This window comes from Diaphorobacter sp. MNS-0 (assembly GCF_019602835.1).
Taxonomy (GTDB): Bacteria; Pseudomonadota; Gammaproteobacteria; order Burkholderiales; family Burkholderiaceae_C; genus Diaphorobacter; species Diaphorobacter nitroreducens.
The window spans coordinates 334,127-442,049 of sequence record NZ_CP080761.1 but is presented as its reverse complement, the minus strand read 5'-3'; the positions used below and the strand labels follow the sequence as shown (position 1 = coordinate 442,049).

112 protein-coding genes, 1 tRNA gene and 3 pseudogenes (2 of these 116 cut by a window edge) are annotated in these 107,923 nt (G+C 67.4%); 35 read left to right on the top strand and 81 right to left on the bottom strand.

Annotation, left to right across the window (positions count from 1 at the left end):
- The 7 genes from K2L43_RS02135 to K2L43_RS02105 form a co-directional block, all read right to left on the bottom strand.
- Positions 1-600: the 5' end (the start) of a glycerol-3-phosphate dehydrogenase/oxidase gene (locus K2L43_RS02135; protein ID WP_220638409.1), read on the bottom strand. Its footprint begins 999 nt before the window's first position; 600 of the gene's 1,599 nt are visible here — the first part of the coding sequence; the start codon lies at positions 598-600; its stop codon lies beyond the left edge, outside the window.
- Positions 601-702: 102 nt separating this feature from the next.
- Positions 703-2,436 (bottom strand): ABC transporter substrate-binding protein, encoded by a 1,734-nt coding sequence (locus tag K2L43_RS02130; RefSeq protein ID WP_011803851.1) that lies wholly within the window; start codon positions 2,434-2,436, stop codon positions 703-705.
- 174 nt (positions 2,437-2,610) lie between these two features.
- The gene (locus K2L43_RS02125; RefSeq protein ID WP_011803850.1) at positions 2,611-2,919 is read right to left on the bottom strand and encodes a DUF2160 domain-containing protein; all 309 of its coding nucleotides are present in this window, start codon (positions 2,917-2,919) and stop codon (positions 2,611-2,613) included.
- 12 nt (positions 2,920-2,931) lie between these two features.
- Positions 2,932-3,744: a carbohydrate ABC transporter permease gene (locus K2L43_RS02120; protein WP_012655440.1), complete on the bottom strand. Its 813-nt coding sequence runs from the start codon at positions 3,742-3,744 to the stop codon at positions 2,932-2,934.
- Positions 3,737-4,633, bottom strand: coding sequence for a carbohydrate ABC transporter permease (locus K2L43_RS02115; protein ID WP_123674859.1), 897 nt, complete (start codon positions 4,631-4,633; stop codon positions 3,737-3,739). The genes K2L43_RS02120 and K2L43_RS02115 overlap by 8 nt, the downstream gene beginning before the upstream one ends.
- 147 nt (positions 4,634-4,780) lie before the next feature.
- Entirely contained in the window at positions 4,781-5,851 is a 1,071-nt protein-coding gene (locus K2L43_RS02110) for an ABC transporter ATP-binding protein (protein ID WP_220638408.1), read from the bottom strand.
- A gap of 1 nt (position 5,852) precedes the next feature.
- Complete coding sequence (locus K2L43_RS02105; RefSeq protein ID WP_123674858.1) at positions 5,853-6,947, bottom strand: ABC transporter ATP-binding protein; 1,095 nt, start codon at positions 6,945-6,947, stop codon at positions 5,853-5,855.
- Positions 6,948-7,141: 194 nt separating this feature from the next.
- On the opposite strand from K2L43_RS02105, the gene K2L43_RS02100 reads away from it, so the two are divergent.
- The 3 genes from K2L43_RS02100 to proC all read left to right on the top strand — a co-directional run bounded on the left by K2L43_RS02100 (position 7,142) and on the right by proC (position 10,451).
- Positions 7,142-7,909, top strand: a complete 768-nt coding sequence (locus K2L43_RS02100) for a DeoR/GlpR family DNA-binding transcription regulator (protein WP_135147736.1) — start codon at positions 7,142-7,144, stop codon at positions 7,907-7,909.
- 49 nt (positions 7,910-7,958) lie between these two features.
- Positions 7,959-9,455, top strand: a complete 1,497-nt coding sequence (gene glpK / locus K2L43_RS02095) for a glycerol kinase GlpK (protein WP_220638407.1) — start codon at positions 7,959-7,961, stop codon at positions 9,453-9,455.
- Positions 9,456-9,620: 165 nt separating this feature from the next.
- Positions 9,621-10,451, top strand: coding sequence for a pyrroline-5-carboxylate reductase (proC, locus tag K2L43_RS02090; RefSeq protein ID WP_041836159.1), 831 nt, complete (start codon positions 9,621-9,623; stop codon positions 10,449-10,451).
- A 54-nt stretch (positions 10,452-10,505) separates the two neighbouring features.
- On the opposite strand, the gene ubiA is transcribed toward proC, so the two are convergent.
- From ubiA to recG, 5 genes are all read right to left on the bottom strand, one after another.
- Positions 10,506-11,378, bottom strand: a complete 873-nt coding sequence (gene ubiA, locus K2L43_RS02085) for a 4-hydroxybenzoate octaprenyltransferase (RefSeq protein ID WP_220638406.1) — start codon at positions 11,376-11,378, stop codon at positions 10,506-10,508.
- Positions 11,379-11,571: 193 nt separating this feature from the next.
- Positions 11,572-13,110 carry a CYTH and CHAD domain-containing protein gene (locus K2L43_RS02080; RefSeq protein WP_103738507.1) on the bottom strand — a complete coding sequence of 513 codons (1,539 nt, stop codon included), beginning with the start codon at positions 13,108-13,110 and terminating at the stop codon, positions 11,572-11,574.
- 24 nt (positions 13,111-13,134) lie between these two features.
- Complete coding sequence (locus K2L43_RS02075) at positions 13,135-13,653, bottom strand: Dps family protein (RefSeq protein WP_011803840.1); 519 nt, start codon at positions 13,651-13,653, stop codon at positions 13,135-13,137.
- Between the two features lie 77 nt (positions 13,654-13,730).
- Entirely contained in the window at positions 13,731-14,696 is a 966-nt protein-coding gene (locus K2L43_RS02070; protein WP_012655431.1) for a LysR substrate-binding domain-containing protein, read from the bottom strand.
- A gap of 68 nt (positions 14,697-14,764) precedes the next feature.
- On the bottom strand, positions 14,765-16,936 hold the full coding sequence (gene recG, locus K2L43_RS02065) for an ATP-dependent DNA helicase RecG (protein WP_220638405.1): 2,172 nt from the start codon (positions 16,934-16,936) through the stop codon (positions 14,765-14,767).
- A 58-nt stretch (positions 16,937-16,994) separates the two neighbouring features.
- On the opposite strand from recG, the pseudogene K2L43_RS02060 reads away from it, so the two are divergent.
- The 3 genes and pseudogenes from K2L43_RS02060 to K2L43_RS02050 all read left to right on the top strand — a co-directional run bounded on the left by K2L43_RS02060 (position 16,995) and on the right by K2L43_RS02050 (position 20,346).
- Positions 16,995-18,258 (top strand): annotated as a pseudogene (locus K2L43_RS02060) (HD-GYP domain-containing protein).
- Positions 18,259-18,361: 103 nt separating this feature from the next.
- Positions 18,362-19,462 (top strand): tRNA preQ1(34) S-adenosylmethionine ribosyltransferase-isomerase QueA, encoded by a 1,101-nt coding sequence (gene queA / locus K2L43_RS02055; protein WP_220638404.1) that lies wholly within the window; start codon positions 18,362-18,364, stop codon positions 19,460-19,462.
- A complete protein-coding gene (locus K2L43_RS02050; RefSeq protein WP_220638403.1) occupies positions 19,459-20,346 on the top strand; it encodes a DMT family transporter in 888 nt (295 codons plus the stop codon). The genes queA and K2L43_RS02050 overlap by 4 nt, the downstream gene beginning before the upstream one ends.
- Here the strand turns inward: K2L43_RS02050 and K2L43_RS02045 are convergent, their stop codons facing one another.
- From K2L43_RS02045 to trpE, 9 genes are all read right to left on the bottom strand, one after another.
- Positions 20,347-21,060: a uracil-DNA glycosylase gene (locus K2L43_RS02045; protein ID WP_220638402.1), complete on the bottom strand. Its 714-nt coding sequence runs from the start codon at positions 21,058-21,060 to the stop codon at positions 20,347-20,349. It lies immediately after the preceding gene.
- A gap of 54 nt (positions 21,061-21,114) precedes the next feature.
- The gene (locus tag K2L43_RS18945; protein WP_255580514.1) at positions 21,115-21,681 is read right to left on the bottom strand and encodes a diguanylate cyclase; all 567 of its coding nucleotides are present in this window, start codon (positions 21,679-21,681) and stop codon (positions 21,115-21,117) included.
- Between the two features lie 32 nt (positions 21,682-21,713).
- Positions 21,714-23,786, bottom strand: coding sequence for a PAS domain-containing protein (locus tag K2L43_RS02040; RefSeq protein ID WP_255580513.1), 2,073 nt, complete (start codon positions 23,784-23,786; stop codon positions 21,714-21,716).
- Positions 23,787-23,924: 138 nt separating this feature from the next.
- A complete protein-coding gene (trpC, locus tag K2L43_RS02035; RefSeq protein ID WP_220638401.1) occupies positions 23,925-24,725 on the bottom strand; it encodes an indole-3-glycerol phosphate synthase TrpC in 801 nt (266 codons plus the stop codon).
- A gap of 70 nt (positions 24,726-24,795) precedes the next feature.
- Entirely contained in the window at positions 24,796-24,969 is a 174-nt protein-coding gene (locus K2L43_RS02030) for a hypothetical protein (protein ID WP_162844513.1), read from the bottom strand.
- 10 nt (positions 24,970-24,979) lie between these two features.
- Positions 24,980-26,014, bottom strand: a complete 1,035-nt coding sequence (gene trpD, locus K2L43_RS02025) for an anthranilate phosphoribosyltransferase (protein WP_011803832.1) — start codon at positions 26,012-26,014, stop codon at positions 24,980-24,982.
- Positions 26,015-26,111: 97 nt separating this feature from the next.
- Complete coding sequence (locus tag K2L43_RS02020; protein ID WP_012655422.1) at positions 26,112-26,684, bottom strand: aminodeoxychorismate/anthranilate synthase component II; 573 nt, start codon at positions 26,682-26,684, stop codon at positions 26,112-26,114.
- Positions 26,681-27,025, bottom strand: coding sequence for a chorismate mutase (locus tag K2L43_RS02015; RefSeq protein WP_011803830.1), 345 nt, complete (start codon positions 27,023-27,025; stop codon positions 26,681-26,683). The genes K2L43_RS02020 and K2L43_RS02015 overlap by 4 nt, the downstream gene beginning before the upstream one ends.
- A complete protein-coding gene (gene trpE, locus K2L43_RS02010; protein ID WP_041835856.1) occupies positions 27,022-28,521 on the bottom strand; it encodes an anthranilate synthase component I in 1,500 nt (499 codons plus the stop codon). Before trpE ends, K2L43_RS02015 begins: the two co-directional genes overlap by 4 nt.
- A 356-nt stretch (positions 28,522-28,877) precedes the next feature.
- Here trpE and K2L43_RS02005 point away from each other — a divergent pair, with 356 nt between their 5' ends.
- Together K2L43_RS02005 and K2L43_RS02000 are read left to right on the top strand one after the other, a co-directional pair.
- Entirely contained in the window at positions 28,878-29,480 is a 603-nt protein-coding gene (locus K2L43_RS02005) for a chalcone isomerase family protein (protein ID WP_011803828.1), read from the top strand.
- 121 nt (positions 29,481-29,601) lie between these two features.
- Positions 29,602-31,350: a methyl-accepting chemotaxis protein gene (locus K2L43_RS02000; protein ID WP_220638400.1), complete on the top strand. Its 1,749-nt coding sequence runs from the start codon at positions 29,602-29,604 to the stop codon at positions 31,348-31,350.
- Between the two features lie 259 nt (positions 31,351-31,609).
- Here the strand turns inward: K2L43_RS02000 and gph are convergent, their stop codons facing one another.
- Entirely contained in the window at positions 31,610-32,395 is a 786-nt protein-coding gene (gene gph / locus K2L43_RS01995; protein ID WP_011803826.1) for a phosphoglycolate phosphatase, read from the bottom strand.
- Positions 32,396-32,562: 167 nt separating this feature from the next.
- Between gph and K2L43_RS01990 the strand changes: the two genes are divergently transcribed.
- Positions 32,563-32,928 carry a hypothetical protein gene (locus K2L43_RS01990; protein ID WP_011803825.1) on the top strand — a complete coding sequence of 122 codons (366 nt, stop codon included), beginning with the start codon at positions 32,563-32,565 and terminating at the stop codon, positions 32,926-32,928.
- Between the two features lie 40 nt (positions 32,929-32,968).
- Here K2L43_RS01990 and rpe read toward each other — a convergent pair whose 3' ends face one another.
- Positions 32,969-33,649: a ribulose-phosphate 3-epimerase gene (gene rpe, locus K2L43_RS01985; protein ID WP_011803824.1), complete on the bottom strand. Its 681-nt coding sequence runs from the start codon at positions 33,647-33,649 to the stop codon at positions 32,969-32,971.
- A 111-nt stretch (positions 33,650-33,760) separates the two neighbouring features.
- Here rpe and apaG point away from each other — a divergent pair, with 111 nt between their 5' ends.
- From apaG to K2L43_RS01950, 7 genes are all read left to right on the top strand, one after another.
- Positions 33,761-34,168, top strand: coding sequence for a Co2+/Mg2+ efflux protein ApaG (gene apaG, locus K2L43_RS01980; RefSeq protein WP_172205582.1), 408 nt, complete (start codon positions 33,761-33,763; stop codon positions 34,166-34,168).
- Positions 34,165-36,147: a site-specific recombinase gene (locus tag K2L43_RS01975; protein ID WP_220638399.1), complete on the top strand. Its 1,983-nt coding sequence runs from the start codon at positions 34,165-34,167 to the stop codon at positions 36,145-36,147. The genes apaG and K2L43_RS01975 overlap by 4 nt, the downstream gene beginning before the upstream one ends.
- Before the next feature lie 181 nt (positions 36,148-36,328).
- Positions 36,329-37,594, top strand: a complete 1,266-nt coding sequence (locus K2L43_RS01970) for a cation:proton antiporter (RefSeq protein ID WP_011803821.1) — start codon at positions 36,329-36,331, stop codon at positions 37,592-37,594.
- On the top strand, positions 37,584-38,708 hold the full coding sequence (locus tag K2L43_RS01965) for a YbdK family carboxylate-amine ligase (protein ID WP_220638398.1): 1,125 nt from the start codon (positions 37,584-37,586) through the stop codon (positions 38,706-38,708). Before K2L43_RS01970 ends, K2L43_RS01965 begins: the two co-directional genes overlap by 11 nt.
- A gap of 15 nt (positions 38,709-38,723) precedes the next feature.
- On the top strand, positions 38,724-39,698 hold the full coding sequence (gene thiL / locus K2L43_RS01960; protein ID WP_011803819.1) for a thiamine-phosphate kinase: 975 nt from the start codon (positions 38,724-38,726) through the stop codon (positions 39,696-39,698).
- A gap of 63 nt (positions 39,699-39,761) precedes the next feature.
- Complete coding sequence (locus tag K2L43_RS01955) at positions 39,762-40,292, top strand: phosphatidylglycerophosphatase A (protein WP_011803818.1); 531 nt, start codon at positions 39,762-39,764, stop codon at positions 40,290-40,292.
- 5 nt (positions 40,293-40,297) lie between these two features.
- The gene (locus K2L43_RS01950) at positions 40,298-40,837 is read left to right on the top strand and encodes a CinA family protein (RefSeq protein WP_220638397.1); all 540 of its coding nucleotides are present in this window, start codon (positions 40,298-40,300) and stop codon (positions 40,835-40,837) included.
- A gap of 229 nt (positions 40,838-41,066) precedes the next feature.
- Here the strand turns inward: K2L43_RS01950 and K2L43_RS01945 are convergent, their stop codons facing one another.
- The 11 genes from K2L43_RS01945 to argS form a co-directional block, all read right to left on the bottom strand.
- Positions 41,067-41,897, bottom strand: coding sequence for a YecA family protein (locus K2L43_RS01945; RefSeq protein ID WP_220638396.1), 831 nt, complete (start codon positions 41,895-41,897; stop codon positions 41,067-41,069).
- A gap of 482 nt (positions 41,898-42,379) precedes the next feature.
- Positions 42,380-43,681 carry a UDP-N-acetylglucosamine 1-carboxyvinyltransferase gene (locus K2L43_RS01940; protein ID WP_220638395.1) on the bottom strand — a complete coding sequence of 434 codons (1,302 nt, stop codon included), beginning with the start codon at positions 43,679-43,681 and terminating at the stop codon, positions 42,380-42,382.
- Positions 43,669-44,154 (bottom strand): putative toxin-antitoxin system toxin component, PIN family, encoded by a 486-nt coding sequence (locus K2L43_RS01935; protein ID WP_220638394.1) that lies wholly within the window; start codon positions 44,152-44,154, stop codon positions 43,669-43,671. The genes K2L43_RS01940 and K2L43_RS01935 overlap by 13 nt, the downstream gene beginning before the upstream one ends.
- The gene (locus tag K2L43_RS01930; RefSeq protein WP_220638393.1) at positions 44,144-45,457 is read right to left on the bottom strand and encodes a class I SAM-dependent RNA methyltransferase; all 1,314 of its coding nucleotides are present in this window, start codon (positions 45,455-45,457) and stop codon (positions 44,144-44,146) included. The genes K2L43_RS01935 and K2L43_RS01930 overlap by 11 nt, the downstream gene beginning before the upstream one ends.
- Entirely contained in the window at positions 45,454-45,897 is a 444-nt protein-coding gene (locus tag K2L43_RS01925; protein WP_012655408.1) for a thioesterase family protein, read from the bottom strand. The genes K2L43_RS01930 and K2L43_RS01925 overlap by 4 nt, the downstream gene beginning before the upstream one ends.
- A 3-nt stretch (positions 45,898-45,900) precedes the next feature.
- Positions 45,901-47,478: an RNA polymerase factor sigma-54 gene (locus tag K2L43_RS01920; protein ID WP_220638392.1), complete on the bottom strand. Its 1,578-nt coding sequence runs from the start codon at positions 47,476-47,478 to the stop codon at positions 45,901-45,903.
- Positions 47,479-47,530: 52 nt separating this feature from the next.
- Positions 47,531-48,283, bottom strand: coding sequence for an LPS export ABC transporter ATP-binding protein (gene lptB, locus K2L43_RS01915; protein WP_012655406.1), 753 nt, complete (start codon positions 48,281-48,283; stop codon positions 47,531-47,533).
- A 23-nt stretch (positions 48,284-48,306) separates the two neighbouring features.
- Positions 48,307-48,966 (bottom strand): lipopolysaccharide transport periplasmic protein LptA, encoded by a 660-nt coding sequence (gene lptA, locus K2L43_RS01910; RefSeq protein WP_041838776.1) that lies wholly within the window; start codon positions 48,964-48,966, stop codon positions 48,307-48,309.
- A gap of 173 nt (positions 48,967-49,139) precedes the next feature.
- On the bottom strand, positions 49,140-49,790 hold the full coding sequence (locus tag K2L43_RS01905; protein ID WP_011803808.1) for a thiol:disulfide interchange protein DsbA/DsbL: 651 nt from the start codon (positions 49,788-49,790) through the stop codon (positions 49,140-49,142).
- A gap of 58 nt (positions 49,791-49,848) precedes the next feature.
- Entirely contained in the window at positions 49,849-50,475 is a 627-nt protein-coding gene (locus K2L43_RS01900; protein ID WP_220638391.1) for an SPOR domain-containing protein, read from the bottom strand.
- 12 nt (positions 50,476-50,487) lie between these two features.
- A complete protein-coding gene (gene argS, locus K2L43_RS01895; RefSeq protein ID WP_220638390.1) occupies positions 50,488-52,191 on the bottom strand; it encodes an arginine--tRNA ligase in 1,704 nt (567 codons plus the stop codon).
- Between the two features lie 125 nt (positions 52,192-52,316).
- Between argS and K2L43_RS01890 the strand changes: the two genes are divergently transcribed.
- Positions 52,317-52,649: a PsiF family protein gene (locus K2L43_RS01890; RefSeq protein WP_012655402.1), complete on the top strand. Its 333-nt coding sequence runs from the start codon at positions 52,317-52,319 to the stop codon at positions 52,647-52,649.
- Positions 52,650-52,749: 100 nt separating this feature from the next.
- Here the strand turns inward: K2L43_RS01890 and K2L43_RS01885 are convergent, their stop codons facing one another.
- The 3 genes from K2L43_RS01885 to K2L43_RS01875 all read right to left on the bottom strand — a co-directional run bounded on the left by K2L43_RS01885 (position 52,750) and on the right by K2L43_RS01875 (position 54,860).
- A complete protein-coding gene (locus K2L43_RS01885) occupies positions 52,750-53,205 on the bottom strand; it encodes a DUF2214 family protein (protein WP_012655401.1) in 456 nt (151 codons plus the stop codon).
- Between the two features lie 40 nt (positions 53,206-53,245).
- Complete coding sequence (locus K2L43_RS01880) at positions 53,246-53,830, bottom strand: DUF3016 domain-containing protein (RefSeq protein ID WP_220638389.1); 585 nt, start codon at positions 53,828-53,830, stop codon at positions 53,246-53,248.
- A 91-nt stretch (positions 53,831-53,921) separates the two neighbouring features.
- Complete coding sequence (locus K2L43_RS01875) at positions 53,922-54,860, bottom strand: LysR family transcriptional regulator (protein ID WP_011803802.1); 939 nt, start codon at positions 54,858-54,860, stop codon at positions 53,922-53,924.
- Positions 54,861-55,086: 226 nt separating this feature from the next.
- On the opposite strand from K2L43_RS01875, the gene K2L43_RS01870 reads away from it, so the two are divergent.
- The 5 genes from K2L43_RS01870 to K2L43_RS01850 all read left to right on the top strand — a co-directional run bounded on the left by K2L43_RS01870 (position 55,087) and on the right by K2L43_RS01850 (position 59,280).
- Complete coding sequence (locus K2L43_RS01870) at positions 55,087-57,288, top strand: malate synthase G (RefSeq protein WP_220638388.1); 2,202 nt, start codon at positions 55,087-55,089, stop codon at positions 57,286-57,288.
- A gap of 106 nt (positions 57,289-57,394) precedes the next feature.
- The gene (locus K2L43_RS01865; RefSeq protein ID WP_220638387.1) at positions 57,395-57,631 is read left to right on the top strand and encodes a cysteine-rich CWC family protein; all 237 of its coding nucleotides are present in this window, start codon (positions 57,395-57,397) and stop codon (positions 57,629-57,631) included.
- A gap of 23 nt (positions 57,632-57,654) precedes the next feature.
- A complete protein-coding gene (locus tag K2L43_RS01860; protein ID WP_011803799.1) occupies positions 57,655-57,843 on the top strand; it encodes a 4-oxalocrotonate tautomerase in 189 nt (62 codons plus the stop codon).
- A 33-nt stretch (positions 57,844-57,876) separates the two neighbouring features.
- Positions 57,877-58,644, top strand: coding sequence for a class II glutamine amidotransferase (locus K2L43_RS01855; RefSeq protein WP_011803798.1), 768 nt, complete (start codon positions 57,877-57,879; stop codon positions 58,642-58,644).
- A gap of 126 nt (positions 58,645-58,770) precedes the next feature.
- Complete coding sequence (locus tag K2L43_RS01850) at positions 58,771-59,280, top strand: DUF4142 domain-containing protein (RefSeq protein WP_220638386.1); 510 nt, start codon at positions 58,771-58,773, stop codon at positions 59,278-59,280.
- A gap of 132 nt (positions 59,281-59,412) precedes the next feature.
- On the opposite strand, the pseudogene K2L43_RS19175 reads toward K2L43_RS01850, so the two are convergent.
- The 5 genes and pseudogenes from K2L43_RS19175 to K2L43_RS01825 all read right to left on the bottom strand — a co-directional run bounded on the left by K2L43_RS19175 (position 59,413) and on the right by K2L43_RS01825 (position 62,561).
- A pseudogene (locus K2L43_RS19175) lies at positions 59,413-60,577 on the bottom strand (zinc-dependent alcohol dehydrogenase).
- Positions 60,578-60,640: 63 nt separating this feature from the next.
- Entirely contained in the window at positions 60,641-61,102 is a 462-nt protein-coding gene (locus K2L43_RS01840; RefSeq protein WP_012655393.1) for a hypothetical protein, read from the bottom strand.
- Between the two features lie 211 nt (positions 61,103-61,313).
- Positions 61,314-61,643, bottom strand: a complete 330-nt coding sequence (locus tag K2L43_RS01835; RefSeq protein ID WP_012655392.1) for a KGG domain-containing protein — start codon at positions 61,641-61,643, stop codon at positions 61,314-61,316.
- Between the two features lie 168 nt (positions 61,644-61,811).
- Positions 61,812-61,887, bottom strand: a tRNA-Arg gene (locus K2L43_RS01830).
- A gap of 53 nt (positions 61,888-61,940) precedes the next feature.
- On the bottom strand, positions 61,941-62,561 hold the full coding sequence (locus K2L43_RS01825; protein ID WP_220638385.1) for a TetR family transcriptional regulator: 621 nt from the start codon (positions 62,559-62,561) through the stop codon (positions 61,941-61,943).
- Between the two features lie 171 nt (positions 62,562-62,732).
- Between K2L43_RS01825 and K2L43_RS01820 the strand changes: the two genes are divergently transcribed.
- From K2L43_RS01820 to K2L43_RS01805, 4 genes are all read left to right on the top strand, one after another.
- Positions 62,733-64,043: an efflux RND transporter periplasmic adaptor subunit gene (locus K2L43_RS01820; protein ID WP_255580510.1), complete on the top strand. Its 1,311-nt coding sequence runs from the start codon at positions 62,733-62,735 to the stop codon at positions 64,041-64,043.
- An 18-nt stretch (positions 64,044-64,061) separates the two neighbouring features.
- Positions 64,062-67,217, top strand: coding sequence for an efflux RND transporter permease subunit (locus K2L43_RS01815; RefSeq protein ID WP_220638384.1), 3,156 nt, complete (start codon positions 64,062-64,064; stop codon positions 67,215-67,217).
- A gap of 24 nt (positions 67,218-67,241) precedes the next feature.
- Entirely contained in the window at positions 67,242-68,684 is a 1,443-nt protein-coding gene (locus K2L43_RS01810) for an efflux transporter outer membrane subunit (RefSeq protein WP_220638383.1), read from the top strand.
- Positions 68,685-68,804: 120 nt separating this feature from the next.
- Positions 68,805-69,344, top strand: coding sequence for a cytochrome c5 family protein (locus K2L43_RS01805; protein ID WP_012655387.1), 540 nt, complete (start codon positions 68,805-68,807; stop codon positions 69,342-69,344).
- Between the two features lie 79 nt (positions 69,345-69,423).
- On the opposite strand, the gene K2L43_RS01800 is transcribed toward K2L43_RS01805, so the two are convergent.
- The 3 genes from K2L43_RS01800 to K2L43_RS01790 all read right to left on the bottom strand — a co-directional run bounded on the left by K2L43_RS01800 (position 69,424) and on the right by K2L43_RS01790 (position 71,530).
- Entirely contained in the window at positions 69,424-69,963 is a 540-nt protein-coding gene (locus K2L43_RS01800) for a DUF2946 family protein (RefSeq protein ID WP_011803783.1), read from the bottom strand.
- Positions 69,964-70,003: 40 nt separating this feature from the next.
- Entirely contained in the window at positions 70,004-71,008 is a 1,005-nt protein-coding gene (locus K2L43_RS01795; protein ID WP_220638382.1) for a YheT family hydrolase, read from the bottom strand.
- Between the two features lie 72 nt (positions 71,009-71,080).
- Complete coding sequence (locus K2L43_RS01790; protein ID WP_011803781.1) at positions 71,081-71,530, bottom strand: nuclear transport factor 2 family protein; 450 nt, start codon at positions 71,528-71,530, stop codon at positions 71,081-71,083.
- A 144-nt stretch (positions 71,531-71,674) separates the two neighbouring features.
- On the opposite strand from K2L43_RS01790, the gene K2L43_RS01785 reads away from it, so the two are divergent.
- Genes K2L43_RS01785 through K2L43_RS01775 form a run of 3 tightly spaced genes read left to right on the top strand, consistent with a single transcriptional unit; the run spans position 71,675 to position 73,781 of the window.
- The gene (locus tag K2L43_RS01785) at positions 71,675-72,280 is read left to right on the top strand and encodes a LemA family protein (protein ID WP_012655384.1); all 606 of its coding nucleotides are present in this window, start codon (positions 71,675-71,677) and stop codon (positions 72,278-72,280) included.
- Positions 72,281-72,301: 21 nt separating this feature from the next.
- A complete protein-coding gene (locus tag K2L43_RS01780; RefSeq protein ID WP_011803779.1) occupies positions 72,302-73,204 on the top strand; it encodes a YgcG family protein in 903 nt (300 codons plus the stop codon).
- Positions 73,205-73,229: 25 nt separating this feature from the next.
- A complete protein-coding gene (locus K2L43_RS01775; protein WP_172205532.1) occupies positions 73,230-73,781 on the top strand; it encodes a TPM domain-containing protein in 552 nt (183 codons plus the stop codon).
- Between the two features lie 48 nt (positions 73,782-73,829).
- On the opposite strand, the gene pdeM is transcribed toward K2L43_RS01775, so the two are convergent.
- The 13 genes and pseudogenes from pdeM to K2L43_RS01710 all read right to left on the bottom strand — a co-directional run bounded on the left by pdeM (position 73,830) and on the right by K2L43_RS01710 (position 87,588).
- Entirely contained in the window at positions 73,830-74,504 is a 675-nt protein-coding gene (gene pdeM / locus K2L43_RS01770; protein ID WP_220638381.1) for a ligase-associated DNA damage response endonuclease PdeM, read from the bottom strand.
- 3 nt (positions 74,505-74,507) lie between these two features.
- A pseudogene (locus tag K2L43_RS01765) lies at positions 74,508-77,419 on the bottom strand (ligase-associated DNA damage response DEXH box helicase).
- Positions 77,420-77,511: 92 nt separating this feature from the next.
- The gene (locus K2L43_RS01760; protein WP_220638380.1) at positions 77,512-79,191 is read right to left on the bottom strand and encodes an ATP-dependent DNA ligase; all 1,680 of its coding nucleotides are present in this window, start codon (positions 79,189-79,191) and stop codon (positions 77,512-77,514) included.
- Positions 79,191-80,291, bottom strand: a complete 1,101-nt coding sequence (locus K2L43_RS01755) for a ligase-associated DNA damage response exonuclease (protein WP_220638379.1) — start codon at positions 80,289-80,291, stop codon at positions 79,191-79,193. Before K2L43_RS01755 ends, K2L43_RS01760 begins: the two co-directional genes overlap by 1 nt.
- A gap of 130 nt (positions 80,292-80,421) precedes the next feature.
- Positions 80,422-80,838: a F0F1 ATP synthase subunit epsilon gene (locus K2L43_RS01750; RefSeq protein WP_047349359.1), complete on the bottom strand. Its 417-nt coding sequence runs from the start codon at positions 80,836-80,838 to the stop codon at positions 80,422-80,424.
- A 75-nt stretch (positions 80,839-80,913) separates the two neighbouring features.
- A complete protein-coding gene (atpD, locus tag K2L43_RS01745; protein ID WP_196994539.1) occupies positions 80,914-82,320 on the bottom strand; it encodes a F0F1 ATP synthase subunit beta in 1,407 nt (468 codons plus the stop codon).
- Between the two features lie 42 nt (positions 82,321-82,362).
- Positions 82,363-83,229: a F0F1 ATP synthase subunit gamma gene (gene atpG, locus K2L43_RS01740; RefSeq protein ID WP_011803771.1), complete on the bottom strand. Its 867-nt coding sequence runs from the start codon at positions 83,227-83,229 to the stop codon at positions 82,363-82,365.
- A gap of 18 nt (positions 83,230-83,247) precedes the next feature.
- Entirely contained in the window at positions 83,248-84,807 is a 1,560-nt protein-coding gene (gene atpA, locus K2L43_RS01735; protein WP_011803770.1) for a F0F1 ATP synthase subunit alpha, read from the bottom strand.
- Positions 84,808-84,853: 46 nt separating this feature from the next.
- Entirely contained in the window at positions 84,854-85,396 is a 543-nt protein-coding gene (locus K2L43_RS01730; RefSeq protein WP_103738590.1) for a F0F1 ATP synthase subunit delta, read from the bottom strand.
- A gap of 11 nt (positions 85,397-85,407) precedes the next feature.
- Positions 85,408-85,878 carry a F0F1 ATP synthase subunit B gene (locus tag K2L43_RS01725; protein WP_011803768.1) on the bottom strand — a complete coding sequence of 157 codons (471 nt, stop codon included), beginning with the start codon at positions 85,876-85,878 and terminating at the stop codon, positions 85,408-85,410.
- 35 nt (positions 85,879-85,913) lie between these two features.
- On the bottom strand, positions 85,914-86,162 hold the full coding sequence (atpE, locus tag K2L43_RS01720; protein ID WP_011803767.1) for a F0F1 ATP synthase subunit C: 249 nt from the start codon (positions 86,160-86,162) through the stop codon (positions 85,914-85,916).
- Positions 86,163-86,213: 51 nt separating this feature from the next.
- Positions 86,214-87,077, bottom strand: coding sequence for a F0F1 ATP synthase subunit A (atpB, locus tag K2L43_RS01715; protein WP_011803766.1), 864 nt, complete (start codon positions 87,075-87,077; stop codon positions 86,214-86,216).
- 22 nt (positions 87,078-87,099) lie between these two features.
- Entirely contained in the window at positions 87,100-87,588 is a 489-nt protein-coding gene (locus K2L43_RS01710; RefSeq protein ID WP_123674819.1) for an ATP synthase subunit I, read from the bottom strand.
- A 240-nt stretch (positions 87,589-87,828) separates the two neighbouring features.
- On the opposite strand from K2L43_RS01710, the gene K2L43_RS01705 reads away from it, so the two are divergent.
- The 3 genes from K2L43_RS01705 to lipA are packed head-to-tail and all read left to right on the top strand — an operon-like array spanning position 87,829 to position 89,827.
- The gene (locus tag K2L43_RS01705) at positions 87,829-88,125 is read left to right on the top strand and encodes a YbeD family protein (protein WP_088887827.1); all 297 of its coding nucleotides are present in this window, start codon (positions 87,829-87,831) and stop codon (positions 88,123-88,125) included.
- Between the two features lie 11 nt (positions 88,126-88,136).
- Positions 88,137-88,829 carry a lipoyl(octanoyl) transferase LipB gene (gene lipB, locus K2L43_RS01700; RefSeq protein WP_041838775.1) on the top strand — a complete coding sequence of 231 codons (693 nt, stop codon included), beginning with the start codon at positions 88,137-88,139 and terminating at the stop codon, positions 88,827-88,829.
- A 17-nt stretch (positions 88,830-88,846) separates the two neighbouring features.
- Entirely contained in the window at positions 88,847-89,827 is a 981-nt protein-coding gene (gene lipA, locus K2L43_RS01695) for a lipoyl synthase (protein ID WP_011803762.1), read from the top strand.
- 71 nt (positions 89,828-89,898) lie between these two features.
- Here lipA and ptsP read toward each other — a convergent pair whose 3' ends face one another.
- The 5 genes from ptsP to K2L43_RS01670 are packed head-to-tail and all read right to left on the bottom strand — an operon-like array spanning position 89,899 to position 94,169.
- Entirely contained in the window at positions 89,899-91,668 is a 1,770-nt protein-coding gene (gene ptsP / locus K2L43_RS01690; RefSeq protein ID WP_220638378.1) for a phosphoenolpyruvate--protein phosphotransferase, read from the bottom strand.
- A gap of 18 nt (positions 91,669-91,686) precedes the next feature.
- Positions 91,687-91,956 (bottom strand): HPr family phosphocarrier protein, encoded by a 270-nt coding sequence (locus K2L43_RS01685; protein ID WP_011803760.1) that lies wholly within the window; start codon positions 91,954-91,956, stop codon positions 91,687-91,689.
- The gene (locus tag K2L43_RS01680) at positions 91,925-92,374 is read right to left on the bottom strand and encodes a PTS sugar transporter subunit IIA (protein ID WP_011803759.1); all 450 of its coding nucleotides are present in this window, start codon (positions 92,372-92,374) and stop codon (positions 91,925-91,927) included. The genes K2L43_RS01685 and K2L43_RS01680 overlap by 32 nt, the downstream gene beginning before the upstream one ends.
- Positions 92,371-93,609: an MFS transporter gene (locus tag K2L43_RS01675; protein ID WP_220638377.1), complete on the bottom strand. Its 1,239-nt coding sequence runs from the start codon at positions 93,607-93,609 to the stop codon at positions 92,371-92,373. The genes K2L43_RS01680 and K2L43_RS01675 overlap by 4 nt, the downstream gene beginning before the upstream one ends.
- The gene (locus K2L43_RS01670; protein ID WP_220638376.1) at positions 93,606-94,169 is read right to left on the bottom strand and encodes a hypothetical protein; all 564 of its coding nucleotides are present in this window, start codon (positions 94,167-94,169) and stop codon (positions 93,606-93,608) included. The genes K2L43_RS01675 and K2L43_RS01670 overlap by 4 nt, the downstream gene beginning before the upstream one ends.
- Positions 94,170-94,422: 253 nt before the next feature.
- Here K2L43_RS01670 and K2L43_RS01665 point away from each other — a divergent pair, with 253 nt between their 5' ends.
- On the top strand, positions 94,423-94,926 hold the full coding sequence (locus tag K2L43_RS01665; RefSeq protein WP_135149121.1) for a TlpA disulfide reductase family protein: 504 nt from the start codon (positions 94,423-94,425) through the stop codon (positions 94,924-94,926).
- Between the two features lie 96 nt (positions 94,927-95,022).
- Here K2L43_RS01665 and K2L43_RS01660 read toward each other — a convergent pair whose 3' ends face one another.
- Positions 95,023-95,484 carry a cytochrome c gene (locus K2L43_RS01660; protein WP_220638375.1) on the bottom strand — a complete coding sequence of 154 codons (462 nt, stop codon included), beginning with the start codon at positions 95,482-95,484 and terminating at the stop codon, positions 95,023-95,025.
- Positions 95,485-95,664: 180 nt separating this feature from the next.
- On the opposite strand from K2L43_RS01660, the gene K2L43_RS01655 reads away from it, so the two are divergent.
- Both K2L43_RS01655 and K2L43_RS01650 read left to right on the top strand, forming a co-directional pair.
- Positions 95,665-96,333: a cytochrome b/b6 domain-containing protein gene (locus K2L43_RS01655; protein WP_220638374.1), complete on the top strand. Its 669-nt coding sequence runs from the start codon at positions 95,665-95,667 to the stop codon at positions 96,331-96,333.
- A 41-nt stretch (positions 96,334-96,374) separates the two neighbouring features.
- Positions 96,375-96,890, top strand: coding sequence for a GNAT family N-acetyltransferase (locus K2L43_RS01650; RefSeq protein WP_011803753.1), 516 nt, complete (start codon positions 96,375-96,377; stop codon positions 96,888-96,890).
- Positions 96,891-97,033: 143 nt separating this feature from the next.
- On the opposite strand, the gene K2L43_RS01645 is transcribed toward K2L43_RS01650, so the two are convergent.
- The 17 genes from K2L43_RS01645 to K2L43_RS01565 all read right to left on the bottom strand — a co-directional run.
- Positions 97,034-97,540: a peroxiredoxin gene (locus K2L43_RS01645; RefSeq protein ID WP_041835851.1), complete on the bottom strand. Its 507-nt coding sequence runs from the start codon at positions 97,538-97,540 to the stop codon at positions 97,034-97,036.
- A 114-nt stretch (positions 97,541-97,654) separates the two neighbouring features.
- A complete protein-coding gene (gene rpsQ, locus K2L43_RS01640; RefSeq protein WP_011803751.1) occupies positions 97,655-97,924 on the bottom strand; it encodes a 30S ribosomal protein S17 in 270 nt (89 codons plus the stop codon).
- 9 nt (positions 97,925-97,933) lie between these two features.
- A complete protein-coding gene (gene rpmC, locus K2L43_RS01635) occupies positions 97,934-98,131 on the bottom strand; it encodes a 50S ribosomal protein L29 (protein ID WP_011803750.1) in 198 nt (65 codons plus the stop codon).
- A gap of 12 nt (positions 98,132-98,143) precedes the next feature.
- Positions 98,144-98,560: a 50S ribosomal protein L16 gene (gene rplP, locus K2L43_RS01630; RefSeq protein ID WP_011803749.1), complete on the bottom strand. Its 417-nt coding sequence runs from the start codon at positions 98,558-98,560 to the stop codon at positions 98,144-98,146.
- 2 nt (positions 98,561-98,562) lie between these two features.
- The gene (gene rpsC, locus K2L43_RS01625) at positions 98,563-99,441 is read right to left on the bottom strand and encodes a 30S ribosomal protein S3 (RefSeq protein WP_220638373.1); all 879 of its coding nucleotides are present in this window, start codon (positions 99,439-99,441) and stop codon (positions 98,563-98,565) included.
- A 17-nt stretch (positions 99,442-99,458) separates the two neighbouring features.
- On the bottom strand, positions 99,459-99,791 hold the full coding sequence (gene rplV / locus K2L43_RS01620; RefSeq protein WP_011803747.1) for a 50S ribosomal protein L22: 333 nt from the start codon (positions 99,789-99,791) through the stop codon (positions 99,459-99,461).
- Positions 99,792-99,800: 9 nt separating this feature from the next.
- The gene (rpsS, locus tag K2L43_RS01615; protein WP_011803746.1) at positions 99,801-100,079 is read right to left on the bottom strand and encodes a 30S ribosomal protein S19; all 279 of its coding nucleotides are present in this window, start codon (positions 100,077-100,079) and stop codon (positions 99,801-99,803) included.
- A 10-nt stretch (positions 100,080-100,089) separates the two neighbouring features.
- On the bottom strand, positions 100,090-100,914 hold the full coding sequence (gene rplB / locus K2L43_RS01610; RefSeq protein ID WP_011803745.1) for a 50S ribosomal protein L2: 825 nt from the start codon (positions 100,912-100,914) through the stop codon (positions 100,090-100,092).
- A gap of 3 nt (positions 100,915-100,917) precedes the next feature.
- Entirely contained in the window at positions 100,918-101,232 is a 315-nt protein-coding gene (gene rplW, locus K2L43_RS01605; RefSeq protein ID WP_011803744.1) for a 50S ribosomal protein L23, read from the bottom strand.
- A complete protein-coding gene (rplD, locus tag K2L43_RS01600) occupies positions 101,229-101,849 on the bottom strand; it encodes a 50S ribosomal protein L4 (protein WP_011803743.1) in 621 nt (206 codons plus the stop codon). Before rplD ends, rplW begins: the two co-directional genes overlap by 4 nt.
- Positions 101,849-102,523 (bottom strand): 50S ribosomal protein L3, encoded by a 675-nt coding sequence (gene rplC / locus K2L43_RS01595; protein WP_011803742.1) that lies wholly within the window; start codon positions 102,521-102,523, stop codon positions 101,849-101,851. Before rplC ends, rplD begins: the two co-directional genes overlap by 1 nt.
- A 250-nt stretch (positions 102,524-102,773) precedes the next feature.
- A complete protein-coding gene (rpsJ, locus tag K2L43_RS01590; RefSeq protein WP_003059431.1) occupies positions 102,774-103,085 on the bottom strand; it encodes a 30S ribosomal protein S10 in 312 nt (103 codons plus the stop codon).
- A gap of 27 nt (positions 103,086-103,112) precedes the next feature.
- Positions 103,113-104,303 (bottom strand): elongation factor Tu, encoded by a 1,191-nt coding sequence (gene tuf, locus K2L43_RS01585; protein WP_011806991.1) that lies wholly within the window; start codon positions 104,301-104,303, stop codon positions 103,113-103,115.
- Between the two features lie 183 nt (positions 104,304-104,486).
- Positions 104,487-106,595, bottom strand: a complete 2,109-nt coding sequence (gene fusA / locus K2L43_RS01580; protein WP_220638372.1) for an elongation factor G — start codon at positions 106,593-106,595, stop codon at positions 104,487-104,489.
- Between the two features lie 155 nt (positions 106,596-106,750).
- Positions 106,751-107,224, bottom strand: a complete 474-nt coding sequence (gene rpsG / locus K2L43_RS01575; RefSeq protein WP_011803739.1) for a 30S ribosomal protein S7 — start codon at positions 107,222-107,224, stop codon at positions 106,751-106,753.
- Between the two features lie 170 nt (positions 107,225-107,394).
- Positions 107,395-107,772 carry a 30S ribosomal protein S12 gene (rpsL, locus tag K2L43_RS01570; protein ID WP_003059441.1) on the bottom strand — a complete coding sequence of 126 codons (378 nt, stop codon included), beginning with the start codon at positions 107,770-107,772 and terminating at the stop codon, positions 107,395-107,397.
- Between the two features lie 150 nt (positions 107,773-107,922).
- Position 107,923: a 1-nt sliver of a D-alanyl-D-alanine carboxypeptidase family protein gene (locus tag K2L43_RS01565; protein ID WP_012655359.1), read on the bottom strand. It continues 1,163 nt past the right edge of the window; just 1 of its 1,164 coding nucleotides falls inside the window; its start codon lies off the right edge, out of view; only part of the stop codon is in view: it crosses the right edge, with 1 base visible at position 107,923.

Genomic DNA, 107,923 nt, shown 5'->3' with positions numbered 1-107,923 from the left:
GTCGTCCACGGGGCAGTAGTTGAGCAGCAGGGCCCCCCGCTGCGCGGCGGTACGCGCCAGGGCCAGGGCCAGTCGGGCGTCGTCGAACTGCCCGTCCCAATACTTCACGCCGCCCTTGAGCCCGTCGGCCATGGCCGTGGGCAGGCAGCGCAGGGTTTCCATGCGCCCAAGGAATTCGGTAGGCCCCAGGCCCGCCTTGCCGGCCAGGGCGTCGTACATCTTCAGGCCCACACCGTAGAACGGTGTTTCCCACACCTTGTAAGAAGGCATGACGAATGCCAACGGCTGCGCCAGGTGGGGGGCGTTGCGCAACAGCGTGGTGCGCTCGTGCAGCGCCTCGCGCACCAGGGCGATGTTGCCCTGAGCGAGGTAGCGCACGCCGCCGTGCACCAGCTTGGTGGCACGCGAGGAGGTGCCCTTGGCGAAGTCGTGCGATTCCAGCAGCACGACGGAAAAGCCGCGCGCCGCCGCATCCAGCGCCACCCCCAGGCCCGTCGCCCCACCTCCGACGACCGCTAGGTCGTAGGTCACGGGTTGAGCCAGGCGGGCCAGCAGGTCGGCCCGTACGGTTGCCAAAGGGGTGGAGGTGTCGCTAGTCATAAGGGGAATGGTCCGTAACCCTGGCGGAAAAATCAGGGTTTACCCTGAATTGTGACCGGATCCGCGGGGATGGGCCCGGCAAAGGGCCCATCCGCTGCGGCATCAACGCACCTTGCCGTCCTTCCAGGCCTGCAGCAGGGTGTTGTAGTTGATGGTTTCGCCCTTGGGCTTCTCATTGGCGAGCTTCTTCCAGGGCGCGTGCTGGTCGCTCAGCCACTTGGCCGGGTCACCCTTGGCGTTCAGCTTGGGCGCGCAGCGCTCCATGCCGGCGCGCTGCAGGCGGGCCATCACCTGGTCCATCTCGTCGGCCAGTGTGTCCATGGCGGCCTGCGGGGTCTTCTCACCCGTGACGGCCTGGGCCACGTTCTTCCACCACAGCTGCGCCAGCTTGGGGTAGTCGGGCACGTTGGTGCCGGTGGGCGACCAGGCCACGCGCGCAGGGCTGCGGTAGAACTCGACCAGGCCGCCCAGCTTGGGCGCCATGTCGGTCATGGCCTTGGAGCGGATGTCGGACTCGCGGATCGGCGTCAGGCCGACGACGGTCTTCTTCAGCGACGTGGTCTTGGCCGTCACGAACTGGGCGTAGAGCCACGCGGCGGCCAGGCGGTCGGGGTTGTGGTCCTTGAAGAAGGTCCAGCTGCCCACGTCCTGGTAGCCGTTTTGCATGCCCTGCTTCCAGTACGGGCCGTTGGGGCCGGGGGCCATGCGCCACTTGGGCGTGCCGTCGGCATTCACCACGGGCAGGCCGGGTTTGGTCATGTCGGCGGTGAAGGCGGTGTACCAGAAGATCTGCTGCGCGATCTGGCCCTGGGCGGGCACGGGGCCGGCCTCGCCGAAGGTCATGCCCATGGCTTCCTTGGGCGCGTACTTCTTCATCCAGTCCACGTACTTGGTGAGCGCATAGACGGCGGCCGGCGAGTTGGTGGCGCCGCCACGGGCCACGCTGGCGCCCACGGGGGTGCACTTGTCGTCGGCCACGCGAATGCCCCATTCGTCGATGGGCAGGCCGTTGGGCGTGCCGATGTCGGCGCTGCCGGCCATGGACAGCCAGGCGTCGGTGAAGCGCCAGCCCAGCGACGGGTCCTTCTTGCCGTAGTCCATGTGGCCATAGATCGGTTTGCCGTCGATGTTCTTCACGTCGTTGGTGAAGAACTCGGCGATGTCCTCATAGGCGCTCCAGTTCAGCGGCACGCCCAGGTCGTAGCCGTACTTGGCCTTGAACTTGTCCTTCAAGTCCTTGCGGTCGAACAGGTCGGCGCGGAACCAGTACAGGTTGGCGAACTGCTGGTCGGGCAGCTGGTACAGCTTGCCGTCCGGGGCGGTGGTGAACTTGGTGCCGATGAAGTCCTGCAGGTCCAGGCCGGGGTTGGTGTAATCCTTGCCCGGGCCGGCCATGTAGTCGGACAGGTTCAGGATCTTGCCGTAGCGGTAGTGGGTGCCGATGAGGTCGGAGTCGCTGATCCAGCCGTCATAGATGGACTTGCCCGACTGCATGGAGGTCTGCAGCTTCTCGACCACGTCGCCCTCTTGGATCAGGTCGTGCTTGACCTGGATGCCCGTGATCTCGCTGAAGGCCTTGGCCAGGGTCTTGGATTCGTACTCGTGCGTGGTGATGGTCTCGGAGACCACCGCGATCTCCTTCACGCCCTTGGCCTGCAGCTTCTTGGCCGCGTCGATGAACCACTTCATCTCGGCCATCTGCTGGTCTTTGCTCAGCGTGGAGGGCTGGAACTCGCTGTCGATCCACTTCTTGGCCTCGGCCTCGCCGGCCCAGGCTGCCTGCCCCAGCGCCAGCGCCGCGGCGGCGAACGCGATCGCCTTGAACTGCATCTTCATTGCTGTCTCCTCACAAGAACGCTCCCCGGGGGTTGGATGGGCGCCGGTGCCGGGGGAGAGTCGGCTGGCCCCTTTTATAAAAATGTGAGCTACTCGCGCTTGTTGTTATTGACTTTCAGATAGTTTTCTATCTCAAATCCCCGTAAATCAATCGCAAGCAGCTATCCTTTTTGACTACCCTTTGCGCAGCACCAGCGCCAGCACCAGCATGGACAGCACGAAGCTGATCCACACCGAGGGCTCGGCCTCCAGCGAGAACCACTGGGCCATCTTCTCGCCCAGGCCCACCCAGGCCAGGTTGATGTACGCGGCGGTGAGCAGGCCGATGAACAGCCGGTCGCCGCGCGTGGTGGTCATGGGCAGGAAGCCCTTGCGCTCCACCGTGGGGGATTGGATTTCCCACACCGTCATGCCGATCAGCATGAGCACGATGCAGGTGAAGAACACCGCCACCGGGGTGGTCCAGGCCATCCAGTCAAACATTGCCCGCCCTCCTCAAACACGGCCCATCGCGAACCCCTTCGCGATGTAGTGGCGCACGAACCAGATCACGATGGCGCCGGGCACGATGGTCAGCACCCCGGCAGCGGCCAGCGTCGCCCAGTCCATGCCGCTGGCGCTCACGGTGCGCGTCATGGTGGCCACGATGGGCTTGGCATTCACGCTGGTGAGCGTGCGTGCCAAGAGCAATTCCACCCACGAAAACATGAAGCAGAAGAACGCCGCCACGCCCACGCCCGCCTTGATCAGCGGCAGGAAGATGGTGAGGAAGAAGCGCGGGAACGAGTAGCCATCGATGTACGCCGTCTCGTCGATCTCGCGCGGGATGCCGCTCATGAAGCCTTCCAGGATCCACACCGCCAGCGGCACGTTGAACAAGAGGTGCGCCAGGGCGACTGCGATGTGCGTGTCCATCAGCCCCACGGTGGTGTAGAGCTGGAAGAATGGCAGCAGGAACACGGCCGGCGGCGTCATGCGGTTGGTCAACAGCCAGAAGAACACGTGCTTGTCGCCCAGGAACTGGTAGCGGCTGAACGCATAGGCCGCGGGCAGCGCCACGGTGAGCGAGATCACCGTGTTGATGGCCACGTAGATCAGGCTGTTGATGTAGCCCGAGTACCAGCTCTCGTCGGTGAAGATGGTCTGGTAGTTGGCCCAGGTGAAGTGCTGGGGCCACAGCGAGAAGCTGGACAGGATCTCCTCGTTGGTCTTGAAGCTCATGTTGACCATCCAGTAGATGGGCAGCACGGCGAACACCAGGTAGGCGATCAGGAACAGCGTGCGTTTCTGGAAGCGGGGCTCATTCATGGCCGGCACCCTCCTTCGGCGTGGTGCCCACGCGCTGCATCCAGTTGTAGAGGATGAAGCACAGCAGCAGGATGATGAGGAAGTAGATCAGCGAGAACGCCGCCGCAGGCCCCAAGTCAAACTGGCCCACGGCCTTTTGCGTGAGGTACTGGCTCAGGAACGTGGTCGCGTTGCCCGGCCCGCCGCCCGTGAGCACGAAGGGCTCGGTGTAGATCATGAAGCTGTCCATGAAGCGCAGCAGCACGGCGATCATGAGCACGCCGCGCATCTTGGGCAGCTGGATGTAGCGGAACACGGCGAACTTGCTCGCACCGTCGATGCGCGCGGCCTGGTAGTACGCGTCGGGAATGCTGCGCAGCCCCGCGAAGCACAAGAGCGCCACCAGCGGGGTCCAGTGCCACACGTCCATGGCCAGCACGGTGAGCCAGGCGTGGGTGGCGTTGCCGGTGTAGCTGTAGTCGAAGCCGATGGCCTCGAACGCCGCGCCCAGCAGGCCGATGTCCGAGCGGCCAAAGATCTGCCAGATGGTGCCCACCACGTTCCACGGGATCAAGAGCGACAACGCCACGATGACCAGCACCGCCGACGACTTCCAGCCCTGCGCGGGCATGCTGAGCGCCAGCAGGATGCCCAGCGGAATCTCCACCAACAGCACCGCCAGTGAGAACGTGAGCTGGCGCAGCAGCGCGCCGTGCAGTTCCTCGTCGCGCAGCACGGCGGCGAACCATTCCGTGCCCACGAACACGCGGCGCTCGGGGCTGATGATGTCCTGCACCGAGTAGTTCACCACCGTCATCAAGGGCAGGATGGCCGAGAAGGCCACGCACAGGATCACCGGCAGCACCAGGAACCAGGCCTTCTGGTTCACGGGTTTGGTCGTACTACTCATGGCAGTGCTCCAGGGAGTGGGCATTGCCTGCGACGCGCACCACTGGTGCGGCGCAGACGGCGGGGCGCCCAGCAAGGGCCGCTCCGCAGCAAAGGGCGCCGTCCCCCATCCAGGGGGAAGCCGCGCAGCGGCTCAGGGGGTAGCCATTCATGGCAGCAGCTCCTCGTTCTTGTAGAAGCAGGTGTGCTCGCCCAGCACCTGCAGCCAGACCGCCTCGCCCGGCGCGGGCAGCGCCTGCTCGGGCGCGAAGCGGGCCTTGAGGGACTGACCCTCCACGGTGGCCGTGAGCATCTGGTGCGTGCCCACGTCCTGCACGCGCGCCACGGTGCAGCGCAACGCACCGGGCGCATGCGCGTCGGCCCGGGCCAGGTATTCGGGGCGCACGCCCAGTTGCACGGCGCCCTCCGGCAGCGCACGCGGCAGGGCCCAGCGCTGCGCGGCCACGGTGACCTCGCCGCCCTGCACCTGCGCGGGCAGGAAGTTCATGCCCGGCGAGCCGATGAAGTGGCCCACGAAGGCGTGCTGCGGGCGCTCGAACAGATCGCCCGGCGTGCCCATCTGCACCACGCGCCCGCGCGTCATCACCACCACCTGGTCGGCGAAGGTGAGTGCCTCCACCTGGTCGTGCGTCACGTAGATCAGCGTGAGCTTGAGCTCATGGTGGATCTGCTTGAGCTTGCGGCGCAGTTGCCACTTGAGGTGCGGGTCGATCACCGTGAGCGGCTCGTCGAACAGCACGGCCGCGACGTCCTCGCGCACCAGGCCGCGGCCCAGCGAGATCTTCTGCTTGGCGTCGGCCGACAGGCCGGCCGCGCGCTGGTCGAGCTGGCCGCTCATCTCCAGCATCTCGGCGATTTTCCCCACGCGCTGGCGGATGTGCGCCTCAGGCACCTTGCGGTTCTTCAGCGGGAAGGCCAGGTTCTCGGCCACCGTCATGGTGTCGTAGATCACCGGGAACTGGAACACCTGGGCGATGTTGCGCTCCTGCGGGCTCGCGCGCGTGACGTCGCGGCCGTCAAACCGCACCTGCCCCTGCGAGGGCACGAGCAGGCCGGACATGATGTTCAGCATGGTGGTCTTGCCGCAGCCCGAGGGGCCCAGCAGCGCGTAGGCGCCGCCGTCGTCGAAGACCATGTCCAGCGGCAGCAGCGCGTAGTCGCTGTCCTGCTGCGGGCGGGGTTTGTAGGAATGCGCCAGGTTGAGCTCGATGCGCGCCATGTCAGTGCCCTCCCTGCGCGCGTTCCGAGGCGCGCACGGGCGCCAGGGCCAGCGCGCCATCGGCGCCGAACACATAGGCCTGCGCCGGATCGAGGTACAGCGTGACGGCGCTGCCCAGTTCCAGATAGTGCACGCCCGTGACCTGCGCCACCAGCGCGCCCCAGGGCGTGGCGGCGTGCACGAAGGTGTCGGAGCCGGAGATCTCCGCCAGCTCCACCACGCCCTGCACCGCCACGTCGCCCGCGCGCTGGGCCAGCCGCAGGGCACTGGCGCGCAGGCCCACCGTGAGCGTGCCGCCCGCAGGGGCCTGCAGCGGCTGGCGCAGGGCCAGCACGCTGCCGCCCGCCAGCTGCACGCCACCGGGCACGGGCTGCGCGGGCAGCAGGTTCATGGGCGGATCGCTGAAGGCGCGTGCCACGCGCAGCGAGCGCGGCGCGTGGAACACCTCGGCCGTGGGGCCGTACTGCAGCAGCTCGCCCTCGTGCAGCACAGCGGTGTAGCCGCCCAGCAGCAGCGCCTCGCCCGGTTCGGTGGTGGCGTAGACCACGGTAGAGCCTCCGGCGGCGAACAGTTGCGACAGTTCCTCGCGCAACTCCTCGCGCAGCTTGTAGTCCAGGTTGACCAGGGGCTCGTCCAGCAGCATCAGCGGGGCGCCCTTGGCCAGTGCGCGCGCCAGCGCCACGCGCTGCTGCTGCCCGCCCGACAGCTCGGACGGCAGCCGATCGAGGAAAGGCGTGATGTGCAGCCGCTCGGCCAGTTCGCGCACGCGCGCGGCCACGTTCTTGTCGCCGCGCAGCTTGAGCGGCGAGGCGATGTTGTCCGCCACCGTGAGCGACGGGTAGTTGATGAACTGCTGGTACACCATGGCCACGTTGCGCTCACGCACGGGCACGCCGGTGACGTCCACGCCGTCCACACGCACGCGGCCCTCGGTGGGCCGGTCCAGCCCGGCCATGATGCGCATCAGGCTGGTCTTGCCCGCCTGCGTGGCCCCCAGCAGCACGGTCACGGCGTCGCTGTGCAGCCGCAGGTCCATGCCATGCAGCCACACCTGCGGGCCGACCCGCTTGGTGATGCCGTCCAAAATCAGCTCCATGCGCGCTCCTCGCCTCCCCTGTGGCAGCGGGGTGCCAGGCGTCCGCACGCCTGCCACTCCCGACAAAATCTTCGTATTCATTCATTTTTGTTCTTTTGTGATCGAAACGAATCAAGGTTTACCCTTGTTCGATTCCTTTTTGTTCGTTTTAAAGTGCATCCCGCCCCACTGACATGCCCGCCCCAGCGCCGCCCGTGAACACCAACCCCCGCCAACTCCAGTTGCTCGATGAAGTACGCCTGCGCAAGTCGCTGAGCGTGGAGCAGTTGGCCGACATCCTGGGCGTGACGCTGCAGACCGTGCGCCGCGACGTGCAGCGCCTGGCCGAACTGGGCCTGGTCAGCCGCTTTCATGGCGGGGTGCGCATGCCCAGCTCCACCGTGGAGAACCTGGCCTACACCCAGCGCGAGGCGCTGAACTCCACGGGCAAGGCGCGCATCGCGCGCGCCGCGGCCGCGCAGGTGCCCGATAACTGCTCGCTGATCCTGAACATCGGCACCACCACCGAAGCCATTGCCAAGGCGCTGCTGCACCACAAGGGCCTGCGCGTGCTGACCAACAACCTGAACGTGGCCGCCATCCTGTGCGCCAACCCCGACTGCGAGGTGATCGTGGCCGGCGGCGTGGTGCGCAAGCGCGACCGCGCCATCGTGGGCGAGGCGGCGGTGGACTTCATCCGCCAGTTCCGCGTGGACATCGCACTCATCGGCATCTCCGGCATCGAGCCCGACGGCTCGCTGCGCGACTACGACATGCGCGAGGTGAAGGTCGCGCAGACCATCATCGAACACGCGCGCGAGGTTTGGCTGGCCGCCGACCACACCAAGTTCAACCGTCCGGCCATGGTGCAGCTGGCGCAGCTCGCGCAGATCGACCGGCTGTTCACCGACGCGCCGCCGCCCGAGCCCTTCCCGGCCCTGCTGCACGAGGCCGGCGTGCAATGCACCGTGGCTGCCGCATGAGAGGCCCTCCCGGCGACTGAACAGCGCCCCAACACGTTACGCTCCGCCCATGACCTACCTGCTCGCACTCGACCAAGGCACCTCCAGCTCCCGCAGCATCGTGTTCGACGAACGTGGCCGCATCGTGGCCCAGGCGCAGCGCGAGCTGCCGCAGATCTATCCCCGCCCCGGCTGGGTGGAACATGACCCGCGCGAGATCTGGCGCACGCAGCTCGCCACCGCGCAGGACGCGCTGCGCGAGGCGCGCATCACCGCGCAGGACGTGCGCGCCCTGGGCATCACCAACCAGCGCGAGACCACCGTGCTGTGGAACCGCCGCACCGGCCAGCCCGTGCACCACGCCATCGTCTGGCAGGACCGGCGCGCCGAGCCCGCCTGCGCGCAACTGCGCGAACAGGGCCATGCCGCCGCCATCCAGGCCAAGACGGGCCTGCTGATCGACGCCTACTTCTCCGGCACCAAGCTGCAGTGGCTGCTGGACCACGTGCCCGGCGCGCGCGACGCGGCCGAGGCCGGCGAGCTGGCCTTCGGCACCGTGGACAGCTGGCTCATCTGGCAGCTCACCGGCGGCACGCGCCATGTCACCGACGTGAGCAACGCCAGCCGCACCATGCTGTTCAACGTGCACACCAACCAGTGGGACGATGAGCTGCTGCAGCTTTTGCGCATCCCGCGCGCGCTGATGCCCGAAGTGCTGCCATCGGCCAGCGACTTCGGCGCCACCGACGCGGCGCTGCTGGGCGGCCCGATCGCCATCGGCGGCGTGGCAGGCGACCAGCAAAGCGCGCTCTTCGGCCAGGCGTGCTTCACCGCCGGCATGGCCAAGAACACCTACGGCACGGGCTGCTTCATGCTCATGCACACCGGCAGCCGCTTTCAGAAAAGCGAGAACGGCCTGCTCACCACCAGCGCAGCGCAGGCCGGCCAATCGCCCGAGTACGCCATGGAAGGCAGCGTGTTCGTGGGCGGCGCCGTGGTGCAGTGGCTGCGCGACGGGCTGCGCGCCATCTCGGCCAGCTCCGAGGTGCAGGCGCTGGCCGAAAGCGTGCCCGACTCGGGCGGCGTGATGATGGTGCCTGCCTTCACCGGCCTGGGCGCGCCCTACTGGAAACCCGACGCGCGCGGCACCATCACCGGCCTCACGCGCGGCACCACCATCGCGCACATCGCGCGCGCCGCGCTCGAATCCATTGCCTACCAGAGTGCCGCGCTGCTGGCCGCCATGAGCCGCGACGCCGTGGCCGCAGGCGGCGCCCCGGTGAGCGAGCTGCGCGTGGACGGCGGCGCCTGCGTGAACGACCTGCTGATGCAGTTCCAAGCCGACCTGCTGGGCATTCCCGTGGTGCGCCCCGCCGTGGTGGAGACCACCGCCCTGGGCGCCGCCTACCTGGCGGGCCTGGCGAGCGGCGTGTATGCCAGCACCGACGAACTGTCTGCCCTGTGGCAGGCCGAGCGGCGCTTCACCCCCACCCTGCCGCGCAGCCAGGCCGAGGCGTTGATGGCGCGTTGGGAACACGCCGTCGCGCAGACCGTGCTACCCGGTTGACGTAAAAACCATAGCTGCTGGCGCTTGCTGCAACCCATTTTCAGACACAAAACCCTCTGAATCCACTGCGTAGCAAGCGCAAGCAGCTCCTGTTTTTGAATCACTCTGAATGATGCTGGACGGCGCACAATGCCGCCTGACCCCATCGCTTCCCCGCCCAATCCCATGACAGCCAGCGCATCCCCCCTTCCCCCCATTGCCTTCATCGGCGGCGGCAACATGGCCAGCGCCATCATCGGCGGCCTGCTGCAGCGCGGCCTGCCGGCCGGCCAGATCGAGGTGGTCGAACCCTTCGAGCCCGCGCGCGCTGCGCTGCGGGAGAAGTTCGGCATCACCGCGCAGCCCGCGGCTGGCGATGCGCTCGCGCGCGCCGCGCTGGTCGTCTGGGCCGTCAAGCCCCAGACCTTCAAGGAAGCCGCCGCCGCCACCCGCGCCCACACCGCCACCGCCCTGCACCTGAGCGTGGCCGCCGGCATCCCCACGGACAGCATCGCGCGCTGGCTGGACACGCAGCACATCGTGCGCGCCATGCCCAACACCCCCGCGCTGGTGGGCAAGGGCATCACCGGCCTGTTCGCCCGCCCGCAAGTGGACCCGCAGGGCAAGGCGCTGGTGGAACGCGTGATCGCCACCACCGGCCAGTTTGTCTGGGTGGAGGCCGAGGAGCAGCTCGACGCGGTCACCGCGCTGTCGGGCTCCGGCCCGGCCTATGTGTTTCTGTTCCTCGAAGCCATGACCCAGGCCGGCGTGGACATGGGCCTGCCGCCCGCGCAGGCCTACCAGCTGGCCGTGGCCACGTTCCAGGGTGCATCGGAGCTGGCCGCGCGCTCGCCCGAGAGCGCCGAGGTGCTGCGCCAGCGCGTGACCAGCAAGGGCGGCACCACGCACGCCGCCATCACGCACCTGCAGGCTGCACAGGTGCCCGCGCACTTCATCGCCGCCATGCGCGCGGCAGAGGCCCGTGCCAAGGAACTGGCGGCCGAGTTCGGCGCCTGATTCATGCGTCAAAAATAGCTCCAGCGCTTGACAGTCAAGCGGTGGCAGCTATCACTAGCGTAGCAAATACCCTAGCGCCACGCCGGCAAAGATCGCCGCGCCGATCCAGTGGCTCTTGCTGAAGGCGGTAAAGCACCCCTCGCGCGTGCGGTCCTTGATCAGCGTGAAGTGCCATGCCACCTGCGCCGCCGCCACGCCCAGCCCCAGCCACAGCGGCCAGCCCAGGCCGTAGGGCGCGAGCACCCACGCCGTGAGCCCTAGGCACAGCACGAAGAAGCCCATGATGGCCGCCACGTCAAAGCGCCCCAGCGTGATGGCCGAGGTCTTCATGCCGATCTTCAGATCGTCGTCGCGGTCCACCATGGCGTACTCGGTGTCGTAGGCCAGCACCAGGAACAGGTTGGCCAGCCACAGCACCCAGGCCGTGGCAGGCACCCGGCCCTGCACGGCCGCAAAGGCGATCACGATGCCGAAGTTGAACGCAATGCCCAGGAACGCCTGCGGCATGGCGAAGAACCGCTTGGTGAACGGGTACAGGATGGTGAACAACACCGCGGGCACCGACCAGGCCACCGCCTCCCAGCGCGTGGTGAGCACCAGCACGAAAGCCACCACCGTGAGCACCACGCCCACCAGCGCGGCCTCTTTCACGCCCAGCTGGCCGCTGGTGATGGGGCGCTGCGTGGTGCGCTTCACATGGCGGTCGAAGTCGCGGTCGGCAATGTCGTTGATGGTGCAACCCGCACTGCGCATGAGCACCGTGCCGGCCACGAACACCGCCAGCAGGTGCCAGCCGGGAAAGCCGTCCGCCGCCACCCACAGCGCCGCCAGCGTGGGCCACACCAGCACCAGCCAGCCCGCGGGGCGGTTCCAGCGGATCAGGTCGAGGTACAGGGACAGGCGGGAGCGCGGGGCGACAGCGGACATGGAAGCAAGGGAAAAGACAGGTTGCGCGGGGCGGACACGGACACCGAGGGCACAAAGGACACAAGGCCCGCGGACGACGCAGCACACGGGGGCGGGTGCCCGCCAGCGTGCGCCAAAGCCCGCTTTTATACGCCATGGCGGCCGGCGCGCCCACATGGTCGCACGGCACTGTCCGTGACCGGAAGACTGCCGTTCAACGGCGCGCGGCGTCCCGCAGGGGATCCCAGCCGCGCCCCAGCGCGGCCCCGCGCAGGAAGGCAACCACGGCGGCATCGCCCCCGCAGCCAGCCACCAGAGCGGCGGCCTGCGCCCAGTCACGCTGCGCGCCCAGGCGCTCCTGCCACTGCTCGGCCGCGCCCCGGTGGCGGCCCATGCGACGGGGCAGCAGCGGCGCCAGCGACGTGCTGCCGTAGCGCAACCGCTTGGCGAGAATGCGGGCATGGTGCAGGCCTTCGTCATCGCCCGCCGTTTTGAGCGCCGCGCCCAGGCGCCGCACCAGCCGCTGGACGCGCTTGCGCACCCAGTGCCGCGCCGGCGCGCCGGCCAGGGCATCGCTGGCACAGGCGTCCACGCCGCACTCCCCCTGCGCGGCCAGCGCCCAGCCATGCAACCAGTCCTGCCAGGCCAGCAGCGCGGCGCCCACGGCGGGCCGATGGAGTGCGGCGCGCGTTTGCGCGCGGGCCTGGTCTGCGGCGGCATCCAGCGCGGCCTGCGCTGCCGCCCAGGCGGCGGCCTGCCGCGCGCCGCCCTGCGCGTAGTGCGCGGCCAACGCAGGCAGCGTCTGGGTGCGCGCCACATCCAGGTCGCGTAAATGTCCCAGGGACTGCAGCAGCGGCGCAAGCGCTGCGGCGGCGGGGGCCGGCCGCGCGGCACAGGCCGGGGCGAAGAGGCGCGCCAGGCTGCGCAGCCGGCGCCAGCCCACGCGGGCCTGGTGCACCACCTCGGGCGCGTCGCTGCCCTGCTGCAGCGCAAACAGGTTGGCGCAGAACTGGTGGAAAGGCTCCTGCAGCACGCGTTCGGCGACCTGCGCAACCGTCATGCCGCGCTTCAGCGCGGGCGGCTGGGCCTCCAAGGCCGGGCTGGCCGGCGGGTGCAGCAGCGCGTAGCCGCGTGCGGCCTTGCTCGCGGCCAGCGGCAACACCGGCACGTGCCGCGCGATGCGCCGCGCCAGCGCCAGCAGTGCCTCGGGAGGCCCCTGCAGCAACTCCAGCTCCAGTTCGCACAGCGGCGTGGCATGCGCCGCGCCGTCCACCGTGGCGGTCACGGCGCCCACGTCCAGCGCCACCTCCACCACGGCGCCGCCGCGCACCCGCACACGCCAGCGGGTGCGCACGAAGTCGGTGGTAAAGCACGGTTGCAGCGCGGCGGCCAGCACGCCATCGGGGTCCATGGCGGGCCAGGGCGTGCCCTCCAACCGGTGCAGCTCCAGCGCCGGGCCGGCCACGGGCATTTCCCACTCGCCGCGCTGGCTCAGCGCGGACGTGGTGTCGCCCGCGGTCTTGAGGGTCTGCAGCCAGCGGGCACCCGCGCCCTCAGGCCCCTCGCGGCGCAGGCGCAGGGCGACGCGCTGGCGCAGCAGGTCCTGCGCAGGCGTGTCGTGGTAAAGGCTGACCAGGTGCTCACGCACCGGCGTGGCCCGTGCCAGCGCCGGCACGCGCATGAGGCGCGCCGCCAGCGCCGCCGCATCGCGCGGGGGCAGCGCCAGCTTGAGCTCTGTCTCGGTGGCGGACATGGCCCGGCCCGCGTGCACAGTTGCTCAGTCCTCCAGCAGCGAGCGCAGCATCCAGGCCGTTTGCTCGTGCACCGTGAGGCGCTGGGTCAGCAGGTCGGCCGTGGGCTCGTCGCTGGCCTTGTCGGCCAGGGGAAACAGCTCGCGCGCAGTGCGGGCCACGGCCTCATGGCCTTCCACCAGGATGCGGATCATCTCGGTGGCCTTGGGCGGCTGGGCCGGCACGTCGGGCAGGCTGGTGAGCTGGCCGAACTGCGCGTAGGAGCCCGGCGCCACATGGCCCAGCGAGCGGATGCGCTCGGCCACCGGGTCCACGGCGTTCCACAGCTCTGTGTACTGCGCCATGAACATGGTGTGCAGCGTGTTGAACATCGGGCCCGTCACGTTCCAGTGGAAGTTGTGGGTCGTGAGGTACAGCGTGTAGGTGTCGGCCAGCAGGCGCGACAGGCCCTGCGCGATGGCGGCCCGGTCCTTGTCGCTGATGCCGATGTTGATGCGCGGTGCGCCGCTCTTGGTGCTGACGGATTTGCTGCTGGGCTTGGCCATGGTGCGTCCTTTCTGGGTGGTTGGGATGACTCTGCCATGACTGTACCAACTACCGCGCCGCGCAGCATCGCCCTGCGTCAAGACAAGCGCGTGACGCCGGGCAACTCGCAGGCGTAGACAGCGTTGCGCAGCGCGGCGATGGCCTCGTAGCGCGTGAAGCTGCGCCGCCAGGCCAGCACCACGCGGCGCATGGGCGGCGGGCTGCCGTCGCTCTCCTTGATGGGCAGGTAGCGGATGTGCGTGTCGTCGCTCTTGCGCCGGCGTGCGCCCGTGTGCAGCGCATCCCGCGGCACCGACAGGCGCGGCACCAGCGTCACGCCCATGCCGGCAGAGACCATGTGCTTGATGGTCTCCAGCGACGAGCCTTCGAACGTGCGGCGAATGCCTTCGGCATTGCTCGCGTAGCGCGCGAACTCGGGGCACACCTCCAGCACGTGGTCGCGAAAGCAGTGGCCCGCGCCCAGCAGCAGCATGGTTTCGTTCTTGAGTTCCGACGCCGAGACCGCATCGCGCTCGGCCAGCGGGTGGCTGCTGGGCACGGCCGCCAGGAAGGGTTCGTCATACAGCGGCGCGATGGCCAGGCCGGTGTCGGGGAACGGCTCGGCCATGATGGCGCAGTCGATCTCCCCGGTGCGCAGCATCTCCAGCAGCTTCACGGTGAAGTTCTCCTGCAGCATCAGCGGCATCTGCGGCGTGCGCGCGATGGCATGGCGCACCAGCTCGGGCAGCAGGTAGGGGCCGATGGTGTAGATCACGCCCAGCGTGAGGGCGCCGGCCAGCGGGTCCTTGCCGCGCTTGGCGATCTCCTTGATGGCGGCGGCCTGCTCCAGCACGCTCTGCGCCTGGCGCACGATTTCCTCGCCCAGCGGCGTGACGGAGACATCGCCCGCGCTGCGCTCGAAGAGCTTGACCTCCAGCTCGTCCTCGAGCTTCTTCACCGCTACCGACAGCGTGGGCTGCGAGACATAGCAGGCTTCGGCGGCGCGGCCGAAGTGTTTTTCACGCGCAACGGCGACGATGTATTTGAGTTCGGTAAGAGTCATGGCGAATCCGGCCGGCAGAATCGGCCATTGTGCAACGCCCGCCGCGCTATGCGGCCACGGGCGGCCCATCAGGCTTTGAGATAGTCCGATTTTCCGCCAAGCCAGCGCTGGATGTGGCGCTCGGCCAGCAGCGGGTGGCGGTCCAGCATCTGCGGCGCCGTCTCGCGCGCCCATTCCAGCAGCAGCGTATCGGTGGCCAGGTCGGCAAAGCGCAGCAGTGCGTCGCCCGACTGGCGAGCGCCCAGGAACTCGCCAGGCCCGCGGATCTCCAGGTCGCGCCGCGCGATCTCGAAACCGTCGGTGGTCTCGGCCATGGCCTTCAGGCGGTCGCGCGCGGTCTCGCCCAGGCGGCCCGAGTCGCCCGTGGAGTACAGCAGCACGCAGGCCGAAGCCGCCGCGCCGCGCCCCACGCGCCCGCGCAGCTGGTGCAGCTGCGACAGGCCGAAGCGCTCGGCATGCTCGATGACCATGAGCGAGGCGTTGGGCACGTCCACGCCCACTTCGATCACGGTGGTGGACACCAGCACGCCCATTTGCCCGCCCTTGAACAGGTCCATCACGGCCTTCTTCTCGGCAGCGGGCATGCGCGAGTGCAGCAGGCCCACCATCACCGGCGCGCGCCCGTGCGCCGCGTCGCCCTGCAACGCCTCGCTCAACTCGGCGTGCGTGGCGGTGGCGTTGGACAGGTCCAGCGCCTCGCTCTCCTCGATCAGCGGGCACACCCAGTACACCTGCCGGCCCGCCGCCACCTGCGCACCGATGCGCTCGACCACCTCATCCTTGCGGCTGTCCGCGATCAGCTTGGTGACGATGGGCGTGCGCCCGGGCGGCAGCTCGTCGATGGTGGACACGTCCAGATCGGCGTAGTAACTCATGGCCAGCGTGCGCGGGATGGGCGTGGCACTCATCATCAGCAGGTGCGGCTCCATGCCGGCGTGCTGCAGCTTTTTGCGCAGCGCCAGGCGTTGTGCCACGCCGAAGCGGTGCTGCTCGTCGATCACCGCCAGCGCCAGGTTCTTGAAACGCACCTGCTCCTGGATGACGGCGTGCGTGCCCACAACCAGCGCGGCCTCGCCGCTTTCGATGCGCGCGAGCATCTCGGCGCGCTCCTTCTTCTTCTGCCCGCCCACCAGCCACGCCACCTGGCGCCCGCGCTCGGCCAGCAGCGGCTGCAGCCAGCCGATGAGCTTGGCGAAGTGCTGCTCGGCCAGGATCTCGGTGGGCGCCATCAGCGCGCACTGCCAGCCCGCGTCCATGCACACCGTGGCGGCCAGCGCGGCCACCACGGTCTTGCCCGAGCCCACATCACCCTGCAGCAAACGGTGCATGGGCACCGGCCGGGCCAGATCGCGCGCGATCTCCTCACCCACGCGGCGCTGCGCGGCCGTCAGGCTGAAGGGCAACACGCCCAGCAATTGCTCGTGCAGCGGCGTGCCCCCTGCCTGCGTCTGCGGGCGCAGCGCCGGGGCACGCAGGCGGGCGCGCTCGCGCTTGGCGGTGAGCTGCGACAGCTGCTGCGCCAGCAGTTCCTCGGCCTTCAGGCGCTGCCACGCCGGGTGGCTGTGGTCCTGCAGCGTGGCCAGCGCCACATCGGGCGCGGGGTGATGTAAAAACAGGAGCGCCTCGCGCAGGCTCCATGGGCGCTGGAGACCATTTTGGTCATCGCTTCGCACCCCCGAGGGAACCGCGGGGGGTTCGAGCCCCGGCGGCAGCGTCTCGGGCAATTCCACGCGCGTGAGGGCGCTCGCCACGGCGCGGCGCAGGTACGCCTGAGGCAGCTGCGCCACCGTGGGATAGACGGGGGTCAGTGCCGCGGGCAAGTCCCCTTCGGCCTTGCGGAACGCCGGGTGCAGCATCTGGCGGCCCCAGAAACCGCCCTTGATTTCGCCGCGCACGCGCAGGCGCGCGCCAACGGCCATGGTCTTCTGGTGCGAAGGGTAGAAGCTGAAGAAGCGCAGCTCGCAGCTGCCGGTGCCGTCCTCCACGGTCACCACCAGTTGCCGGCGCGGGCGCATCTGCACCTCGCTGGCGGTCACCGTGGCCTCGATCTGCACCGTGTCGCCATCGCGTGCGCTGCGGATCGGCGTGATGCGCGTCTCGTCCTCGTAGCGCAGGGGCAGGTGCAGGGCCAGGTCGATGTCGCGCACCAGCCCCAGCTTGACGAGGGCCTGCTGTGCGGGGCTGGGGGCGGGCTTCGCGGAGGACGAGGCGGAGGTGGAGGAACGTGTGGGTCTGGGCACGGCAAAAAGGCTATCATGCCCGCAGTTACCGCACGTTACCGTCTCGTCGTCTCCCGTCATGCTCAAGCGCATCGAAGTCAAGCATCTCACCCTGGGCATGTACCTGCATGAGTTCTGCGGCTCCTGGATGGAGCACCCCTTCTGGCGCTCGCGCTTTCTGCTGCAGGACCCGCAAGACCTGGCGCGCATCCGCGCCACGGAGATCCACGAGGTCTGGATCGACACATCCAAGGGCCTGGACATCGCGCCCGGCACGGCCAGCGTGTCCCGCGCCGAAGCCGACGCGCAACTGGACAGCGACTTCCAGCAACTGGAGGACCTGCCTGCCCAGCCCGCGCCGCCTGCCCCGGCCGTGACGCCCCAGCCGGCAGGCATGGACCAGGAACTGCGCCGTGCGGCGGCCATCTGCTCGCAGGCCAAGCAGGCCGTGGTCACGATGTTCGGCCAGGCACGCCTGGGCCGCGCCATCGATACCGCCGTGGCGCAGGAAATGGTCAACGAGATCACCGACTCGGTCACGCGCAACCCCGGTGCGCTCATCAGCCTGGCGCGGCTCAAGACGGCCGACGAGTACACCTATATGCACTCGGTCGCCGTGTCCGCGCTGATGGTGGCGCTGGCCCGGCAGATCGGCATGGACGATGGCGCCACGCGCATGGCCGGGCTGGCCGGGCTGCTGCACGACATCGGCAAGGCGGCCGTGCCGCTGGAAGTGCTCAACAAGCCCGGCAAGCTGACCGACGACGAGTTCACCGTGGTGCGCAGCCACCCCGTGGCCGGCTACGCCCTGCTGCAGGGCACCGACCTGCCCGAGCCCGTGCTGGACGCGTGCCTGCACCACCACGAGAAGATGGACGGCACGGGGTACCCCCACCGCCTGCCGGGCGAGCAGATCAGCACGCTGGCACGCATGGCCGCCATCTGCGACGTGTACGACGCCGTCACCTCCGACCGGCCCTACAAGCGCGGCTGGGACCCCTCAGAGTCGCTGCGCCGCATGGCGGAATGGACCCGCGACCACTTCGACAGCCGGCTGTTCCAGGCCTTCGTCAAGAGTATCGGCATCTACCCCGTGGGCTCGCTGGTGCGCCTCGCCTCGGGCCGCCTGGGCGTCGTGACAGAGCAGTCGCCAGGCAAGCTGATCGCGCCGCGCGTGAGGGTGTTCTACTCCACCCGATCCGAGCTGCGCATCCCCCCCCGAGGTGGTGGACCTGTCCGAGCCCGACTGCCGCGACAAGATCATTGCGCGCGAGGACCCGGCGCGCTGGCAGTTCCCCGACCTCGCGCAACTCTGGTCCGACCTGCCCGATCCTCGCTGGTAGCGCCCGAGGTGCACCAACGCGCTGCACGGCGGCGGCATCTTTGCGAGAATCGCGGGCTTGTCTTTCTGCCTTGGAACGGGCCCGTCCGGCCCTCAAGCCCCGCATGTCCTCTGCCTCCACCGCACCCCGCACCTTCACCCTGAGCGACTTCGACTTCGAGCTGCCCGAGCTGCTCATCGCCCAGCACCCGGCCCCCCAGCGCAGCGGCTCGCGCCTGCTGGACGGGCGCGCCGCCCCGCCCACCGACCGCATCTTCCGCGAACTGCCCGACCTGCTGCAGCCGGGCGACCTGCTGGTGTTCAACGACACACGCGTGGTCAAGGCCCGCGTGTTCGGCGAGAAGGCCAGCGGCGGCAAGCTGGAGCTGCTGATCGAGCGCGTGCTCACCGGCAACGAGGTCGTGGCGCACATGAAGGTCAGCAAAAAGCCGCTGCCCGGCGCCACGCTCCACCTGGCCGGCGGCGCGGCCGCGGGCGGGTTCGACGCCGCGCTGCTCGGCCGCTACCCGGACGCGGACGGCCCGCTGTTTCGCCTGGCCCTGCGCGGCCCCGCGGGCGAGAGCCCCTGGGAGCTCATGGAGCGCCACGGCCACCTGCCGCTGCCGCCCTACATCGAGCGCCAGCAGGCCGGCGGCAACGACCCCCATGCCGGCGAGGACAGCGAGCGCTACCAGACCGTGTTCGCGCGTGCGCCCGGCGCGGTGGCCGCGCCCACCGCCGCGCTGCACTTCGACGATGCCGTACTGGCCCGCCTGGCCGAACGCGGCATCGAGCGCGCCAGCGTCACGCTGCACGTGGGCGCGGGCACGTTCCAGCCCGTGAAGACCGAGAACCTGGCCGAGCACCGCATGCACAGCGAGTGGTACGAGGTGCCGCTGGCCACGCTGGCGGCGCTGGAGCGCTGCCGCCAGCGCGGCGGCCGCGTGGTGGCCGTGGGCACGACCACGGTGCGCACGCTGGAATCCTGGGCCGCGAGCGGCCAGGCCGCGGGCGACACCAGCATCTTCATTACGCCGGGCTTTTCATTCCAGGTGGTCGATCTGCTGCTCACCAACTTCCACTTGCCCAAGAGCACGCTGATGATGCTGGTGAGCGCCTTTGCGGGCTACGAGCACATCATGCAGCTGTACCGCCACGCGGTCGCGCAGCGCTACCGCTTCTTCAGCTACGGCGACTGCATGCTGCTGGAGCGGCCCCGCGCATGAGCGCCGGGCCGGCCGGGCACAGCCCCCGCACCGCCCTGGCCGGCATCGCGCTCACGGTGGGCGCCTGCGCCTCGTTCGCGCTGCTGGACACCGCCACCAAGCTGGTGAGCGCCACCACGCCGCTGCTGCTGGCGCTGTGGCTGCGCTATGTGTTCCAGTCGCTGGTCACCAGCGCCTATGTGCTGCCACGCAGCGGCTGGCGCCCGCCGCGCACGGACCACCCGCGCTATCAACTGTTGCGCGCGGTGCTGTTCGCCGCGACCAGCCTGTTCGGCATCTTCAGCATCCGCGCCATGCCGCTGGCGGAGTTCACAGCCATCGTGGCCGCCACGCCGCTGTGCGTGACGCTCGTGGCCGCGTTGTGGCTGCGCCAGCCGGTCAGCCCACTGCGCTGGCTGCTGGTGGCCACGGGGCTGGCCAGCGTGCTGCTGATCCTGCGCCCGGGCGGCCAGTCCTTCAGCGGGGTATTGGTGCTGCCGCTGGGCATGCTGGCCTGCGGCACGGGGTACCAGATCTTGAGCAGCCGCATGGCCGGGCAGGAGGCCCCCACGACCACGCAGTTCTACACCAGCTGGATTGCCGCCGGGCTGATGACGCTGGCCGCGCCCTTCGTGTGGACCGCCATCACCAGCGCCTGGGTATGGCTGGGGCTGGTGGTCATGGGACTGTCGAGCGCGCTGGGCCATCTGTTGCTGCTGCGGGCCTACGCCTGCGCAGCGCCCGCCACGATCGCGCCGTTCCTCTACACCCAGATCGCGTTTGCCATGCTGGCCGGCTGGGCGGTGTACGGCCACATGCCGGACCGCTGGTCGCTGCTGGGCATCTGCCTGATCGCCGCCAGCGGCGCCGCGAGCGCGTGGCTGACGGTGCGCGAGCGGCGCTGATCAGTAACCGTACTGCTGGCGGAACGCCCGCGCCTGGCCGAAGTGGCCGTTGCCGATGAACGGTACGGGCGGGCGCAGCGCCGACAACGGCGAGGGATGGTTGGAGGTAAGCACCAGGTGCCCCCGGTCCTGCGGGATGAAGGCGCGCTTGGACTGCGCATGGCTGCCCCAGAGCATGAACACCACGGGGCGCGGCCCTTCGGCCACCTCGCGGATGACGGCATCGGTCAGCTGCTCCCAGCCCTTGCCCGCGTGGCTCGCGGCCTGGCCCTCTTCCACCGTGAGACAGGTGTTGAGCAGCAGCACACCGTTCTGCGCCCACTTCACCAGGCTGCCGCCCGGGTTGGGAAACGGTGGGAGGGGTACGCCCATGTCGCGCTGCATTTCCTTGAAGATGTTCTGCAGCGAGGGCGGCAGGCGCACGCCCGGCGCCACCGAGAACGCCAGCCCCTCGGCCTGGCCACGGCCGTGGTACGGGTCCTGCCCCAGGATGACCACGCGCGTGTCCTCGGGGGCCGTGAGCTGCAGCGCCCGCAGCGGCTGCGGCGGGAAGATGGCGGCTCCGGCCTCCAGCCGCGCCTGCAGGAAGGCCAGCAACTGCCGGCCGCGCGCGCTGGCAAAGAACGTATCGACCAGCGGCTGCCAGCCCGGCGCGACAGGCCAGTCGGCGGGGTCGGCACTTTGCAGTTGCGTGGCGGCGGGAGTATTTAGCATCAAATCATGCTCCAAGGCTTATCCATTCTGCGCTACAAGCTATATTTACGATAGCTAATCCATTCCATCATGCACCCGGTTGCGGCCTGCCGCCTTGGCGCGGTACAGGTTCGCATCCGCGCGCGCCAGCAACTGTTCGGGGGTGTCTTCGGCGCTGGGCACCACACAGGCCACCCCGGCACTCACCGTGACCACGGGCGCAACCGGCGAGCCGCGGTGTTCCATCTGCCGCGCATGCACGGCCCGGCAGAGCGCCTGCGCCTTGGCGCGCGCGCCGTCCAGGTCGCACTCGGGCAACAGGCAGACGAATTCTTCGCCGCCGTAGCGAGCCACGAGGTCGTGCGACCGCCCCAGGCCGCCGCGCAGCGCGGCGGCCACGGCGCGCAGGCAATCATCGCCCTGCTGGTGGCCATACAGGTCGTTGAACTGCTTGAAATGGTCGATGTCCACCATCACCACGGACAGGGGCTGGCCGCTGCGCCGGCAGCGCCGCCATTCGGCCTTGAGGGTGCGGTCCAACTGGCGGCGATTGGCCAGGCCCGTCAGCCCGTCCATGAAGGCCAGCTTGCGCAGCAGTTCATGTTGCGCGCGCTGCTCGGTCACGTCCACGAAGGTGGCCATGCAATGGTCTCCAAACGCGAGCCCGCCGATGGTCATCGTATGCAGCCTGCCGTCGCGGTCGGTGACGCGGTATTCCCTGTCCGCGATCTCGCCCCCTGCGCGCCTGCCTGCGCCAGGTCTGCGTTCCACGCGGCGATGACCTGTTCGCGGTAGTGCGGATCGGGATAGGCGCGCGGCCACCACTGCCCCAGCGTGGGCACCTCGGCTTCGGTGTAGCCGAACAGGTCCATGAAGCGCCGGTTGCGAAAGTAGATCACGCCCGCGGCATCGATCATGCACAGCCCGATGGGCATCTCCTGCATCAGATGCCTGAGCAGGCGCTCGGTTTCCTGCAGCTGCAGCGCCTGCTGCTTGGCCAGCGTCACGTCGTGGATATAGCCATGCCACAGCACGGCGCCCGAGGCCGTGCGCGCGGGCCGTGCCTGGCCGCTGACCCAGCGCTCGCGCTCCCCGGGCACGAGCACACGGTATTCGGTGCGCCACAGCTCCAGGGTCTGCGCGGATGCCAGCACGCTCTCGCGCAGCGCCTGCAGGTCGTCGGGGTGGATGCGCGCGAAGACCTGCTCCGCATCCACGCACAGGGCCTGCGGGGGAAGCCCGTAGATGTCCTGCACCCCGGGGCTGGCGTACGGGAAGTGGCTGCGCCCGTCGGGCTCGCGCTGGTATTGGTACAGCGCGCCGGGCACGTTCTCGGCCAGGCGGTCCAGCGTCTCCTGGTGCTGCCGCTGCGCGGTCACGTCCGTGTGGGTGCCGATGAGCCGGGTGGGTCGGCCGCTGGCGTCGCGCGCGGTCACCTGGCCGCGGTCCTGCACCCATTTGTAGCTGCCGTCCTTGCAGCGCATGCGGTGCACGTTCTCATACACCGGCGTTTCACCCGCCAGGTGGCGCGCCACGTCGGCGTGCACGCGCGCCAGATCGTCGGGATGCACGCGGCTTTCCCATTCCTGCAGGCTGTCGCCGATGTCGCCTTCCGCGTAGCCGAGCATGGTCTTCCATACCGGCGAGAAATACACCGTGTCCGCGGCCATGTCCCAGTCCCACACGCCCTGCTGGGTGGCGTGCAGCACCGCCTGCCAGCGGGCCTGCAAGGCGGCTTCCTGGGCAGCCAGCGCCTGCTCGCGGCGCCACAGCTGGCGGCGCCGGCGCTGCATGAAGCCCAGGCCCAGCCCAATGGCAACCCCCATCAGCAGCCATGCCACGCCCAGCGTCCAGGCCCGCGCGCGCCAGGCGGCGAACACCTGGCTCCAGTCCCGCGCGACGGCCGCAACCAACGGCTTGTCCATGTGCAGGTGGGCCGGAAAGATGGTGCGCAGCGCCACCAGCCGCTCGGCCGGGTCCGGCTCCATCGCGCCGACGAAGAGGCTTTCCATCCGCCCGCTGTCCAGGTGCGCCTGAAAGAGCGTTCCGGGCTGCGCCAGCGTGGCGCCCAGCAGCCCCGCCCGTTCGGGCACGCGCAGGAAGCGCACGCCGTCGCCGTGCACCAGGGTGCTCTCCACGTCGGGGGCGTAGCGCACGGAATCCAGCAGGGTCTTGAACTCCTCGGGGTCCAGCGTCGCGGTGACCACGCCCCCAAACAGCCCATCCTCCGCCGGTACGGGGCGCGACAGCGTGATGGCCCAGACACCCAGCACCGTGCGCATGGGCGCGCTGACGATCAGCGAGGGCTGCTCACGGCTCGCCAGGCGGCGCGCAGATTGGAAGTAGTCGCGGTAGGCGAGGTTCTCTCCGAGCAACTCGGAACGGCTGGAGGCGACCACCGTACCCTCGGCATCCAGCACGGTCAGCGTGCGCACGCCGGTCATGGCGTCGCTGAAGGCCCGCAGCCGCTCGTTGAATGGCAAGGCGCCTTCAGGGCGCGCGCGCCACTGCGGCCGGTTCGCAACAATATCCCCCAGCGCCTGGTTCACGGCATGCAGTTGGCGCTCCAGGTTCTCATGGACGATATGCACCTGGTGCGCGACCTGCTGGCGCTCGCGTGCCTCGGTGTCGCGCCGCTCCAGGATCAGCACGACCGCGATCAGCGCCCCCAGCGCCAGCCACAGGCCCGCCAGCAACCACCACTCCCTGCGAAAACGCTCGGCCTGCGTATCCGGTCTCTCGCGCAAGGCAACTCCTCCATGCGGGCACGATAAGAATGGCCGGGTAACCGCCTCAGACAAGGCTCATCGACGCGGCCCGATGACTTTCATGGGCGCAGTATGCCGCCACCGCCCCAACCCCGGGGGACGCCCGGCCTACGGCCGTCAGGCGAACAGCTGGGCCAGCGCCCGCCCCGGGTCGGGCGCGCGCATGAAGGCCTCGCCCACCAGGAACGCATTCACGCCGGCATCGCGCAGCGTGTGCACATCCACCGGCGCAAGGATGCCGGACTCGGCCACCAGCAGGCGGTCGGCAGGCACTTCCTTCTTCAGGTCCAGCGTGGTCTGCAGGCTGACCTCGAAGGTGCGCAGGTTGCGGTTGTTGATGCCCACGAGCGGCGTCTGCAGGCGCAGCGCGCGCTCCAGCTCGGCGCCGTCGTGCACCTCCACCAGCACGGCCATGTCCAGGCTGCGGGCGATCTGCTCCATCTCGGCCATCAGGCCATCCTCAAGGCAGGCGGCGATCAGCAGCACGCAGTCCGCTCCAAAAGCGCGCGACTCGTAGATCTGGTACGGATCGACCATGAAGTCCTTGCGCAGCACCGGCAGCGGGCAGCTGGCGCGTGCCTGCTTCAGGTAATCGGGCTGGCCCTGGAAGAACTGGCGGTCGGTCAGCACCGACAGGCAGGCCGCGCTGACCTTGCCGTCGCCCTCGGCGTAGCTTTGCGCAATGTCGGCCGGGATGAAATCCTCGCGGATCACGCCCTTGCTGGGGCTGGCCTTCTTGATTTCGGCGATCACGCCGGCCTGGCCCTGGTCGATCTTGGCGCGCAGCGCGCCCACGAAGTCGCGCGTGAGCACGCGGCTCTCGGCGTCGCGGCGCATGTCGGTGAAGGACACGCGCTTTTGCGCGGCGGCCACTTCCTCGACCTTCACGTCGCAGATTTTCTTCAGGATGTCGGACATGCTTGCTTCCTTGCTCCCCGCAGGGAGCGTCAATGGTGACGGCGCGCACTGGCGCCAGCGCCCGTCCCGCTCATTCGCGCGGAGGTACCGGGCCCTCGTGGCCTTGCGTGGGCGGTGCCGGGCCGCGCACCACCTTCATGATGATGCGGTGCATCACGATGCCCACGACGATGAACAGCAGCGACACGCCCAGCACGATCCACGTCGCGGGGTCGTTCCAGATGGGAGCGTCCAGCAGGCTCATCGCCGTGCGCTCAGGCCGCGAGCTTCTGGGTGTAGGCGACCAGCTGCTGCAGCTTGGCCAGGGCCGCGCCGCTGGCCAAGGCCTGCTGGGCGCGGCGCAGGCCGTCTTCCAGCGAGTCGGCCACGTTGGCGGCATACAAGGCGGCACCGGCATTCAGGCAGACGATGTCGCGCGCCGGGCCTTCGTCGCCCTGCAGCACGCCCATCAGCATGGCCTTGGATTCGGTCGGGTTCTCCACGCGCAGCGCCCGCGTGCCTGCCATGCGCAGGCCGAAGTCCTCGGGGTGGATCTCGTACTCGCGCACCGCGCCGTCCTTCAATTCGCCCACCAGCGTGCCCGCGCCCAGGCTGATTTCGTCCAGCCCGTCACGGCCGTAGACCACCAGCGCGTGCTCGGCGCCCAGGCGCTGCAGCGCACGCACCTGGATGCCCACCAGGTCTTCGTGGAACACGCCCATGAGGATGTTGGGCGCACCTGCCGGGTTGGTCAGCGGCCCCAGGATGTTGAAGATGGTGCGCACGCCCAGCTCCTTGCGCACCGGCGCCACGTTCTTCATGGCGGGGTGGTGGTTGGGCGCGAACATGAAGCCGATGCCCACGTCGCCAATGCACTGCGCGATCTGCGCAGGCTGCAGGTTGATGTGCACGCCCAGCGCCTCCATGGCGTCGGCGCTGCCGCTCTTGCTGCTGACGCTGCGCCCGCCATGCTTGCTGACCTTGGCGCCCGCGGCGGCGATCACGAAGGTGGCGCAGGTGGAGATGTTGAAGGTGTTGGCGCCGTCGCCGCCCGTGCCCACGATGTCCACGAGGTGCTTGGTGTCGTGCACCTGCACCTTGTGGGAAAACTCGCGCATCACCTGCGCGGCGGCGGTGATCTCGCCGATGGTTTCCTTCTTCACGCGCAGGCCGGTGGTGATGGCCGCGGTCATGACGGGCGAGAGTTCGCCGCTCATGATCATGCGCATGAGGTGCAGCATCTCGTCGTGGAAGATCTCGCGGTGCTCGATGGTGCGCTGCAGCGCTTCCTGGGGGGTGATGGGGGTCATGGAAGTACCTCTATTTTGATAGCTGCTTGCGCTTGCTGTATATGCATTTCAAGCATTTTTCGCAGTGAATTCGTTGACAGGCAAGCGCTGGCAGCTATTATTTTTGATCCAGGAAGTTCTTGAGCATCGCGTGGCCGTGCTCGGTGAGGATGCTCTCGGGGTGGAACTGCACGCCCTCGATGGCCAGCTCGCGGTGGCGGATTCCCATGATCTCGCCGTCGTCCGTCCAGGCCGTCACCTCCAGCACTTCGGGGCAGCTCGCGCGCTCGATGGACAGCGAGTGGTAGCGGTTCACCGTGAACTGCTTGGGCAGCCCGGCGAACACGCCCGTCTGCGTGGTGGTGATGACGCTGGTCTTGCCATGCATGAGTTGCTGCGCCCGGATGATCTTGCCGCCGAAGGCCGCGCCAATGCTCTGGTGGCCCAGGCACACGCCCAAGATGGGGAGCTTGCCCGCGAAGTGCTGGATCGCCGCCACCGAGATACCCGCCTCGGCCGGCGAGCATGGCCCGGGCGAGATCACCAGCCGGTCGGGCGCACGCGCGGCAATGCCCTCCAGCGTGATCTCGTCGTTGCGAAACACCTCGACTTCGGCGCCCAGCTCGCCGAAGTACTGCACGATGTTGTAGGTGAAGCTGTCGTAGTTGTCGACCATCAGCACGCGCGTCATGGCGTCACCTCCTGGCCCTTGCGGCCCTCTGCGCACAGGCGCGCGAATTCACGGTGTTCGTAGGCGATGTAGGCCTCCATCATGCTGCGGTAGATGGCCTCGATCACGTCGGGCTCGCCGCCCTCGGCCGCCGCACGCGCACGCACGCGCTGCACGATGGCCTCGATGCGCGCTTCGTCGCGCACCTGGTCTTCGCGCGGCTTGTTGAGGGCAGCCTGGGTCATGTAGCCGCCGCGCTCCACGAGCAGCGGCACCAGGATGTCGTCCAGCGCGTCGATGCGCGCGCGCACCTCGGCCATGCTGGCGCAGGGCTGGGTCTTGTCGATTGCACGGGTGGTCATTCCAGCCCCTCCTCCACCAATTCGGCCGCACGCAGCAGGGCGCGCGCCTTGTGTTCCGTTTCCTTCCATTCGAGCTCGGGCACCGAGTCGGCCACCACGCCGGCCGCCGCCTGCACGTAGAGCGTGCCGTCCTTGACGATGCCGGTGCGGATGGCGATGGCCACATCCATGTCGCCCGCATAGCTCAGGTAGCCGCAGGCGCCGCCGTAGAGGCCCCGCTTGCTGGGCTCCAACTGGTCGATCAGTTCCATGGCGTGCACCTTGGGCGCGCCGGTGAGCGTGCCGGCCGGGAAGGTGGCCTTGAGCACGTCCATGCTGGTCATGCCGTCGTTGAGGATGCCCTCCACGTTGCTCACGATGTGCATCACGTGGCTGTAGCGCTCGACCGCGAAGGCCTCGGTCACCTTCACGGTGCCGGTCTTGGCGATGCGGCCGATGTCGTTGCGCGCCAGGTCGATCAGCATCACGTGCTCGGCGCGTTCCTTGGGGTCGTTCACCAGCTCCACTTCGGTGGCCTTGTCGGCCTCGGGCGTGGCGCCGCGCGGGCGCGTGCCGGCCAGCGGGCGGATGGTGACCTTCTGCCCCTCGGGCGTGCTCTCCTGGCGCACCAGGATCTCTGGGCTGGAGCCCACCACCTGGAAATCGCCGAAGTTGTAGTAGTACATGTACGGCGACGGGTTCAGCGAGCGCAGCGCGCGGTACAGCGACAGCGGCGATTCGGTGTAGCGCTTGTGGATGCGCTGGCCCACCTGCACCTGCATGAAGTCGCCCGCGGCGATGAGCTCCTTGGCGCGCTCCACGGCTGCCAAGTAGTCGGCCTTGGCAAAGCTGCGCTGTGCGGTGTGGCTCTCGGTGGGCCGCACCACGGGCGCGCTCACGGAATACTTGAGCTGGTCCTTCAGCTCCCGCAGGCGCTTCTTGCCCTTGGCATAGGCCTCGGGCTGGGCCGGGTCGGCGTAGACGATGAGATACAGCTTGCCCGAGAGGTTGTCGATGACCGCCAGTTCCTCACACTGCAGCAGCAGGATGTCGGGGCAGCCCAGCGTGTCGGGCGGGCAGGTGGCCTCTAGCTTCTTCTCGATGTAGCGCACCGCGTCGTAGCCGAAGTAGCCCGCCAGCCCGCCACAAAAGCGTGGCAGCCCCGGGCGCAGCGCCACCTTGAAGCGCTCTTGGTAGGCGGCAATGAAGTCCAGCGGGTTGCCCGGGTGCGTCTCCACCACTTGGCCGTCGGTCACCACCTCGGTGCGCGCCGCATCGCCGAAGCCGCTGGACCGCAGCAAGGTGCGCGCAGGCAGGCCGATGAAGCTGTAGCGCCCGAAGCGCTCGCCGCCGACGACCGACTCCAGCAGAAAGCTGTGCTTGCCGTCGCCTTTGCCATGGGCCAGCTTGAGGTACAGGGAGAGAGGGGTTTCCAAGTCCGCAAAGGCTTCCGCCATCAGCGGGATGCGGTTGTAGCCTTCGCTTGCCAGGCTTTTGAATTCCAGTTCAGTGATCACAAGAAGATTCCCAGCTCGTGCGGCGCGGTCGCTGGCTGCGCCAGTGCGCCGCAGGATCATTCAGAGGAGTCGGCCCCGTGCAGGACAGCACGTGTGGGGCCACGGGCGCACGCTGGGGAGGCGCCCAGGTGCAGTCAGGGGTTCAACGACGCAGGCTTGCGCCAGGGCCAGGCTCCCCGGTCGCTGCAACCTGTGATGAACGTGTGGTGAATGAACATGGACCCGCAGTGTAGCAAAGCACTTTGTCACCTGCGCGGTGGATGCTGCAGCGCATCCACGCGAAAACCCTATTGCCGACCGCCCCTCGATGGCGCAACATTTAGAAACGAACGAGCGTTCTTTTTTGGAGTTGCGCAATGCCCTTCACCCGTCGTCGCACCCTGCAGTGGGGTGCTCTGGCCCTTCCCCTGTGCCTGGCGCTTCCGGCTCCCGCATCGACGGAGCCGACGACCGCAGCCGGCGTCAAGTTCGAGCCCACCCTCGACCTGGGCGGCAGCAAGCTGCAACTCAATGGCGCCGGTGTGCGCTACAAGGCCGTGTTCAAGGTGTATGCCGCAGGCCTGTACCTGGAGAAGAAGGCGTCCACGCCTGCCGAGGTCTACGCGCTGCGCGGCCCCAAGCGCATCAGCGTGACCATGCTGCGCGACATCGACTCCACCGAACTCGGCAAGCTGTTTTCGCGCGGTATGGAAGACAACATGGACAAGGCCGCCTTTTCCAAGCTCATCCCGGGCGTGCTGCGCATGAGCCAGATCTTTTCGGAGCACAAGAAGCTCATGGCGGGCGAACAGTTCGTCGTGGACTGGCTGCCCGGCACGGGCACGCAGGTGACGGTGAAGGGCGTCCCGCAGGGCGAACCGTTCAAGGAGCCCGAATTCTTCAACGCATTGCTGGGCATCTGGCTCGGCAGCCAGCCGGCCGACTGGAAGCTCAAGGACGCCCTGCTGGGCAAGGAATAAAGCCCATCGACCCACGCAGTGACGATGCGCAGAGAAAGCATGCCATTGCCCCCTTGATGGCATTTTCAGCCATCTCCCCTTGGCGATACACTTTATTGCAATTTCGCAGCAAGGGGCCTCTATGCATCTCAGCAACCTCAAGGTCGGCACGCGCCTGGCCTTGTCCTTCGGCTTGGTTCTGCTCATCACCGTGGTCATCGCGGCGGTAGGCATATGGCGTTTGCAGGAGTTGGCAAGCGTCACCCATCAGCTCACCAGCACGGATAACGAACGGCTGCGCGCCGCCAGCACATGGCGGCAGGCGATTGACCTGAACTGGGTGCGCACGCGCGCCGCCATCCTGGATGCGGACACCTCCCATCTCTCGAGCTGGCAAAGCGAGATTGCCAAGACCTCCGAAGAAGCATCCAAGGCGCAGGAGGTGGTGGAGCGGCTGGTGACCACCGACGAAGGACGCCGCTTGCTCGCCGACATCGCGAAGACGCGCGAAGCCTATCGCGGCCCGCGGGCTGAATTGCTCAAGCGCAAGGCTGCCGGCGAGAGTGTGGGTGAGTTGCTCGACAGCCAGCTCAAGCCGTTGGCCGACGCTTACCTACAGTCCATCGTCGCCATGGAACAGCGCCAGCGCGCGCTGTACGAAAGCACCCGCGACAACGCTGCCAAGCAGGCCACGCTCAGTCGCGCCATCCTGATGGTCGTGACCGCAGTGGCGCTGCTGGTGGGCGCGGGCGCCGCCATCTTGTTGAGCCGATCCGTGACCGGGCCCCTGCAGTTGGCCGTGCGCGGCGCAGGCTTGATCGCCGAAGGCGACCTCACCCAGTCCATCCAAGCCCACGGCCGCGACGAAGCCGCGGCGCTGCTGAAGGCACTGGGCCACATGCAGGGCAACCTCGCTCGCGTAGTGGCCGGCGTGCGCGCCAATGCGGAGAGCGTCGCGTCGGCCAGCGCGGAGATCTCGCAGGGCAACCACGACCTGTCCGGCCGCACCGAGAGCCAGGCCAGCGCCCTGGAAGAAACGGCCGCCTCCATGGAGCAGTTGGGCGCCACCGTGCGCCAGAACGCCGACAACGCCCGCCAGGCCAACCAACTCGCCATGAATGCCAGCACCGTCGCCGTGCAGGGCGGCGAGGTGGTGGACACCATGCGCGGCATCAATGAGTCCAGCCGCAAGATCGCCGACATCATCGGGGTGATCGATGGCATTGCCTTCCAGACCAACATCTTGGCGCTGAATGCCGCCGTGGAGGCCGCGCGTGCCGGTGAGCAAGGCCGCGGGTTTGCCGTGGTGGCCGGCGAGGTGCGCGCGCTGGCGCAGCGGTCGGCCGAGGCCGCCAAGGAGATCAAGCAGCTCATCACCGCCAGCGTGGAGCGCGTGGAGCAGGGCTCGCAGCTGGTGGACAAGGCCGGTGCCACCATGACCGAGGTGGTCACCGCCATTCGCCGCGTGACCGACATCATGGGGGAGATCAGCGCCGCCAGCAGCGAGCAAAGCGCGGGCGTGGCCCAAGTGGGCGAGGCCATCACCCAGATGGACCAGGCCACGCAGCAGAACGCCGCGCTGGTCGAGGAGATGGCCGCCGCCGCCAGCAGCCTCAGCGGCCAGGCCCGCGAGCTCGTCGAGGCCGTCGCCGTGTTCAAGCTGGCGCAGAACGCCTCCGCCCTGCCACGCATGGCGCCCGCGCATGCCGCGGCCGTGCCGGCTCCCGTACCCGCCACCTCCGCGACACCCGCCGCCCCTGCCCGGCCCGCCACTCCGCCGGCGTCCACCCGGGCGCCGGCCGCCGCCTTGGCACGTCCGGCGGCAGCGCGCCCTCAACCCGCGCAGGCGGCCCGCACGGCTGCCGACAACGACGAATGGGAGAGCTTCTGAGGACCCGGGTGCCCCGCGCGGCGCCCATGGCGCGCATGCGGCCGGAGGAATTCAGCTAGGGCCTGTTCACACTATTTTTGCCAGATGCGTTGCGATCAAAAAGGGCCAGGCGCAAGGCGCCAAACGAAGCTGGGGTGCTACCCCAGCGAGGCTTGGCAACGCCGCGAATGGCCCTTTTTGATCGCAACCCGGAGGGAACGGAGTGAAAACCGCGCCATTCGTCGTTGCCCTCCTAGCCAAGGCCCCGGCCTTGGCGTCGTCACGCGCCTAGATTGGCGCGGTTTTCACGCCATTCGCACTGGCAAAAATAGTGTGAACAGGCCCTAGCGATCAGCTCGGTGAGCGCATCCACGTAGCCGTCCGCGTCCACGCCGCGCACGGGCTGGCCGTGGTTGTAGCCGTACGTCACCAGCACCACGGGGCAGCCCGCCGCACGCGCGGCCTGGGCATCGTTGCTGGAGTCGCCGATCATCAGCGTGCGCGCGGGCGAGGTTCCCACCGCCTCGCAGGCCTTGAGCAGTGGCAGCGGGTCGGGCTTCTTGCGCGCGAACGCATCGCCGCCGAACACGTGGGTGAAGAAGCCGTCCAGCCCTTTGGCGCGCAGCAGAGGCCGTGCGAAGTCGGTGGGCTTGTTGGTCAGGCACACCAGCGGCCGACCGGTGCGGTGCAGCGCCGCAAGCCCTTCGGCCACGCCGGCGTACAGCGCCGCATACTGGCCGTTGATGGCCAGGTAATGGTGCTGGTAGCGCTCCCACGCCTGGGGATACAAGGCCTCGGCCTTTGCTTCCAATTGCATAGCTGTCAGCGCTTGCTGGTCGGGCGCTAGAACGTGTTTTAGCACTGAACGCAGGAGATGCTCCGACCCCTTGCCGACCATGCGCTCGATCGCCCCCGGCGCGATGGCGGGCAGTTGCAGGTCGCGCAGCATGCGATTGAGCGCCTCGGCAAAATCGCCCAACGTATCCACCATAGTGCCGTCGAGGTCCACGATCGCGGCGTCGGTGCGCGCGAGCAGCGCGGCGAGGTCTTGTTGCACCCGTTCCATCCCTTGTCCTTGTCAGTCATGCATTGAGCGCGGGCAGTGTATGCGCTGTCCGACCCGTCCGACACACCACGGCGCCGCATGCGGACAGACGCCCCCCCGGGTGGCGCCCTACGCTGGACAGCCATTGTTGGAACCGTCAAAACCATCGCCCTTCAGGAGGTCATCCCATGGCATTGCATCGATTCACCGCCCTGCTTCCCGCCGCATTGCTGCTGTGCGCCGGCGCGGCGCAGGCTGCCAACGAAGTGCGCAGCCAGTACAGCAGCGACCGTGCCGCCTGCGCGTCCGTGCCCGCGGAAAGCCGCGCCGCCTGCGTACGCGAGGCAGGGGCGGCCGCCCAGGCCGCGCGCACGGGCCAGCTGTCCAGCAGCGACACCAGCATCTATGAGCGCAACGCGCTGGCCCGCTGCGAGGCCTTCAAGACTCCACAGGACCGGTCCGATTGCGAGGCGCGCGTGCGCAGCAGCGCCACGGTGTCGGGCTCGGTGGAAGGCGGTGGCGTGCTGCGCGAAGCCACCACGCCGGTGCAATAGGCTTTTTCAGCGGATTGCGATCAAGCCGCGCGGCGGCGCCTCACGCCAGTTCGGCGCGCATGGCGTCGATCACCGCCTTGTAGTCGCTCTTGCCGAAGATGGCGCTGCCTGCAACGAACGTGTCCGCGCCCGCATCCGCCACCCGGCGGATGTTGTCGGCCTTGATGCCACCGTCCACCTCCAGGCGGATGTCCTTGCCCGAGGCCTCGATGCGCCTGCGGGCCGCTTCGATCTTGCGCAGCGTGCTGTCGATGAAGCTCTGTCCGCCAAAGCCGGGGTTCACGCTCATCAACAGGATCAGGTCGATGTCCTCGATCACCCAGTCCAGCACGTCAAGCGGCATGGCGGGGTTGAAGGTCAGGCCCGCCTTGCAGCCCTGCGCGCGGATGTTCTGAATGCTGCGGTGCACGTGCGCCGAGGCATCGGGGTGGAAGCTGATGAGGTCCGCCCCCGCCTTGGCAAACGCCGTGGCCAGTTCGTCCACGGGCTGCACCATCAAGTGCACGTCGATCGGGACGGCGTGCCCTGCGGGCGTCACGGCATGGGGCTTGAGGGCCTGGCACACCATGGGGCCGAAGGTGAGGTTGGGCACATAGTGGTTATCCATCACGTCAAAGTGGATCCAGTCGGCGCCGGCGGCGATGACGTTGCGCACTTCCTCACCCAGGCGGGCAAAGTCGGCAGACAGGATGGAGGGGGCGATGCGGTAGGTGCGGCTCATGGCCGCGATTGTCGCAGTTGACGCCGCTGCAGCGCGACGGTCGCATGCCGGGCACAGCCGGAGCGGGTCCTTGTGCGGCACGGGACTCACCATCGCCGCTACCATTGCACGATGCCGAAATACCAGTTCCAGGTGCAGGTGCAGCCGCAGTACCTTCCCGACCAGTCCGCGCCCGACGAAGGCGTATACAGCTTTGCCTACACCATCACGATCACCAACACGGGCGACGTGACCGCGCAGCTGATTTCACGCCACTGGATCATCTCCGACGCCAATGGCCACACCGAGCAGGTCAAGGGCCTGGGCGTGGTGGGCCAACAACCGCTGCTCAAGCCCGGCGAGGCATTTCAGTACACCAGCGGCTGCCGCCTGCGCACCGCCAGCGGCAGCATGCACGGCAGCTATTTCTGCGTGGCCGAGGATGGTGAGCCGTTCACCTGTCCGATCGAGCTGTTCGTGCTGGAGGCCTTCTCGCCCGGCCAACCGGGCCAGCCCATGGCGGCAAGGGTGCTGCATTGAGCCGCAGCGGCCCTGACCTGGCGCAGCTGCTCGCCGGGATCGACCCGACCGCACCGCTGGCACAGCGGCACCTGCAACTCATCGCCGTGCTGGATTGGGTGCGCGGCGACGGCCAGTCCACAGAGGGCGCCGCAGGCCGCGTGGCCCTGCTGGTCGAAGCGGCGGAACGCTCGCCCGACATCCAGGTGCGGCTGCAGGCCTGGTGGGCAGCGCTCACGCAGCAGGTGGACATCACCACGCTGCTGGCGGACTTCGGCTTTGCCCAGCGCACCTCCATGGCCAGCGAGCTGGCCGAGCGCGTGCGCTACAAACTGCTGCCCTCCAGCCCCGAAACGCTGGATGCGTCGGAGTTGTTCATGCTGGCGCTGCCTAGCGATTTCGACGCGCGCTGGCTGGCGTCGCTGGACGAAACCCTGCTGGGCCGCCTGCTGGCCGTGCTGGTGCCCGCCAGCGAGCAGGGCGGCGCCAGCCATTGGCAGCGCGCGCTGCTGGACGCCATCACCTACTGCGCCGGGCAGATCCTGTCCACCGGCTTTGCGCCCGAGCTGCGTCTGCGCATGAGCGAAGAGGCGCGCGAGGCCCAGCCCTTTCATGCGCTGATCCGCGATGTGGAGAGCCTGCGCGTGGAGGTGGAGCACCCGCTGCGCACCGGCGACCGCCTACAGGAAGCCGTGCAGCGCCTGCGCGAGCGCCTGGACGCCTGCCGCGCCGCCACCAACACGGTGTATGCGCACTTCGAGGACAACGGCATCTCCGTGGGCCTGGTGTTTCGCCTGCGCCAGCTGCGCGAGCGCATCCTGCGCGTGCGCGAGCTGCTGGAATGCCTGCTGTCGCCCCGCCCCGCCGTGGCGGCGGCCAAGTTCCTTGCGCGCCTGGTGACCGTGGGGCGCGAGCGGCGCAGCCTGCGTGCGCTGGTGGCGTCCAACTCGTCCATGCTGGCGGCCAAGGTCGCCGAGCGCAGCGCCGAGACGGGCGAGCACTACATCACCCGCACGGCGGGCGAATACCTGGCCATGGTGCGCAAGGCGGCGGGTGGCGGGCTGGTGATGGCCTTCACCACGCTGGCCAAGTTCGGGCTGTACGCGCTGGCGCTGTCCGCGTTCTGGGGCGGCTTCATGGCGGGCGTGAACTACGCCGTCAGCTTCGTGCTGATCCAGCTGCTGCACTTCACGGTGGCCACCAAGCAGCCCGCCATGACGGCACCCGCCATGGCCGCCAAGCTCAAGGACCTGGACGAGGCGCAGGGGCTGGAATCCTTCGTGGACGAGGTCGCGCATCTCGTGCGCTCGCAGGTGGCCGCCGTGCTGGGCAACGTGCTGCTGGTGTTCCCCGCGGCGCTCGCCCTGGCGCTGCTCATCGCGCAGATGCTCGGGCAGCCGGCCATCGGCACGGCCCAGGCGGAACACGTGCTGCAGTCGCTGCACCTGCTGGGCCCCTCGCTGCTGTTCGCGGCCTTCACCGGCGTGCTGCTGTTCGCGTCCAGCATTTTCGCTGGCTGGGTGGAGAACTGGTTCGTATTGCGCCGGCTGGACTCTGCCATCCAGTACAACCCGCGCATCACGCACATGCTGGGTGCTGCACGCGCCGCCCGCTGGGCGCGCTTCCTGCGGGGCAACATCTCGGGCTTTGCGGCCAACATTTCGCTCGGCTTCATGCTGGGGCTCACGCCGGCCTTTGCCGCGTTCTTCGGGCTGGGCCTGGATGTGCGCCACGTTACGCTGTCCACCGGGCAGATCGGCGTGGCCAGCGCCACGCTGGGCATGGACGTGCTGCACCAGCCGGCTTTCTGGTGGGCCGTGGCCATGGTGCCCTTCAACGGTGCGCTCAACGTCCTCGTCAGCTTCTACCTGGCGTTCCGCCTGGCATTGCGTGCGCACAACGTGGGCAGCGTGGACCGCGCGCGCATCTACCGCGCGCTGCTGGCGCGCTGGCGCAGCGCGCCGCTGGGCTTTTTCCTGCCCCCGCGCCGCACCGTCTGATAAGGTGCGCCCACCACAGGCTGCGCGCCGTCCTACAGAAGCAACGCGACCGCTGCAGATACATTCAGTTAACAGCCTGGGAACGTAGTCACGTTCCACGCAGCCGCAGCGCGCACCCTTGGGGCAGGCTGCGCCCGGGCATCCAGCGGGCCTGCCCGCACGAGACAGAGGATCTACAACAATGAATGAGCTGATGAGCTTTTGGGCGCAGTGGCTGCGCCCATCGGCGGGGTTGCCCACGGTGCAGTGGTCGCTGCTGCTGGCCGTGGCCTCCATCACGGGCTATCTGGTGCAACGCTACAGCGGCCTGCCCAAGGTCGTGGGTTACACGCTCGTGGGCACCATCGTGGGCCTGCTGGGCTTTGGCGGCGCCGTGTGGCCGCTGCAGGGCATTGGCCTGTTCCTGGTGGAGCTGGGCGTGGCCGTGGTGCTGTTCGAGGCGGGCGGTCGCATTCCGCTGCGCTGGTTCCGCCATAACCCCATGGTGCTGGTGCAGAGCATCGCGGAGTCCGCCTTCACCTATTTCGCGGTGTACTGGACGATGCTGTGGTTCGACGTACCCGAGCGCGCCGCCGGCCCGCTGGCCCTGGTCGCAATGGCGGCATCACCGGCGGTTTTGACGCGCGTGGTGTCCGACACGCGCGCCGCCGGCCCCGTGACCGACCGTGCCGTGGTGCTCGCAACGCTGTCGTCCCTGTATGCGCTGGCGCTGGGCAGCGCGCAGGCCGAGCTCATCAACCGCCCCGGCGTGGGCCTGGTGGGCACGCTGTATCCCGCGCTGGTGGTGCTGGGCGTTTCTGTGGCCGTGGGTGCACTGCTGTCGCTCATCCTGCGCCTGGCGTTGCGCGTGATGAGCCCGACGAGCGAGAACACCTCCATGCTGCTGATGGCCCTGATCGCCGCCAGCACCGCCGTCACCGCGCACATGGGCGGCTCGGCCCCGCTGGCCGCGCTGCTGGGCGGCATGCTGCTCAAGCAACTGCACCCGCGCCCCTGGGCCTGGCCGCGGCAGATGGGCACCGCCTCTTCGCTGCTGACGATGCTGATGTTCGTGCTCGTCTCCACCGTCGCCGCGCAGGCCGACTGGAGCGGCCCGGTGGTCGGCGCCGTGCTGGCGCTGATCTTCGTGCGCCTGCTGGCCAAGGCGCTGGGCGTGGGCGTGGGCAACGTGGGCAGTGGCGCCAGCTGGCGCCAGGCCCTGTGGCTGAGCTGCGCCATGGCGCCGATGTCGGCCATCGCATTGCTGGTGGCCTCGCAGTTCGTGGTGGCCTCGGCCTCCACGGGCCACCTGATCGCGCGCATCGCCCTGCCGGCCATCCTGGTGATGGAAGTGCTGGGCGCAGTGATCGCCACCGTGGCCATCTACCGCGCGGGCGAAAGCTCCAAGCCCTGGGCGCCCCTGAGCAGCCGCGGCAGCAACACCGGAGACACCCAACGTGAGTCTTGAAGCCTTCCACCATTCCGAGCCCCTGACGCTGGGCGTCGAGCTGGAACTGCAGCTCGTGAGCACCAACGACTACGACCTCGCGCCCTACGCCGAGGACATGCTGCGCATCATGAAGAAGGTGCCGCTGCCCGGCAGCGTGGTGCCCGAGATGACCAACAGCATGATCGAGATCTCCACCGGCGTGTGCCACAGCAGCTCCGAGGTGCTGGGCCAGCTCACGCAGATCCGCGACGCGCTGGTCAAGAGCGCGGACAAGCTCAACATCGCCGTCGTCGGCGGCGGCACGCACCCCTTCCAGCAATGGCACGAGCGGCGCATCTACGACAAGCCGCGCTTTCAGGAGCTGTCGCAGCTGTACGGCTACCTGTCCAAGCAGTTCACCATCTTCGGTCAGCACGTGCACATCGGCTGCCCCGACGCCGACTCCGCCCTGCTCATGCTGCACCGCATGAGCCGCTACATCCCGCACTTCATCGCGCTGTCGGCCTCCAGCCCGTACGTGCAGGCGCAGGACACGCAGTTCGACTCCGCGCGCCTCAACTCGGTGTTCGCGTTCCCGCTGTCGGGCCGCGCGCCCTGCGTACTCACCTGGAGCGAGTTCGAGCAGTACTTCAACAAAATGACGCGCACCGGCGTGGTCAAGAGCATGAAGGACTTTTACTGGGACATCCGCCCCAAGCCCGAGTACGGCACCATCGAGATCCGCGTGTTCGACACGCCGCTCACCATCGAGCGCGCCGCGGCCCTGGCCGGCTACGTGCAGTCGCTGGCCGCGTGGTTCCTGGCGGAGCAGCCCTTCACCCCCGCCGAGGACGACTACCTCGTCTACACCTACAACCGCTTCCAGGCCTGCCGCTTCGGGCTGGACGCGGTGTACGTTGACCCCGCCAGCGGCGACCACATGCCGCTGCGCGACCACATCCTGCAGACGCTGGACCACGTGGCGCGCTACGCCGGCACGCATGGCGCATCGGGTGCGCTGCACATGCTGCGCGGTGAGACCGCGCTGGGCCAGAACGACGCCCGCTGGCTGCGCGAGCGCCAGCGCGAAGAGCAGTTGCTGGCCGAGGTCAGCCGCCAGGCCGCGCTGCGCTTTCGCGGGCACGACATCTGAACGCGGCAGCCGCCCATGGGTGAGTTCGACCTGATTGCGCGCTATTTCACGCGCCCGGTGCGCCGTGCGGCGCTGGGCGTGGGCGACGACTGCGCGCTGCTGTCGGTCACGCCCGGCATGCAGCTGGCCGTATCCAGCGACATGCTGGTCGAGGGCCGCCATTTCTTTGCCGACGTGGACCCCGCGCACCTGGGCCACAAGGCGCTGGCGGTGAACCTGTCGGACCTGGCCGCCTGCGGCGTCAGGCCGCTGGCCTTCACGCTGGCGCTGGCGTTGCCGCGCGTGGATGCGCCCTGGCTGCAGGCGTTTGCGGACGGCCTGCTGCGGCTGGCCGACGCGCACCAGTGCGAGCTGGTCGGTGGCGACACCACGCAGGGGCCGCTGAACCTCTGCGTCACCGTGTTCGGCGAAGTGCCCACGGGCCAGGCCCTGCTGCGCAGCGGTGCGCGGGTGGGCGACGACATTTACGTGAGCGGCACGCCCGGCGAGGCGCGCCTGGCGCTGGATGCGCTGCGCGGCCGCCTGGCGCTGCCGCCCGCCGCCCTGCAGCAGTTGCGCCCACGGCTGGAGCAGCCCACACCGCGCGTGGCGCTGGGTCTGGCGCTGCGCGGCGTGGCCAGCAGCGCCATCGACGTGAGCGATGGCCTGCTGGGCGACCTGGGTCACATCCTGAAGGCCTCGGGCGTGGGCGCCTGCGTGGACGCCACCGTTGCTACCAATTTACTAGCTGCTAGCGCCCAACAGGCGGGCGCTACAGCCGATTTTGACGCACAAACGCTGATGCAATGCGCGCTGGCCGGCGGCGACGACTACGAACTGGTCTTCACCGCCCCTCCCGCACAGCAGGCCGCCGTGCAGGCCGCCGCGCAGGCCAGCGGTACGCGCGCCACGCGCATCGGCCGCGTCGAGCCCGCGCCCGGCCTGCGTGTAGTGGACGGCCAGGGGCAGCCCGTGGCGCAACACTTCGCCTCGTTCGACCACTTCGCCTGACCGCTCCCGCTACCGGGCCGGCGCCGCTGGTAGCATCGGTCGGCCCTTGCATCCTTGCCGCCCATGCCCGATACGCCCCCCCCCACCCCGCTGCCGCCCCACGCCCTGCGCCGCTTTCTGTTCGTGCACCCCGCGCACTGCATCGCGCTGGGCTTTGGCAGCGGACTGTCGCGTGTGGCACCGGGCACGGTGGGCACGCTGTGGGGGTGGCTGGCGTTCCTGGTGCTGCAACTGTGGCTCACGCCGCGCGGCATGGGGCTGCTGATCGCGCTGTCGCTGCTGCTGGGCTGGTGGGCCTGCACCGTCACCGCACGCCACATGCGCGTGGCAGACCCCGGCCACATCGTGTGGGATGAGATCGTCGCGATCTGGATCGTGCTGTGGCTGGCCATGCCCATGGGCTTCTGGGGCCAGCTCGCCGCCTTTGCGCTGTTCCGTTATTTCGATGCCGCCAAACCCGGCCCCGTGGCCTGGGCCGACCGGTTGTTCAAGGGCTTCGGCTGGCGCGGCGGCCTGGGGATCATGCTGGACGACCTGGTGGCCGCGTTCTGCACGCTGCTGGTGATCGCGCTGTGGCGCCACTGGTTCGGGTGAATGCCATGGAACTATCAAAAATAGAGCTGCCAGCGCTTGATGGACGAGCGCTGGAGGCCGATTTGATTCATATCTCCACGGCCCTGCTCGCACGCGGCTGGATGCTGGCCACGGCCGAGAGCTGCACCGGCGGCCTGATCGCCGCGGCCTGCACCGACCTGTCGGGGTCGAGCCAATGGTTCGAGCGCGGCTTCGTCAGCTATTCCAACGCCGCCAAGACCGCGCTGCTGGGCGTGCCCGCCGATCTCATCACGGCCCACGGCGCCGTGAGCGAGCCCGTGGCCCGCGCCATGGCCGAGGGCGCAGTGCGCCACAGCGCCGCGCAGGTCAGCGTGGCCGTGACGGGCGTGGCCGGCCCCACGGGCGGCAGCCCGGACAAGCCGGTGGGCACGGTGTGGTTCGGCTGGTGCGTGGCGGGCGCCACCCATTCGGAACTGCGGCGCTTTGGCGGAGACCGCGCCGCCGTGCGCGCCGCCACGGTGCGCCACGCGCTAGGACGGCTGGCGCAGTTGCTGGCCCAGGCGCCCGCCCCCTCGCGCTCCTGACGTCCCACTGGGCCTGGCGGCGCCGTAGCACCTGGGCAGGCCCAGAGCGCAATACCGGGCCACCGGCTGCGTGCCGCCCACTCAATGCCGGCGAGTCGAACCGTGCCGCGTCAGGCCGGGCCGCGCCAGGCCGGGCCGCGTCAGGCCGAGCCGCGTCAGGCCGGGCCGCGCCAGGCCAGCTACACCAGGCAAGGCCGTGCCAGGCCAGCCACACCTGTTCACAGCCGCGTCAAGCCGCGCCGCAGCACTTCTTGTACTTCTTGCCGCTGCCGCAGGGGCAGGGGTCGTTGCGGCCGGGCTGCTCGCCCTTGACGAGGGTTTCCTGGCGCGGACCCAGGCTGCGCCAGAGCTGGCGCAGGTCGTACACGCCCCAGATGGCCTCGCCAAAGACCTCCAGGCGCTCCTGGCTGGTACTGGGCGGGCCGTCCTCGGCGTACATGCAGATCTCGGGCTTGCCGGTGTCGTCCTCGGTGAGGGCGACGATGGATTCAAGCGCGCCGTCCAGCCACTGGGCGGCTTCCTTGTCGCGTGGGGTGGCCCAGTCCTCGGGCCAGTTCTCCACGGCGAACATGAAGCCCAGCGCCCAGACCTGGCCGAAGGAAGGAATCTCCTGCCCCGCCATCTCGGCGCGCTCCTCCTCGGGCAGGCTGGCGATGGCGCCGCGCATGTCGATCACCTCGGGCTGGAAGGCGTTGTCGGCGTCCAGCGATTCGGCCTGCTCGTCCAGTTGCGCCTGCACCTCGGCGCGGCGCAGCTCCCACAAGGCAAGAAAGCGCTCCTGCTGCGCCAGGTCCTTGAACGTGGGTACCAGCGGCAGGGGCTCGCCTTCGGCCACGTCCAGCTCCAGGCCGTCGCCCAGCAGCATGGGCAACCATTCCGCCGCGGGCACGGAGCGGCGCGTGCAGACCAGCGCCGTCAGGAAGCCGTCGCAGAACTCCCACTGCGGCACATCTTCCTCACGCGTGCGCAGGTCGTCCAGCAGGCTGTCGAGTTCGTCCAGTTCATCCGGCCCCAGGGCGGGGACGGCGGCGGATGCGGGGGTATCGGAGGTGGCGTTCATGCGGAATCGGGCGGGGCTTGGACCCGCGGGCTAAGGAGGAGGAGAAACGGGGCCCCAGGAGGACCGAGGCGCGCAGTGTAACGCCGCAGGTTGCGTGCTAGCTATTGTATTAATAGCTGCTCGCGCTTATCACACAAGCGCTAGAGCTTGATTTGGCCTTAAAAACAGAAACGCCCCATGCCAAGGCAATGGGGCGCAGCGGTCGGTACCAAAGGGCCGTCTGGGCGGCCCACCCAGCCTTATTGGCTGGCGATTTCCAGATGGGCCTCGCGGGCTTCTTGGATGAACTCGAGGATCAGACGGACGGCTTCGCGCATGGTGTGGTTTCCTGACTGAGATGCTCATCCGGTGCGGAACGGCGCGCATCTCATACGCCGACCAACACCGGGTTAACCACTAAGTGTTAACCCTTGGGCATAAGTATAAACCACAATCCACTTTTGTGCTGCAGCGCAGCGAAGGCTGGGGCGATCAGGGCGCGGCTACTCCTCTGCCGTCCACTCCACCCGGGCCCCCAGGCTGCGCAGGTTCTCCACAAAGTGCGGGTGCGCGCGGCGGATGGGCGTGGCGTTGCGGATCTCCGAGCGCCCCGGGATACTGGCCGCCACCATGAACAGCGCGATCGCCACGCGGATGATGTAGGGGCTCTCCACCACCGCCGGCGCGAGTTGCCCGCCACCGAAGGTGACGATGCGGTGCGGGTCGGACTGGTACACATGCGCGCCAAACTTGGACAGCTCGCCCGTCCAGCCTAAAGCGCCGTCGTACACCTTGTTCCAGAACATGGCGTTGCCCTGCGCGCGCACGCCCAGCGCGATGAAGATCGGCAGCAGATCCACGGGGAAATAGGGCCAGGGTGCTGCCTCCACCTTGGTCAGCACGTTGGCGGTGAAGGGCGTCTGCACCGTGAGCGGCCCGTCCACGAAGGCGCGCGACCAGCCGTCCCGGTGCTCCACGCGCACGCCAAACTTGGCAAACGTGCGGTCGATCAGCGGGAAGTTCTCCGGTGCGCTGTTCTTCACCACCACGTCGCCGCCGGTGATGGCCCCCAGCGCCAGGAAGGTAGTGATCTCGTGAAAGTCCTCGGCAAAGCGGAATTCACCGCCCCCCAGCTCGCCGCCGCCATGCACCGTAAGCCGCGAGGTGCCCACGCCCTCGATCTGCGCGCCCAGCATTTGCATGAAGCGGCAGAACTCCTGCACGTGCGGCTCGGACGCTGCGTTGGTCAGCGTGGAGGTGCCCTGAGCGGCTACGGCGCACAACACGAAGTTCTCGGTGGTGGTCACCGAGGCATAGTCCAGCCAGTGGTGCACCGGCGTGAGCATGCCCACGCGGCGCACCAGCAGCGAGCCCTCGGCCCGCTCCACCTGGCCGCCGAAGCTGCGAAAGACCTCCACATGCGGGTCGATCTCGCGCACGCCCAGGGTGCAGCCCTTCACGTTGTCCTCCAGCCGCGCCACGCCGAAGCGCGCCAGCAGCGGCGGCACCAGCATGATGGACGAGCGCATCTCCTCGGGCAGGCGGTGCGTGGCGGCGTCGAAATGCGTGGCCTGGTGGTGCAGTTCCAGCGTGGCGCTGGCATGGTCCCAACGCACCTCGCTGCCCAGGGTGCGGAAAATCTCCAGGATCTTGCGCACGTCGGTGATGTCGGGCACGCCCACGAGGCGCAGCGGCGCGCGCGTGAGCAGCGTGGCGCACAGCACGGGCAGCACCGCGTTCTTGTTGGCCGAGGGGGTGACGCGGCCACGCAGCGGCGTGCCGCCATGCACGATCAGGTTGGACATGGTTCGCAAATCTCTTCAAAAACAATAGCTGCCACCGCATGCGTGTCCTGCGTCAACAGCCTTTTTCGCATGCAAAGCACGGCCTTGTCCTTGGACACGATGATGGCGCGGTGCGCGACCGCCAGGTCGATGAACTTCTGGTCGTCCGCGTCCTTGCAGGCCCAGGGCGCGCGCGGCGCCACCTCGACCAGGCGCACGCCCGCGTCGAACGCCGTCAGTACGTCACCTGCGCCCACGCCGTAATACGCCATGCGCGGCTGCAGGTGGGTGTACTGCAGCACGCGCTCCAGCTCGTCCCGCATGTGCTGCGTGGCAATCCAGTCCAGGCGCTGGGCATGCAGCAGCGCACGCACGGTGGCCACGGCCGCGTCGGCGAAGATGAACAGGTCGAGCACGATGTTGGTGTCCAGCACCACGGCACGCGCGCTCTCGCCCGCCGGCGCCACGGCGGGCAGGCGCAGCTCAGGACGCATCCGAGGCTCCGCCGACCGGCGCACCGTTGGCCGCGCCGCCCTCCCCCGTGTGGCCGGCGCGCGGCCGATCCCGCACGGCGCCCGCCACGAGGTCGAAGCGGAACAGGCGGCATTCGATGGGGCCGTTCCACAGCGGCACGCGGCGCGACTCCTTCAGGCGCATCTTGCCGGGCAGCTTGAGGTCGGGCGTGAGCATCCAGGCCTGCCAGCCGGCGTAGTGCTTCTTCCAGTGCGCGGCCAACTGCGCGAAGAAGTCCACGCCGTCCTCGGTCTGCGCCGTCTCGCGGCCCATGCGCTCGACCGTGGACATGCGCTCACGCGCATTGCGCCCCGCCGTGCCGGCCGCGGCGATGCGCTCGCCATACGGCGGATTCAGCAGCATCACCCCGGGTTGTTCACTGGGCGGCATGCGCTGCAACGCGTCGCCGCCGCGCAGCTGCACCGCGTCGGCCACGCCGGCGCGCACGGCATTGCGCTGGGCAAAGTCCACCATGCGGTGCGACACGTCGCTGCCAAAAATCGGCACCGAAGCCGCGGTAACGGCGCTGGCCGCTTCATCCTTGATAGCAGACCAGACATGCGCCTGGTGCGGCAATAGCTTCTCGAAGGCAAAGCGCCGCTGCAGGCCCGGCGCGATGCGGCAGGCGATCTGCGCGGCCTCGATGACCACGGTGCCGCTGCCGCAGCAGGGGTCGTACAGCGGCAGCGGCTGCTCGCCATGCGGGTCCCAGCCGGTGGCGGCGATCATGGCGGCGGCCAGCGTTTCCTTGAGCGGCGCGTCGCCCTTGTCCTCGCGCCAGCCGCGTTTGAACAGCGGCTCGCCCGAGGTGTCGATGTAGATCTGGGCGCGGTCGCTGGTCAGGTGCAGGTGCACGCGCACGTCGGGCCACTGCGTCTGCACGTCGGGGCGCACGCCGGCCTTGGCGCGGAAGCGGTCGGCCACGGCATCCTTCACGCGCAGCGCGGCGAAGTTCAGGCTCTTGAGCGGGCTGTGCTGCGCCGTCACCTCCACCTTGAAGCTCTGGCGCGGGGTGAACCAGATCTCCCAGGCCACGTCGGCCGCGGCGGCATAGATGTCGTCCTCGTTGCGGTAGGGCCGCTCGGCCAGTTGCACCAGCACGCGTTGCGCCAGGCGGCTGTGCAGGTTCAGGCGCAGCGCGTCGCGCCAGGAGGCGCGCAGCAGCACGCCCGCGCGGCCCACGAGCAGGTCCTGCCCGGCCAGCCCCGTGAGGCTGTGCACCTCGTCGGCTAGGTAGCCCTCCACGCCAGCGGCGCAGGGCAAAAAGAGTTGAAGCTGGTTCATTGCGGCTGTGCTGCGCGCTGCAGCAATGGCTGGAGCACGGATTCAGGAATGGGTGCGGGCTTGCGGGCCGCACGGTCGATGAAGACGATGCCGGTCTTGCCGCGCGCGATCTCGCGCCCCTGGCTCTTCTCGGTCAACCGGAAGACGAGGTCGAAGCCGTAGCGGTTGAAGTCCTGCGGCGTCATCTCCACGCGCAGCGTCTCGCCGTGGAACGCCTCGGACTTGTACTGCGCCACGATGTCGCCCACCACGGTGGACAGGCCCGCCACGTCGGCCTCGGGGTAGCCCAGCGACTTGAAGAAACGCACGCGCGCCTCGGACACGAGGCTGAGCAACTGCGCGTTGTCCAGGTGCCCGCCCTGGTTGACATGGCTGATGTAGATCTGCAGCTCGGTACTGAAGCCGAAGTGCGGGGGAAGGTCGAAGACGACGCGTGCCATGGTTCAAAGTGCCTTGCGGAGGTTGGCCGGGGCGATCTTGAGCGCCTCACGGTATTTGGCCACGGTGCGGCGCGCACATTCAATGCCCTGCTCCTTGAGCATCTCGGCGATCTGGCTGTCCGACAGCGGCTTGTGCGGGTTCTCGGCCGCGATGAACTGCTTGATGAGCGCGCGCACGGCCGTGCTGGAGGCGTTGCCGCCGGTTTCGGTGCCCAGCCCCGAGCCGAAGAAATACTTGAGTTCGTAGGTGCCTTGCGGCGTGGCCATGTACTTGGCGGTGGTCACGCGGCTGATGGTGGACTCGTGCAGGCCCAGTTCATCGGCAATGTCGCGCAGCACCAGCGGGCGCATGGCCAGTTCGCCATGCACGAAGAAGTTCTTCTGCCGCTCCACGATGGCGCGCGACACGCGCAGGATGGTGTCAAAACGCTGCTGGATGTTCTTGATGAACCAGCGCGCCTCCTGCAGCCGTGCCTGCAGCGCCTGGTGGCCTTCGCCACGGCCGCCGCGCAACGCACCGGCGTAGATGTCGTGCACGCGCAGGCGCGGCATCACGTCCGGGTTGAGCTGCACGCTGAAGTTCTGCTGTCCGCCGCGGCCGGTTTTCTTGACGATCACGTCGGGCACGATGATGTTGCGGTCCACGTCGGCAAAGCGCCTGCCCGGGCGTGGCTCCAGCCGCGCGATCAAGGCCATCGCGGCGCGCGTGCGCTCTTCGCTGGTGCCGCAGGCCTGCGCCAGGCGGCGCACGTCGCGCTTGGCCAGCAGGTCCAGCGGCTGGCCGCAGATGGCCAGCGCGGCCTGGATCACGTCGGGGTCGCCCTCTTCGTCCTGGTCCATCGCACGCAACTGCAGCGTGAGGCATTCGGCCAGTCCGCGCGCGCCCACGCCCGCGGGCTCCAGGCTTTGCAGCAGGCGCAGCGCCACGGTGAAGCGGTGCACCAATTCATCGAGTTGCTCGGGGTCTTCGGTGCCCGCCAGGCTGGCGGCCAGGTCCTGCAGCGACTCGTCCAGGTAGCCGTCGTCGTTCAGCGATTCGATGAGGAAGCGCAGCGCGGCCATGTCCAGCTCGGACAGGCGCAGCGCCAGCGCCTGGCGGTGCAGGAAGGCCGTGAGCGACTCCTGGCTGCGGGCCAGCTCGGTGGCGTCCACCTCGTCGTCGCTCCCCGCGCCGGCACCGTTGCGCGCCGGGGCGTCGCCGCCCCACTCGCTGTCGTCGGGCGCCAGGTCTACCGAGCCGTCGCCTTCCCAGTCCGCGGGTTCGGCCGTCGTTTCGGCGGTGGAGGTTTCTGCATCATTTTGGCTTGTAGCGCTTTCCTGTCCTGCGCTGACAGCTCCTGAATAAATAGCATCCTCGGCTTCGCGGTCTTGCTCGCTCACCGGCGCATCAGCCTGGGCCAGGCCGAACTCCTCGCGCGGGGCCTCTTCCAGCGTGCGCTCCAGGAAGGGGTTCTCGTCGAGCATCTGCTCGACCTCCTGGGCCAGCTCCAGCGTGGACAGCTGCAGCAGGCGGATCGACTGCTGCAGCTGCGGCGTGAGCGCCAGGTGCTGCGAGACGCGCAGCGACAGGCCGGGCTTCATGGCCTGCAACCCGCTGTCTGGTCCTGCATCGTGCCGTGGTCGCCCATCACTCTCACATGCGGAAGTGCTCGCCCAGGTACACCCGGCGCACTTCCGCGTTGTCGACGATGTCCGACGGCGTGCCCTGTGCCAGCACCTGGCCGTCGCTGATGATGAAGGCGTGGTCGCAGATGCCCAGCGTCTCACGCACGTTGTGGTCGGTGATCAGCACGCCAATGCCGCGCGCCTTGAGAAAGCCAATGATGCGCTGGATCTCGATCACGGCGATCGGGTCGATGCCGGCGAAGGGTTCGTCCAGCAGGATGAAGCGCGGCTGCGTGGCCAGCGCGCGCGCGATCTCCACGCGCCGGCGCTCGCCGCCCGACAGCGCCAGTGCAGGCGACTTGCGCAGGTGGTCCACGCGCAGTTCCTGCAGCAGCGCGGTCAGGCGCCGCTCCACCTCGGCGCGCGGCAGGGAGCGGCCGGCCTCGTCGGTCTGCAGCTCCAGCACCGCGCGCACGTTGTCTTCGACATTGAGCTTGCGAAAGATCGAGGCTTCCTGCGGCAGGTACGACAGGCCCAGCCGCGAGCGCCGGTGGATGGGCATGTCCGTCACGTCCTGCCCGTCGATGCTGATGCGGCCGCCATCGCTGCGCACCAGGCCGACGATCATGTAGAACGACGTGGTCTTGCCGGCGCCGTTGGGGCCCAATAGGCCCACCACCTCGCCCTTTTGCACGACCACGGACACGTCCTTGACCACCTTGCGGCTGCCGTAGGACTTCTCCAGGTGCAGCGCCTCCAGGCGGCTGACGCCTTCGCTCATGCGCGCATCGTCCAAGCCCGCGCTCACTTCGCGCCGTCCAGGCTGGGGCTAGTACGCAGCGCGGGCGGCTCGGTGCGCACGGGCGGCGTGGCGCTGGTGCCCGATGCAGGCTCCTTGGGCGCGAGCACCGCCCGCACCCGGCCGCCCGGCGTGCCGGCAGTGGCGCCAGCGGGCGCGGTCTTCTGCCCGTCCACGGTGAACACGTCCGTGAGGTTGTTGTAGACGATGAGGGCGCCGGCCAGCTCGTCGGTCAGTGTGGCCTCGCGGTAGCGGCGCAGCTCGGCGCGGCGGATGAGCTTCACCACGTCGGCGCGGCCGTCGTATTCGATGACCTCGCCCTCGCCCTCGACGAACTCGTCGGGCGCGCCCGGCGCGGTGTCACGCTTTTGCCGGAAAAAGGCGCGCTTGCCCGGCTCGGCCGTCACCACACCGTACTGGAAGCCGTCGGCATCCTGGCGCACCTCCAGCTGCGCGCCGCGCAGCACGATGGTGCCCTTGGTCATGACGACACGGCCGGTGAAAACGCTGGTCTGCTTGAGCTCATCGTGGCGCAGGGCATCCGCCTCGATGTTCATGGGCTTGTTGCGGTCGGCTTTTTCGGCGTGCACCAGCGGCGATGCGGCCAGCGCCAGGGCCAGCGCTGCGGCGCGGGACAGGAGGAGGAAGGGCAATCGGGTTCTCATAGAGGGCACGAATCTTGCGGTCATTGTACTGACGCAAGCGCGCCGCCGCCGCAGTGGATCGCATCAACCCGTACAGGCCTGCCACCGGCTGCCATGCCGCCGCGCCAACCGGTGCGCAGGCATGAAAAAAGCGCGCCCGTAGGCGCGCTTGTCGCTGGTGGCGGCGGGGCGCTTCAGCCCTTGCGCGCTACGCCAACCAAGTGCTCCACCACCTGCAGAACGCTTTGCATGTTGCCCGCCATGGTGCCGTCGGTGTAGTAGCGGCCGGCCACTCCCATGGAGGGCACACCCTCGACCTGGTAGCCGTCCTGCAGCTGCGACGCCTTACGCACTTGGTTGGATACGGTGAAGGAGTTGTAGACCTCCTTGAACTTCGCCACGTCCACGCCCTGCTTGCCGATCCAGTCGAAGATCAGCTCGTCCTTGTTCAGCGGCAGGCGTTCCACGTGCACCGCACGGAACACCTTCGCATGCAGCTCGGGCAGCTTGCCCATGCCTTCCAGCGCGTAGTAGAGCTTTTGCTGCGGCACGAAGCTCGCATTGAACGCCACGGGCACGCGGCGGATGTGCAGGTCCTTAGGCGCCGACTTGATCCAGGCCTCCAGCGAAGGCTCGAACGTATTGCAGTGCGGGCAGCTGTACCAGAAGAACTCGATAACTTCGATCTTCCCGGCAGGTGCCTCGGTTGCGACGGGCTTGCCCAGCTTGACGTAGTCCTTGCCTTCCTTGAACTGGCGGCCTTGCGCCAGTGCGGGCGCCGCCAGCGGCAGGCTCAGGGCGGTGGCCGCGGAGGCGACGGTCAGAGAAAACTCACGGCGTTTCATAGGTTGGGATCACTCCTGGACAGTATGGAGGGTTGTGAGCGCCAGCGCGGGCAAAAGTTCAGCGCTGCACCCGGACCAGCGCGGACTCCACCCCCGCGCCATCGAGTTTTTCCTTCAGCGACTCGGCGTCGTCACGCTTGCCGAACGGGCCCACGCGCACGCGGAACACCGTGCGGCCGTTCTGCTCACGCTCGCTGACGCGCGCCTCCCAGCCCAGCATGGCCAGCTTGGCGCGCTGCGCATCGGCATCCTGCTGGGTGCGGAACGCGCCCGCCTGCACGAAGTACTCGAAAGGATCGGCACTGGTCGCGGGAGCGGGCGCCGCGTTGGCCTTCGCGCGGGCCAGGTCGCCCAGCGGGTCGGCCGACGTCGGTGCCGCGCCGGGCCGGCTGGCCGCCGCCCGCGAGCCCGACGCAGGCTGGGCTGCTGCGGTCGCGGTGTCGGACGCGGGAGCGGCAGCCGGCGCAGCGGGGCGCACAGGGTTCTTGCCGTACAGCGGCGCGTTGGGGTCCCAGTTCTTGTTCTTCGTGGCCTCGTCCTGCTCGGACGCACGCGGCGTGCTCTTGTTCAGGAAGGGCACGGGCACCTTGGTCACATACACGGCCACGGCCAGCGCGACTCCCAGGCCCACGATCACCCCGAGGATGAAGCCCACGATGGTGCCGCCGCGTTGCTGTTTCTTCATATCAGTGGTCACTTACATTCTGGCTGGCGCAGACACGCCCAGCACCGCCAATCCATTGTGCAATACCTGCGCTGTGGCTGCGACGAGCGCCAGCCGCGCCTGCTTGACGGTCTCGTCGTCCACCAGAATGCGTTCGGCGTCGTAATAGCTGTGGTAGGCGGCAGCCAGGTCGCGCAGGTAGAAGGTCACGTCGTGCGGCGCATTGCCGGCCGCGGCCGCGGTGAGCATCTCCGGATACTTGGCGAGCAGCAGCATCAGCGCCTGGGCCTGCGGGCCTTCCAGCGGCGACAGGTCCACATCGCGCAGCGCGGCCACGTCGTAGTCCTCGCGCCAGCCGCGCAGCACCGAGCAGATGCGCGCATGGGCGTACTGCACGTAATACACGGGGTTGTCGTTGTTCTGCGCCACGGCCAGGTCGACGTCGAAGGTGTATTCGGTGTCGGGCTTGCGCGACAGCAGGAAGAAACGCACCGCGTCCTTGCTGGTCCACTCGATCAGGTCGCGCAGCGTCACGTAACTGCCGGCGCGCTTGCTGATCTTGACCTCCTCGCCATTGCGCACCACGCGCACCATGGTGTGCAGCACGTAGTCGGGGTAGCCCTGGGGGATGCCCACGTCCGCCGCCTGCAGGCCGGCGCGCACGCGCGCGATGGTGCCGTGGTGGTCCGTGCCCTGGATGTTCACCACCTTGGTGAAGCCGCGCTGGAACTTCTGGATGTGGTAGGCCACGTCAGGCACGAAGTAGGTGTACGTGCCGTCCTGCTTGCGCATGACGCGGTCCTTGTCGTCCCCGTAGTCGGTGGACTTGAGCCACAGCGCGCCGTCCTGCTCGTAGGTCTTGCCGTTGGCGACGAGGCGCTGCACGGTAGCGTCCACATGGCCGTTGGCGTAGAGGCTGGACTCCAGGTAGTACTGGTCGAATTGGAGGTTGAAGGCCTGCAGATCCTTGTCCTGCTCATTGCGCAGGTAGGCCACGGCGAACTGGCGGATGTTCTCGTAATCCTGGACATCGCCATTGGCCGTGAACGCGCGGTCATCGGCCTGGACGGTGGCCTTGGCGAGGAAGGCATCGGCGATGTCCTGGATGTAGTCGCCGTTGTAGAAATTCTTGGCCAGCGGGTTGTCCGCGTCGGTGGGCCAGCAGTCATCCCCCGGTTTGAAGCCCTTGGCGCGCAGTTGCGTGCTCTTGGTGAGGGTGTCGATCTGCACGCCCGCGTCGTTGTAATAGAACTCGCGGTGCACGCTCCAGCCCTGGGTGGCGTACAGATGGCTGATGGCGTCGCCGATGGCGGCCTGGCGGCCGTGACCGACGTGCAGCGGGCCGGTGGGGTTGGCGGAGACGAACTCCACCAGGACTTTCTCGCCGCGCGCCGGCTGGTAGCCATATTGCGCGCCTTGCGCCAGCACCTCGTGCACCACCTGCTGCTTGGCGGCGGGCTTGAGGCGGATGTTCAGAAAACCGGGGCCGGCGATCTCGATGGCCTGCACCCATTTTTGGAACGCGGGCGTGGCCTCCAGCGCGGCCTGTAGCTGTTCGCCCAGTGCGCGGGGATTTTGCTTGAGGGGCTTGGCCAGCTGCATGGCGGCCGTGCACGCGAGGTCGCCATGAGCAGCGACCTTGGGAGATTCGAAGGCCGCGCGGCTGCCTGCGCCGGGCGACACCTTTTCCAGCTCGTCGGCCAGCGCCGCGAGCAATTCCTGTTTGACGGAGAGCATGGGGGCGGATTCTACGGGCCGACCCGTCATCCATTCGTGACCGCCCGGCGTTATGCTGGGTGGCCCGTGGGGCACTGCGTTGCCGGCGGGCGCATTCACCTTTTCCTTTTTTGCAGGAGCATTACATGAAGAAACTGCTTCCCCTGTTGGCCGCTGCCGGCTTTGCCCTTTCGTTCGCCGCACACGCTGCGGACGCCCCCGCGGCCGGCGCCTCCGCCCCCGCCAAGGCGCCCACGGCGCAGCAGACGCGCATGAAGACCTGCAATGCCGACGCCGGCGCCAAGAACCTCAAGGGCGACGAGCGCAAAGCTTTCATGAAGGAGTGCCTGAGCGGCAACAAGGCGTCCACCCAGCAGGACAAGATGAAGAGCTGCAACGCGGACGCCGGTGCGAAGAACCTCAAGGGCGACGCCCGCAAGGCCTTCATGAAAGAGTGCCTGAGCGGCGCGGCCAGCTAAAAGACCGACACACCGCACGGGCCCGCCCATCGGGCCTGCACGAGCAAACCCCGCGCGCCTGCCGCCCGCGGGGTTTCTTTTTTTGCCCTTCCCTCGGCGCTCAGCGCGTGCCCACGCCGCGTGCCAGGAAGACGGCCAACAGCGGAATCAGCGCCAGCAGATGGGCCTCGATCATCACCAGGCGGCGCGTGCTGCGCACCTGGTCATCCGAGGGCAGCGCGCCGCCGGCGCGCACCGCGCGGCGCCAACGCAGGAAGCGCATGGTCGGGACGATGGACATCAGCCCGATCACCACGAACAACGTGACCTTGGCATGCAGCAGCGGCTGCGACCAGTACCACGCCCCGCCCTTTATGCCCCACCAGGTGCGCGCCAGCCCGGTGGCCAGCACCAGCAGCGCCGAGATACCGTACAGCATGTCCACCCGCGCCAGCCGCTCGACTGCGGCCGCGTTCATCCACTCTTTGCGGCACAGCGCGGTTTCGCTGGCGAGGAAGGTAGCGGCCATGAGGAAGGCCATGATGTGGGCATAGGCGAGCAAGGCTTCGGTGGTCACGGGTTTCCTTTCGGCAGGGTGCGCGTGCGGCGCAAACAGGTCAGGGGCGGCGCGCGGGGAATTCCCGCGCCACCCAATCATCGATCAGCGTCTTTTCGTGGCGCAGCTTGTCGCCAGGATAGCGGTCCCCGCGCATCTGGAATGCCAAGCCCGGCAGCGTGCGACTGCCTTCGGCCAAGGTACGGCCGTCAGGCGAGAGGCGCTTGAACTCCAGCGCGATGCGCGGCGGATGCACGTCGCGCACCACGCGCACCGCCTGGGCGGTGGCCCCCGCCGCGGGCTCGAATGCACCGGCGCGTCGCACGTCGGTGATGTGCACCTCGGCGCGCTCGCCCTCCGGCAAGGCTGCGGCCACGCGCTCGGCCAAGTGCTCGCACAGCGCATCCATCCAGGCACGCCGGGCCGCGGCGGGCTCGTGCGGGGTTTGCTCGCGCGCCTCGGCAAAGCCGGCTGGATCGGCATAGGTGACGCTGACCATGCCGGCCGGCGCCCCGTGCGCGCGCGGCGTGGTTTCCGCGTGCCGGGCGGGCAAGGCGCAGCCGGCGACCAGGGCCAGCGCCATGACGGCCAGCATCCAGCGAGCGGCGGGCAACGCGGGGAGAACAGAAAGAACGGGAATGCGCATGAAAGCTCCTGTACGGTGGGCCGTTCGTACGGCCCCGGCATGATGGCGGCCCGGCGGGAGGAATGCCGCGGCATTGTGCCCCGCGTTCATGTCAGACAGAGGCGGGCCGTGCCCAGAATTCGGGCTGCGCGTAATGGTGCTTCAGGTACTCGATCCACAGCCGCACGCGCAGCGGCAGGTGCTTGCGCTGGGGAAAGACGACATAGATGCCGTTGGGCGGCGCGGCGAACTCCTCCAGCACCGCCACCAGGCGGCCGGCCGCGATCTCGGACTCCACCTCCCAGGTGCTGCGCCAGGCGATGCCCCAGCCGCCCAGGCACCAGTCGTGCAGTACCTGGCCGTCGGAGCAATCGAGGGGCCCGCCGGGCTTGAAGTGCACGACCTCGGTGGCACCACCACCGCCGGCCACCGGCACGCGAAACGCCCAGCCGCGCGTCTGCGAGGCATCGCTGGAGAGGGTCAGGCAGTCGTGCTGCGCCAACTCGCCCGGGTGGGTGGGTGTGCCGCGCCGCTGCAGGTACTGGGGCGTGGCCACGCACAGGCGACGGTTGTCCGCCATGCGCACGCTGACCAGGGACGAGTCGGGCAGGTCGCCCACGCGCACGGCGCAGTCGTAGCCCTCGCCCGCCAGGTCCACCACGCGGTCGCTCAGGTTCAGCGAGAGGGTCACCTCGGGGTGCAGGTCATGAAAGCGCGGCACCAGAGGCGCCACATGGCGCCGGCCAAAGCCCGCGGGCGCAGTGACGCGCAGATGCCCCGTGGCCTTCACGCCGCCGGCGGATACGCTGGCCTCGGCGTTGGCCACGTCGGACAGCAGGCGCTGGCAGTCCTCCAGAAAGGCGCTGCCCTCGTGCGTGAGCGAGATGCGCCGCGTGGTGCGCACCAGCAGCTTCACGCCCAGGTGCTCCTCCAGCGCGTCCAGGCGCCGCCCCATGATGGCCGGGGCCACGCCCTCGGCCTTGGCGGCGGCGGTGAGACTGCCCCGCGTGGCCACCGACACGAATGACTCGAACGCTTTGAGTTTGTCCATGAATACAAGCCAAATCAGGCTCCAAGCCTTATACAGCAAGCGCAAGCAGCTATCAATTTCATGAAAGCACGCACCGTACTCCCCATGCGGAGTGTGCCAACCTTTGCAAAAAAGTCATTGGTTAAGAGATATGTGCGCGATTTATTAATGGAAATATTTCCAATACAGTGGCATGCAAGGCTCCGCCATGGGCCACGGCTTTTCAATTACCGCTAGGGGGTTTCTCATGACCGCACGTACCCACGTCCACGGCCTGCAGGTGGCCAACGAACTGCACGCCTTCATCAACGAGCAGGTGCTGCCGGGCACCGGCGTCGAGCCGGCCGCCTTCTGGAAGGGCTTCGATGCCCTCGTGGCCGACCTGGCGCCCAAGAACGCGGCCCTGCTGGCCGAACGCGACCGCCTGCAAAAGGAACTGGACACCTGGCACAAGGCCAACCCGGGCCCCATCCAGGACATGGCAGGCTACCGCGCCTTCCTGAGCCAGATCGGCTACCTGGTCGAGCCCCCCAAGGGTGCGCAGGCCACCACCACCAACGTGGATGCCGAGCTGGCCATCCAGGCCGGCCCGCAGCTGGTGGTGCCCATCCTGAACGCACGCTACGCCCTGAACGCCGCCAACGCGCGCTGGGGCTCGCTGTATGACGCGCTGTACGGCACCGACGTGATCGGCGAAGAAGGCGGCGCCGAGAAGGGCAAGGGCTACAACCCCGTGCGCGGCGCAAAGGTCATCGCATTCGCACGCGACTTCCTGGACCAGGCGGCCCCGCTGGCCAGCGGCTCGCACAAGGACGCCACGGCCTACAAGGTAGAGGGCGGCAAGCTGGCCGTCACGCTCCAGGGCGGTGCCACCACCGGCCTGAAGAACGCGGCCCAGTTCGTGGGCTACCAGGGCAATGCGGCCGAGCCATCGTCCGTGCTGCTGGTGAACAACGGCCTGCACATCGACATCCGTGTCGACCGCAACACCCCCATCGGCAAGGGCGACGCCTCCGGCGTGGCCGACGTGGTGGTGGAAGCTGCGCTGTCCACCATCCTGGACCTGGAAGACTCCGTGGCCGCCGTGGACGCCGAGGACAAGGTGCTGGGCTACAGCAACTGGCTGGGCATCCTCAAGGGCACGCTGACCGACACCTTCGACAAGGGCGGCAAGCAGGTCACGCGCGGCCTGAACCCCGACCGCGAATACACCGGCGCCGACGGCAAGCCCGTGAAGCTGCACGGCCGCTCGCTGATGTTCGTGCGCAACGTGGGGCATCTGATGACCAACCCCGCCATCCTGTGGGGTGGCGAGAGCAAGGAGATCCCCGAGGGCATCCTGGACGCCATGGTCACCACGGCCATCGCCATCCATGACCTCAAGGGTGGCGCGGGCGGCATCCGCAACAGCCGTACCGGCAGCGTCTACATCGTCAAGCCCAAGATGCACGGCCCGGCCGAAGTGGCATTTGCCAACGAACTGTTCGCCCGCGTGGAGCAGGTGCTGGGCCTGCCCGCCAACACCGTGAAGCTGGGCATCATGGACGAAGAGCGCCGCACCAGCGTGAACCTGAAGGCCTGCATTGCCGCCGCTCCGGCGCGCGTGGCCTTCATCAACACCGGCTTCCTGGACCGCACGGGCGACGAGATGCACACCGCCATGCAGGCCGGCCCCATGATCCGCAAGGGCGACATGAAGAGCAGCGCCTGGATCCAGGCCTACGAGCGTAACAACGTGCTGGTGGGCCTGTCCATGGGCCTGTCCGGCCGCGCGCAGATCGGCAAGGGCATGTGGGCCGCGCCCGACCTGATGAAGGCCATGCTGGAGCAGAAGATCGCCCATCCCAAGGCCGGTGCCAATACGGCCTGGGTGCCCAACCCCACGGGCGCCACGCTGCACGCGCTGCACTACCACCAGGTCAACGTGGCCGCCGTGCAGGCCGAGCTGCTGAAGGTGGACGCCGAGGCCGAGCGCGACAACCTGCTGACCGGCCTGCTCACCGTACCCGTGAGCAGCAACCCGAACTGGTCCGACGTGGAGAAGCAGCAGGAGCTGGACAACAACATCCAGGGCATCCTGGGCTACGTGGTGCGCTGGATCGACCAGGGCGTGGGCTGCTCCAAGGTGCCGGACATCAACGACATCGGCTTGATGGAAGACCGCGCCACGCTGCGCATCTCCAGCCAGCACGTGGCCAACTGGCTGCTGCACGGCGTGGTGACCGAAGGCCAGGTGCGCGCCACGTTCGAGCGCATGGCCGCCAAGGTGGACCAGCAAAACGGCGGCGACCCGCTGTACCAGCGCATGCACGGCCGCTTTGCCGAGTCCATGGCCTACCAGGCCGCCTGCGACCTGGTGTTCAAGGGCGTAGAGCAGCCCAGCGGCTACACCGAGCCGCTGCTGCACGCCTGGCGCCAGAAGGTGAAGGCCGCGCAGAAGAAGGCTTGACTGCTATTCAAATAATAGCCGCTAGCGCTTGATGGACGGGCGCCAGGGGCCATTTTGACCACAACGGCACCCGCGGGTGCCGTTGTGCTTTCGTACACTCTCCCCCATGCCCACCGCCGCTCCCACCGCCACGCACTGCCCGCTGTGCGGCCAATCCAACGGTTGTGCCGTGGCCGCCGGGTTGCCGGCGCAGCAATGCTGGTGCATGCACGAGAGCGTTTCGCGCGACGCGCTGGCGCGCCTGCCCGCCGAGGCGCGCGGCCGCGCGTGCATCTGCCCGCTGTGTGCCCGCGAAGAGCCCGCTGCGCCGCAGGCCCCGGCGCCTATCCTTCCCCGTCCCTAAACCCCAACCGGAATCCCAACACCATGCCCACGTACCACATCGAGATGATGGAAGGCCGCACCGTCGAGCAAAAGCGCAAGCTGGTCGAGGAGATCACGCGCGTGTCCGTCGAAATCCTGGGGGGCTCCCCCGAGTCGGTGGACATCCTGATCACGGACGTGAAGCGCGAGAACTGGGCCACGGGCGGCAAGCTCTGGCTGGACCGGCAGTAAGCCGCCCTCCAACGCACCACAGGCCGATCGCCCATGTGCCAGCTCCTTGGCATGAATGCCAACACGCCCACCGACGTGACCTTCAGCTTCACGGGGTTTGCGCAACGCGCCGGCAACACGGCCGACCACACGGACGGCTGGGGCATCGCCTTCTTCGAGGGGCGCGGGCTGCGCCACTTCGTGGACCATGAGCGTGCCACCGATTCACCCGTGGCGGAGCTGATCCGCCGCTACCCCATCAAGAGCCGCAACGTCATCGCCCACATCCGCAAGGCGACCCAGGGCGTGGTGAGCCTGGAAAACTGCCACCCCTTCGTGCGCGAGCTGTGGGGGCGCTACTGGGTGTTTGCGCACAACGGCGACCTCAAGGACTTCCGTCCGCGCCTGCACGCGCACTTCCACCCGGTCGGCACCACCGACAGCGAGCATGTGTTCTGCTGGCTGATGCAAGAGCTGAGCAAGTCCCACGCCGGCATGCCGAGCATCGAGGAGCTGACGCTGACGCTGCGCGAGCTGGCGGCGCGCATTGCGCCCCACGGCACCTTCAACTTCCTGCTGTCCAACGGGCAGGCGCTGTGGGCGCACGCGTCCACCCACCTGTACTACATCGAACGCCGCCACCCGTTCTCGCAGGCCCAGCTGTGCGATGAAGACCTGCGCGTGGACTTCTCCGCGCACACCACGCCCAACGACAAGGTGGCCGTGGTCGTCACGGCGCCGCTGACCTCCAACGAGCAATGGACTGCCTTCCAGTCGGGGGAGATGCGGGTGTTCGTGGACGGCCAGTGCCAGGCCGCCTGAGCGCCCCGGCCGGCGCAGCCGCCTTGCAGTGGCGGTAGGAGACGGCTGACCCGCCCCTCCAGCACGGGCCGACAGCCCCTTCGCAGGGCCGTTCCGATACTGGCCCTTTTTTCTTGGGGGACAGCCATGCCAAAGATCTGCACCGCCAGGCTGGTGACCGCAGCCTGCGGACTGGTGCTCGCCGCAGCGGCCCATGCCGATGCCAGCACGAAAGACCGCGAATTCCTGACGCAGGCCGCTACCGGCGGGCTCTACGAGGTCCAGGCCGGCAAGCTTGCACAGAACCGCGCTACGGCCAACGAAGTGAAATCGTTTGGCGCGATGCTGGTGAAGGACCACACCGCCGCCAACGACGAACTCCGGGCCTTGGCGGCGCGCAAGGGCGTCGCGCTGCCCACCACCCGCCCTGGCGACAAGCAAAAGCAACTGGACCAGATCGCCAAGGCCCAGAAATTCGACCAGGAATTCCTCTCGCAGGTGGGCCTTAACGACCACCGCCACGATATCGCGCTGTTCGAGGCGGCCGGCAAAGACGCAGACGATCCGGAGATCCAGACCTTCGCCCTCAAGGCGCTGCCGAAACTCAAGGCACACAAGGACCACGCCGAAGACCTGGCGGTTTCCATCAAGCGATGAAGGCCCGGCCGATGGGTGGCCGCATCGCCACCCATGGGAGGGAGGCGATGACTGACTCCGGCGGCCGGTGGCCTGCCCAACCTGGCCCGGCCTCACCGTACGCGGGCAGCAGCACGCGCGGGTAGCAGCGCGCTAGGGCGTCAACACCACCTTGCGGCACTCCTCTTCCTTCTTCTCGAAGATTTCATAGCCGCGCACGGCATCCGCAAGCTTCATGCGGTGGGAAATGATGACCTCCGGCCGCATGCGGCCGTTGGCGATGTGTTCCAGCAACTGGGGCATGTACTTTTGCGCATGCGTCTGCCCCATGCGGAAGGTCAGCCCCTTCTCGAAGGCGTCACCCAAGAGGAAGCCGTGGATGAAGCCGGCATAGACCCCGGGCACGCTGAGGACTCCGCCGCGGCGCGTCGCGGCGATGCACTGGCGCAGCGCCGTGCCGCTGGAACCCTCCAGCCGCACGGCGGTGAGCGCCGTCTCCAGCGCGCTGCCCTTGGCCTCGAAACCCACGGCGTCGATCGTGGCATCCACGCCGTGCCCACCCGTGGCCGAGAGAATGGTTTCGGCCGGGTCCTCGTCCTTGTCGAAGTTGATGGGCACCACGCCGTACGTGGCCTGGGCAAACTGCAACCGGTACTCGTTATGGTCCACCATGAAGATCTGCTCCGCGCCCAGGAGGCGCGCCGCCAGGGCGCGCTCATCAGCCCCACCGGTCCCGCGCCGAAGATCGCCACCGAAGAGCCCGCCCGATCTGTGCATTGACCGCCGCCTGGTAGCCGGTGGGAAGGATGTCGGACAGGAAAAGCACCTGCTCGTCGCTCAGCACCTGGGGCACCTTCAGCGGCCCGACGTTGCCGTGCGGCACCCGCACGTACTCGGCCTGCCCGCCGGGGTAACCTCCGTAGAGGTGGCTGTAGCCGAACAGCCCTGCACCCGCGGTGGCGTTCTTTTTGTTGAGGATGGCGCCGCGTCCCGGATTGGTGTTCTCGCAGGCCGCGAACAGGGTTTTGTCGCAATAGAAGCAGGACCCGCAGGCGATGACGAACGGCACCACCACGCGATCACCAGGGCGCAGCGCCGTCACTGCAGGGCCCACCTCTTCCACGATACCCATGAATTCATGGCCGAGGATGTCGCCGTCCTTCATGCCAGGGATCTTTCCGCGGTAGATATGCAGGTCCGAGCCGCAGATGGCCGTGGCAGTGACGCGCAGCAGCACATCGTCCTGTGCGAGCAGCACGGGGTCGGGCACGTTTTCCACGCGCACGTCCTTGGCGCCTTGGTAGGTGAGCGCTTTCATGCGATCACTCCGTCAATGGCCGGGGACACCGGGCGCACGGCGCGCAGGGCTGTGCGCCGGGGTTCAGATTTCCATGCCTTCGGGTTCGCCGGCCTCGATCAATGCGCTGTTCAACAGCGTAACGTCCGTTGCCAACGCGTTGCGGCGACCATCGCCACCGATGCGGAAATGGGCCATGGGACTGTTGACGAACTGGAGCGCCGAGCCAAAGCAGGGGGAAGGCAGGATCAGCGTTCCCACCGCCGCGTTGTCGACCAACTGGAACGTCGGCAGCATGACGCGGTTGGACTCGGAAAACCCGATCTTCAGAAACGTGCGGAAGGACCCGGCGCGCATCCCCGTCAGCTCGATGAAGCCGGTGGCCATGGGCACGGTGAAGCCTTCCGCACTGAAGGTGTCGATGCCGGAAAGCAAGGCCGCCCGCACATGCTTGACCTTCGTGACGACGTAACTGTCCCAGTCCGGTTGAAAGGTCTGGGCTTTTTGCAGATTCGTTCCCCAGGGATGGGGAGTTGATGTGGTCATGGGTAGTCCTATGGGTGCGGACCAGATGCGGTATCCACCAGAGTTCGATCACATTTGAAACGTCTCATCCTGCGGACATGCCCTCGTACGGGATGTAGGAGCACGCTTATATGGCTGACAGCTTGGGGCTCAAGCGCGCGTGCCGATCCGCGCGGGGCACCGGCTGGATCGAAGGCCCTGCCTACTGCGGGCCTCCGATCCCGTGCCAGACTCAACGGTCGTTCTTGTGGCTCTGGCTGCCGGCGCGCGCCTGCTGCTCGCTGCTGCTGCCCCGGGTATTGCCCGAGCCGGAAGAGGCGTTGTTGCCCCCACCGCCATGGCTCTTGGCTCCCGCGGCGCGGGCTTCCTGCGATGTGAACTCGTGGGCGTTGCCCGAAGCGTGCGCTGCACGCCCCCCCTCTGCGGCGATCTCGCGCTGGCGGTCGGGGTCCATCGAGGCAAATCCGCGCCCCGAGCCCGACTGCCCTTGGTTGTTGTCCCGGCTCCCCTGGCTCTGATTGCGGTTGCCTTGGTTCTGGTTGCCCTGATTGGTGTTTGCCATTTCCATCTCCGGTAAGTTGAACAAGTCACACGGAAACTGCCGTGTGAAGTTCACTGTCGGGGGACTGCAAAGGGCCAACCGTAGGCTAGGGACTACCCGTCCGTAGGCGCGGCTTGACGAATGGACGGTGGGAACAAAAAAGCCCTTGGGAACAAGGGCTGGGGAATTTGGCGCGGCTGGCGGGGATCGAACCCACGACCCTTGGCTTCGGAGGCCAATACTCTATCCACTGAGCTACAGCCGCTGGGAAAGTCCGCCCGATGGCGAACAAGCGGTGGATTATCGCACGCGGCGTGGCTACAGACGAAAACCCAACCCCCGCAGATAGGCGTCGATGGCGCCTCGGCTGACGGTCACCAGATCGAAGCGTCCATGGGTCAGCAGCCAGGACTGCAGCAGGCCATCGAACAGTGCCTGTACACCCATCGCGGCGGTGTGTGGTTCCATCGGCAATTGCAGGTTATGGTCTTCTGCCGCCGAACGCAATTCACCCTCGATCAGCGCGCAAAAATCTGCACAGCCTTCGATATGGTTGTCGCGCACCGCCGCGAGGTCGTTGACGTATTCGACCCGGTACAACGCGATCTCGAACACCCGGCGCGTGCGCTCGTCCTGGACGATGGTGCGCTGGACGAAGTCCACCATGGAGCGCAACCGCTCCAACGGGGGCAGCGTTGCCATGCTGGCGCTCTTGCTGCCCACCTGCTCCAGCGGGTGGGTCACCCGGTCCATCATGGCGTTGAACAAGTCCACCTTGTCCTTGAAATGCCAGTAGATCGCGCCGCGCGTGGCGCCCGCAGCCTGGGCAATGTCGCTCAGCGAGGCGCGCGACACGCCTTTTTCGTAGAACACGCGCTCGGCAGCATCCAAAAGGCTGTTGCGCGTAGCATCTGCATCTTCCTTGGTACGTCGTGCCATGGATGGGAACCTCCAAAACGTGGATACGGCAACGGCCGCGCTTTCCAAGTAATTATACATTCATGTATGTATGTATAATCATTCCCCTTTGCGCGTCTGTCATTCACCCGTGTCATCATTACCCGCCGGTCTCAAACAACATCTAACGCATACCGCCGTCAAAGGATTTCCATGCCTCGCCTGAACAACGCAACAGCCCGTGCTATCCGCCCCTTCCAGCGTACCCCTGTCCCCGCAGCCCTCGCGGTTGCGCTGGCAGCGGCCCTCGCGCTCGGCGCCTGCGGCCAGAAAAGCGACGCCCCCGCCGCGGGCGCATCACCCCGCGCACCGGAGGTGGGCGTGGTCACCGTGCAGCCGAGGGACATCGGGCTGGTCACCGAATTGCCCGGCCGGCTGGAAGCGTCGCGCGTTGCCGAAGTGCGCGCTCGGGCCGCGGGCATTCTGCAAAAGCGCCTCTTCAGGGAAGGCAGCGATGTGAAGGCCGGCCAGCAACTGTTCCTGATCGACAGCGCGCCCTACCAGGCCAGTGTGGCCCAGGCCGAGGCCAGCGTGGCCCAGGCCGAGGCGAGCCTGGCGCAAAGCCGTGCGCTGGCCGAGCGCTATCGCCCGCTGGTGGCCGTCAACGCCATCAGCAAGCAGGAATACGACAATGCGGTCGCCGCGCAGAAAACCGCCGAAGCCAATGTTGCCGCCGCCAAGGCCGCGCTGACCACGTCGCGCATCAACCTGGGCTATGCGACGGTCACCGCTCCGATTTCGGGCCGCATTGGCCGCGCCCTCGTCACGGAAGGCGCGCTGGTGGGCCAGGGCACACCCACCGAGCTGGCGGTGATCCAGCAGATCGACCCGCTGTATATCAACTTCACGCAGTCCGCCTCGGAGGCCCTCAAGCTGAAGGCCGCCATGGCCAGCGGCAAGTACAAGCAGTCCGGTGCCAATGCGGCCAACGTGCGCGTGGTGCTGGAAGACGGCAGCGTGTATCCGCAGACCGGCCGCCTGCTGTTCACCGACCTCACCGTGGACGCCACCAGCGGCCAGGTGACCCTGCGTGCCGAAGTCCCCAACCCCGAGCGCGCCCTGCTGCCCGGCCTGTACGTGCGGGTGCGCCTGGAGCAGGCGCAGGTGGACAACGGCATCTTGCTGCCCCAGCAGGCCGTCACCCGATCGGGCAAGGCCGACACCGTGCTGGTGGTGGGCGCGGACAACCATGTCACGCCGCGGGTGGTCAAGCTGGGGCCCGCCCAGGGCGCCCATTGGGTGGTGCTTGAGGGCCTGAAGTCGGGTGAGCAGGTGATGGTGGACGGATTCCAGAAGCTGCCACGCGGCAAGCCTGGCGACCCCATCGTTGTCAAGCCCGTCGCCTGGCAAGCTGCTGGCGCCGCCCAACAGCCCGCCGCGGCACCCGCATCCGCGCCGGCAGCGCCCGCCACCCCCGCCTCGGCGGCCTCCAGTCAGCCGGCCCCTGCGGCGGCAAAGCAATAAAAGACAGGAGCGCGGCACATGGCCAAGTTCTTCATCGAGCGCCCCATCTTCGCGTGGGTGATCGCAATTTTCATCATGGTGATCGGCGCTGTCTCGATCACCCAGCTGCCCGTGGCACAGTACCCCACCGTGGCTCCCCCCACCATCCAGGTGACCGTGGCCTACCCCGGCGCAACGGCGCAGACACTGGAAGACAACGTGCTGTCCGTCATCGAGCGCGAGATGAACGGCGCCACCGGCCTGGCCTACATGGAGACCACCAGCCAGGCCAACGGCACCGGCACCATCGTGCTGAGCTTCGAGCCCGGCACCAACGACGACCTGGCCCAGGTGGATGTGCAAAACCGCCTGTCGCGGGCCACGCCGCGCCTGCCGGCGGCCGTCACCCAGCAAGGCGTGCGCGTCGAGAAATCGCGATCCAACTTTCTGCTGTTTTCCATCCTCACGTCCGACAACCCGGACATAAACATCGACGCGCTCAACGACTACGCTGCCCGCAACGTGGTGCCCGAACTCCAGCGCCTGCCTGGCGTGGGCGGCGTGACGCAGTTCGGCTCCGAGCGCGCCATGCGCATCTGGATCGACCCGGCCAAGCTCAAGGGTTTCAACCTGTCGCTGGATCAGGTCAATGCCTCCATCCGCGCGCAAAACGTGCAGGTGTCCGCCGGCAACCTGGGCGAGCTGCCCAGCCCAGCGGGCCAGACCATATCGGCCACCATTGTCGTGAAGGGCCAGCTGTCCACACCCGAAGAGTTTGGCAACGTCATCCTGCGCGCCAACACCGACGGCTCCACCGTGCGCCTGAAAGACGTGGCGCGTATCGAGCTGGGCGCGCAGACCTACAACTTCAGCAGCCGGCTCAATGGCTCGCCCTCGGTGGGCATGGGCGTGCAGCTCACCTCCAGCGCCAATGCGCTGGCCACTGCCGACGCCGTCAAGTCCAAGCTGGCCGAGCTTCAAAGGTACTTCCCGCAGGGCGTGGCCTACACCATCCCCTACGACACCTCCACCTTCATCTCGGTGTCCATCGAAAAAGTGGTCTATACCCTGCTTGAAGCGATCGGACTGGTGTTTCTGGTGATGTTCCTGTTCCTGCAGAACTTCCGTTACACCATCATCCCCACCATCGTGGTGCCGGTGGCCTTGCTGGGCACCTTTGGCGCACTGCTGGCCATGGGGTTCTCGATCAACGTGCTGACCATGTTCGGCATGGTGCTGGTGATCGGCATCGTGGTGGACGACGCCATCGTGGTCGTGGAAAACGTCGAGCGCATCATGGCTGAAGAAGGCCTGCCACCGCTGCAAGCCACGCGCAAGGCCATGGGCCAGATCTCCAGCGCCGTGATCGGGATGACCGTGGTGCTGGTGTCCGTGTTCGTGCCGCTGGCCTTCTTTGCAGGCTCGACGGGCAACATTTACCGCCAGTTCGCGGTCACCATGGCCACGTCCATCGCATTTTCGGCCTTCCTGGCGTTGTCGCTCACCCCCGCGCTGTGCGCCACCCTGCTCAAGCCCGTGACCGAGGGACACCACGACAAAACAGGCTTCTTTGGCTGGTTCAACCGGTCCTTCAAGCACGCCACGCACAGCTACGAGTCCTTTCTGGCCAGGCTCGTGCGCCGCAGCGGCCGCATGATGATCATCTACGCCGTGCTGCTGGGCGCGGTGGCGGTGGTGTACATGCGTCTGCCGACCTCGTTCCTGCCCAATGAAGACCAGGGCTTTCTGATCTCCAACGTGCAACTGCCCCCTGGCGCCTCGCAAGAGCGCACCCGTGCAGCATTGACCAAGGTGGAAGAGTTCATGCTCAAACAGCCTGAAGTGCGCGACATCGTCACCGTTTCGGGCTTTTCGTTCTCGGGTCAGGGGCAAAACGCCGGCCTGGCCTTCATCACCCTCAAGGACTGGAGCGAGCGCCCCGGTCCCGACCAGACCGCGCAGGCCGTGGCCGGTCGCGCCATGGGCGCGCTGGGCGGCTTTCGCGATGCGTTCATCTTCACGCTCAGCCCGCCACCCATCCCCGAACTGGGCTCGGCGTCCGGCTTCACCTTCCGCCTGCAAGACCGCGGCAGCAAGGGTCACGATGCGCTACTGGCGGCACGCAATCAGCTGCTGGGCATGGCCTCGCAAAGCAAGGTGCTCGCCGCCGTGCGCCCCGACGGCATGGAGGACGCGCCACAGATGCAGATTGACATCGACCGCGACAAGGCCAACGCCCTGGGCGTGTCCTACGACCGCATCGCCAGCGCGCTGGCGACGGCGCTGGGCTCCACATACGTGAACGACTTCCCCAACCAGGGCCGCCTGCAACGGGTAGTGGTGCAGGCCGACGGGTTTGCGCGCATGCAGCCCGAGTCGGTGCTCGACATCCCTATCCTCAACGACAAGGGCCAGGTGCTACCCCTGTCCACGTTTGCGTCCACGCGCTGGATCACCGGCGCCATGCAGACCGTGCGCTACAACGGCTATCCGTCGATGAAGATCGCCGGTGACGCCGCCCCGGGCTACAGCACGGGCGACGCCATGGCAGAGATGGAGCGCCTTGCCTCCCAGCTACCCGAAGGCTTTGGCTTTGAGTGGACCGGCCAGTCCCGCGAGGAAAAACTTGCCGGCTCGCAAGCCCTCGTGCTGTATGCGTTCGCGCTGCTGGCTGTGTTTTTGTGCCTGGCGGCGCTGTACGAGAGCTGGTCCATTCCGTTCTCGGTGATGCTGGTCGTACCGCTGGGCGTGCTGGGCGTGGTGCTGGGCGTGCTGCTGCGCGGCATGTCCAACGACGTGTACTTCCAGATCGGTCTGGTGACCATCATTGGTCTGTCGGCCAAGAACGCCATCCTGATCGTCGAATTTGCCAAGGACCTGCAGGCCCAGGGCAAGAACATCATCGAGGCCGCGCTGGAAGCCGCCCACCTGCGCTTTCGCCCCATCGTCATGACCTCGCTGGCGTTCACGCTGGGCGTCGTGCCGCTGTATCTGGCCTCCGGCGCGAGCTCGGCCAGCCAGCGCGCCATCGGCACCGGTGTGGTCGGCGGCATGATCACCGGTACCGTCCTCGCCGTGGTTTTCGTGCCCGTGTTCTTTGTGGTGGTGCGCAGCCTGTTCCGGGGCAGCGAGCGACAGCACGATCACGACGCCAAACTGGCCCAGCAGCACAGCAGCAGCGGCACAGAAGCCTGAAGCCCCCCGCCGGAGCAAGACACCATGCACAAGCACAACCTGCACAGCACGCGCCCGGCGCGTGCCCTGTCCACCCTGACGGCAGCGGTACTGCTGGCCGGATGCAGCTTCATCCCGCACTACGAGCGGCCCGCGGCGCCAGTGCCGCCAACCTACCCGCTGGCAAGTGCCAGCGCTGCAGCCACCCAGAGCGCCGCCAGCATCGACTGGAAGGACTACTTCACCGACCCGCGCCTGCAGCGGCTCATCGGCATCGCCCTGGACAACAACCGCGACCTGCGCGTGGCCATGCTCAATGTCGAGCAGGCGCGCGCGCAATTCCAGATCCAGCGCGCCAACCAGTTCCCCACGGTCAACGCCATCGCCAGCGGCACGCGCCAGCCCAGCGCGACCACGGGCAGCTACGCCAATCAGTTCCAGGTGGGTTTGGGCATCTCTGCCTGGGAGATCGACTTCTTCGGGCGCGTGGCGGCCCTCAAGGAGCAGGCCCTGGCCCAGTACCTGGCCACGGACGAGGCGCGCAAGTCGGCGCAGATCAGCCTGGTGGCGGCCGTGGCCTCGGGCTGGCTCACACTGATGGCCGACGAGGAGCTGCTCGACATCTCGCGTCGCACGCTGGAAACGCGCGATGAGTCGGTCAAGCTCACACGCCTGCGCCTGGAGAACGGCGTGAGCTCCGAGCTCGACAACCGCCAGGCCGAGAGCCTGGCCCAGGCCGCGCGCGCCACCTATGCGCAGCAGCAGCGCCAGCGCATGCTCGATGAAAACGCGCTGGTCCTGCTGCTGGGCCAGCCGCTGCCCGACGACATCCGTGCCAGCCTGCCCTCCTCGCGCCTGGCCGACGCCACGCCCATGCAGGCGCTGCCCGCGGGCCTGCCTTCCGACCTGCTGGTGCGCCGCCCGGACGTGCGCATGGCCGAGCAGCAGTTGATCGGCGCCAACGCCAACATCGGCGCGGCGCGCGCGGCGTTTTTCCCGCGCATCTCGCTCACGGCCCAGTTCGGCACCGTGAGCGATGAGCTGTCGGGGCTGTTCAAGAGCGGCTCGTGGGCGTTCTCTCTGGCGCCGCAGCTGGCCCTGCCGATCTTCGATGCCGGCCGCAACCAGGCGGGGTTGGAGTCCGCGCGCGCGGGCCGCGAAATCGCCGTGGCCCAGTATGAGAAATCCATCCAGACCGCGTTCCGCGAGGTGTCCGACGCCCTGGCCGGCCAGGCCACGCTGCAGGAGCAGGTCGACGCCCAGCGTGCCCAGGCGCAGGCGGATGCCAAACGCTTCGAGCTGTCGGACCTGCGCTATCGCAACGGCGTGGCCAGCTACCTGGACCTGCTGGATGCGCAGCGCTCGCTGTTCGCCACCGAGCAGTCGCTGGTGGTGACACGCCTGCAGCAACTGCAGAACCAGGTGACGCTCTACAAGGTGCTGGGCGGCGGCTGGACCGCTCCCGCCGAAGAGACCCCACGCTCCTGACATAGGTCACGACGCGCGCCTGCCCGTTTTTTCCCCAACGGGCGGGCGTGGAGCGCGCTCCTATAATCGAAAAGTCTTTTCCCTTCAGCCCCCAGTACAACAGAATCACCAGAGGATCCCATGAGCGACACCCACGACGAAGCGCATACCGGACCGATCAAGAACCCCAAGCAACTCCTGGTCACCGTCATTTTTGCGTTTGTGCTCCCGGTGTTCGCCATCATCGGCCTGGTGCTGTTCGTCACGGCCGACAAGAAGCCGGCGGCCGGCTCCGCCAACCCCGAACTGGCCGTGGCCCAGCGCATCCAGAAGATCGGCAACGTCGAGGTGCGCGACGCCAACCGCCCGCTGCGCACAGGCGAAGCCGTCTTCCAGGGGCAGTGTGCCGCCTGTCACGCCACCGGCGCCGCGGGCGCGCCCAAGCTGGGCGACGCCGCCGCCTGGGCGCCGCGCATTGCCACGGGCTTCGAAGCCCTGGTGCAATCGGCCCTCAAGGGCAAGGGCGCCATGGCACCGCAAGGTGGCGGCGACTTCGACGACACCGAGATCGCGCGCGGCGTGGCCTACATGGCCAATGCCGCCGGCGCCAAGTTCGAGGAGCCCAACCGTCCCGGCGCCGAAGGCGGCGCGGCCGCTGCGAGCGCACCTGCCTCCAACTAAGGCACTTTTCGCCTCGTCACAAGCCGGCCGCGTGCCGGCTTGTTGGTTTCTGGCAGGGGGTTTTCTGCAGTGCGGCGCGTTACGCAGGCAGTGGGCCCGCAGCCGCCTGCGGGCTCGGCACAAAGCCGTAGGCACCGGGCAGGTCGGCCGCCAGCACCTCGCGTGGCGTCCAGCGGCCCTGATCGATCTGGCGCGCCAACGCCTCCACATCCAGGCTGTGCACCAGGCCCAGGCCGGCGGTGCAGGCCAGGTACACGCGGCCGGCCTCGTCCACCAGGCACTCATTCACCCGACCGGCCGGCCGGCCGGTGTGCGCCACGGGCTCGCCGTCGGCGCCCAGACGCCAGATCAGCGGTGTGGCCTCCAGTTCCACATAGACGCGCTGCGGTCCGTTCTGGAAGAACCAGCGGCCTTCACCATCCGCCTCATAGTTGCGGTGGATGAATTCGATCAGCTTGGCATGCTCCAGCCGCGTTCCGCGCGCCACGGCGAAGCCGCCCTGTAACTGCACGGCGTCATCGCGCAGGTACCAGTGGCCGCGCGCATCCAGCCCCAGCCAGCCGTAGCAGGCCGGCACGTTGGGCCATTTGGCGATGGCCTGCTTGACGATGTCATCCATGACAGCGATTGTGCGCCCTCGTCCGCGCCCCCGCAGGTATTCACCCCAGCGCCGCGTGGTCGGCCAGCCAGGCGGCCACGGCTTCGGGCAGGGCGCGCACATGGCCGGGCCAGGCGCCCTGCGCAAAGCCGACGTGGCCGCCATGCGCCGGCTGCCAGAGCGTGACCACGGGCGCCACCTCACCGTCGCGCGGCAGGCTGGCGCCGGGCACGAAGGGATCGTTGCGCGCATTGACCAGCAGCGCCGGCACGCGCACCGCAGGCAGCAGCGGCTTGGCCGACGCGCGGCGCCAGTAGTCGTCCGCATCGCGAAAGCCGTGCAGCGGCGCGGTGAAGATGTCGTCAAAAGCGTGCAGATCGCGCGCGGCCAGCAGGGCCGCGCGGTCGAACAGGCCGGGGTACTGCGCCAGCTTGGCCAGCGCCTTGGGCACCATGGTGCGCAGGAACATGCGCGTGTACACCTGCCGGTTGAAGCCCCGCCCGATGGCGTGGCCGCCGGCCGCCAGGTCCAGCGGAGCGCACACGCTGGCGATGGCGTCCGCGCTGGCGAGCGCGCTGCCGCCCTGCTCGCCGGCCCAGCGCATCAGCGCATTGCCGCCCAGCGACACCCCCACGGCCAGCAGCGGCGCCCGCGCCCCACCGCCGGTCCGCTGCAACCCGGCCAGGCGCCGGAGGATCCAGTCGATCTCTTCATGGTCGCCCGAATGGTAGGCGCGCGGCGCGCGGTTGATCTCGCCGCTGCAGCCGCGAAAATGCGGCACGGCAAAACCCCAGCCGCGCTCGCGGGCCACGCCGGCGAAGGCCTGCGCATAGTGGCTGCGCGACGAGCCTTCCAGTCCATGGAACAGCACCAGCAGCGGCGCGGGGGCCGCGCCCGCCGCGGCACACGGCCGCAGGAAGTCCACGTCCACGAAGTCGCCGTCGGGCGCCAGCCAGCGCTCGCGCACATAGGCCGGCGGCGGCCCCAGCGTGCGCCGCGCCCACAGCGCGGGCCAGATGGTCTGTGCATGGCCGCCGGGCAGCCACCAAGGCGCTTCATATTTCATAGCTGGCAGCGCTTGCTGGTATTGTGCTAGAGGCCCATTTGACCCATAAACCAGCCCATCAAAGGCTTGGCATCAATGCAGCAGGTGCCCGGCGGGCGCAGCGCCCTCGGCCTCGTGCATGCCGGCGGCGCTGGCATGGTGCGCCACCAGGCGCCAGCCTTGCGGGGTCTTGTGGTAGACGTTGGTGGCCTGTACCACGGCCTCGCGCGGACCGTCGGGCAGCATCACACGCACATGTTCCAGCACGCTGTGCACGGCACTCGCCAGGGCCTGCACGCGCATCACCTGCGCGGGATGCACGTTGAGGCCGCCCTGCTGCAGCAAGGTGGCGAACGCCGCGCGGATGGCGGCGGGCCCCACGTGGCGCGCGGCGCCGGGGTGCACACAGACGATGTCGTCCTCGTCGGCCCAGCAGGCCATCACGCGCTCCACGTCGCCGGCTTGCAGGGCGTCGTAGAACGCGGCTTCCAGATCGTCGGGGGAACCGGCCAGGGCGGCCGCGCGCAGCGGGGTTCGGGGCATGGCGAAGTGTCGGTGGTTGCAACCCAGCCGCGTATTGTGCCGTTCGATGGCCCTGTCATGCGCCTGGCCGATGCATGCACAATGATGGGCATGCGCGGCGCCGTGCCGCCCGTCTTTCTTCTGCATTGAAAAGGCCTCTTCACCATGAAACGACTCATCGCCATGCTTTCCGCCGTGCTGGCCCTCTCGGGCTGCGGCTACAACGACTTCCAGCGCCTGGACGAGCAGTCCAAGGCCGCGTGGAGCGAAGTGCTCAACCAGTACCAGCGCCGCGCCGACCTGGTGCCCAACATCGTGGCCACCGTCAAGGGCGAGGCGGCGTTCGAGCAGGAGACGCTGACCAAGGTGATCGAGGCGCGCGCCAAGGCCACCTCGATCCAGGTGACGCCCGAAACCCTCAACAACCCCGAGGCGTTCAACAAGTTCCAGCAGGCGCAGGGCGAGCTGTCCAGCGCGCTGTCGCGCCTGATGGTGGTGGCCGAGCGTTACCCGCAGCTGCAGGCCAACCAGGCCTTCCGCGACCTGCGCGTGACGCTGGAGGGCACCGAGAACCGCATCACCGTGGCACGCAACCGCTACATCCAGACCGTGCAGGAGTACAACGTGCTCGCACGCAGCTTCCCCACCAACCTCACGGCCATGGTGTTCGGCTATGAACCCAAGCCCAGCTTCACGGTGGCGAACGAGGCCGAGATCTCTGCGCCGCCCCAGGTGGATTTCTCCAGCCCCGCACCCGCCTCCAAGCCCTGACATCGGGGTTGTAAGCAAAATATGCCGCTAGCGCTTGCCCTTCAAGCGCTGATAGCTATATTTCTTGTAGCTATCGGAGCCCTCCCCGCCACCGCGCAGCCGCTGCGCGCGGTGCCTGCGCTGCAGGCGCGCGTGATCGACCAGACCGGCACGCTGAACGACGCGCAGCGCCAGAGGCTGGAGGCGCGGCTGGCCGCCATCGAGCAGCAGCACGGCTCGCAGGTGGTGGTGCTGATGGTGCCCACCACCGCGCCCGAGGACATCGCCGCCTTCGCCAACCGCGTGAGCAACGCCTGGAAGATCGGCCGCAAGGACGTGGGCGATGGCGTGCTGGTGGTCGTGGCCAAGGACGACCGGCGCATGCGCATCGAGGTGGCCAAGGCGCTGGAAGGCGCCATACCCGACATCGCCGCCGCGCGCATCATCGACGGCGCGATGAAGCCGCGCTTTCGCGAGGGCGACTTTGCCGGCGGGCTGGACGCCGCGGTGCAGCAGATCGGCGCGCGCATCGCGGGCGAAAACCTGCCCGCGCCGCAAAGCAGCCAGCAAGGCGACGGGCAGGGCCGCGGCGCGTCCGCGGGCTTTGACTGGACAGACCTGGCCGTCTTCCTCTTCTTCGGCGTGATGGTGGCGGGCCCCGTGGTGCGCCGGCTGTTCGGCCAGCGCCTGGGCGGCCTGGTGATGGGCGGCGGCGCTGGGTTCCTGGCCTTCATCGTCACCTCCAGCCTGCTGCTGGCGGGTGGCGCGGGGCTGCTGGCGCTGCTCTACACCTGGATCTTTGCGGGCCGCGGCGGCCCCGTGGTGTGGCACGGCGGCGGCTGGGGAGGCGGTCACGGCGGTGGCTGGGGCGGTGGAGGCGGTGGTGGATTCGGCTCGGGCGGCGGCGGAGATTTCGGCGGCGGCGGTGCATCGGGCGACTGGTAGGGCGGCAAGCACAGAGCGAAACACCATGGTCACACCCTCTTCATCCCCACCTTCCGGCGTGCTGGCGCGCCTGGCGCGGCTGCTGCGGCACCGTTGGTCCGACGGCGGCCTGCACCAGGCCCTGCCACCCGAGGTGCTGGAGCGCCTGGGCCAGCGCGTGGCCGCCAGCGAGCGCCGCCACACCGGCCAGATCCGCATCTGCGTGGAAGGCGGCCTGCCGCTGTCGTACCTGTGGCGCGGCGCCACGGCGCGCGAGCGCGCGGTCACGCAGTTCGGCAAGCTGCGTGTGTGGGACACCGAACACAACAACGGCGTGCTCATCTACCTGATGCTGGCCGAGCATGCCATCGAGATCGTGGCCGACCGCGCTCTGGCGCGCCGCGTGCCCCCGGCGACATGGCGCAGCATGGTGTCGCACATGGCCGAGGCTTTCCGCCAAGGCCGGTACGAGGACGGTCTGACCCAGGCGCTGAGCGAGGTCTCTGCGCTGCTCGTGGAGCACTTCCCGGCCACCGAGGGCGTGGACTGGCCGAACGAGCTGCCCGACGCTCCCGTCATCCCGGGCACGGTGGACTGAGTACCAGAGCACGCCTTGCGAGGCGGAACTCCCTTTTCGATCACTCCTTCAGGGCAGCGCCCAGACGCGCCCCGCCCCCACCGCGAAGCGCTGGCGCCCCGGCGCGGCGGGCACGGCATGGCCGCCGGTGAACTCGCCAAAAGCCGGCAACACCAGCAGTCCCGGCTCCGCCACGAAACAGGGCATGCGCAACGCATCGCGCCCGCCGCCGTACAGCACGGCCGTGGGGTGCAGGTGTCCGGCCAGCACCCACTGCCCCGCGCGGTGCTGTGGATGGTGGCAGCAGGCGAAAGGTCCCAGAGACCAAGGCTCCTCCACGATGCGTGCGCCCAGCCACGCCGGCGGGTCGCCCGCGTGGCGGTCGTGGTTGCCGCGCACCAGCACCAGTTCCAGTGCCGCATGGTCCTCGCGCCAAGCGGCCAACGCGCGCAGCAGCGCGGGCGCGTGGGCCTCGGCCGCATGCAGGAAGTCGCCGAGCACCACCAGGCGCTGCACGCCGGAGTGGCGCGCCAGCAACTGCGCCAGCCGAGCCAGGTTGCCCTGCGTGGTGCCCGCGGGCACGGGCAGGCCGCGCGCGCGGAAGGTGGCGGCCTTGCCCAGGTGCAGGTCGGCCAGGCACAGCATGGCGCCCTCCGGCCACCACAGCGCGCGCTCGGGCAGCAGCCACACGGTGGTGCCGGCCAGGTCCACGGCCAGGTCGGCGGGCGGATCAGGCGCATGCATGGGTCACAGGCGCGGCAACGGGCGCGAAGGTTTGCGCGCGCGGCGCGGGGAACGGCCCCGCGCCGCGGCCGGCGCGGCGCCCGTGCCCTCGGAGGCATCGGCAAAGTCCAGCGTGCCGCGCAGTGCGTCGGTGACGGCGGACGATGCTTCCTGCCGCGGTGGCGCGGCCGGGGGGGCGGCGCGCCGGCGGCGCGCCGGGTCAGGGGGCACGACGTCCTGCACCGGTGGGGCGGGTACGGGTTTGCGCGCGCTGGCGGCGGCTTCCATGTCGCCCAGCATGCGCGCGATGCGGTCGGCCAGCGCCTCGTTGCTGAGCTGCTCGCGAAAGCGCTCCACCATCAGCGGAAAGGCCAGCGGCCCGGGTCGCACGAGAGGCTGCACCATGAGCTGCTGCGCCTGCATGCGTGTGAGCGTCGCCAGCAGCTGTGCCACGTCCAGCTCCTGGCTCAGCACTTCCTGGTCGGCCTGGCGCAGCAGCAGGTTGCCCGCGTCATAACGCCGAAAGACCTCGAAGAACAACTGGGAAGACGCCTGCAGCTGGCGCGCACTGCGCTGCTCGCCCGGGTGGCTTTGAAAGATGAGCCCCGCCACGCGCGCAATCTCGCGAAAGCGCCGGCGCGCCATCTCGGTGGCGTTGAGGCTGGCCAGCACCTCGTGCAGCAACGCTGCGCGCGCGTCACGCTCTTGCGGCACCGACTCGGGCGCCGTGGCGTTGGCAGTGTTGCGAATGGCCAGCGCCTCGTCGGGCGCCAGGGCGTGCGCCTGCCGGGCGGCCTGCGGCGCGGCGGCGTCGGTGCGCAGCAGGTCGGGCAGCAAGGCCGGCCAGTCGCGTTCTGTGGCGGACAGCAGCTCCAACCCATAGTCGTTCACCGCGATCGAGAAGGTGCCCGGCACCCCCTGGGCCGCGCGCCAGGCGAACAGGCTGGCCAGCCCGATGTGCGCATGCCGGCCGGCGAACGGGTAGAGGAACAGGTGCCAGCCCTCGCGCGTGCGCAGCGTCTCGGCCAGCAGCGTGCCCGGCGTGGGCAGGGCGGACCAGCGGCGCTGCACCTCCAGCAGCGGGCGCACGGCGCGCAGCTCGGGGCTGGCGTAGCGGCCCCGCCCCGCCTGCGCGAGCTGTTGCACCACGTAGTCGGCCAGCACGGTGGACAGCGGCATGCGCGAGCCGTTCCAGCGCGGCACCGTGGCTGGCGCCCCGGCGCGCGCCGCACGAAGGCGGTCATCTCGCGCGTGCGCACCAGTTCCAGCACCTGCCCGGCGAACACGAAGCAATCGCCCGGCGACAGCCGCGCGATGAAGCCCTCTTCCACCGCGCCCAGGCGAGCGCCCCGCAGAATCTGCACCTGCATGCTGGCATCGCTCACGATGGTGCCGATGTTGGCGCGGTGGCGGCGTGCCAGGCGCGCATCGGGCAGGCGCCACACACCGTTCTCGTCCGGCACGACACGGCGGTAGTCCGGGTAGGCCGCCAGGGCGCTGCCGCCACGCGCAACGAAGTCCAGGCACCACTGCCACACGCCGCGCGGCAGCGTGCGGTACGCGGCCGTGCGGCGCACCTCGGCATACAGCGCCTCGGGCTCGAAGCCCCCGCCCAGCGCCACCGTGGCCAGGTGCTGCACCAGCACATCGACGGGCTGGTGCGGCGAGACGCGTTTTTCCACCCGCCCGGCATGCACCGCGGCGCGCGCGGCGGCGGCCTCCACCAGTTCCAGGCTGTGCGTGGGCACCAGCGTGATGCGCGAGGGCCGCCCTGGTGCGTGGCCCGAGCGGCCGGCGCGCTGCAGCAGGCGCGCCACGCCCTTGGCCGAGCCGATCTGCAGCACGCGCTGCACCGGCAGAAAGTCCACACCCAGGTCCAGGCTGCTGGTGCAGACCACGGCGCGCAGGCTGCCGCTCTTGAGCCCCGCCTCCACCCATTCGCGCACAGCACGGTCCAGCGAGCCGTGGTGGATGGCGATCTGCCCCGCCCAGTCCGGCCGCGCATCCAGCAGCGCCTGGTACCACTGCTCAGCCTGCGAGCGCACGTTGACGAACACCAGCGTGGTGCCGGGCGACTCCTCCAGCGCGCGCACCACCGCCGGCAGCATGGCCAGGCCCAGGTGGCCGGCCCAGGTGAAGCGCTCGGGCCGCTCGGGCAGCAGGGTGTCCACCACCAGGCGCTTTTCCACGCGGCCGCGCACCAGCGTGCCGCCCTCCCGGCCCAGCAGCGTCTGCATGGCCTCGGGCAGGTTGCCCAGCGTGGCCGACATGCCCCAGACCAGGAGCCGCGGGTTCCAGCCCGCGAGCCGCGCCAGCGCCAACTGCACCTGCACGCCGCGTTTGTTGCCCAGCAGCTCGTGCCATTCATCCGCCACCACCAGGCGCACGCGGGCCAGTTGCTCGCGCGCGTCCGCGCGCGCCAGCAGCAGCGACAGGCTTTCGGGGGTGGTGACGAGCACCGTGGGCAGACGCCGCGCCTGGGCGCTGCGTTCGGCGCTGCCGGTATCGCCCGTGCGTGCGCCCAGGCTCCAGCGCGCCAGGCCGGCATGCTGTGCGGCCAGGGCCTGCAGCGGCGCCGCCAGCGCACGCAGCGTGTCGGCGGCCAGCGCGCGCATGGGCGTGATCCACAGCACGGTGAGTGGTGCGGTCCGCGGTGCCGCTTCGCTAGTAATAGCGCTTAGCGCTGGATGGACGGGCGCTACAGGCCGTTTTGACTCCCATTCAGCGAAGGCCTGCAGCGCCCCTAGCCACACCGCATAAGTCTTGCCGGCGCCCGTGGTGGCATGTAGCAGGCCCGAGCGTCCCTGCGCGATGGCGCGCCACACCTGGCGCTGGAAGGCGAATGGCGCCCAGCCGCGCGTGGCCAGCCAGCCCGACGCGAGGGGGAAGCGCGGGGCGGTCACGGCACCCCCCGTTGCACCGCGCGGCCAAGGCATTGCCGCCGCACGGGGCCATGGCATTTCAAGGGGAAATGGCCCGCAGCGCCCGTCCATCCAGCGCCAGCAGCTCTTGTATTCATAGCACCAGATCAGGGCGTAGCAGGCAACAGCGCTGCCAGCGTATCCAGCGAATCGGCTTCGTCCACCGGCTTGTCTTCACGCCAGCGCAGCATGCGCGGGAAGCGCACGGCGATGCCGCTCTTGTGCCGCGCGCTGCGCGCTATGCCCTCAAAGCCCAGCTCGAACACCAGCGTGGGCCGCACGCTGCGCACCGGGCCGAAGCTCTCCACCGTGGTCTTGCGGATGATGGCGTCCACCCGCGCCATCTCGGCATCGGTGAGGCCCGAATACGCCTTGGCAAACGGCACCAGAGTGCGCCCCTGGGTGCCCTGCGGCGCACTCCACACGGCGAACGTGTAGTCGCTGTACAGGCTGGCGCGGCGCCCGTGGCCGCGCTGCGCATAGATGAGCACGGCGTCCACGCTCATCGGGTCGATCTTCCACTTCCACCAGATGCCCACGTCCCGGGTGCGGCCCACACCATAGTGCGCCGTGCGCCCTTTGAGCATCATGCCCTCCACGCCCAGGGCACGCGCGCTGTCCCGCAGGCGTGCCAGTTCGGCCCAGCTCTGTCCCTGCAGCACCGGGCTGGGCACCAGCGCCGGGTGGTCGGTGCGCGCCAGCAGCGCGTCCAGCCGCGCGCGCCGTGCCTGCAGCGGCAGGCCTCGCAGGTCCTGGCCGTGTTCCTCCAGCAGGTCGTAGGCCAGCAGCACCACGGGCACCTCGCGCAGCAGCTTGGGGCCCAGCGACTTGCGGCCGATGCGCTTTTGCAGGTCGGCAAACGGGCGCAGCTGCGCCGGCGCAGCCGCTCGCGCGGGCTGCCAGACGACGATCTCGCCGTCGAGCACCGTGCCGTCGGGCAGGGCTTCGTCGCCCAGCGCCTGCAGTTCGGGGAAGCGATCGGTCACCAACTCCTCCCCGCGCGACCACAGCCAAGTGGCGCCCGCGCGCCGCACGAGTTGGGCGCGGATGCCGTCCCACTTCCATTCCACGATCCAGTCCGCCGGCGGGCCGAGCGCGGCGTCAAACTGCGCCACCGGCAGTTGCAGCGGGTGCGCCAGAAAGAAGGGATAGGGATGGCCCTGGGCCTCCGCAGCCTGCGCGCCCGCACCATCTCCCTCGGGCGTCACGAGGCGCTGGTAGTCGGCCGCCCCGGGCTGCGCGCCCACGTGGGTGTAGCCCATGAGGCGCTGGGCGATGCGCTTGGCGTCCACGCCGCTCACGGCCGCGAGCGCCTGCGTGACCTGCAAGCGCGACACGCCCACGCGGAAGGCCCCCGTGATGAGCTTGAAGTACACCAGCCGCTCCTCGGGCGCCAGCCGCGCCCATTGCGCACCCAGCCGTTCAGCCTGGGTGTCGGGCGCCAGGCCGCGCAGCGGCAAGAGGTGTTCGCGCATCCATGCGGCCAGCCCCAGGGCGTGTGCCTGCGTGGGCGGGGGCAGCAGCAGTGCGATGGTCTCGGCCAGATCGCCCACAGCCTCGTAGCTTTCGTCGAACAGCCATTCCGGCAACCCCGCCGCCTCGCGCGCCACCGCGCGCAGCAGCTTGGTGGGCACGAGTTGGCGTGGTTTGCCACCCGCGAGGAAGTAGACGGCCCAGGCGGCATCCTCGGGTGGCGCACCCCGCAGATAGTCGCGCAGCGCGGCCTGCTTGGCGAGGCTGGACGTGCTGGCATCCAGCGCCTGGTAGAGCGCGGCAAAGGCCTGCATCAGGAGGTGCCTCCGGCCGCGTCGCCTGCGTCGGCTTCCGGTGCAGTGGGCGCTGCAGTTGGCGCGTCGGCCGGCGCTGCCTCGTCCTCGTCGCCGTATTCGGTGGCGAAAGCCTGGGCATCCAGCCCTTGCTCGCGCAGCCAGCGGACCATGACGGTCACGCTGCCGTGGGTGACGAACACGCGCTCGGCCCCCGTGGCGGCAATCGCCTGCTGCAGGCCCGGCCAGTCTGCGTGATCGGAGAGCACGAAACCACGATCCACCCCGCGGCGGCGACGCGTGCCACGCAGCTGCATCCAGCCGCTGGCAAAGGCATCGGCGTGGCGTGGGAAGCGGCGCATCCACGGACTGCCTTGGGCCGAGGGCGGCGCCAGCACCAGTGCGGTCTCGCGCGTCGCGGCGTCCAGTGACGCGTCGGTGGCCCCCTGCGTGGGCGGCAGGCGCACGCCGGCGGCGCGGTAAGCGGCATTGAGGGGCTCCACCGCGCCATGCATGAGCAGCGGACCAATGCTGGCATCTACGCCATGCAGGATGCGCTGGGCCTTGCCGAACGCGTAGCAAAACAGCACCGAAGGGCGGCGCAGGGCCGCGTTGGAACGCCACCAGTGGTTGACCTGGGCTTGCAGGACGGCCTGGGCGGGCCAACGGTAGATGGGCAGGCCGAAGGTGGATTCGGTGATGAACGTATCGCAGCGCACGGGCTCGAACGGCGCGCAGGTGCCGTCGGCCTCCAGCTTGTAATCCCCCGAGGCCACCCATACGCGACCGCCGTGCTCCAGCCGCACCTGGGCCGAGCCCAGCACATGGCCCGCAGGGTGCAGTGAGATACGCACGCCGTTGTGGTGCAGGGGTTCGCCGTAAGCCAGCGTCTGCAAGGCGATGTCCGCCCCCAGCCGACCGCGCAGGACACCCGCGCTGTGCTCGTGCGCCAGGTAGTGTCCGTGTCCGCGCCGCGCGTGGTCGCCATGGCCATGGGTGATGACGGCCCGGTCCACCGGCCGCCAGGGGTCGATGTAAAAGCCACCCGGTGGACAATACAGCCCTTCGGGGCGCGCTACCACCAGGTCGCCTGCCGCAGTCTCTGCCAAAGGGTTGACCATGGCCCATGCTAGCGTCGCGTTGGGCCTGGCTGGCGTCGGACGGCGCCGATGGACGAGCGCCATAGCGGGCCCACCCATAACGACAAAAGCCGCCCGAAGGCGGCTTTTGCGATGGAAGGCGACCAGTCGATCAGCGCTTCTGGCGGAACTTGCGCAGCGCGGCAATCTGCGCTGCCATCACGGCCAGCTCGGCCTGGGCGCGCGCCAGATCGATCTCGCTCTTGGCGTTCTTCAGGGCTTCCTCGGCCGCAGCCTTGGCTTCCTGCGCCTTCTGGTCGTCCAGGTCATGGCCACGGATGGCGGTGTCGGACAGCACGGTCACGCAGTCGGGCTGCACTTCCAGAATGCCACCGGCCACGAAAACGAACTCTTCATTGCCGTCAGGCAATTCGATGCGCACCGAACCCGGCTTGATGCGGGTGATGAGTGGCGTGTGGCGCGGATAGATGCCCAATTCGCCCGCTTCGCCGGGCAGCGCGACGAAGCGCGCCTCGCCGGAGAAGATGGACTCTTCGGCACTGACCACATCAACATGGATGGTGTTCATCTTTGCTCCTAGAAAAAGGGAATGGCAAGCCTGTGGGGCTCACGAGGGCCGGACGCGGGGCCGGCCTTCGGACCATCAGGCCACCTTCTTCGCCTTTTCGAAGGCTTCGTCGATGGTGCCCACCATGTAGAAGGCCTGCTCGGGCAGGTGGTCGCATTCGCCAGCCACGATCATCTTGAAGCCGCGGATGGTCTCGGACAGCGGCACGTACTTGCCAGGCGAGCCCGTGAACACCTCGGCCACGTGGAACGGCTGCGACAGGAAACGCTGGATCTTGCGGGCACGGGCCACGACCAGCTTGTCCTCGGGCGCCAGCTCGTCCATACCCAGAATTGCGATGATGTCGCGCAGTTCCTTGTAGCGCTGCAGGGTACCCTGCACTTGGCGGGCCACTTGGTAGTGCTCTTCACCCACGACCTGCGGGTCCAGCTGGCGGCTGGTGGAGTCCAGCGGGTCCACGGCAGGGTAGATACCCAGAGCGGCGATGTCACGCGACAGCACCACGGTGGAGTCCAGGTGGGCGAAGGTGGTGGCGGGCGACGGGTCGGTCAAGTCGTCGGCAGGCACGTACACGGCCTGAATGGACGTGATGGACCCGACCTTGGTCGAGGTAATACGCTCTTGCAGACGGCCCATTTCCTCGGCCAGCGTCGGCTGGTAGCCCACGGCGGAAGGCATCCGGCCCAGCAGGGCGGACACTTCGGTACCGGCCAGCGTGTAACGGTAGATGTTGTCCACGAAGAACAGCACGTCGCGGCCTTCGTCGCGGAAGGACTCGGCGATGGTCAGGCCGGTCAGGGCCACGCGCAGACGGTTGCCCGGGGGCTCGTTCATCTGGCCGTAGACCATGGCCACCTTGGACTCGCCCAGGCTCTCCAGATTCACGACGCCGGAGTCGGCCATCTCGTGGTAGAAGTCGTTGCCCTCGCGGGTACGCTCACCCACGCCAGCGAACACGGACAGACCCGAGTGCGCCTTGGCGATGTTGTTGATGAGCTCCATCATGTTCACGGTTTTGCCCACGCCGGCACCACCGAACAGGCCCACCTTGCCGCCCTTGGCGAACGGGCACACCAGGTCGATCACCTTGATGCCGGTCTCGAGCAGTTCCTGCGAAGGGCTGAGCTCGTCATAAGCGGGGGCCTTGCGGTGGATGGAAGCCGTCAGGCTCTGGTCCACGGGGCCGCGCTCGTCGATGGGGTTGCCCAGCACGTCCATGATGCGGCCCAGCGTGGCCTTGCCCACGGGCACGGTGATGGGGTTGCCGGTGTTCGTGACCATCAGGCCACGCTTGAGGCCGTCCGAAGAACCGAGCGCAATGGTACGCACCACGCCGTCGCCCAGCTGCTGCTGCACTTCCAGCGTCAGGGGCGAGCCCTCGAGCTTCAGGGCGTCATACACCTTGGGCAGCTGGTCGCGCGGGAACTCCACGTCCACCACGGCGCCGATACATTGAACAATCTTGCCTTGCACTTGAGCCATTTGATTTGCTCCAAAAATTTAAACCGAGACCCGAAGGCGGCATCAGACTGCCGCGGCACCTGCAACGATCTCCGAAAGTTCTTTCGTGATCGCCGCTTGGCGCGTCTTGTTGTAGACCAGCTTGAGCTCGTTGATGACGTTACCGGCGTTGTCGGTGGCGGCCTTCATGGCCACCATGCGCGCGGACTGCTCCGAGGCCATGTTCTCTGCCACTGCCTGGTAGATCAGCGACTCGACATAGCGCACCAGCAGTTCGTCGATCACGCTCTGCGCGTCAGGCTCGTAGATGTAATCCCAACCATGGCCGGTCTTCTGGGCCTGCATCTGCTCGGACGACAGGGGCAGCAACTGCTCCACCACCGATTCCTGCTTCATGGTGTTGATGAACTTGGTGTAGCTGAGGTACACCGCGTTGATCTTGCCTTCCGCGTAAGCATCCAGCAGCACCTTCACCGGTCCGATCAGCTTGTCCAGGTGCGGCGTATCGCCCAGCCCGGTGGCATGCGCCACGACCTTGGCACCCACGCGGTTGAGGAAGCCCAACCCCTTGTTGCCAATAGCGACGGACTGCACATCGACACCCGTAGACTGCAGTTCGCGCAGCTTGGTGGTGACGGCGCGCAGCACGTTGGTGTTCATACCTCCGCACAGGCCCTTGTCGGTCGTCACGACAATAATGCCAGCCGCCTTCGCATCGTTCGCCTTCATGAAAGGGTGCACGTACTCAGGGTTGGCCTCGCCGAGGTGGGCGGCAATGTTGCGCACCTTCTCGGCATAGGGTCGGGCGGCACGCATGCGGTCTTGCGCCTTGCGCATCTTGGACGCGGCCACCATTTCCATGGCCTTGGTGATCTTCTTGGTGTTTTCCACCGATTTGATCTTGCCGCGTATTTCCTTACCTGCTGCCATGATGGTTCCTCGTCCGATTTAAACGAACGACTTCTTGAACGCCGTGATGGCTTGCGTCAGTTCGGCCTCGTCCTTGCCTTCCTTGTCGAACGCGCGGTTCTGCTGCAGGCGGTCCAGCAGCGCACCGTGGCTCGTCTTCAGGTACTGGTGCAGGCCGGCTTCGAAGGCCAGCACCTTCTTCACGTCCACGTCGTCCAGGAAGCCCTTGTTCACCGTGAAGAGCGTCGCGCCCATCAGGGCCGTGCTCAGCGGGCTGTACTGGGGCTGCTTGAGCAGTTCCGTCACGCGGGCGCCGCGATCCAGCTGCTTGCGCGTGGCTTCGTCCAGGTCGGAGGCGAACTGCGCGAACGCCGCGAGTTCACGGTACTGGGCCAGGTCGGTACGGATACCGCCGGACAGGCCCTTGATCAGCTTGGTCTGGGCGGCACCACCCACGCGCGACACCGAGATACCGGCGTTGATGGCGGGGCGGATACCAGCGTTGAACAGGCTGGTTTCCAGGAAGATCTGACCGTCGGTGATCGAGATCACGTTGGTTGGAACGAAGGCAGACACGTCGCCGGCCTGGGTTTCGATCACGGGCAGTGCGGTCAGCGAACCCGTCTTGCCCTTGACCTCGCCCTTGGTGAAGGCTTCCACATAGTCGGCATTCACACGGGCTGCACGCTCCAGCAGGCGGCTGTGGAGATAGAACACGTCGCCGGGGAAGGCTTCGCGGCCTGGCGGGCGGCGCAGCAGCAGCGAAACCTGGCGGTAGGCCACAGCTTGCTTGGACAGGTCGTCGTACACGATCAGCGCGTCTTCGCCACGGTCGCGGAAGTATTCGCCCATCGTGCAGCCGGAGTAGGCCGACACGTACTGCATGGCGGCGGACTCGGAAGCCGAAGCCGCCACGACGATGGTGTATTCCATGGCGCCGGCCTGCTCCAGGGCGCGCACCACGTTCTTGATCGACGATGCCTTCTGGCCGATGGCGACGTAGATACACGTCACGCCCTGGCCCTTCTGGTTGATGATGGCGTCGATGGCCACTGCCGTCTTGCCGGTCTGGCGGTCGCCGATGATCAGCTCACGCTGGCCACGGCCGATTGGCACCATGGAGTCGATGGACTTCAGGCCGGTTTGCAGCGGCTGGTCCACGGACTGGCGCGCGATCACGCCGGGAGCGACCTTCTCGATCACGTCCGTCATCTTGGCATTGATCGGACCCTTTCCGTCGATCGGCTGGCCGAGAGCGTTCACCACGCGTCCGATCAGTTCCGGGCCCACCGGCACTTCCAGAATGCGGCCCGTGCACTTCACGGTATCGCCTTCAGAAATGTGTTCGTACTCGCCCAGAATCACGGCGCCGACGGAGTCGCGCTCGAGGTTCAGGGCCAGGCCGAAGGAGGGCTGGCCGTCTGCCGCGGCAGGGAATTCGAGCATTTCGCCCTGCATCACGTCCGACAGGCCGTGGACGCGCACGATACCGTCGGTCACGGACACCACGGTGCCCTGGTTACGGATGTCGCTGCTGGCTGCCAGACCTTCGATGCGGCTCTTGATCAGTTCAGAAATTTCTGCGGGATTGAGTTGCATGACTCTTTCCTTCTTTCTTGGGGGTATAGCCGAGACCTCACGCCCATCAGGCGGTGAGGGCAGCTTTCATTTGTTCCAGACGGGCTTTGACGGAAGCGTCGAGCACCTCGTCGCCCACCACCACGCGCACGCCGCCGATCAGGGTCTCATCCAACTGCACGGAGAGATTAAGCTTGCGACCGAAGCGCTTTTCAAGCGTGGCACCCAAATCGGTCAGAGCGCCCGCATCCAGCGGGAAGGCGCTGTACACCACGGCATCCGAAGTGCCGTGGCTGCGATTGACCAGCGTACGGAACTGGGCCGCGATTTCAGGCAGCGCCTGCACGCGCCCGTTATCGATCACGGTACGCAGGAAGTTCTTGGCCAGGTCAGGCAACGCCGAGCGGGCCACGCCCACGATGACGTCGAACACCTGCTCGCCCGTCACCTTGGGGTTGTCCGCCAGTTGGCGCAATTGGGGATTGGCGGCAATCGCCGCCAGCTCGTCCACCCAGGCTGTAGCGCCATTCAGGTCCACACCGGCTTGGTCGGTGCAGGCCTTGTACAGCGCCTCGGCGTAAGGGCGGGCAATGGTGGCGAGTTCAGCCATTGAATGCTCCCTTACAGCTCGGTCTTCAGACGGTTCAGCAGATCGGCATGAACGCCGGCATTGACTTCCTTGCGGAGAATCTGCTCAGCCCCCTTGACGGCCAGGGCCGCCACCTGCTCGCGCAGGGCTTCACGTGCCTGGATCGCTTGCTGCTCGGCCTCGGCACGGGCAGCAGCGACGATCTTGTTGCCTTCGTCGTTGGCGCGCGCCTTGGCCTCTTCGATGATGGCCTGTGCGCGGCGCTCAGCGTCGGCCAAGCGTGTCGCGATTTCGTTGCTGGCGGCAGCCAGTTCCTGCTTCACACGCTGGTCGGCAGCAGCAAGCTCGGTCTTGGCACGATCGGCAGCTGCGAGACCATCGGCGATTTTCTGGGCTCGCTCATCCAGCGCCTTCGTGATCGGGGGCCACACGAACTTCATCGTGAACAGCACCAGGATCAGGAAAACAATGGCCTGAACGAACAGGGTCGCGTTGATACTCACGGCAACACCTTTCTTTCTAGGGCGTTGACGGAGGCTTAGGCCAGAACGAAGGGGTTGGCGAAAGCGAACAGCAGAGCGATGGCCACGCCGATCAGGAAGGCGGCGTCGATCAGACCTGCCAAGATGAACATCTTGGTTTGCAGTTCGTTGATCAGCTCAGGCTGGCGTGCGGAGGATTCCAGGAACTTGCCACCCATCAGGGCAATACCGATCGAAGCGCCGATAGCGCCGAGGCCCACGATCAGACCACAAGCCAGAGCGACGAGACCGAGAATGTTTTCCATGATGACTCCTAGGATGAAAAGAAAGGAAGGTTGAGAAAGGAAACGAAAGGATCAGTGAGCTTCATGCGCCTGGCCGAGATAAATCAGCGTCAGCATCATGAAAATGAAGGCCTGCAGGGTGATGATCAGGATGTGGAAGATCGCCCAGATAGAGCCCGCAATGATGTGCCCCACGGGGAGCAACACACCAGAGAGCGACATAGCCGCTGCGCCACCCATCAGGGCAATCAGCATGAACACCAACTCACCAGCGTACATGTTGCCGAACAGTCGCATGCCATGCGACACGGTCTTGGCAACGTATTCAATGATCTGCATGAGCAGATTGACCACGCCCAGGATCAGGGCGAAAACAGGGTTCTTGCTGGTGCCGAAGGGCGCGGTCACCAGTTCATGCGCCCAGCCGCCCAGCCCCTTGATCTTGATGCTGTACACGAAGCACAGGATCAGCACGGCGCTGGACAGGCCCAGGGTGGTGGACAGGTCGGCGGTGGGAACGACGCGCAGGTAGGCATGCGAGTCACCTGTGGCGACCTGCCAGAGCACGGGCAGCAGGTCCACCGGCAGCAGGTCCATGGCGTTCATCAGGAAAATCCAGACGAACACGGTGAGCGCCAGAGGTGCAATGAACTTACGGCTTTGCGCGTTGTGGATGTTGGCCTTGGCCTGGTTATCCACCATCTCGACCAGCATCTCGACAGCCGCCTGGAAGCGGCTTGGCACACCGGAAGTGGCCGTGCGGGCAGCGAGCCACATGACGAACAGACCCAAAACACCCAAGATCACGCTGACGGCAACGGAATCGAGGTTGACAACCGAGAAGTCGATGATGGACTTCTGCTTGATGTTCTGGAGATGCTGCAGGTGGTGAACGATGTATTCACTTGCAGTCGGGGCGTGCGCATCTGCGGCCATCGGACAACTCTTCTCTCAAATATCAATCGGTTCGTCGGACACCAGGCCGCGCCAGCAGCGCGATCCAGTACGTTTTCATCGTTACCACCATGCCGACCAGCAACGCCAGCCAGCTGAGCCCCGGCACTACCCGGGGCGCCGCCGCCAACATGGCGACGGTCAATGCAATCTTGACCAACTCCCAACCCAGAAGCCCGACCATCGCAGCACCAGCCGTGGAGCGCCTGCGCGCCATGCCACGGGCAAACAGCGCCGCCGGCACCACGACGGACAGAGCCCCGTACCCGGCGGACCATGCCACCGGCAGCCTGCCCGTCAGCCACCATGCCAGCAGGGCCACTACCGCCCCCACCGCCGCCTGGCCCCAGACAATGCGCCAGACCGACAGCGCCGGATGGCGTGAGCGCCACTCCTGCGCCTCTTGTGCGGTCAGGGGCTTGAAGTCGGAATCCTCAACCTCAGATTCAGTCTCGGAGGCGATTTTTTTATCGTTGGAAGACGCCTGCGCCACAGACCAAAACTTTCACAAAGCCCTTGATTATAAGTAAAAACCCCGGCCGATCCACAATCGGTAACGGAGCGCGGGTGGATCACTGCACATAGCCGCACCATTGTGGCAACGCGCCAACGCCCATTGTGGTGCAGCGCGGCCACGGGGCCCGCCTAAAGCCACAGCGAACCGCGGGTATACCATCGCCACCCGCTTGGGGCACCCCCTTCCCTTCGGCCCCGCCGGCCTTGAAAGAGCCTAATGACGACGCCCAACCAGCCCTCTTCCGCCGATCCTCGCAAGGACTCGTTGATCGAATATCCGTCCCGCTTTCCCATCAAGGTCATGGGAGCAAACGTGAACGGGTTCGTGCATGCCGTCACCGAGGTTGCGCGCCGCTTCGACCCCGACTTCGACGCCTCCACCATCGAGTTGCGCGACAGCCGCGCGGGCAACTACCTGGGCGTGACCATCACCGTGACTGCCACCAGCCGGGAGCAGCTCGATGATCTGTACCGGGCCCTGACCTCGCACCCGATGGTCAAGGTCGTGCTCTGAACGTCCGCACCATGGAGCTGCGCATGCTGGGCCGGGTGGACTACCCGGCCACGGTGGCTGCCATGCAGCGCTTCACGGAGGAGCGCACTGACGAGACGCCCGACGAGCTGTGGATTTGTGAGCACCCCGCGGTGTACACGCAGGGCCTGGCCGGCAAGAGCGACCACGTCCTCTCGCCCGGCGGCATCCCCGTCGTTGCCACCAACCGCGGCGGGCAGGTGACGCACCATGGCCCCGGCCAGGTCGTGGCCTATCCGCTCATCGATCTGCGCCGTGCGGGCTACTACGTCAAGGAATACGTGTACCGCATTGAGGAAGCCGTGATCCGCACGCTGGGCCACTACGGCGTGACGGGCCACCGCGTGGCCGGCGCGCCCGGCATCTACGTGCGCCTGGACGATCCGCACGGCCACAGCATGCTGCCGCAGCGCCCGCAAAAACGTGCCCACGCCGACGGCCCACCCCAGCCGGACTTCACCGGCTTGGGCAAGATCGCCGCGCTGGGCATCAAGGTCGCGCGCCACTGCACCTACCACGGTGTGGCGCTGAACGTCGCCATGGACCTGGAACCCTTCTCCCGCATCAACCCTTGCGGTTACGCAGGTTTGCAAACGGTGGACCTTTCTACAATCGGCGTCCACATCCCCTGGGACGATGCCGCGGCCATGCTGGGCCAACAGCTCGCACGCCGCCTCGCGCCCTGACCTCTCCCTCAGCAGCCATGAGCACTCCCGACGTCGTGCGCGAAGCGCAGTCCACCGAAGCCTACAACCCGCTGGCCAAGCAGAAGGCCGCGGCCAAGCTGTCGCGCATCCCGATCAAGGTCGAGCAGGGCGAGGTGCTCAAGAAGCCCGAGTGGATCCGCGTGAAGGCAGGCAGTCCCACCACGCGCTTTTACGAGATCAAGAACATCCTGCGCGAGCACAAGCTGCACACGGTGTGCGAGGAAGCCAGCTGCCCCAACATCGGCGAATGCTTTGGCAGGGGCACGGCCACGTTCATGATCATGGGCGACAAGTGCACGCGCCGCTGCCCGTTCTGCGACGTGGGCCACGGCCGCCCCGACCCGCTGGACAAAGACGAGCCGCTGAACCTCGCCAAGACGATTGCCGCGCTGCGCCTGAAGTACGTGGTCATCACCAGCGTGGACCGTGACGATCTGCGCGACGGCGGCTCGGGCCACTTCGTGGAGTGCATCCAGCGTACCCGCGAACTCTCGCCCAGCACGCAGATCGAGATCCTCACGCCCGACTTCCGCGGCCGCGACGACCGTGCGCTCGAAATCCTCAAGGCCGCGCCCCCGGACGTGATGAACCACAACCTGGAAACCGTGCCGCGCCTGTACAAAGAAGCGCGCCCCGGCTCCGATTACCAGTTCAGCCTCAACCTGCTCAAGAAGTTCAAGCAACTGCACCCCGGCGTGCCCACCAAGAGCGGCCTGATGGTGGGCCTGGGCGAGACGGACGAGGAAATTCTGGAAGTCATGCGCGACATGCGCGCACATGGCATCGAGATGCTGACCATCGGCCAGTACCTCGCCCCCAGCAACAGCCACCTGCCCGTGCGGCGCTATGTGCACCCCGACACCTTCAAGATGTTCGAGGAAGAAGCCTACAAGATGGGCTTCAGCCACGCCGCAGTGGGTGCCATGGTGCGCTCCAGCTACCATGCCGACCAGCAGGCGCACGCCGCTGGCGTTTGACTCGGAATACAAGTCAAATCGACCTCCAGGCCAATACTGACAAGCGCCAGCAGCTATTATTTAAATAGCGATCAGGGCGCTTGCAACGACGCAGCCGGATCGTCCGCATCCAACAGCTGCTGCGCCCACTCGCCCAGCTTGCGCGCGTCGGCGCGCAGCACCTCCTGCTTGACGGCCAGGATCTGCGCCGGCTGCATCGAGAAGCTGCGCAGGCCCAGGCCCAGCAGCAGCCGGGTCATGGCGACGTCGCCCGCCATCTCGCCGCACACGCTCACGCTCCTGCCCTGGCGCGCGCCCTCCGCGATCACGTCGGCCACCAGCCGCAGCACGGCCGGGTGCAACGGGTCGTACAGGTGGGCCACGGCCTCGTCCGCGCGGTCGATGGCCAGCGCGTACTGGATCAGGTCGTTGGTGCCGATCGAGAGAAAGTCGAAGTAGCGCAGGAACTGGCGCACCATGAGCGCCGCAGCCGGCACCTCGATCATGGCGCCCAGCTGCACCGCACCGTAGGCAGCGCCGCGTGCGTCCAGCTCGGCGCGCGCCAGGTCCACCTGGGCCAGCGTCTGCCGGATCTCGCTCACATGCGCGAGCATGGGGAACAGCAGCCGCACCGGGCCGTGTGCCGCAGCGCGCAACACCGCGCGCAGCTGGGTGCGGAACATGGCCGGATCGGCCAGGCTCCAGCGGATGGCGCGCAGGCCCAGCGCCGGGTTGAGCGAACTGTCCTTGTGCCCTTTGTCCAGCGGCTTGTCGGCGCCCACATCGACGGTGCGGATGGTCACGGGCAGGCCCTGCATGCCCTCCACCGCCTCGCGGTAGGCGCGGTACTGCTCCTCCTCGTCCGGCAGGCGGCCGCTGCGGCCCATGAACAAAAATTCGCTGCGAAACAACCCCACGCCCGCCGCGCCTGCGCGCAACGCGGCACCCGCATCACCGGGCTGCTCGATGTTGGCCAGCAGCTCAATGGCCTGCGCATCCAGCGTGACGGCCGGCGTGTGGCGCAGCCGCATGAGGCGCTCGCGCTCCAGCGTGATCTGGCGCTGGCGAAAACCGTATTCCGCCAAGATGATCGGCGTGGGGTCGACGATGACCACGCCGGCATCGCCGTCGATGATGACCCAGTCGTCCTGTCGCACCAACTGGCTGGCGCGGCGCGCACCCACCACGGCGGGGATGTCCATGCTGCGCGCCACGATGGCCGTGTGGCTGGTCTTGCCCCCCACGTCGGTCACGAAGCCGGCGAACACACTCTGCTTGAACTGCAGCATGTCGGCCGGCGACAGGTCGTGCGCCACCAGCACCAGCGGCGCATCGGCCGCGCCGCCCAGCAGGAACTCCGCCTCCGCACCCGCCTCGGCCTGGCGGCGCGGGGCGGAGGGCGGCGGCGCGACGGGGCTGGCCACGCCGCGCATGTGGCGCAGGATGCGCTCCACCACCTGCTCCAGGTCGGCCTTGCGCTCGCGCAGGTAGTCGTCCTCCATTTCGTCGAACTGGCGGCTGATGATCTCCAGCTGCGTGGTCAGCGCCCACTCGGCGTTGTAGAGGCGGTCGGTGATCCAGTGCTTGACGCCGTTGACCAGCATCTCGTCCTGCAGCAGCATCAGGTGCACGTCCAGCAGCGCGGCCAGCTCGGGCGGCGCGTCGTGCGGCATGTCGGCCTGCAGGCGCTGCAGCTCCTCGGCCACCGCGTCCCGTCCGCGGCGCGCACGCAGGATCTCGGCCTCAACCTGGCCGGGCTCGATGAAGTAGTGCACCACCTCCATGCGGCTGGATACCGCGAGCACCGCCCGCCCGATGGCGATGCCGCGCGCGACAGCCAGACCGTGGATGGAGAAGGTCATGCGTGCCTCGCCTGCGGTTTATTCGCCCTCGCCGAACTTGCCATCGATGAGCGCGACAAGCGCATCCATGGCTTCCTGCTCCTGCGCACCATCGGTCTCGATCTCGACCTCGGACCCCATGCCCGCCGCCAGCATCATCACCCCCATGATGCTCTTGGCATTGATGCGGCGCTCTCCCTTGCGCATCCAGACGTCGCAGGGAAAACTGCCCGCCATCTTGGTGAGCTTGGCGGAGGCGCGGGCATGCAGGCCCAGCTTATTGCTGATGGTGATGTTCTTCTTGATCATGAGACGGACGTCGGTTTTGATTCTGCGGCGCAGCCGCGCCCACCTGCATCACGCCCTGCGTGCCACCCACGAGGGCGCGTGCCACCAGCGCATCCAGCGGCTCGCTACGGTAGCTCACGGCGCGCAGCAGCATGGGCAGGTTCACGCCCGCCACCAGGCGGGACTGCAGGCCGTCCACCAGCCGCTGGGCCACGTTGCAGGGCGTGGCGCCGAACAGGTCGCTCAGCACCAGCACCGAGGCCTCGCCCTGCTGCTCCATCAGCGCGCGGGCGGCCGACAGCGTGGCCTCGGGGGCCTCATGGGGCGGCACGTCCAGCGCCAGCACCTCCTGCCAGCAGTCGGGGAACACGTGCAGCGCGCATTCACGCAGCGCATGGGCCAAAGGGGCGTGGGCGATGATGAGAAGGCGCGTATTCATGGGGTACTGCAGTGCAGTGCATTATCACCGTGCCCGCGCCGCGCCATGAACCATGCATAGGCTCCCGCCGTGCAGGCCAGGTGCAGCGCCATGGCGGCCCGGTAGGCGCGCGCCATGTCCAGCCCGGCGGCCACGAACGCGTCCACCGCCAGGCCAATACCCCATTGCACGGCAAACACCCCCGCAAAGATCACCAGGTTGTACGCCGACAGCGCGCGCCCCGCCAGCGCCTGCGGGAACGCCAATGCCACCGCGGGCTGCGACAGCGCCACGCTGGTGCATGACACGCAATACAGCGCCCAGGCCGCGGCGCCCGCACGTCCGCCCGCCAACACAATGCCCGCCAGCACCAGCAGCGACAGCGGCAAACTCGCGGCCATCACCGGGTCGGCCCCGCCCACGCGACGCAGCAACCACGGGCTGGCCATGCCCCAGGTCCAGAAGGTGATCAGCATGCTCACATTGATCCAGAACAGTCCGGTGGCGGCCTGCAACGGCGTATAGCCGGCCACGTGCTGCATCCAGGGCGCGGCCCACAGCGTCTGCACCGCGACCATGCCGCCATAGCAGAAGAAGCCCAGCGGCGCCGTGCGCAGGAAGTACGGATGGCGCCACACCTGTGCATAGCCCGTTTCTACGCCTGCTCCCGACTCTGCCGGCGCCTGCGGCCAGCGCGGCACGCCCAGCGCCAGCAGCGCCATGGCCAGCACGATGAGCGCCGCCAGCCCCCAGAACAACGGGCGCCACCCTGCCAGTGGCAGCAGCCACTGCACCGGCAGCGTGGACGCCACCATGCCCAGCGAACCGGTCATCAGCATCCAGGAGTTGGCGCGTAGCTGCGCACCGGGCTCCAGCCAGCGCCGGAATCCCGTGAGCGGAGCCATCAGGCAGGCGCTGACGCCCGCGCCGCACAGCATGCGCCCCGCAAGCAGCCCCGAGAAGCCCGTGGCCCACGAGAACACCAGGCACCCCGCCACCGCCACGCCCAGAAAGCCCAGCAGCACCGTGCGCGGGCCGTGACGATCCAGCCACCGGCCCAGCGGCAGTTGCGTGAGCGAGAAACCCAGGAAGTAGCCACCCGCCAGCAGCCCCAGGTCGCGCGCGTGCAACTGGAACTCGGCCTCCAGTGTGGGCGCCAGAGTGGCGGTGATCGCGCGCAGCAGCGCCGAGATGAAGTAGGTGAACGCAAAGGCCAGGAAGACGACCACGGCCGTGCGCCGCGTGAGCACGCTCATGGCTGCAGCGCCAGGCTGGCGAAGAAGGTGTCAGCCGCCGTGGCCGTCGTGCGGCGCGGCGCATAGACCGCCGCGTGGTACAGACGTGCCTGGCCGCCCTCCAGGCGCGCGAACCACACGGCATCGACGGTGACGGCCGAGCCGCGGGGCGCCTGGCCCTGCGCCTGCAGCCGCACCGACTGCGGCACAGCCAGCGCGCGCGTGGGCACGAAGGCGACGGGTGCAGCCGGCTGCGAAGCGCGCATGCCGGCCTGTACGGCCGCCTGCCAGCGCGCCAGCATCGCCCCGGCCTGCGCCGCTTCGGCCAGCGGCATGTGGGATACGGCGAAGGTGGCGCCATCGGCCTCGCAGCCGACCATGGCGAGCGGCACGGCACCCGTGCCCAGGTCCACGGGCCGGCTCGCATACTCGGGCTTGCAGGGCAGCGTCAGCGCCAGGCCGGCGTCGGGCAAGGTGACGCTGCGCCAATTCAGCGCAGGGCTGCAGGCGGCCAGCGCCAGCATGCTGGCCGCGAAGGCCAGGGTCAGGAGACGGCGCGCGCCGGCAGGAGCAAGGGTCATGTGCCTGATTATTCCCAGCGCCGCCCTGGCTGGCTGCTGGCGGTTGCCCCTCTAGACGGCGCACGGTATGGACCCCAGGGCTTTACGCTGGCGCAAACCGCGCGCTCGCGGCCGGCCGTCCGGTGAACTTACCGCCTTGCTGGCAATCCCATGGTGGCGAGTGCTGGAACGCCCCGCGCGGCACAATCCCGTACCTATCGCGTCAAACACACGAACGGCCACCCGAACGGCGGCCCACACGGAGTACCTGGTTATGCAGATCAAGAAATGGCTGGCGGCGGGCGCCCTGGTGGCGGGCGCTGCCATGGGCGCCGTGGTGGTGCTGGGCTCTGGCACGTCCCAAGCACCGCAGTCCACGTTCGTTCTGCTCGACGGTTCGCAGCAGACCACCGCCGACCTCAAGGGCAAGGTGGCGCTGGTGAACTTCTGGGCCACCAGCTGCACCACCTGCGTGGCGGAGATGCCCGAGATCGTCGCGACCTACGACAAATACAAAGGCCAGGGCTTCGAGACGCTGGCCGTGGCCATGAGCTACGACCCGCCGAGCTACGTGGTCAACTTCACCGAGACGCGCAAGCTGCCGTTCAAGGTGGCCATCGACAACACCGGCGCCGTGGCCAAGGCCTGGGGCGACGTGAAGCTCACCCCCACCACGTACATCGTCAACAAGCGCGGAGAGATCGTGAAGAGCTACATCGGCGCACCCGATTTCGAGGAGCTGCACAAGCTCATCGAACGCCTGCTGGCCGAAGCCTGAAGCACCTTTCTTCAGAAAAAAAGGCCGAGTTCCTGAACGAAATCGGCCTTTCGCGCTTATGCAGCAAGCGCTAGCAGCTACTAGTTCAATAGCGCATCAACGTGCGCGGTAGGCGTCGTGGCACGCCTTGCAGGAATTGGCCGCCGGGCCGAACGCGGTCTTCAGGTTGTCCAGGCGGCCCGTTTTGGCGGCGGCGGCCAGCTTGGCGGCCTCGGCCTGGAACTTGTCGGCATGCTCCTGGAACTTGGCCTGTTCGGTCCACACGCCGGGCTTGGCCTTGGTGGGCGCGCCCTTGTCCGTGCCGGGGCCGAAGCCGGCCCACGGCAAAGCGGCCAGGGCGGCGACGGTATCGGCATTCTCTTGCGCAGCCTTCGCGTCGAACGGCACGCGGCCATTGGCCATTGCGCCGATGCGGCCGAAATGCTGTCCCATCACGAACAGCGCACCCTGGCGGTACTTGATGGCGTCTTCTGGCTTGGCGAACTGGGCAGCGGCGGGCAGCGACACCAGCGTGGCGGCTGCTGCGGTGGCGGCAAGAGCGAGGGCTTTGATTGGCATGGAATGCACCTTGTCGTGGGGAAGGGAATGGCTGCGGCGACGGCTGGACGCCCTGCGCCGGCGCGCAGTATGGCGCGGCCGCGTGACGCCATGGTCGCATGCGCCCGAGGGGCAGTCGGATATAGCCCGACGGGGGCACGCTGGGCACAATAGCCGCGTCCTCCGCTCCCCCGCTTCGCCATGCCGCACACCGTACGCATCTGGGATTTGCCGACCCGGCTGTTCCACTGGTCGCTCGCCGTGACCACCGTCGCCCTGGTCGTCACCGCCAAGCTGGGCGGCAACGCCATGCAGTGGCATCTGCGGCTGGGCTACGTGATGCTGGCGCTGCTGGCCTTTCGCCTGGCCTGGGGCCTGGTGGGCGGACGCTGGTCGCGTTTTGCGAGCTTCCTGCCCACACCCGCGCGCCTGCGCAGCCACTTCGCCCACCAGGAAGGCAAGGTGACCAGCCCGGGCCATTCGCCGCTGGGTGCACTGTCGGTCTTTGCCCTGCTGGCGGTGCTGCTGGCCCAGGTAGGCACCGGCCTGCTGAGCGACGACGAGATCGCCTTCGCTGGTCCGCTCACGCGTTTCGTTTCTGGCGAGTGGGTATCGCAGGCCACTTGGTATCACAAGGACGTGGGCCAATTCCTGCTGTTGGGGCTCGTCGCGCTGCACCTGGCGGCGATTGTTTTCTACGCCCTGGTGCGCCGTCAGGCCCTGGTGGGTGCCATGGTGCACGGCGATCGTCAACTGCCCGGGGCCACACCCGCGTCGCGCGACGATGCGCTCAGCCGCGCAGGGGCGGCCCTTGTGGCGGCTCTGAGCGCGCTGCTGGCCTGGTGGGTCGCCAGCCTGGGGGCTTTTTGAGTGCCCACAGCGGTGCGGCTACACTGGCCCCTGCCTTTTTCATGCCGGATTCTTTCTGCACAGTGGACCATTCCCCTGACATTACGCTGCTGAGCCCCGCCCTGCCCCACGAGATGCACGTGGTGCGCGACATCTTCCAGGAATATGCCGACACCCTGGACGTGGACCTGTCGTTCCAGAACTTTGCGCAGGAACTCGCCACCCTGCCGGGCGAATATGCGCCGCCGCGCGGCCATATCCTGCTGGCCGAAGTGGAGGGCAGCATTGCCGGGTGCTGCGCCCTGCGGCCGCTGGACACCGCCGACTACCCCAACGCCTGCGAGATGAAGCGCCTGTACGTGCGCAAGGCGTTCCGCGGCTTCGGCCTGGGGCGGCAGTTGGCCGAGGCCATGCTGGACCAGGCACGGCAGGCCGGCTATGCCTGCGTGTTGCTGGACACGCTGGACGGCATGGAATCGGCGCGTGCGCTGTATTCCGAACTGGGCTTCGAGGAAATACCGCCGTATTACCACAACCCCCTGCCGGGTTCGCACTACCTGAAAGCGGAAATTTACTAACCTTTTGGGCCTCTAGCGCTTATCAGGAAAGCGTTAATAGCTATTCAAATAATAGCAAAGCCACCCGCATCTCGCGACGGGGCGGCGTTTCGCCTGCGGCGTGGTGCCAGCACCGGAGCCCTCCGATGCCAGCACCAGCAGCCTCAGCCCTTGGCCTGGCCGAGCAGCGTAGCGGCGTCGCTCACCTCGAACTTGCCCGGCGCCTCGACGTTCAGGGCAACCACCTTGCCGTCCTTGACCAGCATGGAATAGCGGTTGCTGCGCAGGCCCAGGCCCTTGCCGTTCAAGTCCAGCGTCAGACCGGTGGCCTTGGCGAAGGCGGCGTCGCCGTCCGCCAGCATGCGCACCTTGCCATCGGTCTTCTGGTCGCGCGCCCACGCGCCCATCACGAAGGCATCGTTCACCGACAGGCACCAGATCTCATCCACGCCGGCAGCCTTCAGGGCGCCCGCCTGCTCCACGTAGCCGGGTACGTGCTTGGCCGAGCAGGTGGGTGTGAAGGCGCCCGGCACCGCGAACAGCGCAATCGTCTTGCCCGCGGCGGCCTTTTGCACATCCACCGGGTTCGGGCCGAGGCTGCAGCCATTGCCCTCGACTTCCGAGTACTCCATCAGTGTGATGGCGGGCAGCGTGTCGCCGACTTGGATCATGAGAATCTCCTTGCTGGGTTGGAGGGCCCCGGCAGGATCTGCGGGCCCCAAAAAGAAAAACGACCCACATTGTGGGTCGTTTCTCGGAGGCGCGCAGACGGCGTCTGCGAAGGCTTAGAGCAGCCCGGCCTTTTGCACCAGGCGCGTGGCCACCCAGTTCTTGGTCTTGGAGAGCGGACGGCTCTCCGTGATCTCGATGGTGTCGCCCATCTTGTACTCGCCATTCTCATCATGGGCGTGGTACTTGCTCGACTTGATCATGATCTTGTCGTAGATGGGGTGCTTCACACGGCGCTCGACCAGCACGGTCACGGTCTTTGCACGCTTGTCGCTGACCACCTTGCCAACCAAGGTGCGCTTGAGGGATTTTTTAGCTTCCGTCATGTCGGCTCCTTACTTGGCGGCTTGCTTTTCAGCAAGAATGGTCTTGGCGCGGGCGATGTCGCGGCGCGTGGCCTTCAGCGTGGCAGTGTTGCCCAGCTGTTGCGTGGCCTTTTGCATGCGCAGGCCGAAATGGGCCTTTTGCAGCGATTTGATTTCGGCTTCCAGGCCGGCCACGTCTTTTTGGCGGAGTTCAGCAGATTTCGTCATGTTGATTTCTCCTTAGGCGCCAATCTGACGGGCAACGAACGTGGTGCGCAGCGGCAGCTTGGCGGCAGCCAGGCGGAACGCTTCGCGGGCCAGTTCTTCGGGCACGCCAACGATCTCGAACACCACCTTGCCGGGCTGAATCTCAGCCACGTAGTACTCGGGGTTGCCCTTACCGTTACCCATACGCACTTCAGCGGGCTTGGTAGAGATCGGCTTGTCGGGGAACACGCGGATCCAGATACGGCCACCACGCTTGACGTGGCGGGAGATCGCACGGCGTGCGGCCTCGATCTGGCGGGCCGTCAGACGGCCACGATCCGTGCACTTCAGGCCGAAGTCACCGAAAGCTACCGAATTGCCACGTGTGGCAACGCCGGTGTTGCGGCCTTTTTGTTCCTTACGGAACTTGCGGCGAGCAGGTTGCAGCATGTTTATTCTCCTTTACCGTCCGCCGCTGCGGCAGCGGGCGCGCTCTTGACGCGCTTAACGGAATCGCCACCAGCGCCGGCGGGCTTGTCGCTACCGTCGGCAGGGGCTGCATTGGTGCCCATCGGGCGGCGGCCACCACGGCCTGCACCGGCGCGGTCGCCAGGGCGGCCATCGCCACGACCGTCACGACGGGGACCGCGGGGGCGACGCTCTTCTTCAGGGCGCGGCGTTTCTGCGGCTGGCAGGTCGTTACGACCCAGTGTGTCGCCCTTGTAGACCCACACCTTCACGCCGATCACACCGTAGGTGGTCTTGGCTTCGGAGGTGCCGTAGTCGATGTCGGCGCGCAGGGTGTGCAGCGGCACGCGGCCTTCGCGGTACCACTCGGTACGCGCGATTTCGATGCCGTTCAGACGGCCCGAGGACATGATCTTGATGCCCTGGGCGCCCAGGCGCATCGCGTTCTGCATCGCGCGCTTCATGGCGCGGCGGAACTGGATGCGCTTTTCGAGCTGCTGGGTGATCGAGTCGGCGATCAGCTTGGCATCGATTTCGGGCTTGCGCACTTCCTCGATGTTCACGGCCACCGGCACGCCCAGGCGCGTGGCGAGTTCCTTCTTCAGGTTCTCGATGTCCTCGCCCTTCTTGCCGATCACCACACCCGGACGTGCCGAGAAGATCGTGATACGGGCGTTCTTGGCAGGACGCTCGATCAGGATGCGCGACACGGCGGCGTTCTTCAGCTTGGCCTTCAGGTACTCGCGCACCTTGATGTCTTCGGCCAGCATGCCGGCGAAGTCACGGTTGCTGGCATACCAACGGCTGGCCCAGTTGCGGCTGACCGATAGGCGAAAGCCGGTAGGATGGATTTTCTGTCCCATATTCGTTCCTATTGGCCTTAGTTACCCACGGTCACGTAGATGTGGCACGTAGGCTTGCTGATACGGTTGCCGCGGCCCTTGGCGCGCGCGGTGAAGCGCTTGAGCGTGGTGCCTTGCTCGACGAAGATGGTCTTGACCTTCAGGTCGTCGATGTCGGCGCCGTCGTTGTGCTCGGCGTTGGCGATGGCGGACTCCAGCACCTTCTTGACGATCACGGCAGCTTTTTTCTGCGTGAAGGCCAGGATGTTCAGGGCTTGGTCCACTTTCTTGCCGCGGATCAGGTCAGCGACCAGGCGACCCTTGTCCACCGACAGACGGACGCCCCGGAGGACTGCACGTGTTTCAGACATGGTCGTTCCTTACTTCTTCTGGACTTTTTTGTCCGCGGGGTGACCCTTGAAGGTGCGCGTCAGGGCGAATTCGCCCAGCTTGTGGCCCACCATCTGGTCGGTGACATAAACCGGCACGTGCTGCTTGCCGTTGTGCACGGCAATGGTCAGACCGATGAACTCGGGCAGAACCATGGAGCGACGCGACCAGGTCTTGACTGGCTTCTTGTCCTTGGTAGCAATGGCCTTTTCGACCTTGGCGACCAGGTGATGGTCAACAAACGGACCCTTTTTGAGAGAACGAGTCATTTGCTAGCCCTTACTTCTTGCGACGCGACACAATCATCACTTGTGTGCGCTTGTTGTTGCGGGTGCGGTAGCCCTTCGTCAGGTTGCCCCATGGGTCAACAGCATGACGGCCCTCGCCGGTACGGCCCTCACCACCACCGTGCGGGTGGTCGATCGGGTTCATGGCAACGCCACGCACCGTGGGACGGATACCCATCCAACGCTTCACACCGGCCTTGCCCAGTTGGCGCAGGCTGTGCTCTTCGTTGGCGACTTCGCCGATCGTGGCGCGGCACTCGATGTGGATCTTGCGCACTTCGCCCGAACGCATACGCACCTGGGCGTACACGCCTTCGCGGGCCAGCAGCGTGGCCGACGTACCAGCGGAGCGGGCGATCTGCGCACCGGCACCGGGCTTGAGCTCGATGCAGTGGATGGTCGAGCCCACGGGGATGTTGCGGATCGGCAGCGTGTTACCGACGCGGATCGGCGCCTCGGAGCCGCTGACGATCGTGGCGCCCACTTCCAGGTTGCGCGGAGCAATGATGTAGCGGCGCTCGCCGTCGGCGTAGCACACCAGGGCGATGTGGGCCGTACGGTTCGGGTCGTACTCGATGCGCTCCACCTTGGCAGGGATGGCATCCTTGTTGCGACGGAAGTCCACCACGCGGTAGTGGTGCTTGTGGCCACCGCCCTTGTGACGGGTGGTGATGTGACCGTTGTTGTTGCGGCCGGCCTTCTGGAACTGGGGTTCCAGCAGACCTGCAAACGCTTCACCCTTGTACAGGTGGTCACGCGAGATCTTCACCGCGCCGCGCTGGCCCGGGGAAGTCGGTTTGATCTTGATAACGGCCATGGTTTACGCAGCCTCCCCGGACAGGTTCAGCTCTTGACCTTCCTTCAGCAGCACATAGGCCTTGCGCACGTTATCGCGGCGGCCCATGGTCTTGCCAAAGCGCTTGGTCTTGCCTTTGGTGTTCACCACAGAAACGCCCTTCACCTCCACCTTGAACATGAGTTCCACGGCGGCCTTGATCTCGGGCTTGGTTGCGTTCTGCAGCACCTTGAACGTCACAGCGTTGGACTTCTCGGCAACCATGGTGGCCTTTTCGGACACGATGGGAGCGACCAACACTTGCATCAGACGACCTTCGTCAAACTTGAGCGTGCTCATGCGAACATCTCCTTGAGTTTGTCGATCGCGCCCTTGGTGACGAGCACTTTCTTGTAGTGCACCAGCGACACGGGATCTGCATAACGCGGCTCGGTCACGAACACGTTCTTCAGATTGCGGGATGCCAGGTACAGGTTTTCGTCCACTTCATCGGCGATCACCATCACCGATTGCAGGTTCATGGCCTTGAACTTGTCGGCCAGGACCTTGGTCTTGGGTGTATCAAGCTTCAGGGAGTCCACCACAGCCAGACGGCCTTCACGGGCCAGCTGCGACAGAATGGAAGCCATGCCAGCGCGGTACATCTTCTTGTTGATCTTCTGCGAGAAGTTTTCTTCAGGCAGGTTCGGGAAGATGCGACCGCCCCCACGCCACAGAGGCGAGGAGGTCATACCGGCACGTGCATTGCCAGTACCTTTTTGCTTGAAAGGCTTCTTGGTCGAGTGCTTGACCTGCTCGCGGTCCTTCTGGGCGCGCGTGCCTTGACGGGCGTTGGCCTGGTAAGCGACGACGATCTGATGGATCAGGTCTTCGTTGTACTGACGGTCGAACACGGTCTCGGGCACATCCACCTTGGACGCCGCCTGGCCCTGTTCATTCAGGAGTTCGAGCTGCATTAGTTCGCTCCTTTGGAAGCTTGCGCCTTGACAGCCGGACGCACCGTGACGAACCCACCCTTGGAGCCCGGAACAGCGCCCTTGATCAAGAGCAGTTGGCGTGCTTCGTCGATGCGAACCACGTCGAGGTTTTGCGTCGTGACGGTGACATCACCGAGGTGACCCGTCATCTTCTTGCCAGGGAACACACGACCCGGATCCTGCGCCATACCGATGGAACCAGGAACGTTGTGCGAACGGCTGTTACCGTGCGAGGCGCGCTGCGAACCGAAGTTGTGGCGCTTGATCGTGCCGGCGAAGCCCTTACCGATCGAGGTGCCCTGCACGTCGACCTTCTGGCCCACGGCGAACACATCAGCCACGGGCACAGCAGCGCCAGCGGCGTACTTGCCTGCGACTTCGGGGGTCACGCGGAATTCACGGATGATTTCACCGGCTTCAACACCCGCCTTGGCGAGGTGGCCAGCTTCAGGCTTGGTCACGCGAGATGCCTTGCGCGAACCGAACGTGACCTGCAGGGACACGTAGCCATCGTTCTCTTGGGTTTTCACCTGGGTCACGCGGTTGTTGGACACATCCACCACCGTGACGGGCACTGCGTCCCCGTCATCGGTGAACAGACGCATCATGCCCACCTTGCGGCCCAGCAACCCGAGGGAGTTGCTCAGACTCATTGGTTGTTCTCCAAAACTTCCGCCGCCCCGACTTCAATTGGCCAGAACGTTTGCACGACGGGCGCTGGCCTCGACGGCTTGCACCTATGTGCGCGAAAGAAGGTTGATAAAACTCCGCATCACGCATCCAAAATTGGACGCAAAAACGCGAAGCCGCAAAGTATAACGCGGACTGCTTTTACAAGCAAGTCCGCGTTGGGGGTGCCCGGTCCTCAGCGAGGACCGGGACGAAGCAAGCAACAGGAAGGGATTACTGGAGCTTGATTTCGACGTCCACGCCAGCCGGCAAGTCCAGCTTCATCAGGGCGTCCACCGTCTTGTCCGTGGGATCGACGATGTCCATCAGGCGCTGGTGCGTGCGGATTTCGAACTGGTCGCGGCTGGTCTTGTTGACGTGCGGCGAACGCAGGATGTCGAAGCGCTTCATGCGCGTCGGCAGGGGCACGGGGCCCTTGACGATGGCGCCGGTACGCTTGGCGGTGTCAACGATCTCGGCTGCAGACTGATCGATCAGCTTGTAGTCGAATGCCTTCAGGCGGATGCGGATCTTTTGCTTGGACATTGTGTATTCCTTCAGTGCTTTGCTGGATTACGCAATGATCTTGGCAACGACGCCGGCGCCCACGGTACGACCGCCTTCGCGGATAGCGAAGCGCAGGCCTTCTTCCATGGCGATGGGGTTGATCAGCTTCACAGTGATCGACACGTTGTCGCCGGGCATCACCATTTCCTTGTCGGCCGGCAGCTCGATGGAGCCGGTCACGTCGGTGGTGCGGAAGTAGAACTGGGGACGGTAGTTGTTGAAGAAGGGCGTGTGACGGCCGCCTTCATCCTTGCTCAGCACGTACACCTCAGCCGTGAAGTGGGTGTGGGGCTTGATGGAGCCGGGCTTGCACAGCACTTGGCCGCGCTCGACGTCTTCGCGCTTGGTGCCGCGCAGCAGCAGGCCCACGTTGTCGCCAGCCTGGCCCTGGTCCAGCAGCTTGCGGAACATTTCCACGCCGGTGACGGTGGTCTTTTGCGTGTCGCGGATACCGACGATTTCGATTTCTTCGCCGACCTTGATGATGCCGCGCTCGACGCGGCCGGTCACCACGGTGCCGCGGCCGGAGATGGAGAACACGTCTTCCACGGGCATCAGGAAGGCGCCGTCCACGGCGCGCTCAGGCGTGGGGATGTAGGTGTCCAGGGCTTCGGCCAGGCGCAGGATGGCGGGCTCGCCCTTGTCGGACTGGTCACCTTCCAGGGCCAGCTTGGCGGAGCCGCGGATGATGGGGGTGTCGTCGCCGGGGAAGTCGTACTTGTCCAGCAATTCACGCACTTCCATCTCGACCAGCTCGAGCAGTTCCTCGTCGTCGACCATGTCGCACTTGTTCAGGAACACGATGATGTAGGGCACGCCCACCTGACGGGCCAGCAGGATGTGCTCGCGCGTCTGGGGCATCGGGCCGTCAGCGGCCGAGCACACCAGGATGGCGCCGTCCATCTGAGCGGCGCCGGTGATCATGTTCTTGACGTAGTCGGCGTGGCCGGGGCAGTCGACGTGGGCGTAGTGGCGGGTGGCCGTTTCGTATTCCACGTGCGAGGTGTTGATCGTGATGCCGCGCGCCTTTTCTTCAGGGGCGTTGTCGATCTGGTCGTAGCCCTTGGCTTCGCCGCCGAACTTCTTGGACAGCACCGTGGCGATGGCCGCCGTCAGCGTCGTCTTGCCATGGTCCACGTGACCGATCGTGCCCACGTTCACGTGGGGCTTGGTACGTTCAAACTTACCTTTTGCCATTTTCGAACTCCAAAAGAGCAATGCCTGTGTGAGGGTTTAACGTCTGCATCCGGTTGCTGGTTCGGCCCGCACAGTGCAACAGGACGGCACCGGATCGCAGATTGCAAGAAACTTGCTAGAAAAACAGGAGCTGCCTGCGCTTGATGGACAAGCGTTAGCAGCTCTTTTGCTTATATGCCCGGCTTACTTGGCGCGAGCCGCAACGATGGCTTCGGACACGTTGCGCGGTGCTTCGGCGTAGTGCTTGAACTCCATCGTGTACGTCGCGCGACCTTGCGTCATGGAGCGCAGCTGCGTGGCGTAGCCGAACATCTCGGACAGCGGGACTTCGGCCTTGATGGCCTTGCCGCCGCCGACCATGTCGTCCATGCCCTGCACCATGCCACGACGGCTGGACAGGTCACCCATCACGGTGCCAGCGTAGTCCTCGGGCGTCTCGACTTCCACGGCCATCATGGGCTCGAGGATGACGGGGTTGGCCTTGCGAGCCGCTTCCTTGAAGCCGAAGATGGCGGCCATCTTGAACGCCTGCTCGGACGAGTCCACGTCGTGGTACGAACCGAAGGTCAGGCGCACCTTGACGTCCACCACGGGGTAACCCGCCAGCACGCCGGAGGTCAGCGCTTCTTCCACACCCTTCTGCACCGCAGGGATGTATTCGCGAGGAACCACGCCGCCCTTGATTTCGTCGACGAACTCGAAGCCCTTGCCGGCTTCTTGCGGCTCCAGCGTGAACACCACGTGGCCGTACTGACCCTTACCACCGGATTGGCGCACGAACTTGCCATCCACATCGGTGACGGTCTTGCGCACGGTTTCGCGGTAGGCCACCTGGGGCTTGCCCACGTTGGCTTCCACGTTGAACTCGCGCTTCATGCGGTCCACGATGATTTCCAGGTGCAGCTCGCCCATGCCGGCGATGATGGTCTGGCCCGATTCTTCGTCGGTGCGCACGCGGAACGACGGGTCTTCGGAGGCCAGGCGCGACAGGGCAATACCCATCTTTTCCTGGTCAGCCTTGGACTTGGGCTCGACGGCCTGTGCGATCACAGGCTCGGGGAACACCATTTTTTCCAGCACGATGGGCGATTCGATATCGCACAGCGTGTCACCGGTGGTCACGTCCTTCAAGCCCACGCAGGCAGCGATGTCGCCAGCGCGAATTTCCTCGATTTCCTGGCGTTCATTGGCGTGCATCTGCACGATACGGCCGATACGCTCCTTCTTGCCCTTCACGGCGTTGAACACGGTGTCACCCTTGGTCAGGACGCCCGAGTACACGCGCACGAAAGTCAGCTGGCCCACGAACGGGTCAGTCATCAGCTTGAATGCCAGGGCCGAGAATTTCTCGTTGTCGTCGGCCTTGCGCGACAGCTTCTTCTCTTCGTCGTCGGGATCGGTACCGGCCACGTCAGGGATGTCCACGGGCGAGGGCAGCAGATCCAGCACGGCGTCGAGCATGCGCTGCACGCCCTTGTTCTTGAACGCGGAGCCGCACAGCATGGGCTGGATTTCCGTGGCGATGGTGCGCTGGCGCAGGCCGCCGATGATCTCGGCCTCGGACAGGTCGCCCTCTTCCAGGTACTTGTTCATCAGCTCTTCGCTGGCTTCGGCGGCGGCTTCCACCATGTTCTCGCGCCACTTCTTGCAGGTGTCGACGAGCTCGGCGGGGATCTCGCCGTATTCGAACTTCATGCCTTGCGAGGCCTCGTCCCAGATGATGGCCTTCATCTTCAGCAGGTCGACCACGCCCTGGAAGTTGTCTTCCGCACCGATCGGCACCACGATGGGCACAGGGTTGGCCTTCAGGCGCAGCTTCATCTGATCGTAGACCTTGAAGAAGTTGGCACCGGTGCGGTCCATCTTGTTCACAAAGGCCAGGCGCGGCACCTTGTGCTTGTTGGCCTGGCGCCATACGGTTTCGGACTGGGGCTGCACGCCACCCACGGCGCAGTACACCATAACGGCGCCGTCCAGCACGCGCATGGAACGCTCCACCTCGATGGTGAAGTCCACGTGGCCGGGGGTGTCGATGATGTTGATGCGGTGCTCAGGGCGGGACAGGTCCATGCCCTTCCAGAAGCAGGTCACGGCGGACGAGGTGATCGTGATGCCGCGCTCTTGCTCTTGCTCCATCCAGTCGGTGGTGGCTGCGCCGTCGTGCACTTCGCCCAGCTTGTGGGTCACGCCCGTGTAGAACAGGATACGCTCGGACGTCGTGGTTTTGCCAGCGTCGATGTGTGCGGAGATACCGATATTGCGGTAGCGCTCAAGGGGTGTTTTGCGAGCCATGATGAATCCTTGGTTGATCGCTTGGGTTTCGGAGCCGCACGCTGCGCGCGACTATTGTCTTAAGGGCCTCCATCAACACAAGGCCGCAGCGCGCTTGTGCACGCCTGCGGCCTTTATCGTGATCAGAGATGAACCCTTGATGACTTCCGTCTGGTTTAGAAGCGGAAGTGGCTGAAGGCCTTGTTGGCTTCGGCCATGCGGTGCACTTCGTCACGACGCTTCATGGCGCCACCACGGCCTTCGGTGGCTTCCATCAGCTCGTTGGCCAGGCGTTGGGCCATGGACTTCTCGCCACGCTTGCGGGCGGCTTCCTTGATCCAGCGCATCGACAGGGCCAGACGGCGCACGGGACGCACTTCCACGGGCACCTGGTAGTTCGCACCGCCCACACGGCGGGACTTCACTTCGACCATCGGCTTCACGTTGTTGATGGCCGTGACGAACACTTCCAGAGCATCCTTTTCAGGCTGCTTCTGGGAGATCAGATCCAGGGCGCCATAAATGATGCGCTCTGCAACTGCTTTCTTGCCGCCTTCCATGATCACGTTCATGAATTTGGACAGCTCGACATTGCCGAACTTGGGATCCGGCAGGATTTCACGTTTGGGGACTTCGCGACGACGTGGCATTTTTTACCTCTATCTTTGCTTCAGTTGGCACCGTTCCCGGCACCGCGAGAGCCATTCAGGACTCCCACTTACTCGACCCGCGCAGAACACCTGCGTTTAGGGTCACTACGCTGTGTCACCGCGCCACGCGGGAACAGCACCGAAAAATCTCAGACCGAAAGGTCCAAGGCTTACTTGGCCTTGGGCTTCTTCGCGCCGTACTTGGAGCGGGCCTGCTTGCGATCCTTGACGCCTTGCAGGTCAAGCGAACCGCGCACGATGTGGTAACGCACACCGGGCAAGTCCTTCACACGACCGCCGCGCACCAGCACCACGCTGTGCTCTTGCAGGTTGTGGCCTTCACCGCCGATGTAGGAGATCACCTCGAAACCGTTGGTCAGGCGCACCTTGGCGACCTTACGCAGAGCGGAGTTTGGCTTCTTCGGCGTCGTGGTGTACACACGGGTGCACACGCCACGGCGCTGGGGGCAGTTTTCCATAGCAGGGCTTTTGGATTTGACAACTTCGACCGTGCGGCCCTGACGCACGAGTTGGTTAATGGTTGGCATTAATACGTCCCTAAACGTGAATTGCTATAAAAAGCGAAAACGTGAAACCCTTCGGAAATTCCGAAAAGCCTTCTAATGTACCAGTTTGGGAGCGGACAGGCAATCCGGGGACGATGAACCCCCGGCTGAGCCGCCTCCAAAGCGTGGCGAT

What these genes read in the sequence shown, in the direction of transcription:
- K2L43_RS02130 (WP_011803851.1), bottom strand. Translation starts at nt 2,436, where the DNA reads ATGAAGATGCAGTTCAAGGCGATCGCGTTCGCCGCCGCGGCGCTGGCG.
- K2L43_RS02125 (WP_011803850.1), bottom strand. Translation starts at nt 2,919, where the DNA reads ATGTTTGACTGGATGGCCTGGACCACCCCGGTGGCGGTGTTCTTCACC.
- K2L43_RS02120 (WP_012655440.1), bottom strand. Translation starts at nt 3,744, where the DNA reads ATGAATGAGCCCCGCTTCCAGAAACGCACGCTGTTCCTGATCGCCTAC.
- K2L43_RS02115 (WP_123674859.1), bottom strand. Translation starts at nt 4,633, where the DNA reads ATGAGTAGTACGACCAAACCCGTGAACCAGAAGGCCTGGTTCCTGGTG.
- K2L43_RS02110 (WP_220638408.1), bottom strand. Translation starts at nt 5,851, where the DNA reads ATGGCGCGCATCGAGCTCAACCTGGCGCATTCCTACAAACCCCGCCCG.
- K2L43_RS02105 (WP_123674858.1), bottom strand. Translation starts at nt 6,947, where the DNA reads ATGGAGCTGATTTTGGACGGCATCACCAAGCGGGTCGGCCCGCAGGTG.
- glpK (WP_220638407.1), top strand. Translation starts at nt 7,959, where the DNA reads ATGACCTACCTGCTCGCACTCGACCAAGGCACCTCCAGCTCCCGCAGC.
- proC (WP_041836159.1), top strand. Translation starts at nt 9,621, where the DNA reads ATGACAGCCAGCGCATCCCCCCTTCCCCCCATTGCCTTCATCGGCGGC.
- ubiA (WP_220638406.1), bottom strand. Translation starts at nt 11,378, where the DNA reads ATGTCCGCTGTCGCCCCGCGCTCCCGCCTGTCCCTGTACCTCGACCTG.
- K2L43_RS02080 (WP_103738507.1), bottom strand. Translation starts at nt 13,110, where the DNA reads ATGTCCGCCACCGAGACAGAGCTCAAGCTGGCGCTGCCCCCGCGCGAT.
- K2L43_RS02075 (WP_011803840.1), bottom strand. Translation starts at nt 13,653, where the DNA reads ATGGCCAAGCCCAGCAGCAAATCCGTCAGCACCAAGAGCGGCGCACCG.
- K2L43_RS02070 (WP_012655431.1), bottom strand. Translation starts at nt 14,696, where the DNA reads ATGACTCTTACCGAACTCAAATACATCGTCGCCGTTGCGCGTGAAAAA.
- queA (WP_220638404.1), top strand. Translation starts at nt 18,362, where the DNA reads ATGTCCTCTGCCTCCACCGCACCCCGCACCTTCACCCTGAGCGACTTC.
- K2L43_RS02050 (WP_220638403.1), top strand. Translation starts at nt 19,459, where the DNA reads ATGAGCGCCGGGCCGGCCGGGCACAGCCCCCGCACCGCCCTGGCCGGC.
- K2L43_RS02045 (WP_220638402.1), bottom strand. Translation starts at nt 21,060, where the DNA reads ATGCTAAATACTCCCGCCGCCACGCAACTGCAAAGTGCCGACCCCGCC.
- K2L43_RS18945 (WP_255580514.1), bottom strand. Translation starts at nt 21,681, where the DNA reads ATGGCCACCTTCGTGGACGTGACCGAGCAGCGCGCGCAACATGAACTG.
- trpC (WP_220638401.1), bottom strand. Translation starts at nt 24,725, where the DNA reads ATGTCCGACATCCTGAAGAAAATCTGCGACGTGAAGGTCGAGGAAGTG.
- K2L43_RS02030 (WP_162844513.1), bottom strand. Translation starts at nt 24,969, where the DNA reads ATGAGCCTGCTGGACGCTCCCATCTGGAACGACCCCGCGACGTGGATC.
- trpD (WP_011803832.1), bottom strand. Translation starts at nt 26,014, where the DNA reads ATGACCCCCATCACCCCCCAGGAAGCGCTGCAGCGCACCATCGAGCAC.
- K2L43_RS02020 (WP_012655422.1), bottom strand. Translation starts at nt 26,684, where the DNA reads ATGACGCGCGTGCTGATGGTCGACAACTACGACAGCTTCACCTACAAC.
- K2L43_RS02015 (WP_011803830.1), bottom strand. Translation starts at nt 27,025, where the DNA reads ATGACCACCCGTGCAATCGACAAGACCCAGCCCTGCGCCAGCATGGCC.
- K2L43_RS02005 (WP_011803828.1), top strand. Translation starts at nt 28,878, where the DNA reads ATGCCCTTCACCCGTCGTCGCACCCTGCAGTGGGGTGCTCTGGCCCTT.
- K2L43_RS02000 (WP_220638400.1), top strand. Translation starts at nt 29,602, where the DNA reads ATGCATCTCAGCAACCTCAAGGTCGGCACGCGCCTGGCCTTGTCCTTC.
- gph (WP_011803826.1), bottom strand. Translation starts at nt 32,395, where the DNA reads ATGGAACGGGTGCAACAAGACCTCGCCGCGCTGCTCGCGCGCACCGAC.
- K2L43_RS01990 (WP_011803825.1), top strand. Translation starts at nt 32,563, where the DNA reads ATGGCATTGCATCGATTCACCGCCCTGCTTCCCGCCGCATTGCTGCTG.
- rpe (WP_011803824.1), bottom strand. Translation starts at nt 33,649, where the DNA reads ATGAGCCGCACCTACCGCATCGCCCCCTCCATCCTGTCTGCCGACTTT.
- apaG (WP_172205582.1), top strand. Translation starts at nt 33,761, where the DNA reads ATGCCGAAATACCAGTTCCAGGTGCAGGTGCAGCCGCAGTACCTTCCC.
- K2L43_RS01970 (WP_011803821.1), top strand. Translation starts at nt 36,329, where the DNA reads ATGAATGAGCTGATGAGCTTTTGGGCGCAGTGGCTGCGCCCATCGGCG.
- thiL (WP_011803819.1), top strand. Translation starts at nt 38,724, where the DNA reads ATGGGTGAGTTCGACCTGATTGCGCGCTATTTCACGCGCCCGGTGCGC.
- K2L43_RS01955 (WP_011803818.1), top strand. Translation starts at nt 39,762, where the DNA reads ATGCCCGATACGCCCCCCCCCACCCCGCTGCCGCCCCACGCCCTGCGC.
- K2L43_RS01950 (WP_220638397.1), top strand. Translation starts at nt 40,298, where the DNA reads ATGGAACTATCAAAAATAGAGCTGCCAGCGCTTGATGGACGAGCGCTG.
- K2L43_RS01945 (WP_220638396.1), bottom strand. Translation starts at nt 41,897, where the DNA reads ATGAACGCCACCTCCGATACCCCCGCATCCGCCGCCGTCCCCGCCCTG.
- K2L43_RS01940 (WP_220638395.1), bottom strand. Translation starts at nt 43,681, where the DNA reads ATGTCCAACCTGATCGTGCATGGCGGCACGCCGCTGCGTGGCCGCGTC.
- K2L43_RS01935 (WP_220638394.1), bottom strand. Translation starts at nt 44,154, where the DNA reads ATGCGTCCTGAGCTGCGCCTGCCCGCCGTGGCGCCGGCGGGCGAGAGC.
- K2L43_RS01930 (WP_220638393.1), bottom strand. Translation starts at nt 45,457, where the DNA reads ATGAACCAGCTTCAACTCTTTTTGCCCTGCGCCGCTGGCGTGGAGGGC.
- K2L43_RS01925 (WP_012655408.1), bottom strand. Translation starts at nt 45,897, where the DNA reads ATGGCACGCGTCGTCTTCGACCTTCCCCCGCACTTCGGCTTCAGTACC.
- K2L43_RS01920 (WP_220638392.1), bottom strand. Translation starts at nt 47,478, where the DNA reads ATGAAGCCCGGCCTGTCGCTGCGCGTCTCGCAGCACCTGGCGCTCACG.
- lptB (WP_012655406.1), bottom strand. Translation starts at nt 48,283, where the DNA reads ATGAGCGAAGGCGTCAGCCGCCTGGAGGCGCTGCACCTGGAGAAGTCC.
- lptA (WP_041838776.1), bottom strand. Translation starts at nt 48,966, where the DNA reads ATGAGAACCCGATTGCCCTTCCTCCTCCTGTCCCGCGCCGCAGCGCTG.
- K2L43_RS01905 (WP_011803808.1), bottom strand. Translation starts at nt 49,790, where the DNA reads ATGAAACGCCGTGAGTTTTCTCTGACCGTCGCCTCCGCGGCCACCGCC.
- K2L43_RS01900 (WP_220638391.1), bottom strand. Translation starts at nt 50,475, where the DNA reads ATGAAGAAACAGCAACGCGGCGGCACCATCGTGGGCTTCATCCTCGGG.
- argS (WP_220638390.1), bottom strand. Translation starts at nt 52,191, where the DNA reads ATGCTCTCCGTCAAACAGGAATTGCTCGCGGCGCTGGCCGACGAGCTG.
- K2L43_RS01890 (WP_012655402.1), top strand. Translation starts at nt 52,317, where the DNA reads ATGAAGAAACTGCTTCCCCTGTTGGCCGCTGCCGGCTTTGCCCTTTCG.
- K2L43_RS01880 (WP_220638389.1), bottom strand. Translation starts at nt 53,830, where the DNA reads ATGCGCATTCCCGTTCTTTCTGTTCTCCCCGCGTTGCCCGCCGCTCGC.
- K2L43_RS01875 (WP_011803802.1), bottom strand. Translation starts at nt 54,860, where the DNA reads ATGGACAAACTCAAAGCGTTCGAGTCATTCGTGTCGGTGGCCACGCGG.
- K2L43_RS01870 (WP_220638388.1), top strand. Translation starts at nt 55,087, where the DNA reads ATGACCGCACGTACCCACGTCCACGGCCTGCAGGTGGCCAACGAACTG.
- K2L43_RS01865 (WP_220638387.1), top strand. Translation starts at nt 57,395, where the DNA reads ATGCCCACCGCCGCTCCCACCGCCACGCACTGCCCGCTGTGCGGCCAA.
- K2L43_RS01860 (WP_011803799.1), top strand. Translation starts at nt 57,655, where the DNA reads ATGCCCACGTACCACATCGAGATGATGGAAGGCCGCACCGTCGAGCAA.
- K2L43_RS01855 (WP_011803798.1), top strand. Translation starts at nt 57,877, where the DNA reads ATGTGCCAGCTCCTTGGCATGAATGCCAACACGCCCACCGACGTGACC.
- K2L43_RS01850 (WP_220638386.1), top strand. Translation starts at nt 58,771, where the DNA reads ATGCCAAAGATCTGCACCGCCAGGCTGGTGACCGCAGCCTGCGGACTG.
- K2L43_RS01840 (WP_012655393.1), bottom strand. Translation starts at nt 61,102, where the DNA reads ATGACCACATCAACTCCCCATCCCTGGGGAACGAATCTGCAAAAAGCC.
- K2L43_RS01835 (WP_012655392.1), bottom strand. Translation starts at nt 61,643, where the DNA reads ATGGCAAACACCAATCAGGGCAACCAGAACCAAGGCAACCGCAATCAG.
- K2L43_RS01825 (WP_220638385.1), bottom strand. Translation starts at nt 62,561, where the DNA reads ATGGCACGACGTACCAAGGAAGATGCAGATGCTACGCGCAACAGCCTT.
- K2L43_RS01820 (WP_255580510.1), top strand. Translation starts at nt 62,733, where the DNA reads ATGCCTCGCCTGAACAACGCAACAGCCCGTGCTATCCGCCCCTTCCAG.
- K2L43_RS01815 (WP_220638384.1), top strand. Translation starts at nt 64,062, where the DNA reads ATGGCCAAGTTCTTCATCGAGCGCCCCATCTTCGCGTGGGTGATCGCA.
- K2L43_RS01810 (WP_220638383.1), top strand. Translation starts at nt 67,242, where the DNA reads ATGCACAAGCACAACCTGCACAGCACGCGCCCGGCGCGTGCCCTGTCC.
- K2L43_RS01805 (WP_012655387.1), top strand. Translation starts at nt 68,805, where the DNA reads ATGAGCGACACCCACGACGAAGCGCATACCGGACCGATCAAGAACCCC.
- K2L43_RS01800 (WP_011803783.1), bottom strand. Translation starts at nt 69,963, where the DNA reads ATGGATGACATCGTCAAGCAGGCCATCGCCAAATGGCCCAACGTGCCG.
- K2L43_RS01795 (WP_220638382.1), bottom strand. Translation starts at nt 71,008, where the DNA reads ATGAAATATGAAGCGCCTTGGTGGCTGCCCGGCGGCCATGCACAGACC.
- K2L43_RS01790 (WP_011803781.1), bottom strand. Translation starts at nt 71,530, where the DNA reads ATGCCCCGAACCCCGCTGCGCGCGGCCGCCCTGGCCGGTTCCCCCGAC.
- K2L43_RS01785 (WP_012655384.1), top strand. Translation starts at nt 71,675, where the DNA reads ATGAAACGACTCATCGCCATGCTTTCCGCCGTGCTGGCCCTCTCGGGC.
- K2L43_RS01780 (WP_011803779.1), top strand. Translation starts at nt 72,302, where the DNA reads ATGCCGCTAGCGCTTGCCCTTCAAGCGCTGATAGCTATATTTCTTGTA.
- K2L43_RS01775 (WP_172205532.1), top strand. Translation starts at nt 73,230, where the DNA reads ATGGTCACACCCTCTTCATCCCCACCTTCCGGCGTGCTGGCGCGCCTG.
- pdeM (WP_220638381.1), bottom strand. Translation starts at nt 74,504, where the DNA reads ATGCATGCGCCTGATCCGCCCGCCGACCTGGCCGTGGACCTGGCCGGC.
- K2L43_RS01760 (WP_220638380.1), bottom strand. Translation starts at nt 79,191, where the DNA reads ATGCAGGCCTTTGCCGCGCTCTACCAGGCGCTGGATGCCAGCACGTCC.
- K2L43_RS01755 (WP_220638379.1), bottom strand. Translation starts at nt 80,291, where the DNA reads ATGGTCAACCCTTTGGCAGAGACTGCGGCAGGCGACCTGGTGGTAGCG.
- K2L43_RS01750 (WP_047349359.1), bottom strand. Translation starts at nt 80,838, where the DNA reads ATGAACACCATCCATGTTGATGTGGTCAGTGCCGAAGAGTCCATCTTC.
- atpD (WP_196994539.1), bottom strand. Translation starts at nt 82,320, where the DNA reads ATGGCTCAAGTGCAAGGCAAGATTGTTCAATGTATCGGCGCCGTGGTG.
- atpG (WP_011803771.1), bottom strand. Translation starts at nt 83,229, where the DNA reads ATGGCAGCAGGTAAGGAAATACGCGGCAAGATCAAATCGGTGGAAAAC.
- atpA (WP_011803770.1), bottom strand. Translation starts at nt 84,807, where the DNA reads ATGCAACTCAATCCCGCAGAAATTTCTGAACTGATCAAGAGCCGCATC.
- K2L43_RS01730 (WP_103738590.1), bottom strand. Translation starts at nt 85,396, where the DNA reads ATGGCTGAACTCGCCACCATTGCCCGCCCTTACGCCGAGGCGCTGTAC.
- atpE (WP_011803767.1), bottom strand. Translation starts at nt 86,162, where the DNA reads ATGGAAAACATTCTCGGTCTCGTCGCTCTGGCTTGTGGTCTGATCGTG.
- atpB (WP_011803766.1), bottom strand. Translation starts at nt 87,077, where the DNA reads ATGGCCGCAGATGCGCACGCCCCGACTGCAAGTGAATACATCGTTCAC.
- K2L43_RS01705 (WP_088887827.1), top strand. Translation starts at nt 87,829, where the DNA reads ATGACGACGCCCAACCAGCCCTCTTCCGCCGATCCTCGCAAGGACTCG.
- lipB (WP_041838775.1), top strand. Translation starts at nt 88,137, where the DNA reads ATGGAGCTGCGCATGCTGGGCCGGGTGGACTACCCGGCCACGGTGGCT.
- lipA (WP_011803762.1), top strand. Translation starts at nt 88,847, where the DNA reads ATGAGCACTCCCGACGTCGTGCGCGAAGCGCAGTCCACCGAAGCCTAC.
- ptsP (WP_220638378.1), bottom strand. Translation starts at nt 91,668, where the DNA reads ATGACCTTCTCCATCCACGGTCTGGCTGTCGCGCGCGGCATCGCCATC.
- K2L43_RS01685 (WP_011803760.1), bottom strand. Translation starts at nt 91,956, where the DNA reads ATGATCAAGAAGAACATCACCATCAGCAATAAGCTGGGCCTGCATGCC.
- K2L43_RS01680 (WP_011803759.1), bottom strand. Translation starts at nt 92,374, where the DNA reads ATGAATACGCGCCTTCTCATCATCGCCCACGCCCCTTTGGCCCATGCG.
- K2L43_RS01675 (WP_220638377.1), bottom strand. Translation starts at nt 93,609, where the DNA reads ATGAGCGTGCTCACGCGGCGCACGGCCGTGGTCGTCTTCCTGGCCTTT.
- K2L43_RS01670 (WP_220638376.1), bottom strand. Translation starts at nt 94,169, where the DNA reads ATGACCCTTGCTCCTGCCGGCGCGCGCCGTCTCCTGACCCTGGCCTTC.
- K2L43_RS01665 (WP_135149121.1), top strand. Translation starts at nt 94,423, where the DNA reads ATGCAGATCAAGAAATGGCTGGCGGCGGGCGCCCTGGTGGCGGGCGCT.
- K2L43_RS01660 (WP_220638375.1), bottom strand. Translation starts at nt 95,484, where the DNA reads ATGCCAATCAAAGCCCTCGCTCTTGCCGCCACCGCAGCAGCCGCCACG.
- K2L43_RS01655 (WP_220638374.1), top strand. Translation starts at nt 95,665, where the DNA reads ATGCCGCACACCGTACGCATCTGGGATTTGCCGACCCGGCTGTTCCAC.
- K2L43_RS01650 (WP_011803753.1), top strand. Translation starts at nt 96,375, where the DNA reads ATGCCGGATTCTTTCTGCACAGTGGACCATTCCCCTGACATTACGCTG.
- K2L43_RS01645 (WP_041835851.1), bottom strand. Translation starts at nt 97,540, where the DNA reads ATGATCCAAGTCGGCGACACGCTGCCCGCCATCACACTGATGGAGTAC.
- rpsQ (WP_011803751.1), bottom strand. Translation starts at nt 97,924, where the DNA reads ATGACGGAAGCTAAAAAATCCCTCAAGCGCACCTTGGTTGGCAAGGTG.
- rpmC (WP_011803750.1), bottom strand. Translation starts at nt 98,131, where the DNA reads ATGACGAAATCTGCTGAACTCCGCCAAAAAGACGTGGCCGGCCTGGAA.
- rplP (WP_011803749.1), bottom strand. Translation starts at nt 98,560, where the DNA reads ATGCTGCAACCTGCTCGCCGCAAGTTCCGTAAGGAACAAAAAGGCCGC.
- rpsC (WP_220638373.1), bottom strand. Translation starts at nt 99,441, where the DNA reads ATGGGACAGAAAATCCATCCTACCGGCTTTCGCCTATCGGTCAGCCGC.
- rplV (WP_011803747.1), bottom strand. Translation starts at nt 99,791, where the DNA reads ATGTCTGAAACACGTGCAGTCCTCCGGGGCGTCCGTCTGTCGGTGGAC.
- rpsS (WP_011803746.1), bottom strand. Translation starts at nt 100,079, where the DNA reads ATGACTCGTTCTCTCAAAAAGGGTCCGTTTGTTGACCATCACCTGGTC.
- rplB (WP_011803745.1), bottom strand. Translation starts at nt 100,914, where the DNA reads ATGGCCGTTATCAAGATCAAACCGACTTCCCCGGGCCAGCGCGGCGCG.
- rplW (WP_011803744.1), bottom strand. Translation starts at nt 101,232, where the DNA reads ATGAGCACGCTCAAGTTTGACGAAGGTCGTCTGATGCAAGTGTTGGTC.
- rplD (WP_011803743.1), bottom strand. Translation starts at nt 101,849, where the DNA reads ATGCAGCTCGAACTCCTGAATGAACAGGGCCAGGCGGCGTCCAAGGTG.
- rplC (WP_011803742.1), bottom strand. Translation starts at nt 102,523, where the DNA reads ATGAGTCTGAGCAACTCCCTCGGGTTGCTGGGCCGCAAGGTGGGCATG.
- rpsJ (WP_003059431.1), bottom strand. Translation starts at nt 103,085, where the DNA reads ATGTCCAAGCAAAAGATCCGCATCCGCCTGAAGGCATTCGACTACAAG.
- tuf (WP_011806991.1), bottom strand. Translation starts at nt 104,303, where the DNA reads ATGGCAAAAGGTAAGTTTGAACGTACCAAGCCCCACGTGAACGTGGGC.
- fusA (WP_220638372.1), bottom strand. Translation starts at nt 106,595, where the DNA reads ATGGCTCGCAAAACACCCCTTGAGCGCTACCGCAATATCGGTATCTCC.
- rpsG (WP_011803739.1), bottom strand. Translation starts at nt 107,224, where the DNA reads ATGCCACGTCGTCGCGAAGTCCCCAAACGTGAAATCCTGCCGGATCCC.
- rpsL (WP_003059441.1), bottom strand. Translation starts at nt 107,772, where the DNA reads ATGCCAACCATTAACCAACTCGTGCGTCAGGGCCGCACGGTCGAAGTT.